This window comes from Rhodococcus sp. YL-1 (genome assembly GCF_001942025.1).
GTDB classification, from domain to species: Bacteria; Actinomycetota; Actinomycetes; order Mycobacteriales; family Mycobacteriaceae; genus Rhodococcus_F; species Rhodococcus_F qingshengii.
The window spans coordinates 2,549,134-2,664,476 of the sequence record NZ_CP017299.1 but is presented as its reverse complement, the minus strand read 5'-3'; the positions used below and the strand labels follow the sequence as shown (position 1 = coordinate 2,664,476).

Here is a 115,343-nt window from a genome sequence, read left to right as displayed (position 1 = left end):
CTTCCGCCATGACCTCGAGGATCGTGGTCCGTGCGTCCTTGGCCTGCGAGAGTGCACCGGCAAGGACCTGCGACGGGATGCCGTCGAGCTTCGTGTCCAGCTGCAGGGCCGTGACGAAGTCCTTGGTACCTGCGACCTTGAAGTCCATGTCGCCGAAGGCGTCTTCGGCGCCGAGGATGTCGGTCAGCGCGACGTAGCGGGTTTCGCCGTCGACCTGGTCGGAAACCAGACCCATGGCGATACCGGCAACCGGAGCGCGAAGCGGCACACCGGCGTTGAGCAGTGCGAGCGTGGACGCGCACACCGAGCCCATCGAGGTGGAACCGTTGGAGCTCAGAGCCTCGGAGACCTGGCGAATCGCGTAAGGGAACTCTTCGACGCTGGGCAGAACCGGCATGAGAGCGCGCTCGGCGAGTGCACCGTGACCGATTTCGCGACGCTTCGGCGAACCGACGCGGCCCGTCTCACCGGTGGAGTACGGCGGGAAGTTGTAATGATGCATGTAGCGCTTGGTGGTCTCGGGACCGAGCGAGTCGACCTGCTGAGCCATCTTCACCATGTCGAGAGTGGTCACACCCAGGATCTGGGTCTCGCCACGCTCGAACAGTGCGGAGCCGTGTGCGCGCGGGATGATCGCAACCTCGGCGGACAGCGAACGGATGTCCGTGACGCCGCGGCCGTCGATACGGAACTGATCGCGCAGGATGCGCTGGCGAACCAGCTTCTTGGTGAGCGAGCGGAACGCTGCTCCCAGTTCCTTCTCGCGGCCTTCGAAGTTGGGTGCAACCTGCTCGAGAACCTCGACCTTGACCTCGTCGGTCTTGTCGTCGCGTTCCTGCTTGCCGGCGATTGTCAGTGCGGCATTGAGCTTTTCGGACGCAGCAGCCTCGACGGCAGCAAAAACGTCGTCCTGGTACGCCGGGAAGACCGGGTAGTCACCCGTGGGCTTTGCAGCCTTGGATGCAAGTGCTGCCTGTGCAGCGCACAGGCGTGCGATGAACGGCTTGGCGGCCTCGAGGCCCTCGGCGACAATGGCCTCGGTCGGTGCCTGAGCGCCGTCGGCGATCTTCGCGATGACGTTGTCGGTGGCCTCGGCCTCGACCATCATGATCGCGACGTCGGCGTTGTCACCGCTACCGGAAACGACGCGGCCGGCGACGACCATGTCGAAGACGGCGTTCTCGAGCTGATCGACCGTCGGGAATGCAACCCACTGGCCGGTCTTGTTCTCGTCCGAGACGATGAGTGCAACGCGCACGCCACCGACGGGTCCGGAGAACGGCAGGCCCGCGATCTGCGTCGACGCGGAAGCAGCGTTGATGGCCACGACGTCGTACAGATCCTGCGGGTTGAGGCTCATGACCGTGACGACGACCTGGATCTCGTTACGGAGACCGTCGACGAAGGACGGGCGCAGCGGCCGGTCGATGAGGCGGCAAGTCAGGATCGCGTCGGTGGAGGGGCGTCCCTCACGACGGAAGAACGAACCGGGGATGCGGCCCGCTGCGTACATACGCTCTTCGACGTCCACCGTCAGGGGGAAGAAGTCGAAGTGCTCCTTGGGGTGCTTGCTGGCGCTCGTGGCGGACAGCAGCATGGTCTCGTCGTCCAGGTAAGCAACGACGGCGCCGGCGGCCTGCTGAGCAAGGCGTCCGGTCTCGAAACGGATGGTGCGGGTACCGAAGGACCCGTTGTCGATCACGGCGGTGGATTCGAACACGCCTTCGTCGACCTCTACTACGGAATTCTCTGTCATTCTTTTCTCTTCACTTCCCTCTCGTCTTCGCCGTACCCGCGCGGGCGTTTCCACCCTCCTGGTGGAAACTGCGCACCGAGGGACGTCCCCCTCTTGAATTGCAGACGCTCCTTGCGATGCGAGCGATTTCTGCTTCGGGACGTCACGACGTTCGGGCGGCCGTCGATCGAAGTCCGCCGGAGCTTTCGGGCACTTGCCCGGTCCGGAGAACCACTACCGACAACCGACACCACGTTCTCTGGTGCATACGGTGTGCTGGCTGCGCACTGCACAACTGCGCATAGACAACTGCGCCTGGACAACTGTGCATAGCGCCGACAGCGGAAACTGCCTTGCGGCAGCTAACGCCGAAAGCCAGCGAAGCCCAGTATATGCGTGGCTTCGCCGGCTGACGGAGTGTTCGGCAAACCGAAGCATGCCGTGTTGCTTTCGATCAGCGTCGTGAGAAAAATCTAGCGACGCAGGCCGAGACGCTCGATGAGCGTGCGGTAGCGAGCGACGTCGGTCTTTGCCACGTACTTCAGCAGACGACGACGGCGACCGACCATCAAGAGCAGTCCACGACGCGAGTGGTGGTCATGCTTGTGGGTCTTGAGGTGCTCGGTGAGATCGGTGATGCGCTTGGTGAGCATTGCCACCTGAGCTTCAGGCGATCCCGTGTCGGTCTCGTGCAAGCCGTACTCGCCGAGAACGGCCTTCTTTTCTTCCGTGGTCAATGCCACTTGATTCACTCCTGTGATGACGTTTGCGTGAAAGGAACTAGATCGGGCGCGGCCACCGCAAACCGCAGCACGCACCGAGAGAAGATCCTACCAGCAGCAATGAGGCGCTCTCGCCCACCTGGAGCGAATGTGGCGGCCGCCACTGACACAGGAGGAACTCAACCGACGCTGCGTTCTGCATCCTCACTCAGAATCCGGCGTGCGCGTTCGACATCTCGGTTCATTGCCGTGATGAGCGACTCGATCGAGTCGAACTTCTCCATACCGCGAATCCGCGAAACCAGGTCGACCGCGACGTGTTGTCCGTACAGGTCTGCTTCGGTGTCGAGAACGTATGCCTCGACGGTTCGGGTCCGGCCGGAGAAGGTCGGATTGGTACCCACAGACACCGCGGCTTGGTATCGGCGACCGGGAACGACGGTTCCGAGTTCCTCGCCGGCACCAAGCACCGTGAACCACGCCGCGTACACGCCGTCGGCCGGAATCGCCGAAAACATCGGCGGTGCAACGTTGGCCGTCGGGAACCCCAACTCGCGTCCACGCTTGTCACCGTGGACGACCACACCTTCGACACGATGTGGACGGCCCAGAGCTTCGGTAGCCGCTTCCATGTCGCCTGCGTCGACGCACGAGCGGATGTAGGTCGACGAGAACGTCACCGCATGCTCGGCGAGCAGCTGGACGCCGTCGACGGCAAAGCCGAAGCGAGCGCCCATTTCACGAAGAAGATCGACATTGCCGAGCGCCTTCTTGCCGAAGGTGAAGTTGTCCCCCACCACGACCTCGGCGACATGTAGACGTTCGACGAGAATCTCGTGGACGTAGCGCTCCGGCGTCAGCTTCATGAAATCAGCGGTGAACGGCATCACGCAGAACACGTCGATGCCCAGATCCTGAGCCAATTCCGCACGCCGTTGCAGCGTCGTCAACTGGGCTGGATGACTACCCGGCCGCACAACCTCCATGGGATGCGGGTCGAACGTCATCAACACGCTCGGAACACCACGTTTGCGGGCAGCGGTAACCGCTCTCGCTATCAATTGGGCATGCCCACGATGCACACCGTCGAACACACCGATAGTGAGCACACAACGACCCCAATCGGCCGGAACTTCGTCGAGACCACGCCATCTCAGCACGATTGGCAGCCTACGGGTCCACCGGCGGCGGGTCACGTTCGGACCCGCCCAGCGAATCACCGCTGTGCTGCCGCTCACGTACGGAAGTTCCGGATTTCGTAGCCTAAGCTAAGCGTTGTGGCAGCTCACAAGACCGGAACCTCGGAAGCATCATCGACGTCGGATGGCGACAGCACTTCGGCGCAGGACGCGGCAATCGACACGCTCGCACTCTCGTCGGTGGCCCAGGACTACCTCAAGGTCATCTGGACGATCCAGGAGTGGTCCCACGAGCGGGTTTCCACCAAGCTCCTGTCCGAGAAAATGAGCGTCTCGGCCTCGACGGTGTCCGAGGCGATCCGCAAACTCTCGGACCAGGGCCTGGTCGATCACGCCCGCTACGGATCCATCGCCCTGACCGACAGTGGCCGCGCGGCCGCCGTCTCCATGGTCCGGCGCCACCGGTTGATCGAGACCTATCTGGTTCAGGAACTCGGGTACGGCTGGGACGAAGTCCACGACGAGGCCGAAGTCCTCGAACACGCCGTTTCCGATCTGATGATCTCGCGGATGGATGCCAAACTGGGCTTCCCCGAACGTGACCCGCACGGTGATCCCATTCCCGCCACCGACGGTTCGGTGCCGACTCCCCCGGCCCGCCAGCTCAGCGACTTCGCCAACGGTGAGCGGGGCCGCGTTGCCCGGATCTCCGATTCCGATCCCGAAATGCTCCGGTACTTCGATTCCGTCGGCGTCAGTCTCGATGTCGAGATCACCGTCGAGGAGCGCCGCGATTTCGCCGGGACAGTGTCCGTTCGACTCGGCGACAGCCCCAACACCATCGACTTGGGAAGTCCAGTCGCTCAAGCAATTTGGCTCGTCTAGCCGAGGTAGTCAAAGCGGCAGTCGGTATCGGCGTTCCACGGGCCGGACGCCGTCGGTCCGGGTCCAGTCGGCGAGCCTCTCGTCGACGTACACCCACCCTCGACGCTCGTACAGTGCGATCGCCGGCAGAGCGTCGTCGACGACGTCGAGCACCAGTTCCAACCGACTCTCGGCTGCGAAATCCGTCACGGCATCGAGTAGCGCATCGCTGAGGCCGTTTCCACGTGAGCCAGGATGAACGAACAGTCGCGACACGGCTATCGATCCCGCGGTTGTGGGCGCACCTGCGACCTCGCTGTCGACGGCCACATGACCGACAACACGACCGTCGCTCTCACCGACCCACGCCTTTACCACCGTGGGCGAACTGAGCCAGCGGTGCGGGTTCTGCGGCCACGTGTTCGGATATCCGTCGCACTCGTGGACCTGTGCCAGCGCATCGACGCAACCGTCGAGGTCGCCGTCGACACGCTCGCGGACGATCACCCGCGAAGCGTCGCCGGTCGCACGACCATCACCGAACTGGCGCGTCGACCCTTCTCCTGCAGAAGCGCAATCGTGTGACCGGTGGGATCGATCGCCGCACAGATCCCCTTCATCCCGATCGGCTCGAGCCAGCGCCCCTGGCTGATCGCCTCGGCTTCCTCCGCCGTGATCTGCCGATGCGGAAAAGCCGTCTGCGCGGCCTGATCGATGTCGAGGCTCACACCCGGCTGATCCGCGAGATCTTCGAGCGTGCGCGCATGTTCGAGAGTGAACGGCCCGACGCGGGTGCGGCGCAATGCCGTCAAATGACCGCCGACGCCCAATTCACGACCGAGGTCGCGGGCAAGCGAGCGGATGTACGTACCGGACGAGCACTCCACGTCGACGTCCAGATCGACGAAGCCACCCGGGACATCTCGCCGAGCCAGAACCTCGAAAGTCGACACCGTTACCGGGCGCGGCGCCAGCTCGACGGTTTCTCCCGCACGCACCAGAGCATGTGCGCGCTGACCGTCCACCTTGATAGCGCTCACGCTTGCCGGGATCTGCTTGATGTCCCCGGTCAGCGTGGCCACGATCGCCGCGATCTCCGCGTCCGTCACCTGCGAAGCGTCTGCGGAGGTCAGGACCTCCCCCTCGGCATCGTCCGTGTCCGTCGCTGCCCCGAGGCGAATGGTCGCCGAGTACGCCTTGGTTGTCAGCGCCAGGAGTCCGAGCAACTTGGTCGCACGCTCGACGCCGAGAACGAGAACACCGGTCGCCATGGGATCCAGCGTCCCGGCGTGTCCCACCTTCCGGGTGTTCAACAACTTGCGGCACCGAGCGACCACGTCGTGGCTGGTGATACCCGCCTCTTTGTCGACAATCAGAATTCCGGCGCCGACAAGACCGGAGGAAGGCTTTTCACGAGCTGACACGTGTGCCGATTCTGCCAGTCGCGCTCACTGCACCGAAATTGCCGTCAGGATGAGTCCGTCCGACACCAACCACCTGCCGTCGAAAGAGGTGAGCGGCGGACCGGACGTCGCCTCACCGGGGACCAGCAGACGCGAGTTGAAAGTGCCGGACGTTTCCGACTCCGCCTCGAACGTGATGTGGGCGTCCTCGAAACCCAACCAGCGCCCGGTGAGTGGAAACCACGCCTTGTACGTGGCTTCCTTCGCGCAGAAGAGCACTCGATCCCAGTGCACCGGACCGCCGGTTTCCTGAGTGTCCAACCACGTTCGTTCCGCCTCGATGCTGACCGCGGGCAATACCCCGTCCGGCAGCGGGCCGTGCGGTTCGGCGTCGATACCGAGTGAGCGGACCTGCATGGAGTACGCCAGGACAGCGCCGCGGTAGCCGTCGCAATGGGCGAGGCTCCCGACCACTCCCTGCGGCCAGAGCGGCGCACCACGCTCACCGCGCATGACAGCGGCAGACGGAACACCGAGCTTGCCCATCGCCTGACGCGCAAGGTGCCGGGTGGTCACGAACTCACGACGACGCTTCTCGACCGCGCGGCCGATCAACGCTTCCTCACTGGGGTGCGGAACCAGACCGGGCGGATCGACGAAGGCCTCGGCCGTCGCAACTCCACCGGGAAGAATCTGTTCGATCACGTAGCGATACCTCTCAGCGTGCGGCGCGCATGCGCTCGACTTCGGCTTCCTGCTCCGGCGTGACCTTGAAGTGGCCACCCCACTTGTTGAGCGTTCCCGGCGGGTACTCCGGAACGGGAAGAATCTGACGCAACAACTTCTCCGGCAGTCCACGCCGACGCCACTCGCGCGGGTATCCGAGTGAGACTTCCTCGAAGCGGACGCCGTCGTAGTACGTGGTTCGAGGGATGTGCAGGTGCCCGTACACCGAGCACACCGCGTTGTACTTCACGTGCCAGTCGGCGGTAGCGGTGGTTCCGCACCACAGTGCGAACTCCGGATACATGAGCACGTCCGTCGGCTGCCGGACCATCGGGAAATGGTTCACGAGAACGGTTCTTGTGCCTTCGGGAAGCGCATCCAACCGCGCCTGGGTGTACTCGATCCTCGCCCGGCACCATGCGTCGCGCGTCGCATACGGCTGCGGTGAGAGTAGGAACTCGTCGGTGGCGACGACGTTCTTGTCACGCGCGATCTCGAGCCCGTGTTCCTTGTCTCGCGCACCTTCCGGCAGGAAGGAGTAGTCGTAGAGAAGAAACATCGGGACGACCGTGACCGGTCCCTCGTCTCCCTCCCACACCGGGAACGGGTCCTCGGGTGTGATGACGTCGAGTTCGCGGCACATGTTGACCAGGTACTCGTAGCGCGGCGCTCCGTGAATCTGAACCGGATCCTTGGCGGTCGTCCACAGTTCGTGATTGCCCGGAATCCAGATGACCTTTGCGAATCGGCTGCGAAGGAGCTTCAACGCCCACCGAATGTCGTCAGTTTTCTCGGAAACATCTCCGGCGAGAATGAGCCAGTCGTCAGGCGAATCCGGGAACAGTTCCTCCGTCATCGGCTTGTTGCCGTTGTGACCGACATGAATGTCGCTCACCGCCATCAGCTTTGCTGCCACGATCCCTCTGCTTCCTCAGTTGAACTTCCGCGCTTCGCCGTCGCCGGACCTGTCACTGCCCACTTGCCGGAAAACGCTCGCCACGACACCGCGACCATCCGAAGTACTACGAACACGGTAAGCCCTGCCCAAATTCCGGCGAGCCCCCAGTCGTAGGCGAGAGAGAGCCAGATCGCGGGCAGAAACCCGAGAACTGCGCACAGCATGGTCGCGTTGCGCAGAAACACCACGTCCCCGGCGCCGAGTAGAACACCGTCGAGTGCGAAGACGATTCCCGCCACCGGCATGATCGCGACGAAGAACCACCATGCGATCGACATCTGACCGAGCACCTCGGCGTCGGACGTGAAGAGTCCGGGGACCACGGAGTGGCCGGCGGCGAAGAAGATCGCGAGCACCACGGCAAATACCGTCGACCATGCGGTGATCCGCCAGGTCATCCTTTTCGCCGCGGCTGCGAATCCACCGCCGAGCGCCGCTCCGATCAGCGTCTGAGCTGCGATCGCCAAGGAATCGAGAAGGAGCGAAACCAGGTTCCACAGTTGGAGGACGACTTGGTGTGCACCGACTACAGCCGCACCGAACCTCGACGCCACTGCAGCCGCGGAAACGAAACACGCTTGGAATGCGAGGCTGCGCAGAATCAGGTCACGGCCCATCAGCATCTGCGCCCGCATGATCGCAAAATGTGGTCGAGCCGAAACGGGTTCACGAAAGAGCGCCCAGGCGAACAGCACACCCGAAACACTCTGGCCCACCAGATTCGCAACAGCTGATCCTTCGAGTTCCAGACGCGGAGCACCGAGCAAGCCGTGCACCAGAATCGGACACAACACCGCCGAAATACCCAGGCCGACAAGGACGAACCGCAGCGGTCGCACCGTGTTCTGAACCCCGCGCATCCAGCCGTTGCCGGCCAGGGCCACCAGGATGAGTGGAACACCCAACACCGCTATCCGGAGCCAACTTTCCGCAGCCGCGGCGATGTCGGGAGTCCCGGCCACCGCCGAAGTCAGCGGGCCGGCGATCACCTACACGATCACGACCAAGGCCAGGCCGATCGCGGCCGCCAGCCAGGTCGCCTGAACACCCTCACCCACCGCGTCGCGCTCGCGGCCCGCCCCGTGAAGCCGTGCGGCCCGCGCCGTGGTGCCGTACGACAAGAAGGTCAGCTGCGTACTCACCAACGACAGGATCAGACCACCGACTGCCAATCCGGCCAGCGGAAGCGCCCCGAGTCGGCCGACCACGGCGATGTCGAACAACAGATAGAGGGGTTCGGCCGCCAGTACCCCGAGCGCCGGAAACGCCAGGGAAAAGATTCGACGCCCAGTGACGTCGAAATCAGCTGCCGAAGATCCCGCCGAGGTGGCGTCAGATTCGCTCAATGCCGCGGATTCAGCCGAGTGCCGCGACGAGCGCGGCAACAATCTCGTCGCTGGAAGTGGTCGACGTATATCCGGCCGACAGCCGGTGCCCGCCGCCACCAAGACTTTCAGCTACCGCCGACACGTCGATCGCCGACTTTGCACGCAACGAGATCGACCAGCTTCCGGAAACCGACTCTTTGAGTACGGCGGCAACTTCGGCTTCCGAAGTGGTCCGCACGATATCGACGACGCTCTCGATCTCCTCGGAGCGAAGATCGCCGATGTCACTGCGTCGGATCACCGCGTACACCAGCCCACGGCCGTCCGCAGCTTCCGGAACCAGCACCGCGGACCCGAGTACGGCGCCCAGCATCGGCAACCACCCGAACGGATGGGTGTCGAGCAGCTTTCGCGCAATCGCGTCGCCGTCGATGCCGGTCGCCAGCAAACGCGCGGCGAGCACGTGCGGAAGCGGACCTCCCCACCGGAAGGAGCCGGTGTCGGTGACCAGTCCGGCATAGAGACAGTGCGCGATATCGCGATCGATCGCGACTCCCCACGCATCGAAGAATCGTGCGATGAGTGCCGTCGTCGAGGCCGCGGTTTCGTCGACGACGTTGATGCTTCCGAATTCGGAATTGGAGCGATGGTGATCAAGGACGATCGTGCGATTCGCGCCGGCGAGTCGACTCGACAACTCACCGAGACGGCCCTCGCTGCCGACATCCACCGTCACCAGTACATCGACACTTTCCCGAACATCAGTGGGCGCCACGAGCAAGTGGAGACCGGGGAAATCGCGCATCGACTCGGGCAGCGCCGACGGCCGACTGAACGCGACCTGCACCGAAATGCCCCGACGCTCGAGAACGAGACCGAGCGCAAGTCCGCTGCCGATCGTGTCCGCATCCGGCTGCACATGGCAGAGAATTGTCACCGTGTGTGCCGATTCGAGAACCTCGGCCACCTGAGCGAACTTCGCCTCGCAGGGGTCGACGTCCGAAAGTGCGGTGATCGTCATTCTCGGTGCGCGTCAGTCGGCTTCACGAACATCTGGCGACGCCTCGTCTTCGTCCGAAGCCACTCGCGGCTCCTTGTACGGATCTGCATCTCCGGCCGGCTGTGCATTCTCACGCGCCTTGGCGACCTCGTCGTCGGCGGCCTTGGCACGGGCCAGCAGTTCTTCCATATGACGCGCGGTGTCGGGAACGGTATCGGCGACAAACGTCAGAGTCGGTGTGAAGCGAACTCCGGTTCCGGCACCGACCTTCGAGCGCAGAACACCCTTGGCCTTCTCGAGACCTGCGGCGGCGGCTTCCACATCGGGTGCGGAATCGACCTTCTCGCCCATGACTGTGTAGTACACCGTCGCGTCGTGCAGATCGTTGGTGACCTTGGTGTCCGTGATGGTCACGAATGCGAGTCGCGGATCCTTGATCTCGTGATCGATCGCGGTCGCGACGATGGTTCCGATACGCTTTGCCAACTTGCGTGCCCGGGCTGGATCTACCATGACTGTCAGTCTCCTCTACCTGGCCACTCGAATCGAGGTGACTCGATCGATCAAAGTTCTGGTTAACAAGAATTATTACCGACAACAGTCTCGTCCATCGGCTACCCGGCAACCAAATCACCATCCACCCGCGCCTGCCGAACCCACAGCACAGACCGATCGCCCTTTTGTTGGTAACGTCCGGTCGATGACGCGATCAAGAATCACCGCATCGATAATTTCCGGAGGACTCGTTGCGACTGCACTACTTTGCTCGCCGGCAATCGCGTCGGCCGACCACAGCGAGTTCACACCGCTTCCATTGACATATTCGTTGGGAAGGAACAACACCCTTCCTTGTAGCGGACAACTCACGGGCTACGTCCAAACCCCGCACGACCGTCCAGGCATTGCAGTCGTTTCAGTCTCCTGGACTTCCTTTTTCGACAGCCCGTGTTCGATCACCGCCTACGTCAATTATTCGAACCGCGACACTCGCACCGGTGGAACGAGAGCAATCGACTTGACGCACATCTCTGACGGATCCGGTTCGCTGCGGGGTGAATCGAGCCGCCAGATATCCATTGAGGTCGGGGCGGGCAACGCGGGCCTCAATCTGACCAGCGAATCGCTCACATCAACCTTGATCGATCCGGGCGCGTCTACCGTGCGGTTCGTAGTTGCATGAAGTAGTGCGCCGCCTACGGGGAAGTCCTCGCCAAGGGCGCCCCGCGAATCACGCGCTTCCTCACCGGAGCCGAATCCCTTGCCGACGAACTCGATTCGTTACGGCGTCTGGAAGAGTGGCTAAGCGACACAGATCGGTGACGCTCAGTCTTCCGGGCCGAAAATTCGCCTTCGCACAGCCAGCAACTGAATCTCCGGACGCTCGGCGACCGCCCGCTCACAATGATCGAGAACGTCGTGCAGGTGATCGACGGACGAACTGACCACACCGACTCCCACGAGCGCACGACGCAGGCGTCCCTGCTCCCCCGCCTCCGCTGCACTCACGCCGAATCGACGGAGTTCCGTCAGGATCGGCGACAGCATCGAACGCTTTTCCTTGAGTGAGTGGACATCGCCGAAAAGGATGTCGAACTCCAGTGCCCCTACAAACATTTTCCCCCTAGACAGAGCCGAATGGACTCTCTCGGACTTGTATGTTCAAGTCCGAGAGAGTCCATGTCAGCTAGTACTCACGTGCGTCCGCCCCAACGCCCGTGTCGACATAATCAGTCGCGCGGCTTCTCGCGAAGCTCGTAGCACTCGAGAACGTCACCGATCTTGATATCGGAATAGGTGACGGTCAAACCACATTCGTAGCCTTCGCGAACCTCGGTAGCGTCTTCCTTCTCCCGCTTGAGCGAGGAGATGGTGACCGTCTCGGCGATGACCTTGCTGTCGCGGATGAGACGTGCCTTGGCGTTGCGACGGATGCTGCCCGACGTGACCAAGCAACCGGCAATGTTGCCGATCTTGGACGAACGGAACATGGCGCGGATCTCTGCCTTGCCCAGCTCGACCTCTTCGTACACCGGCTTGAGCAGACCCTTGAGTGCCTTCTCGACCTCGTCGATGGCCTGGTAGATCACCGAGTAGTAGCGAATGTCGACGCCCTCGCGGTTCGCCAGCTCCGTTGCCTTGCCTTCGGCGCGGACGTTGAAGCCGATGATGATCGCGTTGGACGCAGCAGCCAGGTTGACGTTGGTCTCCGTGATGCCACCGACACCGCGGTCGATGACGCGCAACTGCACCTCGTCGTCGATCGGAATTCCGAGGAGAGCCTCTTCGAGGGCCTCCACGGTTCCCGAGTTGTCACCCTTGAGGATCAAGTTCAGCTGTGAATGTTCCTTCAGAGCTGCATCGAGATCGTCGAGGCTGATGCGCTTACGACTCTTCGCTGCAAGCGCGTTGCGCTTACGTGCGTTGCGACGGTCCGCGATCTGACGAGCGATACGGTCCTCGTCGACCACGAGCAGGTTGTCGCCTGCACCGGGGACCGACGTGAAGCCGATGACCTGGACCGGACGTGAAGGCAGTGCCTCGTGAACGTCCTGACCGTGCTCGTCCACCATGCGGCGGACGCGGCCGTAAGCATCGCCGGCAACGATCGAGTCGCCGACCCGCAGCGTTCCGCGCTGAATGAGCACGGTAGCGACGGGGCCGCGGCCACGGTCGAGGTGCGCCTCGATGGCAACACCCTGAGCGTCCATGTCCGGGTTGGCGCGCAGATCCAGGGAAGCGTCGGCCGTCAACAGCACTGCTTCGAGCAGTGCGTCGATGTTGAGACCCTGCTTCGCCGAGATGTCGACGAACATGGTGTCTCCGCCGTATTCCTCGGCCACCAGTCCGTACTCGGTGAGCTGCTGCCGGATCTTGTCCGGGTTCGCGCCTTCCTTGTCGATCTTGTTCACCGCGACCACGATCGGCACGTCGGCCGCCTGGGCGTGGTTGATCGCTTCCACCGTCTGCGGCATGACGCCGTCGTCGGCTGCGACAACAAGGATCGCGAGGTCGGTGGCCTTGGCACCACGAGCACGCATGGCCGTGAAGGCCTCGTGACCGGGGGTGTCGATGAACGTCACGAGACGCTCGTTGCCCTCGAGCTCGGTCAGCACCTGGTAGGCACCGATGTGCTGCGTGATGCCGCCGGCTTCGCCCTCACGGACATTCGCCTTACGGATCACGTCGAGCAGACGGGTCTTACCGTGGTCGACGTGGCCCATGACGGTGACCACAGGCGGACGGGACTCGAGGTCCTCTTCTCCGCCGGCGTCCTCGCCGTAGGTGAGGTCGAAGCTGTCGAGCAGCTCGCGATCCTCGTCCTCCGGGCTGACGACCTGCACGACGTAGTTCATTTCGCCGCCGAGCAGCTCCAGCGTCTCGTCGTTGACCGACTGAGTTGCCGTGACCATCTCACCGAGGTTGAACAACGCCTGCACGAGTGCTGCGGGGTTCGCGTCGATCTTGTCCGCGAAGTCCGACAGAGATGCGCCGCGAGCGAGACGGATGGTCTCGCCGTTGCCGCGTGGCAGCCTGACGCCGCCGACTGCGGGAGCCTGCATGCTTTCGTACTCGGCGCGCTTCGCCCGCTTCGACTTACGTCCACGGCGAACTGCTCCGCCGGGACGACCGAATGCACCTGCCGCTGCGCCGCGCTGACCGGGACGGCCACCGCCGCCGGGACGACCGCGGAATCCACCGGCCGGAGCTGCTCCACCGGGAGCACCTGCACCGGCACCGGCGCCGGGAGCGCCGCCACCGCGGTATCCACCGCCGCCGCCACCCGGGCGACCACCGGGAGCGCCACCGGGACGACCCGGACGTCCGCCGCCACCGGGCGCGGGACGAGCGGAACGAGCAGGCATTGCACCCGGGTTCGGGCGAGGAGGCATGGAGCCGGGGCTGGGACGGGGTCCGCCCTGACCTGCAGGCGGACGGGGTCCACCCTGGCCGGGAGCCGGACGGGGACCGCCCTGACCCGGAGCCGGACGAGGTCCACCCTGACCGGGAGCCGGACGGGGACCGCCCTGACCCGGAGCCGGACGAGAACCGCCCTGACCTGCGCCCGGACGCGGTGCGCCGGGAGCCGGACGAGGTGCCGGACGCTCGGCGGGTGCCGAGGAGTACGGGTTGTTACCGACGCGAGGTGCCTTCGGTCCCGGACGCGGTCCGCCGGGCTTCGCGCCGGTGGACGGTGCGGCCGGAGCCGCGGGGGCTGCCGGTGCCGACGCTGCGGGAGCAGCCGGAGCCGGACGTGCCGGCTGTGCTGGTTTCGGAGCGTTGAACGTCGGTGTGGGGACCGGCGCTGACGGTGCTGCCGGAGCAGCGGCTGCGGGAGCCGCGGGGGCTGCCGGGGCCGGAGCTGCGGGAGCAGCCGGTGCGGGTGCGGCCGGCTTGGGGCCGGGACGCGGTGCGCCAGGCTTTGCAGCCGACGGCGACGGTGCGCCGGGCTTTGCCGCGGGGCGAGCCGCCGGAGCGGCTGCGCCGGTCTCGGACTTGGTTTCTGCTCCGCCTGCCGACGGGAATGACTCCCGCAGACGACGGGCGACGGGCGCCTCCACTGTGGATGACGCAGACTTCACGAACTCGCCTTGCTCCTTGAGCGTTGCGAGTAGTTCCTTGCTGGTGACACCGAGTTCTTTAGCCAACTCGTGCACGCGGGCCTTGCCTGCCACTGCTCTCCTCACTGATGAGGTCGAGCAGGAGGCATCCCACAGATGTGGGTCCCGCACGACCTCGGGTTATCGCCGATGGACGTTCATCGTTGGTGCTTCACGGTGTGCTCATGAGTGCTTGTGCCTGTTCTTCTCGAGAGGTACTGCTTTTGTGTGAACTGCGTCGACCAGCTGGTCGACAGCGGACGTGTCCAGATTTCCGGACACTCGCAGTGCTCTGCTGAATGCTCGGCGCCGCTCTGCCAGGCTCAGACAACTCGGATCCAGGTGCAGCCATGCACCTCGACCGGGGAGTCTTCGCGATACGTCGGGGACGAGCGGGGAACCCTCCGGCCCCTGCTCACCAACCACGACCCTCAACAGATCGACAGCCGACCCTTGTTCCCTGCATCCCACACACGTTCTGACCGGCGAACCGGGTTTCACGCGCGCAGAATCCGAGGACTCACGTCGAACCATCGTCCACTCTACCGCCGAACCGTCTCGATCACTGCATTCCACCGTTATCCGTTGGACGTGGCGGGCCGGTCGGACGCGTCGCCAACGGGTGCCGCATCGCTACGAATGTCGATACGCCATCCCGTCAACCGCGCAGCCAGACGGGCATTTTGACCCTCTTTTCCGATGGCCAACGAAAGCTGGAAATCGGGCACGATGACACGGGCCGCACGAGCCTCGGGATCGACGACAGTGACGGAGACCACTTTCGACGGGGAAAGTGCGTTGCCCACAAACGTCGCGGGATCTTCGTCGAAGTCGATGATGTCGATCTTCTCCCCCGCGAGTTCGCTCATGACGTTGCGGACGCGCTGACCCATCGGGCCGATGCATGCACCCTTTGCGTTGAGCCCCTGCACACGTGAGGCAACGGCGATCTTGGAACGATGTCCCGCTTCGCGCGCGACGTTGATGATCTCGACGCTGCCGTCCGCGATCTCTGGAACCTCGAGTGCGAACAACTTGCGAACCAGGTTCGGGTGGGTCCGCGAGAGGGTGATCTGTGGGCCGCGGGCTCCGCGAGCAACTCCGACGACGTAGCACTTGATGCGCTCACCGTGCTCGTAGTTCTCGCCGGGAACCTGTTCTGCAGGCGGCAACAATCCCTCGGCGCCATTGGATTCGCTGCCGATTCGGACGACGACCATTCCGCGGGAATTCGCACGCGTGTCACGCTGAATGACACCACCGACGATTTCACCCTCATGGGTCGAGAACTCACCGAAACTGCGCTCGTGCTCGGCGTCGCGCAGACGCTGCAGGATGACCTGGCGTGCGGTGGTCGCCGCGATGCGTCCGAATCCCTCGGGAGTGTCGTCCCACTCCTCACCGATCATGTTGCCGTCGGCATCGGTGTCGTGCGCCATCACTCGCACCGAACCTGTCTTGATGTTGACATCGATCCGAGCGTTCTGCTTGTGCCCCTCGGTGTGGCGGTACGCCGTCAGCAGCGCGGTCTGGATCGTGGCGATCACAGTTTCGATCGAGACACCTTTTTCGGCTTCGATCGCTCGCAACGCTGCAATGTCGATATTCACTTGTCGAACCCTTCTTCGTTTTCTACGTCTTCTAATTCTGCTTCGTCGTCTTCGACACTGTCCACGCCCGAGTCCTCGGTGAGGTCAACCGCATCCGAAGGAACTGCGCGCCCCTCCGGGATGCCGCCCGCGAGTTCCAACTCCGCCTCACTGGGCTTCGAGAACTCCACCTGAACTACAGCCTTCTGAACGTCGCCCAGTGCAATCTCGCGCACGGTCGGTCCGCCACGGCCACCGATGACAACTGCCACGGAATCGTCGTTCATCGTTCCGATACGGCCCACCACGGTCTCGCCGGCCAGATCGATTCGCGCTTTACGTCCGCGAGCCCGACGCCAGTGACGATCGAGCGTCAGTGGGCGGTCAATTCCCGGGGAGGTCACCTCGAGGGTGTACGGCGTTTCACCGATTTCCTCGAGGGTGTCGAAAAGTTCCGAAACGAGTCTGCTGATCTCCGCGGCGGCATCGAGCTCGATCCCGGCATCGCTGTCGACCATGATGCGCACCGCGCTGTGCTTGCCCGCACTGGTCACGACAACGTCTTCGACGTCGTAACCCTGGGCGTGCACGAGTTCGGAGATCAGCTCGATCACCCTCTCCCTGGATGGCACCGGCATCTCGCGAACTCCTCATTTCAGTTGTCGTCGATTGTCCGACTTGTGTCGACTGTCGACGTGGGCGGCTGCGAGCATGAAAAGACACCAGGTGCCACATGCTGCAAGCATCCAAGAGTACCGCTCATTGCGCGTCTCCGTGACCAGAGTGCCCGACGCACGTCACACTTGAACACGTGCCGCGGATTCGAACGATCGGCCGACCACCTGGCACGATGGACTGGTGCTGACGCCCATGACTACTACCCCACTCTCCCGGCGGAGTGCGCTCAAGATGACGGGAACCGCAGCAGCGTTGGGCGCTGCGGCCTTCTCGTTGTCCGCCTGCACCGACAACGGCACAGCGGAGGCGGCTGCAGAAGTCGACCAGCTGACGGCCCAAGCCGATCGAGCCCGCTCCGACGCGGCAGCCGCAACCGCCGCCATCGCTCTCGCGCCGGACAAGTCGGCATCACTGACCACGATCAGCGCCGAACGCACAGCGCATGCACTCGAACTCGACGCCGAGATTGCGCGAGCAGCGGGCAGCGGCGCCTCTGCGACCACAGCGCCCCCGTCGACCTCGGTCGCAAACGCTCCTACGGGCGTCGAAACCTTGAGTACCTCGCTGGCCGATTCGGCGCGCAGTGCCGCGGATCTCGCTCGGACGATGTCCGGCTATCGCGCGGGCCTGCTCGGTTCGATCAGCGCGTCGTGCTCGACTCAGGTTGCGGTGTTGCTTCCGTGATCACTTCGCACACCCGTCGATCCGAGAGTTCTGCCTTGCTGACCGCAATCGAATCAGAGAATGCCGCGATCTTCGCTTACGGAGTGGTTGCCGCGTTTTCGAATCCTGCCCGTGTCAACGAGGTTGCCACGCACACAGCAGCGCACCGCGCACGACGTGATGCGCTGGTTGCCCTGTCGACCGACGCGGGCGTGACCCCGCCGACAGCCGCGGCAGCGTACGAGATCCCGTTTCCGGTGACGGACGCCGTTACCGCGGCACAACTGGCAGCACAGATCGAATCCGACACCGCCGTGACCTACCGGGCATTCGTCGAACAGGTCGATACCGACCAACTCCGCACATTCGGAATCGACGGCCTGACCGATGCGGCAATCCGCGGCGCCGGATGGCGGTCCGCGCTGGGAACCGCTCCGGCCACCTCAGCGTTCCCGGGGGACCCGGCTTCGTAACTGCTGTGCGCCTTTATTAACCGCCGGCGGTTAATAAAGGCGCACAGCGGCTCAGGCCTTGCGATGCGAGGGCACGAACCACGCCGCGACCACGGCCACCAACACGAAGCAACCGCCGACGCGCAGTGCAGGTGTCAGCGCATCTCCGTAACCGAGTGGCGTGAGGGCACCGCCGGCGGCAAGGAAGACTGCAGTGAGAACCGCGATTCCCAGTGCAACACCGATCTCACGAAGCGTCGAGTTGGTCGAACTGGCCGTTCCGTGATCAGGCTCGTCCATGTCGACGAGTACCGCCGTCGAGCTCGGCGCGAAGGTCAGGCCCATGCCGATGCCCGCCATCAGTAGAGCCGGAACCAGCGACCCGTACGTCACGTCGGGACCGATCAACGCTGCCAACCAGAACAATGCTCCGGCCTGGAGCAACAGACCGGTCAGCAGAAGCGAACGGAGCCCGACCTTCGGCGCCAGAAAACCGGCGAGAGGCGCGAAGATCATCGGCGCTGCCGTCCACGGAAGCGTCCGCAGGCCTGCTTGGAACGGGCTGTAGCCCATCACGATCTGGAGGTACTGCGAGAGCAGGAACACCGCCCCGAAGATTCCGATCGAGAAGGTCAAGCCGATGACGTTCGCCATCGAGAAGCTGCGTGAGCGGAACAGACGTAGGGGCATGACCGGATGCGAGGTCTTCATCTCGCGAAAAACGAACAGTGCCAACGCGACTGCGGAACCGACCAACGACGCAACTACTCCAAGCGATCCCCAGCCGTCGTCGTTGCCGTGAACGATCCCCCACACCGCCAGGAACACACCGAGTCCGGCGAGTGCGACACCGGGAAGGTCGAGAGGTTGTGTGCGACCGGTCGATTCACGCAACGCATACAACGCGAGAGGAACAGCGACGATCGCAACCGGCACGTTGATCCAGAAGATCCCCTGCCACGAGAACCCGTCGACTACCGCTCCACCGACCACGGGACCCATCGCGATCCCCAGGCCGGAGACGCCACCCCACACGCCGATTGCCATGGCACGCTTGGCTTCCGGTACCGCTGCCACGAGGAGAGTGAGTGACAGCGGCATGATCGCGGCAGCGCCGGCGCCCTGAAAGGCTCGGGCCGCGATGAGCAGGCTTGGTGTCGTCGACAACGCCGAAGCAATCGACGCCGCCGTGAACAGCCCGATCCCGAACACGAACATCTTGCGGCGCCCCCACCGATCGCCGAGCGTCGTCGCCGAAAGCATCAGCGTCGCAAAGCAGAGCGTGTACGCATTCATGAACCACTGAAGTTGCCCGACGGACGCATTCAGCTCCTTCTCGATCACCGGCAGCGCGCTCGTCATCACGAGGTTGTCGAGGGTGGCCATGAACATGGGCAGAGAGGCAGCAACCATCGCTATCGCGATCGGAACCTTACGTCCTCCACTGCTTTCCGACCCGGATGCGGCGTCCGATCCGGACTTCGTCAAAACGGTCATCGTGATTCCTCGAGTGAAGGTGCCTTAAGGCATCGAATGATTACTTAAGTCGAAACTAAGCTATCCGGTGATAACGTGTCAACATGTCGATCGGTGCAGCTGAACCACGTACCCGCAGGATGAGCGCACCGGAACGTCGCGCGTTGGTCCTTGCCGCGGCAACGCGAGCATTCGCAAAGGGTGGATACTCGGGGACCAGTACGGACGCCGTCGCCAAGGAAGCCGGTGTCTCGCAGCCCTACGTCGTGCGCATGTTCGGAACCAAGGCAGATTTGTTCCACGCAGTGTTCACGCGCGCGCTCGACGAAATCGTCCGCACCTTCAACGACAAATTGGATACGGTCACGATCGATCCGAGCAATCCGCAGTTCTGGGCCGAACTCGGATCCGCCTACGGCGAGCTGGTTCTCGACCGAGATCTACTGCTTGTCATGCTGCACGGCTTCGCCACCAGCACCGATGATGTCGCCGCCGTCTCCCGGAACGCCATGTCCGGCATCTACACCTTGCTGCGCGAGCGCACCGGTTGCACACCCGAGCAAGCGCGTTTGTTCATCGCGAACGGGATGCTGATCAACAATCTGCTCGCAATGATGGCGCCCGAACACGCCGAAGAAGATCCAGCCCTCGGCGAGCTCTGGGGCAGCGTCTTCAGCGACTCGACTGCGATCACGCTCACCGGCGACGGATCCTCGAGCGAAACCGACACCGATTCCTGACCGGTCACTGGGAAAAACTACACACATGTGACTGAGGACACCCTACAGTCGATCCGACATGTCTCCGGGAAACCCAGACGAAAAGGACCGACGTTGGATCTCGCACAACGCCTCGACGCGCTCGAACAGATCGAGGAAATCAAGAAGCTCAAGCACGGCTACTGGCGAGCATGTGATGCCAAGGATCCAGTTCGGTTCCGCAACAGCTTCATCCGTTCCGGAGCGTCGATCGACTACGGCCGCCTCGGCGCCTTCGACGACGCGGGGCCGATGGCGGACATCTTCGAGAAGATCGCTCTTCGCAAGGTCGACGGCCGGTACGCGGTCCTCGACATGCATCACGGATTGCATCCCGACATCACACTGACCTCGGAGACGTCGGCGGTGGGGCGATGGGCTCTGCAGTTCCGCCAGATCGACACCGTCGGGCGCACCGAGAAGTTGATGACCGGCGAATACGACGACAAGTACGTGATCGAGGACGGTATGTGGAAAATGAGTCAATGCCATTTCACGGAGGCGTGGTCGATCACCACTCCCCTGCCCCCGGACGCTGACATCGCCGAGGGTTCGTTGGGTGGGCGGCGATGACGACGAACGGAAAAGTTGCGCTCGTAACCGGTGCCAGCCGGAGCGTCGGCAAGGGCATTGCCCTCGCCCTGGGAAGCGACGGGTGGACGGTGTACGTGACGGCACGAGGAACCGTGGGCGCCGACGGCCCACTCGATCGCACCGCGGTGGAGATCACCGAGCGCGGTGGTCACGGCATTGCCGTGCAGTGCGATCACAGCGACGATCAGCAGATCGTCAACCTGTTTGCCCGCATCGCCGAAGAGCGGTCAGGCCGCCTCGATCTTTTGGTCAACAACGTCTGGGCAAACCCGGCGGGTTATGCAGGCTTCGCCGATCCGTTCTGGAAGAGGCCGATCGACGATTGGGATTCGCTGATCGGAATCGGACTGCGCGCCCACTACGTTGCTTCGGTGGAAGCGGCGAAGTTGATGGTTCCCCGGGGCAGTGGAGTGATCGGCAACATCTCGTCGTTCGGCACCCGCGGGTACCTGCACTCTGTGCTGTACGGGATGTCGAAGGCAGGTTTGGACAAGATGGCCGCGGACATGGCTGTCGAATTGAAGGGGACCGGCGTCACCGCACTTTCCTTCTGGCTCGGGTTGATCCGCAACGAGCGGATGGAGGCGAGTGGGATCGAGAGCTTCGAAGGCTTCTCACTGGCCGAGGCCGAAACCCCGGAATTCGTCGGCCAAGTCATCACTGCATTGGCCAACGATCCAGAAGTGAACGCGCGCAGCGGTCACACACTGATCACCGCCGAGACGGCCGTCGAGTACGGAATCACCGACGCCAACGGGAAACAACCGGCGTCACACCGCAGTGCCTTCGGTGGCGGCCCGCTTTTCTGATTCATCAGTAGCAGTGGTCGCGTCGCGTGCCGGCACAGCACGCGGCGCTGCCACTCGCGCCTTCAGGGCAAGCCAGGCACACCCGATGACGACGACACCGCCGGCCACGATCGAGGGCGACAACGTCTCACCGAGTATCAGCGCCGACCAGGCAATGCTGAGCACCGGTTGAACCAACTGTGTTTGGCTCACAGTGGAAATGGGACCGATCGCCAGACCCCGGTACCAAGGAAAGAACCCGAGAAACATACTCACGCATCCCAGGTAGGCAAACGAAAGCCACGAATTCACATCGGCAGAGACCGGAGCCTGGGCCATGGACGCCACCGTCAACGCAATCGTGACCGGCAGTCCGAGAATCAATGCCCAGGCAATCGTCTGCCACGACCCGATCTCGCGGGCCAGCAACGCACCTTCCGAATATGCCAGCGCTGCACACACAACCGCGGCGAACAGAAGAAGATCAGCGAGATGAAACGAGCCGAGTCCGCCGTTTGCAATCGCCACGAACCCTACGACCGATACCGCGCCGGCGGCGCTTGCCCACCAGAATCCCTTACTGGGACGCTCTTTTCCTCGGACGACCGCAAATACCGCGGTCGCAGCGGGAAGTAGCCCGATCACGACTGCCGCGTGACTCGCCGGCGATGTCTGCAACGCAAACGTGGTGAACAGTGAAAACCCCAGTACCGCACCAACAGTCACGAGTGCGATGCGCAACCACTGCCGAAGCGTCGGAAGCGTCGCGCGAGTAACCGACAGCATCACAATCGCAAGGGCCCCGGCAACGACGGCGCGGCCCGCGCCGACGAACAGGGGGTCGAGATCCGCGACGGCGACCCGCGTGAGCGGAACGGTGAACGAGAACGCCAGCACACCGAGCAAGCCCCACCACAAACCGGATCGAGACGATGGCATCGGTAGCGGTGCCTGCGGCGCGACGATAGCGCTACTCTTCATACTCATGTTTTACGATAGCAGCAGCACGCCAACCAGCGAAACTGGTATTTCAGGTGCGCACCCGTGTGCAGGAGATAGAAATTGCTCCGAGCAGTCCGACGAGCGCGAAAGCGTAGAAGCCCCACGGCACGGCGTAACCCGCGCCCAGGAGGACTCCGCCCAGGATCGGGCCACAGATCGCACCGACCCGGCCGACACCTGCCGACCATCCGAGCGCGGTCGCGCGAATCTGAGGTGGGTGATTGGCGCTCGTGAAGGCGTAGACCAGTACCTGCGCACTGAACACGAAGCATCCGGCGAGGAAGACCATCACGTAGATTCCGAACGACACCTTCACACTCAGAAGCGCCAGGAACAGTGCAGCTCCGGCGAACCACACGATGGCTGCAGTCCGCGGGCCGATCTTGTTCGCGACGCCCCCGGCGATCAAGAGTCCGACGACGGCGCCGGCATTGAGGATCAGAAGGAACGTCAACGACGCCCCGAGGTTGTAACCGGCCTCACGCATGATCGTCGGAAGCCACGTGTTCAATCCGTAGACGAGCAGCAAGCCCATGAAACTGGTGATCCAGATGGCGATGCTGTTGCGCAGGAACTTCGAAGAGAACAGTGCGCGAACGGGATTGGCGGCTTCGGCGCGCTCAACTTCGGACGTGGGCGCAATCTCGAGTTCGACTCCGTAACGGGCAGCGATTTCCTCGGCTTCGGCACGCTTTCCGTGAGCGAGAAGGTACGACGGGGATTCCGGCAGATACCGCAACATGAGTGGAATCAGGGCGACGGCAGGAAGTGCGCCGACAACGAACATCGCTCGCCAACCGAAAGGTTCGATCACGACGAGCGCCAGCGCTGCGGTGGCAACGGCGCCGACGTGGTAGCCGGTCATCAGCATGGTCGACGCAGATCCACCGCCTTGTTTCTTCGAGAATTCGTTGACCAGAGCCAATGCCGTCGGTAGGGCGCCACCCAGCCCCACACCGGCAAAGAAGCGCAGCAGCCCGAAGATGAACGGATTGGGCGCAATTGCGCACAACAGAGTCAGAATCGAGAATGCGGCAACGGCGTACAGCAGCGCGCGGCGTCGACCGATGACGTCGGTGAGAGTGCCGATGACGAGGGCGCCGATGGTCATGCCGATGAGCCCGAAGGTCGAGATCATCGTGATCGTGCCGGTACTCAAACCCCACGCGTCGTAGTCGAGAAGCGAAGGAATGACCGCGCCGAGTACGACCAGGTCGAATCCGTCCAGAAGCACAGCGATCCAACACAACGGTGCTACCCACATTGCGGCACGCGCCCCAGGCGAACCGGTGATTGAACTCGACTGCGTATGCGGTGCGGTCATCGGATCCTCGACATTCACTGCTTGTGGGCGTTCGCGACCGGTTGGGATCCAGTAGTTCGGATCGAACCGTGTTCGCATTGCGAACGCCTGTTCATAATGAGCACATCGATTGTGTACGGAGTCACAACGCCATGTCAAACGTCGCGGTAATCTCGAGGAATGGCACTCTCCGAAAATGAGCGTGAACAGTTCCTGGCCGAACCCCACATCGGGGCGCTGTCCGTGGCGGACGGCACCGAGCGCGGTCCGTTGACCGTCCCGATCTGGTACCTGTACTCACCCGGTGGCAAACCATGGATCCTCACGGGCAAGGATTCGCGAAAGGCACGACTCATCGAGTCGGCCGGGCATTTCTCGTTGATGGCCGAAAGGCTCGATCCGACAATCCGTTACGTCAGCGTCAGCGGATCCGTCGACAAGATCGTTCCGGGCACCGACGAGATGCTGGTCGAAGTCTCGCGGCGTTACCTGGCTCCGGACAAGGTCGACGGGTATCTCGAATTCGCGCGATCGCAGTTGGGCGAACAGGTAGCGATCTACATGAATCCGCAGCACTGGCTGTCTGCGGATCTCGGGGCGATCTGACAATTCTCAGAAAAGCGAAGGCTCGGCGCGCCGGAGTGGCGCGCCGAGCCTGACCTGCATGTGGAGGGCTCTATGTCAGCTCTCGGTGAAGAAACGCACCCGATTGAGTCGATGACCGCTCGCCTCGAAACCGAATAATGCGATGGCCGGTTCCCCGCACACGATGACGCTCGCCGTCACGGTGCGACCGGCAACCAGCATCTTGCTCTTCGTCACGCCGGTGAGCAGAGCGTTGACATCAGCGTTGGACAACTGCGTCCCCGCCGGAAGCTCGACGGGTACCGGCGGCGTTCGGCCGACAGCGGCCGCATCGAGGAACCGCGACGCTGCCTTCTTGCCTTTGTCTCCGACGCCGAAGATGCCGCGCGAGAACCCGAGCGCCCCGCCGATCCCCTGGTTCGAGAGCAACTGCGGCGTCAACTTCGCGGCCGCCTTCACCCCCGCCACACCAGCAGTCGCGAGCTGGCTCAACATCGTCGCCAATTCCCAATGCGCATAGAGGGTTCCGATCCGCAAGGAATCGGGCTCCCCCACCAAGTCGTAGCGCAAGTGCATCGGAACGTCGAGAACGACTCCGGTCGACATCTCGGTAGCGAGGCTCAGATCGCGCCACACCGTCCGGCCGCACACGATGTCGCGCTCGACATGGAAGGTGATCGAATTGGGGGCGATGAACGTGTCGTAGAAACTCTCGATCGCCGCCTGACCGTTGTGCGGACGTGAACCTACAGGGTCGTTGACCTGTCCGTCGCCGGCAAACAGGGCCACCCAGGTCGAGCGGTCATGCGCGCCGACGGCTTTCGGGGATCCCTCCACGACGGCCATCAACTGCTCGCGCGTCACCGGCGCGGTCATGCGCGCATCTCGTATGCACCGTCGTACGCCTTGACCTGCTGCCACACCCGGTCGAAGCGTTCACTGTCGACAACAGGCTTCCGCACCGCGGCCAGGGCCCATTTCTGCTGCTCGGGTGTCGACGACGGCTTTCCGTGCAGCGCGATCGCGTATCCCGAGAAGTCACGAATCTGGAAGTCGAAGATCTGATCGACAACGTCGGCGTCGAGCCCGCTGATCTCGGCCTGTTCGAGAATCAGATGACCGTAGACGACGAGAGAGAACAGGTGCCCGACGTTGAGCATGAAATCGAGGTCCTTCTGCTGCTGCGCGTCCGGCGCTGCAGCAGTGAGCAATTCGGTGAGCGCGATCGCCTGCTCGTAAAAACGGGCGACGTTCGGAATCGAAGAGTGCTTCTCGTAGACGGGCTTCCACTCGTGGAACTGAATCTTCGCAGCGCCGCGGGTAGGCCCCTGGTTCCAGAAGAACTCGTCGTCGGCGGCGTCGTCGCGCGTGACGATCTCCGGGAACTGCGCCGAGTTGAACAGATAGTTCGGCAAGAACTTGAGAATCAGGCCGACGTTGACGTGGACGGTGCCCTCGAGCTTGGGCAGCGTGCCGATCATCTGCGCTGCCTCGCGGAAGTACGTGGACTTCTCGTATCCCTTGGCTGCGATCACATCGTGCAGCAACCCGACCACCTTCTCACCTTCGGAGGTGACCTTGGCCTTGGTCATGGGATTGAACAGCAGGTAGCGACGGTCCTCGAGGCTGGCGCTGCGGAAGTAGTCGACCGCCCGCGCACTGAACTGCTTCATCGCGATCAGACGTGAGTACGCGTCGACGAAGGCGGCGCGAACGTGGGCGAAATCCGTGACGGGATTGCCGTACAGAATTCGATTCTGCGCGTGAGTGATTGCCTCGAAGAACGCATGCTCGGTGATGCCGATGGAGCCGGTGCAGAGGTTGAACTTTCCGACGTTGACCGTGTTGAGCGCGGCCTCGAATGCGGCGACGCCGGTGTGCAGAATGTCTTCCTCGCGCACCGGGTAATCGTCGAGGCGGAAATTGCTGACATACATCTGCCCGCGCAGGACGTTGTCCACGAGCTGATAGTTCGGATGTGCACTGTCGGCGACAAAGAACACGTAGCCTTCGGGGCCCTCGACGTCGGTACGACGCCCGAACACAGACACCATTCCGGCTACGTTGCCGTTTCCGATGTAGTACTTCTCGCCGCTCGCGCGGAAGGCGACGTCGCCGTCGGTGGGAGTGAGGAGCATGTCGGTGGAGTACACGTCGGCGCCGTGGTCGCGCTCGGACAGCCCGAACGCCATGACACCACCGTCGGCAAGTTCCTGCGCTGCACGCTTCTTCGCAGCGTCGTTGTCACTCATCCAGATCGGTCCGAGTCCGAGGATCGTGACCTGCCAGGCGTACCAGTAAGCGAGTCCGTAAAAACCGAAGATCTCGCTCAGAGCTGCGTTGCGGGCACCGTCCCAACGACGGTTCTCGTCACCGTCGGCGAATGCCGCCGGAGTCTGGAACGTCGCGAACAACTTCTCCCTGCCGACGAATTCGAGAAAGTCGGAGACCCACACGGCGTCGAGGTCGTCCTGAAGAAGTTGCTTCTTGCCGCGGCTCTCGAACCATTCGATGGTGGCTCGCAGCAAACGGCGGGTCTCCGGATCGAACTGAGCGGGGTCGTAAGTATGGGGGTTGAAGAGCAATCCATCGGTGCCAGACACGTCATTACCTTTCGTCGATGACGCTAAACTACCAGCGGGTAACTTTCCGCGGTGCGATTCATGGAAGACCTGCGATTCTTCGCGAATGCCACAGGTCCATCGGATTCCACGTGCCGGCCCGAGCGCGCGTGATCGGGTAGCACGCCAACCCGAGCAACAACGCAGACATGTGGCCGATGGCGGTGAAATTGGTGGCGAAAATCAGAGGTACACCGTAGAAGAGCAGCAACCCCGCGAGATAGACGTATCGCCACGGATCGACGATTCGATATACCAGAATCCCCATGACGCCGGCCAGACCGTAACTCACACCCACGTCGAGAGTGTTGACCGCCGACTCCGCCACGTATCCGTGCCGAATACCTTCGTACAGAACACCTTCGCTGATGTACGTGGCTCCGACGTGGGCGATGACGACAACACACAGCCACCGCCATGTCCCGAGCCAACGCTCAGCCGTTGCATGAAAGATGGTGAAGAGAACCAGGTATCCCAACCAACCGCCACCTTCGAGCCAGAAGGCACTCGAGAACAGGACTCGTAGCGGGTCTTCGGCCAGGTGATGCAGATTGGTCGAGCGCTTGCCGAGAAAACGCTCCTCGACATTGTCAGGCAGATGCCGCAGGAACAGTGTGGTGAACAGCAGGGCCAGCAACCAGACGTAGGTACCGGGAGCACTGCGCACCCATCGCCATGCCGCCTTTGCTGCCCCCAGCATCCTCACCGCTTCGAGTCTGCGCTCACTCGTTCACTACTGCAACGGCAAACCCGTCCCATCCCTTCGAACCCACGGTTTGAATGGCGGTGCCGTCGAGTTTCGGCTCGGCCGCGATCATCTCCAACACCGCTCGACTCGCTTTGACGCGCTCGTCGTCGATATCCGGGTTGGACACATGTCCCCCACGCACCACGTTGTCCACGATGATGACGGTTCCGGGATGCGAAAGGGCCAACGCCCACCGCACGTACTCGGTGTTGCTCTCCTTGTCGGCGTCGATGAAGACCAAGTCGAAAGGTCCCAACTCTTCCTTCGCGATCGACGGGAGGCTGTCGAGCGCCGCCCCGACGCGGACGTCGACACGGTCAGCCAAGCCGGCGCGCTCGATATTCGCCCGAGCGACATCCGCATGGGTGGGATCGAATTCCAGCGTGATGACCTGGCCCGAGGGGCCGACCGCGCGAGCGAGCCAGATCGTGCTGTATCCGCCGAGCGTTCCGATCTCGAGAACATTGCGCGCCAGGCACATTCGCGCCAGAAGATTGAGGAGCTTGCCCTGGTTCGGCGCCACGTCGATGGGCGGGAGACCGGCCTCGGAGTTGGCGGCGAGTGCCGCGTCGAGAACCGGATCTTCACCTACCAACGTGGAGACAAGGTAACCGTCGACTTCTGCCCAATCCGGTTCGCGTTCCATAGCCACGATTGTGGCAGAAAAGAAGGGCCGCCGCAGACACCTCGGAAGGTGGCTGCGGCGGCCCAGACGACTATTCGAATCAGCCGCGAACTGCGCTGATGATCTCCTCGATCGCCGAGTCGGCGTCGATCTCACGGCTCTCGCCGGTGAAGCGGTCGCGAATTTCGACCTTGCCGTCGGCCCAACCGCGTCCGACGACAACGATCAGTGGAACGCCGATCAGCTCGGAGTCCTTGAACTTCACGCCCGGCGATGCCTTGCGGTCGTCGAGGATTACTTCGAGTCCGGCACGGTCGAGTTGCGCGGCGAGGCCTTCGGCGCCTTCGCGCGCGGTCTCGTCCTTGTTCGCGATGACGAGGTAGACGTCGGCCGGTGAAACCTCGGCAGGCCAGCGCAGGCCCTTTTCGTCGTGATGCTGCTCGGCAATGACGGCCACCAGACGCGAGACGCCGACGCCGTACGAACCCATGGTCGGGCGGACGGGCTTGCCGTTCTCGGCGAGGACGTCGACGGTGAAGACGTCGGTGTACTTGCGGCCGAGCTGGAAAACGTGCCCGATCTCGATACCGCGAGCCGAGACCAGCGTGCCGGCTCCATCGGGAGAGGCGTCGCCGTCACGAACCTCGGCGGCTTCGATGGTTCCGTCAGGGGTGAAGTCGCGACCGGCAACGAGGCCGACCACGTGCTTGCCGTCTTCGTCGGCGCCGGTAATCCAGCTGGTGCCGTCGACGACGCGCGGATCGACAAGATAGCGAACGCCGTTGGCCTGCAGAGCCTTCGGGCCGATGTAACCCTTGGCCAGGAACGGGTTGTTCTTGAAGTCGGTCTCGGTGATCATCACGAACTCGGCCGGCTCGAGCGAAGCTTCGAGGCGCTTTTCGTCGACCTCACGGTCGCCGGGGATGCCGATACCGAGCAGTTCCCACTCGCCGCCGGGCAGGCGGGTCTTGACCATGATGTTCTTGAGTGTGTCGGCGGCGGTCACGGTACGGCCGAGATCAGCGCCGTTCGCCCAGTCCACCAGGGTGTCGATGGTGGGTGTGTTCGCGGTGTCGTACACCTTGGCTTCGGGCAGCCCGTCGAACGGAATCGAGTCGGGAACGACAGTCTTGACGGCCTCGACGTTGGCGGCGTAGCCGGATTCGAGGCAGCGGACGTAGGTGTCTTCGCCGATCTCGCTCTCGGCAAGGAACTCCTCGGACGCGCTGCCGCCCATCGCACCGGAGGTGGCCGAGACGATGACGTACTTGACGCCCAGACGCGTGAAGATCTTCTCGTAGGCGCCGCGATGCGCCTGGTACGACTCCGTCAGGCCTTCGTCGGTCAGGTCGAAGGAGTAGGAATCCTTCATGAGGAACTCGCGGCCACGCAGAATGCCGGCACGCGGACGCTCTTCGTCGCGGTACTTGGTCTGCACCTGGTACAGGGTGACCGGGAAGTCCTTGTAGGAGTTGTACTCACCCTTGACCGTCAGAGCAAAGAGCTCCTCGTGGGTCGGGCCGAGCATGTAGTCGTTGCCCTTGCGGTCCTTGAGGCGGAACAGGTTGGGGCCGTACTCGGTCCAGCGGTTCGACGCTTCGTAGGGATCGCGCGGGAGCAGCGCAGGCAGCAGGATTTCCTGTCCGCCAATTGCATTCATTTCTTCACGGACGACACGCTCTACCTCGCGCAGCACCCGCAATCCCAGCGGCAACCACGAGTAGACGCCTGGAGCGATACGACGCACGTAGCCGGCACGAACCAGCAGTTTGTGGCTGGCAACTTCGGCGTCCGAGGGATCGTCACGCAGGGTACGCAGGAACAGGTGGGACAGACGGGTAATCACGAGGTGTAAGGATAGTCGCCGCAGTCGGCCGAGCGGGCCTCGGTACGGTTACAGCGTGCTTGTACTGCTGCCTCCCTCAGAAACCAAGTCCGACGGCGGCAAGGATGCGCCCCTCGATCTGGCCGAACTGTCGATGCCCCAGTTGACCGAAACGCGCGAATTGCTGGTTCAGACGCTGGTCGATCTGGCCGCTGACGTCGAGGCGTCATGCGAAGCGCTCGGGCTCGGCCCGACGCAAGCAGACGAAGTGGAGCGCAATGCCAAGCTGTGGGTGTCCGCGACGCGGCCCGCACTGCAGCGCTACACCGGCGTGCTCTTCGACGCCCTCGACGCAAAGTCGTTCACCCGCGCCCAGAAGGCCAAGGCTCTCGATCGGATCGCGATCGGCTCCGCTCTGTTCGGTGCAGTCCGTGCGGGAGATCTGATCCCCGCCTACCGCCTTTCCGGCGGGTCCAAGCTGCCCGGGATGGGCACGCTCCGCTCACTGTGGAAGCCGGAGTTGCCGAAGGCCTTGGCGGCCGAAGCCGACGGCCTTGTCATCGATCTACGGTCCGGCACCTACCAAGACCTCGGACCGGTTCCAGACGCACTGATCGCAACGGTCCTCACCGAGAAGCCGGACGGCACCCGCACTGTCGTCAGTCACTTCAACAAGCACCACAAGGGTCTGCTCGCCCGTGCGCTGGTGGTCTCGCGTGCCGAACCGACCGACATCAAGGGTGTCGCGCGGGTGGCGTCGAAGGCCGGCCTGCGGGTGGAAATCGCGTCGGAGCGTGAACTGATCATCCTGACGGATTGATGGCTTCGTCTGTCAAGTGCCGCAGAAGGTTTGGAACGTCTCGCTGAAAGACCGCGGAGCCGCCTCGGTGTAGTCAGCCCACTCGTCGCGTCGGTCGAATGGATGCGTGACAACCTCCAGCAGCTTCTCGAATGGAGCGAGGTCGCCGTCGGTCGCGGCGCGCAGGGCAGCGTCGAGCCGATGATTACGCGGAATGTACAGCGGGTTGACGCGATCCATCGCGCTCGCGGTCTCCGCGGCCCCTTGTCCGTTTTCGGTCAGGGCTCCCTGCCACCGCTGCAACCAGGGCGCGATGTGCTCCCGTGGCACGAGTTGGTCGAGAGGCGCCGAATTTCCGCGCAATTCGTCGGCGAGTGCGCGGAAACTGCCCGTCCAATCAGCACCGTGTTCCGCCAACAACGTCAGCAGATCGTCGACGAGCGCCCGATCGACAAACGGCTGGGCCAGACCGAGCTTTTCCGCCATGCCGGCCGTGTAGTGGCCCTCGTAACGCTCGTCGAAGGTGTCGAGAACCGCCGACGCCGCGGAAATCGCATTGTCGGGTGCGGAATCGATCAGCGGCAACAGTGTTTCTGCCAAGCGCGCAAGATTCCACTTCAGTACAGCGGGCTGATTGCCGAACGCATAGCGGCCCCCGTGGTCGATCGAGCTGAACACTGCCGCCGGATCGAATGCGTCGAGGAAGGCGCACGGACCGTAATCGATGGTCTCTCCCGAAATTGTCGTGTTGTCGGTGTTCATGACCCCGTGCACGAAACCGATGAGCATCCACCTCGCCACCAGTGACGCCTGCGCCTCGACGACCGCCTCGAGGAACCTCAGATAGCGATTGTGTGTACCCGTTGACGGAAGTTCGGTCAGCTCCGGGTAGTGCCGGGTGATCGCGTAGTCGGTGAGCGGCTGCAAGACCTCGCCCTGCCGGGCCGCGAACTCGAAGGTCCCAACGCGTAGGTGACTCGACGCGATCCGTGCAAGCACGGCACCGGGTTCTGCGCCGTTGCGGCGAACGTCCCGTCCCGTCGCCACGACAGACAGCGCGCGCGTAGTGGGGACACCGAGGGCATACATCGCCTCACTGACCAGATATTCGCGCAGCATCGGCCCGACAACCGCGTACCCGTCGCCGCCCCGAGAGAACGGTGTGCGCCCGGAGCCTTTCAGATGCAAGTCCACTCGCTGCCCGGCACTGCTGACGAGTTCGCCGAGTAACAACGCCCGACCGTCCCCGAGAATCGGTGCGTACCCACCGAACTGATGACCCGCATACGCCATCGCCACCGGTGTGGCCCCGACCGGCACCGTCGACCCGGACAGGACGCCGATCCCGTCCACACTTCGCAGCGCTGCTACGTCCAATCTCAACGACGCAGCCAGCTGCTCGTTCACCACGAGCAACTGCGGGTCAGGGGCGGCAGCACCTTGCCACGGCACCGTCAGAGCGCCGAGTTCGTCGGCGAACGTGCTCTCGAGGCCGGCCACGATGGTGACCGTGTCTGCTGTCGATTCCTGGAATGCGGCCATCACACGAGAGTAGTCACCGTGCGACAACCTATCGATCAGCCCTGATCGATGTACGACTCGAGCTGATCGCGTTCGCTCTTGAGCTCGTCGATGCGGCTCTTCACCACGTCACCGATACTGACGATGCCGAGGAGGTTGCCGTCCTCGATCACCGGCAGATGCCGGATTCGACGCTCGGTCATGATCGCGGCAATGCTGTCCACCGCGTCTGCCGGAACGCACGTGTACATCAGAGCGGTCATGACCTCGGAAACCTGGATCCCGAGAAGGTCCGGGCCACGCTCGTGCAGGCGTCGAACGACATCGCGTTCGGAGATGATGCCGACCACCGCGTCGTCGTCGACCACCACCATGGCTCCGATGTTGTGGCGGGCAAGATCGCACAGCAGCCCGTTGACCGTCGTGTGGGCGTCGATCGTGACGATGCTGTTGCCCTTGTTTCGCAATATGTCCGCGATCCGCATCACGGCACCCCGATCCGTCGAGACTCTCGGCACGTCCTGCAACGATCGTATCGGCTAGCGAAGCGGAAAAACAGGACTGATCAGGCGATTCCCTGAGCTGCCTTCTCCGCAGCCTGTGCCTGGGCTACCTGAGAAGGTGTGAACCTGATGCACAGCGCCGCGATACCGGCGAACACGGCGCAGACCGCGCAGCCCACAAGTGCGAAGGTGTACCCCTCTCCGAGTGCGATCAATTGCGCCGGATTCATGTCCGCTGCCTTGCCCGAAGTGCCGCCGAGCGAGAGCGTCTTGGACGTCGCCATTGCACCGATCACCGACAGCGCCAATGGTCCACCGAGCGTCTGGGCAACTTGGGAGATTGCGGTCAGCGGGCCGATCTCGGTCTCCGGGACACCGGCGATCGCGCACAGTGGCAAGGGCACCATCGCGAGGCCGATACCGAATCCGATCCCGATCACGGGCGCGAACAAGTTGGCCAGGTAGGTGGAGTCGGAATCGAGAGTAGAGCCGTAGAGGAGTCCGACGATCATGATCACGACGCCGGTGAGGACCAGCCAGCGGGGTTGAACCTTCACGGCGAGCTTGGAAGCAACCGACGCGGCGGCGCCCAATCCGAACGCGAACGGAATGAACGCGATACCGGCACGCAACGGCGAATACTGCATGATGTCCTGCACGAACAGTGCGACGAAGGCCGTCATGCTGAACATCGCGCCACCGACGAAGAAGATGGCGAGGAACGTCGCGACACGGTTGCGATCGGCGAACAACGAGAAGGGCAAGAGCGGGTTGTCTGCAGTTCGCTCGACAAAGAGGAAGGCGGCGAGGGCGACCAATCCGGCCGCCAATGCACCGATGACGGCGATGCTCCCCCATCCCATTTCCGGGCCTTCGGTGAGAGCAAAAACAACACCGGTACAACCGAGGGTCGCGAGGATCGCGCCGGGGACATCCAAAGCCAGACGCGTCTGATTCGTCTCGCGAAGGGCGCGGAACGCCATGCCGACGAGCGCGATGCCGATCGGGACGTTGATGAGGAAGATCAGACGCCACGACACCTCGGTCAATGCGCCGCCGATGATCAGACCGGCGATCGATCCGACGCCCGTCATGGCGGCAAAAATCGCGATGGCCTGATTACGAGCCGGACCCGCGGCGAAAGTCGTGGCAACAAGGGCGAAGGCAGTGGGCGACGCCACGGCTGCGCCGACACCTTGAAGCGCCCGCGCTGCGATCAACATGCCCTCGTTCAGGGCGAGTCCACAGAGCAACGACGCCACCGTGAACAGCGAGACTCCCGCGATGAACATCTTCTTGCGTCCGAACGCGTCGCCGAGCCGACCACCGAGGAGCATGAGCCCACCAAACGCAAGCGCGTACGAGGTCAACACCCAGTTGCGACCACTGTCGCTCAGCCCGAGGTCTGCCTGCAATGGCGCCAGCGCGAGGTTCGCGACGGTGCCGTCGAGCACCACCATCATCTGCAAACCACTCAGGACGATGATGGCGAGCCCGATGACTCGAGTCGCTACCGGGGCATTCGCCGAAGCGGTTTCAGATGTTGGGGAATCAGACACAAGACTTCACGTTACCCAGCGTCGACGGAAAAGCCCGCGACCGGCCCGATCACGATGATCGCCGGAGGCTTGATCTCCTCGTCCTTGACGCGCTGAGCAACGGTCGCCAGATCGGCCCGAAGTTCACGCTGAGTGCGCAGCGTGCCCTCTTGGATGACGGTGACCGGCGTGGTTGCCGGGCGTCCACCGTCGACGAGTGCCTTCGCGAACTGATCGATGCGCTCGACCGCCATGAGCAGCACGATCGTGCCGCGCAACTTGGCCAGCGCCGACCAGTCGACCAGCGAATCCGGATGATCCGGAGCCACGTGCCCACTGACGACGACGAACTCGTGGGTGACGCCGCGGTGGGTGACCGGGATGCCTGCGGCCGACGGGACCGAGATCGCGCTCGTGATTCCGGGCACTACGGTCACCGGAACGCCGGCAGCGGCACACGCTTCGAGTTCTTCGTATCCCCGTCCGAAGACGTACGGGTCCCCGCCCTTGAGGCGGACCACGAACTTGCCTGCCTTCGCGTTGTCGATCAGCGCGGCGTTGATGGCCTCCTGAGCCATGGCACGGCCGTACGGGATCTTCGCGGCGTCGATCACCTCTACGTCCGGACCCAGTTCGGCGAGCAACTCCGGCGGAGCCAATCGGTCGGCCACGACGACGTCGGCGCGGGCGAGCAAACGGCGTCCGCGCACGGTGATCAGATCGGGATCACCGGGGCCACCACCGACGAGAGCAACACCCGCAGCGGCAGGCTCGGCCGTATCGGCGAGCACGCCCGACTGAAGACCTTCGACGACGGCGGTGCGGACCGCTGCCGAACGACGGTGATCGCCGCCCGCCAGAATTCCGATGCTCATACCGTCGTACTCGGCGCTGGCGGGAGTGACGGCGGTGCCGTGCTTCGCGTTGTCGGCGCGCACGCAGAAGATGTGGCGACGCTCCGCTTCGGCGACGATCGCCGCATTGGTTTCCGGCTCGTCGGTCGAGGCGATGGCGTACCACGCACCTTCGAGGTCGCCGTCGGCGTACGGACGCTCTTCGACCGTGATCTGACCGGCAGTGGCCATACCTTCGACGGCTGGAGTGAACGCGCGACTGATGACGTGAACGCGGGCACCAGAGGCGACCAGCAGTCCGAGTCGGCGCTGAGCCACAGTGCCGCCACCGAACACGACCACGCGTCGATCGGTCAGGTTGAGGCCGACCAGGTAGTTGGTCTCGTCTGCGGTGGACTCGCTCACTCGCACTCCGTTTCGTTGTCAGAATTGGTCAAGCTGGAGGGAACTTTACGGGCCGCGGCCACGGTCACTCCATCCCTGGCAGTCTTGGCCAGCACAAGTCGGCCGCCCCCGGACGCGAGGATCGCAGCCGCTTCCGCGACGCTTGCCGTTCCGACGGCGTTCTCGACGCGAGGCGATGGTGACGGAACTTGAACTCGCGCAAGTACGTCCGGGGCGAAACTCACAATCGGGACGTTCAGTTCATGGGCCGCTGTCAGAAGAGCCGAAGACTCAGCTTTTGCCGCCACAGTGGCGAGTACCACGATCTTCCCTTGCGCCGCGGGCACAGCCTTCACCGCAGCGACGATGTCCTTCGCGGTGACACTCGTCGTGAATCCCACGCCTATACAGAGGTCATCGCCGTGCGGCATCGACGAACTTCGCGATCGATTCGGGCTGCCCCACCGGATGAGTGTGGAGATACGACGCGTGGACGCCACCGCGAACAAACCCTTCGCGGACACTGCCGCCGTCCCAGGGCCGCCACCCCCACGCACTTCCGCAACCGTCCGCGTCTGCCGAGACGAGAGACGTTCGGTGGAACTCGTGACCGGTGACGCGGGAGCCTGCGCCGAAGAGGCTGGAGTCGCTGATCGCGACTGCTTCGCGATACCCGAGGGTCAGGCGTTTCCCGAACGTCGCATCCACTCCGACCACACCGGCCATGCTGTGACCGTCCAAGCTGCGAGCGAGGTAGAGCAGACCGGCACACTCTGCATGGATCGGTGCACCGCCGTCCGCCAGATCGCGAACCTGCTGCAGCAGTACGGTATTGGCCGCAAGGTCTACCGCGTGTTCTTCCGGGAAGCCACCGGGAAGGACCAGAGCGGCAGTTCCCGCAGGAAGCTCGTCCCGCAACGGGTCGAACACCTGCACGTCCGCGCCGGCAGCAGTCAACAGCTCCCGGTGCTCGGCGTAGCCGAAGGTGAAGGCCGGGCCACCCGCCATGGCAACCACAGGCCGAGACTCTGCGTGTGCGCCGACCTCGGCAACCGGATCCCATGCAGCTGCACTCACGTTCGAGGCGGCGAGTGCGCGAACAGCACCCAGATCGACGTGCGAGGCAATCAAATCGGACATCGCGTCCACTGCGGCCACAGCGGCGGCGCCGTGCTCGGCCGCCGGAATCAGGCCGAGATGCCGGGAGGGAACTTCGAGTTCCGTCAACCGTGGCACAACCCCGAGCACTGCGACGCCGACCTTGTCGCACGCATGACGCAACACCTGCTCGTGACGAGCGCTCCCGACGCGATTGAGAATGACGCCGCCGATGCGCACACCTGCGTCGTAGGTCGCGAAGCCGTGGAGTACGGCGGCCAGACTCTGACTGTGCCCACGGGCGTCGATCACGAGGACTACCGGCGAACCGAGGATCGACGCGACCTGCGCCGTCGATCCCTCCGCCGACGGCTGCGAGTTTGCCTCGTCGATCTTCCCGTCGAACAGACCCATGACGCCTTCGACCACGGCGATGTCGCAACCAGCGGTTCCATGCCGGTAGAGCGGTCCGATGCGATCCGGGCCCACCAGAACAGTGTCGAGGTTGCGTCCGGGCCGCCCTGCCGCGAGTCCGTGATAACCCGGGTCGATGTAGTCCGGCCCCACCTTGAAGGGTGCAACGCTGCTACCGGACCGTCGCAGCGCGCCGATCAATCCCGTTGCCACCGTGGTCTTTCCGCTACCCGAGGCAGGAGCGGCGATCACCACGGCCGGAGTGGAAGGACTTACCATTCGATGCCCCGTTGGCCCTTTCGGCCGGCATCCATCGGGTGCTTGATCTTGGTCATCTCGGTCACGAGGTCGGCGGCGTCGATCAACGCCTGCGGGGCGTCGCGTCCCGTGATGACAACGTGCTGGTTGCCCGGACGATCGCGCAGTGTCTGCACGACCTCGTCGACGTCGACCCAGCCCCACTTGAGCGGATAGGTGAACTCGTCGAGGACATAGAATCGATGTTCCTCGCTCGCAAGCCTTCTCGCGATCTCCTGCCAACCCTCCGCAGCGGCAGCAGCATGATCTTCCTCGCTACCGGCCTTGCGTGTCCATGACCAACCTTCGCCCATCTTGTGCCACTGCACCGGCCCACCGACGCCGGTTTCGTCGTGCAGGTTTCCGAGCGCGCGGAACGCGGCTTCCTCTCCGACCTTCCACTTGGCACTCTTCACGAACTGGAACACGCCGATGTCGAACCCCTGATTCCAGGCACGCAGCGCCATGCCGAAAGCGGCGGTGGACTTACCCTTTCCCGGGCCGGTGTGCACGGCAAGTACCGGCGCGTTACGACGCTGACGCGTGGTCAGACCGTCGTCGGGAACTGTCTCGGGAACACCCTTGGGCATCGTGAACTCCTGAGCTGGGATCTAGGCTGCGGCGCGGACGACACCCGCGACCTGCTGCGCTGACAATTCGGCGAGGCGGACGTATCCGCCACGTAGTTCTCGCGCCAACTCGGCCGCCAGCCCCAGACGCACGAGGCCGGTCTCGCAGTCGACGACGATGGACGCGACGGACGCGTCGGCGAGAAGATGCGCGGCGACGCGGGCGCGGTGCAGCGCGTCCTTGCCGCCGGTTGCCCGGCCGTCGGTGAGTGTGACGACGAGGGCGCGACGCTGCGGGTCACGAAGTCGTTCACGCAGAACCACTTCGCGAGCACGCAGGAATCCCTCTGCGAGTGGGGATTTGCCGCCGGTACGCATCGACTGCAAGCGACGGACAGCGATGTCCACTGAAGATGTCGGCGGCAGTACGAGCTCCGCTTCACGACCACGGACGGTGATGACGGCGACCTTGTCGCGGCGCTGATAGGCGTCGCGGAGCAACGAGACAACCGCACCGGTGACCGCGGAGAGGCGGTCGCGTGCTGCCATCGACCCCGACGCGTCGACAACGAAGACGATCAGATTGCCTTCTCGCCCTTCACGTATCGCGCCGCGGAGGTCAGCCGGTGCCAGCCGCAACCGTCCAGCAGTGCGACCACGGGCAACTTGAGACTCGGCTGCGGCAAAGACCGTGCTCGTCAGATGCAATCCGTGCCCACGCTCCCGCGTGGACCGCACAACTCGTCCACGGGACGACATGGACCGCGAGCGTCGTCCCGGTGCACCTTCACCGACTCCCGGAACTTCGAGGAGCTTGGCCTTGAATTCGCCGGCCGGTGGAGCCGAGGGACGATCGGTGGCGCGCACTCCCCCACCAGGTCCGTCAGGGTCGTCCGGGCCGTCGTCGTCCGGGCCGTCGTCGTCCGGCCCTTCGTCTCCGGGACCGCCGTCATCGGAGCCGCCATCTTCCGGGCCACGGTCTTCGTGATTTTCGGGAGGTTCGGGCTCTCCGTCGCGCGCGTCGTCCTCTACCTGCGACTGAGCATCCTGATCGGCCTGCTCGAGCGCATCGTCCAACTGCTGCTGATCCAAGCCGGGCTCGTCGAACGGATCGCGGCGGCGGCGATGCGGCAGCGTCAGTTCCGCCGCTACTCGTACGTCCTCCGCAGTGACTTCACTGTCGCCACGCCAGGCAGCGTGGGCCGTCGCGGTGCGCGCCAGCACCAAGTCCGCGCGCATACCGTCGACGTCGAACGACGCACACAGCGAGGCGATACGACGCAGTTCGCGGTTGCTCAGCTCGACCGAGTCCAATTTCTCACGCGCCGTGAGGATTTCGGACGCCAACTCCTCATCGGCGGATACGTACCGAGCGACAAATGCCTCGGGGTCACGCTCGTAGTCGAGTCGGCGACGCACCACTTCCATGCGAATGTCGACGTCGCGGGACGCGGCGACGTCGACAGCCAGACCGAAACGGTCCAGAAGTTGCGGACGCAGTTCTCCCTCTTCGGGATTCATCGTGCCGACGAGTACGAACTTGGCCGGATGCGAATGGGAGATGCCGTCACGCTCGATGTGAACCCGACCCATCGCCGCGGCGTCGAGAAGCACGTCGACCAGGTGGTCGTGAAGCAGATTCACCTCGTCGACGTACAGAACACCCTGGTGAGCGGCGGCGAGCAGTCCAGGTTGGAATGCGCGCTCACCGTCACGCAGAACCTTCTCCAAGTCGATCGAACCGATCACCCGGTCTTCGGTGGCGCCCACGGGCAGTTCGACCAAGCGGGCCGGTCGTGTCGTTCCGGCGTCGTCGACCGCGGGCAGCAGCGCAGTCAGCGCGCGCACGACCGTCGACTTGGCAGTTCCCTTCTCACCGCGAACCAGGACCCCGCCGATCCCTGGATGCACCGCACACAGGATCAGCGCCAATCGCAATTGATCCTGGCCTACCACAGCACTGAACGGAAAGCCCGCCACTGGTCGATCTTCTTCACTTCGCACGTCGATATCCCTCCACCTCTCGGTTTCCTCGCCGAGAATTTGGCTGCACTCGAATGTCGCGGCAACCTGGCTGAGATCTCCCGGTTTATCGGTAGAGGAGAGATCTTTCACAGTGGCGGGACCGCGCCTGGATCGAACAGGACTTCCCCGCGAACATTCGGTATCGAAAAAACCCTAGTCGGCTCGCTTTCCCACGAGCCGACCAGGGTCAATTCTCCGACAAACTAGCTGACGGCCACGAAAGGCTCTCCCCCACCACGACGCATCGGGGTGTGCGGGATGCCGTCTTCGATGAACTCTTCGCCGTCAGCCTTGAATCCGTGCTTGGCGTACATCTCGACCAAGTAGGTCTGGGCGTTGATCCGGCACGGCGCTTCGCCGACCTCGGCCAGTGCGGCCTGCAGGAGGCGGGTCGTGTGGCCCTGGCCGCGAGCCTGACGCGACGTGCACAGGCGTCCGATTCGGAAGCTCTTGTTTCCGTCGTCGTGCTCTTCGAGCAGCCGGAGCGTGCACACCACCTGGCCGTCCTGCTCGAGCCAGAAGTGGCGTGTTTCCGTCAGCAGGTCCCGCCCGTCCAACTCGGGATACGGGCAAGCCTGCTCGACGACAAAGACCTCCACTCGAAGCTTCAACAACTCGTAGAACGTCTTGTTGTCGAGATCGAGTGCCCATGAACGCTTCAAAGCTGCTGTTGCCGTCATGGGTTGGACTATCACACAGTCGCGGCGGTATCCGCGACCGGAGCCGATTCGGAAGCACCGGCGGAATCGAGCTCGAGAACCTTCGAGGACCAATCCCAGACCTGGTTGAACAGGCCTTCGTTGTCGGTGAGCTTGACGCCGATGGACGGAACCATCTCGCGGAGCTTGCCCTTCCAACCCTGGAACTCGGTCGGGAAGCAGCGCTCGAGTACGTCCAGCATCGCCGGGACGGCCGTGGACGCACCGGGCGAAGCACCGAGCAGGCCGGCGATGGAACCGTCCTCAGCGGCGACCACAGCGGTACCGAATTCGAGGACACCACCCTTGCCCTTGGCACGGCGGATCACCTGGACGCGCTGGCCCGCGGTGATGAGTTCCCAGTCCTGGGCCTGCGCCTTGGGCGCGAACTCACGCAGATCCCAGATGCGACCGGCTTCGTTCTTGGCAAGCTCGCTGACCAGGTACTTGACCAGGCCGAGCTCGCTGACACCGACACCGAGCATCGAGAGGATGTTGTTCGGCTTGACCGAGCCGGGCAGGTCCGTGACGCGACCCTGCTTGAGGAACTTCGGCGACCAACCAGCGTAGGGACCGAACAGCAGACCCGGCTTGTTGCCGATGACACGGGTGTCCAGGTGAGGCACCGACATGGGCGGGGCGCCGACGGCAGCCTTGCCGTAGACCTTGGCGCTGTGCTGGTCGATGAGTTCGGGGTTGGTGCATCGCAGGAAGGCACCGCTGACGGGGAAGCCACCGAAGCCCTTGGCTTCCTTGATGCCCGACTTCTGCAGCAGGTGCAGGGCGCCGCCACCGGCACCGACGAACACGAAGCGCGAGCGAACGGTGCGCTTTTCACCGGTGCGACGGTTGGTGACCTTGACGGTCCAGGACTTGTCCGAGTTCTGGGTCAGGTTGGTGACCTCGTGGCCGAAGTACATCTTGCCGCCGGTCTTGCCGATGTAGCCGATGAGCTGCTTGGTGAGCGCTCCGAAATCGACGTCGGTGCCGTCCTGGCTCCAGTTCAGAGCGATGGGATCGGAGAAGTCGCGTCCCTTGGCCATGAGCGGCAAACGCTTGCTGAACTCGGCCGGATCGTCGATGTACTCCATACCGCGGAAGAGCGTGTGGCCGGCAAGTGCGTCGTAACGAGCACGGAGGTACTTGGCGTTGGCCTCACCGTGAACGAAGCTCACGTGCGCGATGGGGTTGATGAATTCCTTGGGCTGTGTCAGGACGCCCTGCTCTACCGCGTGTGCCCAGAACTGGCGTGACACCTGGAACTGCTCGTTGACGTTGACGGCCTTCTTGATGTCGACCGTGCCGTCCGAGTTCTCAGGTGTGTAATTGAGCTCACACAGGGCTGAGTGACCGGTTCCCGCGTTGTTCCAGGGGTCGCTGCTCTCGGCTGCGACGGCATCGAGCCGCTCGAAGGTCGAGATCGACCAATCGGGCTGCAGCTGGCGCAGCAATGCACCCAGCGTGGCGCTCATGATGCCTGCGCCCACGAGCACTACATCCGTCTTCGTCTCTACCGCGTTCTGATTCGACACTGGAGAATCGACTTCCTTGTCATTAGCCGTGCGCGCATCCGCCTGCTGTGTTACGCCGAATAGGTTACCCGTGCGTACACGCGCGGTTCACCACCCCCAATTGTGCTCTACAACGCGCACTCGAAACGACGATTAGATTGTGATTTGTGACTACTTGGGTTCCAGACGTCCTCGGTGACGGATATCAGCAGCTGACGATCCCGCTCGGAACGGATCCGGACGGCGAAGGCGAGGTGGACGCAACACTGGTCCGCTACCAACCGCAGAAGGAGGCGGTGAAGACACACCGTGCCGTTTTGTACGTGCACGGTTTCACCGATTACTTCTTCCAGAAGCACCTCGCCGAGCACTTTGCCGAGCAGGGTTACGCCTTCTTCGCACTCGACCTGCGTAAGTGCGGCCGCTCCCTCAAACCGGGGCACACAGCTCATTACGTCTCCGACCTTGCGCTCTACGACGCCGAACTGAACGAAGCGCTGCGCATCGTCCGCAGCGAGACCGAGGGCAGCGAGGTGCTGCTCATGGCGCACTCCACCGGCGGTCTGATCGTTCCGCTCTGGCTGAACCGTTTGCAGCGCAAGCCCGGTGGCAGCGACGGCGCCGGAATCTGCGGGCTGGTACTCAACAGCCCCTGGTTCGACCTTCAGGGTCCCTCAGTGGTGCGCAACGTCGGTACTACGGCGATCGATGCGCTCGGACGGGTATCGGCGAAGACGGTGATCCCGGGAACTGGGCTACCGACTTACGGTTCCAGTCTTCATGTTTCGGCCAACGGCGTCTGGGATTACAACCTCGACTGGAAGCCACTGGCAGGCTGCCCCGTTACCTTCGGCTGGATGCGGGCCGTCCGAGCGGGTCACGCAAAACTTCACCGCGGCCTAGACATCGGAGTGCCCGCGCTGATTCTGCGCTCGAAGAAGTCGCAGTTCGCGAAGGCGTACAACCCGAGCGTCGACCTCGCCGATTCCGTGCTCGACGTCAAGCAGATCGCACGTTGGGCCGGTTGCCTCGGCGATCGCACCACCATCGTCCCGATCGACGGCGCCCGTCACGACGTGTTCCTTTCGACCGAGAAGCCCTTGGCCACAGCCTTTTCCGAACTCGACCTGTGGTTGGAGTGGCTCGACGGCCACCTCACCCCGGCCGCAGAAAGTTCGGCAAGCACAGCAAGCAACACACAGGAGATCGCGCAGTGACGCACTACGACCTTGCAATCATCGGCAGCGGATCCGGAAACTCGCTGCCCGACGAGCGGTTCGACGGCAAGAAGATCGCAATCCTCGAAGAGGGCACCTTCGGCGGAACGTGCCTCAATGTCGGGTGTATCCCGACCAAGATGTTCGTCTACGCCGCCGAGGTGGCACGCACCGTCACCACTGCCGAGAAGTACGGCGTCGACGCCACTCTCGACGGCGTTCGTTGGTCCGACATCGTCAAGCGCGTCTTCGGCCGCATCGATCCCATTTCTGCAGGTGGTGAGCGGTACCGCAGCGAAGACAGTCCCAACACCACCGTCTACCGCGGCCACGCCACGTTCACCGGCGACAAGACGATCGACACCGGAACCGGCGAGACGATCACCGCTGACCAGGTGGTCATCGCAGCCGGTTCGCGTCCGATCATCCCGGACGAGATCGCGTCGAGTGGTGTGAAGTACTACACCAACGAAGACATCATGCGACTGCCCGAACTTCCCGAGCACCTCGTGATCGTCGGCTCCGGATTCATCGCAACCGAGTTCGCACACGTGTTCTCCGCGTTGGGTTCTCGCGTGTCGATCATCGGTCGCAGCCAGCGACTGCTGCGGCACCTCGACGACGAGATCTCCGAGCGCTTCACCGAGTTGGCCGAACAGAAGTGGGACGTCCATCTGGGCGCCCCCCTCACGTCGGTACGCGGCGACGGCGACAACATCGCCGTCGAACTGGCAAACGGCACAGTCGTTTCCGGTGACGTTCTCCTCGTCGCGGTCGGTCGTCAGCCGAACGGTGACCTACTCGGTCTCGACAAGGCCGGCGTCGAACTCGACGACAAGGGCTCGATCGTGGTCGACGAATACCAACGCACCACCGCCGAGGGCGTCTTCGCACTCGGTGACGTCTCCTCGCCGTACCAGCTCAAGCACGTCGCCAACCATGAAGCGCGCGTTGTTCAACACAACCTGCTCCAGGACGCGTGGAAGGACACGTCCGGGCTTCGCAGCACCGATCACCGCTTCGTGCCGGCAGCCGTGTTCACCGACCCGCAGATCGCCGACGTCGGAATGACGGAGAAGCAGGCTCGCGACGCCGGACTCGACATCACGGTCAAGGTGCAGGCTTACGGCGACGTCGCGTACGGCTGGGCGATGGAGGATCAGGAGGGCATCTGCAAGGTGATCGCCGAGCGCGGCACCGGACGCATCCTCGGTGCCCACGTCATGGGCACTCAGGCTCCGACCGTCATCCAGCCGCTCATTCAGGCGATGAGCTTCGGTTTGTCGGCTCAGGACATGGCGCGTGGCCAGTACTGGATCCACCCGGCCCTGGCCGAAGTGGTCGAGAACGCGTTGCTCGGCCTCGACATCTGAGCCCCGCCGCCCCAATGACGCCGAAAAGGCGGGCACTCCTCGCAATGGGAATGCCCGCCTTTTCGTAGGTCAGAGTTTCACCAGGGGCTGGTACGCAGCACGATCTCGGTTGCGAGTTCGGCCGGTGCCGACTTGACGACGTCGTCGACACCCGGAAGTTCCGTCACGCGGAAGTCGGAGTACACGAAACGACCGCTGGCGTCGGCGATGGCCCGACCTCCACTGCCCACGACTACGGTGGTCGGAACCTCGACCGGCGGAACGCCGGCAATATCGCTGGCCGACGGATGTCCACGGTCCACGGCGATCAAACTCGCGAAGCGGCCGAACTGACGTGCAGCCAACAGCCACGCGAGATCGGCGCCCTCCCGGTGACCGACCAGGTTCACCCAGGCGATGTTCAACTCGTCCAGAAGTACCACTGCCGAGGTCTCGTCGAGATTCTCGATCGATTCCACCGCGACGGTCCGCAGATCCGAATGGTGCAGTCGCTCACACACATCGTCGTACAAGTCGACGGGGTCGCCCTTGCCCGGGAGCAGGAGTACCGCATGCTTGCTGACCGGCCCGTCGATCCGAACGGTGCACGAACCACTGCCCACCGCTACTCGAGTCAATTCCATGTCTGGAAACGGTACGCGATCCACACAGTGGAGGACCCTGGAGTCGACAGAAGTATGACCACTCATACATTCTCACCACCGCCGGCGAGTCCGATTTGTTCGCTCTGTACCGCCTCCACTCGGAGCGAAAGTGGCTTTCGGCGCATCTGAGGCGACGGACGTACCGTTCGCTCGAAAGTGGGGGTGGGCCGAACTCCAGTGGGGCGCGGCTCTAGGTACCGGACGGCTTGGGGAGCCTCGTCATTCCGTAGACGTGATCAGCGCGCACCGTGAGGATCTGTCGACGCTCCGCAACCATCGCTTCGCGGTACTCCTCCCAATCAGGATGCTCCTGACCGCTGATGTCCCGGTACAGCTCGACCAGGGCGTCCGACACTTCATCGTGAGGATCGGCCGCGACGGGTGTCACCACGGCAAGTCCTTCGATCACGGCGTAGCTCCAGAAGTCGGGCGCGCTGACGTGAAGGGAAACCCGCGGATCGCGGATCGCATTTTTACTCTTGGCGCGATCGGCCGTGACGGACACGGAAGCCGTCTTCGACTCGTCATCCCAGCGGTAAATGATGTTGGACAACTGTGGGCGGCCGTCACGCTTTACGGTTGCCAGCACACCTTGTTTTCCCTCGGCCACGAGTGCGAACAACGCGTCGTCGGTGTCTGTGTCATTGCTCATGTCTGCACCAACGACGCCGTGCGGCCGGTTTGTTCCGGAGGCAGTCCAGTTCGAAGATCGCGGACCGCAATCGCGCGATGTCTCTTCCCCCGATGGACGACAGCGGACAAAGATGGTCGACATGGCAACTTCTCGCGACATCCTCCGGCTGACTGCGTTCAGTTCGGATCCGGCCGGCGGTAATCCGGCCGGCGTAGTGCTCGACGCGCGTGGACTCGACGACTCCGAATTACAATCTGTTGCAGCCGAATTCGGGTATGCCGAGACGGCGTTCCTCATCGAACCGGTACTCGGAGGCAACCCGCGCCACAGCCGGATCCGGTACTTCTCCCCTATCGCCGAAGTACCGTTCTGCGGTCATGCCACTATTGCGACGGCCATCGCTCTCACCGAGCGAGACGGTGACGGAACCTTCACATTCGAAACACCGATCGGACCGGTATCCATCGACACGGCGACCGACGAGGACGGAACGTCCACCGCGACCTTCACCAGCGTCGAACCATCGGTCTCGCCGATCGATCATGCTGTACTGACAGCACTGCTCGGGCTCATCGGCGTCGATTCGTCTGCGCTCGACGCGCGGTATCCCGCAATGCTCTCGTACGCCGGCAACACGCACCCGATTGTCGTACTTCGTGATCAGGCGGCCTTCGACGAGTTCACCTTCGATCCATCCGCAATGCGAACTCTGATGGACGCGCAGGGGTGGGCGGGCACGGTGACGATCCTGCATCCCCTCGACGACAACACCTTCGAAGCTCGAAATCTGTTTCCGGTGGGAAACATCGTCGAGGATCCCGCGACCGGGTCCGCAGCGGCGTCGACCGGCGGTTACCTGCGCAAACTCGAACCCGCGGCCACTCCGCGGCGGATCACCATCCACCAGGGCCGACACGTCGGGCGACCCAGCGTTCTCGCGGTCGAGATCCCGGTCGACGGCGGTATCGCGGTCACCGGCACCGCCGTGCCCGTCGTCGACGGGCAATAGTCAACCTCAGCGATGAGTTTCTCCCCGCCGGCGGGTCTATTCACCAGAGCGACGTCACAAGACCATCGCATCGAGCCGGGAGAACACCATGTCTGCAATCACGTCAACCGCACACAGCCTCCACGTCACCAAGCCACGTGCCGTACTCGGCGCCACGGTAATTGCTCTCGTCGTCAATCTGATCCTGTGGTTGATCGGCCTCGCATTGGGCGGATCCTTCGAGATGACAGATCAGGGAAAGCCGGCGAGCGTCGCGCCTGGTGGGGTCATCACATTGACGGTGGTGCCACTGCTGGTCGGTTTGTCGGTCGCAATGTTGATCTCACTGAAGTGGGAGCCGATCATCCGCATCGCCCAGATCGTGGGTGCAGTCGTGGCGCTCGGCACCATCGCTTTGACCATTGCCGCGGACTTCGACGCCGCCAGCACGGTCACGCTCGCGCTGATGCACGTGGTTGTCGCCGCGAGCGTGGTCGTCGCGCTCGAGGCCGTACGTCGGTCTCCGTCGAACTAGACCGCGGTGGGCGGCGCGGAATACGTCTCGACAATCTCGGCTGCCACGTCACGCAACTTGGTGTTCGTGGTCTGAGACTGCTTGCGCAGCATGTGAAATGCGGTGTCGGCGTCGATCCGATGGATGGCCATCAGCATGCCTTTGGCCTGTTCTATCGGCGCCCGAGTCTCGAGCGCGCGTTGCAAGGCGTCAGCTACCGCCTTGGCAGATTTGAAACGGGAGAAGTCTCCGATCGCGCGTGAGACTGTTGTCGTGAGAATCTCCATGACTTCCGCGTCGACGCTGTCGAAGGCCGCTGGGGCACGTCCGTACAAGTTGAACGAACCGAGTCGCTGATCCGGCGTGAAGAGCGGCGCCGCGAGAAAGGACTTGATCCCTTCGTCCTTCGCGGCCGCCGCGAACCGCGGCCAGCGATCTGCGCTGGTCTCGGCATCAACGACTACGGTTTCACCGGTTCGAGCCGCGTGCAGACATGGTCCGTCGCCGGCGTCGTATTGCTCGATGTCGACGCGCAGGGTCCGCGAATCGGTGTGAACGGCGGTGTAGGTCTGCCCGGCAAGATCGATGGTGACGCCGATGCTGTCGGCGCCGTCGATGGCGTCGTTCGCGATTTCGACGGCGCGCTGGAGCAGAACCACGAGTTCGTCCTCGTCGCCGATACTTCCCCCGAGCGCTGCCAGCAACTCTCTGACCGCACGTGCCGTCAGCCGAGTTTCCGCAGCCTCGACGGCGACGTCAGCACCCGTTGCCGTCGCATCGTCCGGCAGTACCGACGGCACCGAATCCTCGGTTCTCGGGTCGAAGCCTCTGGGGTCGAAAGCGGTATCCACGACGAAGCATTCTTCCAGTTTCACGGGCACCAAGGAGAGTGAGTTCGGTGACAGAACCCGGCAAACCGCCGAGTCGTCATCGCCATCGATCGAGTGCGACACCGAGATTCCGCCTCGCCCGAGTGTGCTGGCCACGAACCGCGTCCGGACTCAGTTCCAGGACAACAGCGATCTCCGGATACGTCATGCCCTCCACTTCTCGCAAGACCCAGGCAGCACGCTGACGCAGTGGCAGGCGATCGAGTTCGGATTCCAGGGCATCGAGAAATGCTGTGCCGCAGACTTCTTCGCTCGGATCACGCAAACGGGGATCAGCTTCTTCCCGGAGTTCGTCCATATCGGCGGCGCAGGAGCCGACTTTTCGATAGAAATCCGAGATCTTGCGAGAACAGATCGCGAACAACCAGGTCTTGGTGCTCGAGCGCCGCTGAAACCCCGGAAGTTGGCGCCACGCAGCGACGCAGGTTTCCTGGACGATGTCGTCGACGTCACTCTCGCTCGCGAGCAGTCGACGGGCAAATCGATACAAGTGCGGGCCGTATCGACGGACGATGACGTCGAAGGCCGCGTGATCGCCGAGCATTGCCGAGTCGACCAGCACCTCGTCACTGAAGTCGGTCAGCAAGCCGTCGAATTGATCTGTCACCGCGCACACTCCTACTAGGGAGCCGTCGCGGGAGTGAGGCCTGGCTATTCTACCGCGTCCACGTCGACACCCGCGGGAGCGCTCTCAGGCTTCGAGTGCGGAAGCAATGACGGGGAGCCCGATAGGCGCCCCACCGTTGATCAGTTTCTCGAGTAGATCCTGATCGAGGTGCTGCTCGACGAGATCAGCGAGAAGGTCGAGTTGTTGTTCTCGCACCGCGGCAACCGCGGTGTCGGGTGCAGCAACAAAACCGGGAACCGCGAGCTCACGCAGCAGACTGCGCCGAAAGTCGTCACTTTCCAGGAGACCGTGCCAGTGTGTCCCTCGAACAGGCCCTCGCACACTGCCTTCCGGCATACCGCTCGAGTCCGCCAGCAATGGGTGGTCCCCGTTGCGCACGACGCGTCCGTGATGAATCTCGTACCCGGACACCGAGATACCGTCTGCCGTACCGGTCATCTGCGCCAGCACCTTGTCCGGAGCGAACTCGACATCGAGGTCCAGCAGACCCAGTCCCGCGGTGGTCCCTGATCCTGATTCGACGTCGTCGACGATGGAATTACCCAGCATCTGGTAACCGCCGCAGATTCCCAGGACTGCTTGCCCGCGACCTGCTCGCGCGACGATCTCGTCGGCCAGGCCGGTACTTCGCAACCACTCGAGGTCACTTACGGTGGACTTACTACCGGGGATCACCACGAGGTCCGCGTCGCGAATTCGCGACGGATCGGTCACCCACGAAACTGCCACGCCCGGTTCACATGCCAGTGCCTCGACGTCCGTGGAGTTGGAGATGCGCGGGAGCCGAACCGCAGCAACGGTGAGCCAGGCCGAACCGACGGGTGGGCCCGGGCGCCCTACCGGGGCATTGCCGGTGACGCCAAGCGAATCCTCGGCGTCGAGCCAAAGATCGTCGGCAAACGGGATCACTCCGAGAGTGGGTCGACCGGTGAGGCTGCGCAGTTGTTCCAGTCCGGGTTCCAACAGTGCAACGTCACCGCGGAATTTGTTGATCACAAATCCCGCGATCAATGCCTGGTCGCTGGGCGAGAGCACAGCAACGGTCCCGAACAGATGGGCCAGGACGCCGCCGCGATCGATGTCACCGACGACGACGACCGGAATCCGCGCAGCCTCAGCCAATCCCATGTTGGCAAGATCCGTTGCGCGCAAGTTGATTTCGGCCGGTGAACCGGCGCCTTCACAGATCACGACGTCGAACTCGGATCGAAGCGATTCGAGATCTTCGGCCACGACGGCGCGAAGCCACTGCCGATGCTGCATGTAGTCGCGAGCACCCACTGTGGTCATCGCCTTGCCCCGAACAACCAATTGCGACGTGCGGTCACTTCCAGGCTTGAGCAGCACCGGATTGAATCGAACACTCGGCTCCAGACCGCATGCACGCGCCTGAAGTGCCTGCGCACGGCCGATCTCTCCGCCGTCCAGCGTGACCACGGAGTTGTTCGACATGTTCTGCGCCTTGAACGGCGCCACTCGGACGCCTCGACGCGCCAACATGCGACACAATCCGGCCACAAGAACGCTCTTGCCTGCGTCGGAAGTAGTGCCGGCTACCAGCAGAGCGCCGCGCATCTCCGAACTCAAGGCAGGGTGAGAATCTCTGCACCGGTCTCGGTGACCACCAAGGTGTGCTCGAACTGCGCCGTCCACTTACGGTCCTTGGTGACGACGGTCCAACCGTCCTCCCAGATCTCGTAGTCGATACCACCGAGGTTGATCATCGGTTCGATCGTGAAGACCATGCCCGGTTCGATGATCGTCTCGACCGCGGGCTCGTCGTAGTGCAGGATCACGAGGCCGTTGTGGAAGGTCTCGCCGATTCCGTGTCCGGTGAAGTCCCGGACGACGCCGTACCCGAACCGATGGGCGTAGGACTCGATGACACGTCCGATCACGTTGAGCGCGCGGCCGGGCTTGACGGCTTTGATGGCCCGCATCGTTGCCTCGTGTGTGCGCTCGACGAGCAAGCGGTTCTCTTCGGACACGTCACCGGCGAGGAATGTCGCATTGGTGTCGCCGTGTACCCCGTTGATGTACGCGGTGACGTCGATATTGACGATGTCGCCGTCCTGGATCACAGTCGAGTCGGGGATTCCGTGGCAGATCACCTCGTTGAGAGACGTGCAGCACGACTTGGGAAAGCTCTTGTAGCCCAACGTCGACGGGTATGCACCGTGGTCGAGCATGAACTCGTGTGCGATGCGGTCGAGTTCGTCGGTCGTGACACCGGGAGCGACAGCCTTGCCGGCTTCCTGCAGCGCGCCTGCAGCGATCTTGCTGGCGATGCGCATCGCCTCGATCGTTTCCGGCGTCTGAACCCAGGGCTCGTTGCCCTCTTTGGCGGTCGGCTTCCACGCGTACTCGGGCCGCTCGATCTTCGAGGGCACAGCGAGGACGGGAGAGACGGTTCCAGGGACCAATGGGGTACGCACAGACATGCAGAACAGCCTAGACCTCGCGTCGCGCGTCAGCCGGATGCACTCCAGTTCCGGAAAACCGGGTCGACGAGAATTCTGACGAGGGTCGACATCGTCTGTCCGAATTCCTCGAAGAGCACGTCGCGAGATTCGAAGGTGCCCAGATCGCGGTCGACGAATTCGGAGAAGTCCAAGCAATCACACGAAACAGACTTGCCCCAACTGATCGGAGCGCGTCCGATCGCGTCGAACAGTGTCTCCTCGCCGGTATTCGTGAACGGTTCGAGCGCTGAGACCACCGCAGGTGAAACGATCTCGGAGACGTCCTGCCAGCGTCCGTCGACCAGAAATTCCGGCCACGCCAGCAGCACTGACTTCGGAATCACTGCATGTAGACGCCGAAATCTTGGGTACCAGAACTCCCCACGAAGTACGAGACCGCGAACTCGGGTGGCGATACCTCGGCGGCGAGCCAACGCTTCGACGATAGCCAGTCTCTGACTGCAGGATCCGCGCTCTCGACTCAATGTCACCGAGACGGGTTGCCGGTCGTCGAGGCCGTACACCGGCCGAATATTTGCAGCGACGCTGCGATGCGCCGACACCAGGAACTCCTGCACCGACTGGATCGCACCTTCTGCAATGTCCTCGTAGAGGCGGGCCACGTCGTCGTGGCCCCAGTCGAGGATCGGAGTTGCGGCCACATCGCCACCCGACGCGTCGTGGCGGATGTCACCTTTGCGGATTCCACCGAGCAGTACGCACGTCATGTCTCAACCGTAGTGCGCGACCGGAATCGGTGGAGCCTGACAGAATCCCAACCGTGAAGAAATGGCTGTTGTTGATCACCGCGATCCTCACCGAGGTCTCTGCGACGCTGTCGTTGCGCGCCGCCCTCGATCACCCGGCTTGGTACATCGTGGTCGTCGGCGGATATCTCGCAGCATTCACCGCCTTGTCGTTCGTCCTGCGGGAGGGCATGGGACTCGGTGTTGCATACGGAATCTGGGGCGCAACCGGAGTTGTCCTGACCGCAGTATTCGCAACGGCCCTTTTCGGAGATCCTCTGACGGCCACCATGGGCGTCGGGATTGCACTGGTCATCGGCGGAGTGCTGTGCGTCGAACTCGGCTCTCAGGCTGCCGCCGACAGCGGGCCGGCGGACCCAGCATGACCTTCGTATTTCTGATCGCTGCAATTATTTCCGAGGTCACCGCGACGTTGTCACTACGGATGGCGTCGCAGGACGGCAGCGACAAACGATGGCTCGCGGTTGTCACCGTGGGGTATCTCGCCGCTTTCGCCTTCCTGACCCTCGCGCTCGACGCGGGCCTCACCATCGGCGTCGCATACGGAATCTGGACCGCATGTGGAGTGGCGTTGACGGCAATCGCATCCCGCATTCTCTTTCGCGAACCGCTGACCAGGCTCATGATGGTCGGGATCGGCCTCATCGCGGCAGGCGTGCTTCTCATCGAACTCGGTGCGAGTCACTGATCGCTGCACACATCAGTGTAAGGTTTACCTAACTTTGCTCTGGAGGTAGTCCACGGTGCTGATCCCTGCCCTTCGTGAAATCGCCGACGGTCCACAGCTGGACGACGATTCCCACTTACGGGAATCCGACCGCCACACTCCGATGGCGCGCGCCGTCCCGGCGCCGTTCCAACTCACGACGTACATCGTCGAGACCGACCACATCACCCGGTGGCCAGAGCACGCTCACGTCGAGCACGAACTGATCTGGTCCGACCGCGGTGTCGTCAACATGATCATCGACAATCAACTCTGGACCGTCACGCCCGGCGTCGGCCTGTGGATCCCCCGCGGGGTCCTCCACGAAGGTCAGGCAAATCCCCACGTCGCATTCCGCGCCACGCTCTTCACCCCCGAGCTGTGGACTCCCGCCTGGAACGAACCGTGCATCGTGACACTGAGTGAGGCAGCCCGGGCACTGCTGATACACCTCGCCCACACCGGAATGCCTGCAGAACAACGCCTTCGGGCACAGCAGGTTTGTGTCGATCTCCTCACCCCGGCATCGGCACCTCACTTCGACGTACCGATCCCCCGAGATCCGCGGCTACGGATGCTCGTCGACAAAGTGCTGTCGGATCCCGCCGACGATCGATCACTCGATCAGTGGGCTCACGTTCTCAATCTCAGCCGACGTACGGTCACCCGGATTTTTGCCGCGGAACTCGCCTTGAGCTTTGCGCAGTGGCGCACTCTGGTTCGTATGAGCACGGCCCTCGGCATGCTCGGGACCGGAATGAGTGTGAACGCCGTCAGCCGCCGTGTCGGTTACGGGACGTCGAGTTCCTTCATCGCCGCTTTTCGCAAGACGGTCGGCTACACCCCCGGCAATGCGCTCGCCGCTGTCAACTGACTCGAGCCTGACCTGTTGTCGACATCGGCTGGCCCCTTCGCTACACGCACGCGCCCTACATTCACTTAGGTAAGCCTGCTCTCACGTGCGTACTGCGCTGAGTCGTGCAAGCACTTCCCTGATCAATCCCGAGGAGTTTCGCGTGTTCAGATCTGCCCGTCAGAGAATTCGTCCCCAGCGGAGGCGACGAATCGTTGTTGCGCTCATGCTGGCGGCGGCACTGCCTCTGACCGCCTGCACACAGTCGTCATCGGACGCCCAGGAAAACAATTCATCGGCATCCGCCGTCGAGGACGGCGCCTATCCCGTGACGATCAAGCACGCTTTCGGCGGGACCACCATCGACAAGGAGCCGACACGGATCCTCACCCTCGATTCCGCAGCGGCAGACACGGTCATCGCCCTGGGTGTCACTCCGATCGCGATGCAGAAGGACTCTTGGGCCGGCGACGCCGACGGGTTCCTGCCGTGGACCCGCGCCGAACTCGAAAAGTCGGGCCAGACGCTGCCCACGCCTGCGCCGTACTACTCCGACAGCGGCGAGCTACTGTTCGAGCAGATTCTCAATGCCGCGCCTGATCTGATTCTTGCCCCGTACTCGGGCTTCTCCGAGCAGGATTACCAGCGCCTGAGCTCGATCGCCCCGACCCTCCCGTACGACACCAAGCCGTATCAGCCCAGCTCGTGGCAAAACCTCGCCACCGATGTCGGCAAGGCACTCGGGCGTCCCGCTCAAACCGCGGCGCTGATCAAGTCGGTTGAGGAATCGGTCCAGGAATCGAAGGCGAGTCATCCCGAATTCAACGGAGTCACTTTCGCCTTCGGTTCCTACATCCGTGAAGGAGAAACCGAAACCGCCATCTACGGTCCGGACGATCCGCGCGTCAAGTTTGTCGAAAACCTCGGGCTCACAGTCGCTCCCGACGTGGTGAACGGCGCCAAGAACTTTGCCGGCGACTCGTTCCTTTTCGGCATCAGTATGGAAAAGCTCGACACGATCGACACCGACGTGTATCTCGGTTGGGCAAGCGATCAGTCGGAAGTCGACAGCACATTGGCCAACACTCTGTTCTCGCGGTGGCCGGTCATCGCCAACGGCAAGGACCTGTGGATCACCGACAATCGCCTGACTGCAGCGACAATGTACGTCAGCCTTCTGAGTGTTCCGTGGGCGACCGACGAACTCGTGCCACAGTTGACCGAACTGGTCGCAAAATAGCAGCCCGCTCGGTCTGATCAAGCAACTGAAGGCCACTCACCGCGAAGTGTCGCGAAAACCACGGTGTCGGTCCACTCGTTCTTGATCCACGCGTTCTGCCGAAAATGTCCCTCTCGCCTCATACCGATCCGCTGCGCGAGTCGCGCCGAGGATTCGTTTCTCGAATCCATTCGCGCGACCACGCGGCGCAATCGGGGTGTCGCGAACGCGAGGTCGATCAGAGCGGTCACTGCTTCCGTCGCGAATCCTCGGCCGCCGAACTCGGGCGAAAATGCCCACCCGAGTTCGGCGGTGTGCTCGACTTCGGCTGTGCAATCAGATTCTTCGACTCGCCAAGCACTCACGCTTCCGACAACCCGGCCCCCGTACTCGACAACAAGTGCCACCGCGCCCGATGCCAGGTCGCGGCGAGACATTCTGGTCTGCACGGCCTCTCGAGCCTCCGCGAGACTCCAGGGTTCGTTGAGCAAATACCGGCATACGTCGCTGCGCCCGTAGAAGGTGAGAAGATCCCGGTGATCGCCTGGGCGGTAGGTACGGAGCACCAGCCGGTCCGTCCGGATCACACCCGGTGCAGGCCTCATCGCCACACCTACGTCCGCCATATCCATGCCGTCACGGTAGGTTCTTTCGGATTCGTAGGCGAATGAATATCGCAATGCTGTGCAGCGCTCAATGTTTGATTTGCCCTCCGACGGGCTACTTCACCACCGTAAAAGGTCGGGACAGGGAAATATGCCAGGCTATTTCGCGCTTGAAATCTAGGGGCGGTCATGTCCGAGGATTCACTGGTAAAGCAGGGTGTGGCAAAAGGAAGCGCGCTGGGCGGAGCCGTTCTCCTCATCACAGTCGGCGTGCTCGAAATCCTCCAAGGCATCTCGGCGATATCGGAGGACGACGTGACAGTCGTCGGCCCGGAATACACGTACCAATTCGACCTCACTTCGTGGGGATGGATCCACCTCGTACTCGGTGTGCTCGTCACCGCTGTCGGAATCATGCTCTTCACCGGCGCGACGTGGGCACGGGTAGGCGCGATAGTCATCTGTTCTCTGTCGATCCTCGCGAATTTCCTGTGGCTACCCCACTCGCCGTGGTGGTCGATCATCATCATCGCGCTCGACGTATTCGTCATCTGGGCCGTCGCGACCTGGAATCCCGAGGTCATCTGAGGTCACCCGCCGAATCATCTTCGCAGTTCAGCATTTCAACTGTGCGCCAGTAGTTTCCGTCCCGGGAGGACCATCATGGCAAACGGCACGAGCGACGGACCACTCCAGGAGGACGAACGTGCCGAACTAGCCCGGTTGCGCGAAGAGGTAGCAACACTTCGCGAGCAGACTCCCAGCGCCCGCGAAACGACCGTCGAGAAAGTCTCCCGACCACCTCGACATGGGCTGCGGTGGACCGCGGTGACAATCCTGCTGGTGCTGGTCGCACTGCTCGCAGTCTTGTCGGTAACCACCCGCTTCGTACGTAGTCAGATCCTCGACACGGACCGCTACGTCAGCACGGTAGCGCCACTGGGTGAGAATCCAGCCGTGCAAGCGGAGATCACGAATCAAGTCACGGACGAGATCTTCGATCGCGTCGACGTCGAAGGGCTCACCACCGAGGCACTCACAGCATTGACGGACGTGTCGAATCTCGAAGCCAACGCCCCTCGCGTGGACCAGGCGTTGGTGGGTTTGGCACCGGTGATCGCCGGCCAGGCGAAGAGTTTCGTCCACGACACAGTGGCCTCGCTCGTTCGGACGCAGCAGTTCGAAGACCTTTGGATTCAGGCGAACCGAGCGGCGCACAACTCCCTCGTCGCCGTCATGACCGGAAACTACGGACCCGACTCGGTCGAGGTCGACCAGAGCGGAACGGTCAGCATTTCACTGAGCACGATCATCGACCGGGTGAAAACGGCGCTGACCGACCGCGGCTTCGCTTTCGCAGACAAAATCCCGTCCGTGGACAAGGAGTTTGTTCTCTTCCAGTCCCCCGAGCTGGTGAAGGCGCAGCGAGCCGTCTCGGCACTCGACAAGGTCTCGGCGGTGCTGCCGTGGTTGGGAATCGCTTGCGCAGCAGCCGCTGTCGCCGTTGCGCCAACCGGTCGCAGGCTTCGTACGCTGTCCCTGGTCGGTCTGTCGATTGCGTTGGGAATGCTTGTTCTTGCCATCGGAATTCTGATCGGACGTGCAATCTACCTCGACAGTGTCCCTACCGATATCCTCTCGCCAGACGCCGCCACCGCTGTCATCGACACAGTTCTGGTTCCGCTTCGGACGAGCCTTCGCGCGGTTGCGGTCCTCGGTGTGGTGGTGGGGCTCGGCGCCTACCTGATCGGTGGTTCGTCGTCGGCGATCGCCGTTCGTCGAGGCTACGGGCAGGCGTTGGACTTCGTCCGGCATTCTGCAAGCGGCCGAACGCCGAATCAGGTGGAGCGGTGGGCCAATCAGCTTCGTGTCCCACTGCGCTGTGCCATCATCGGCATCGCCGCACTGTTGCTGCTCTTCTGGCGCTACCCCACCGGATTGGTCGTTGGTTGGATCGTCGTCATTGCGCTCGTTGCTCTCGTCGCACTGGAAGTATTGGTTCGTCCCGCACGCGCCGCCGCGCAGGACGCCGCGCCTGACGACGGCGGAACCGACGACGCCAGGCCCGGGGCAGAAGATACGAAAACTACGCCAGCGCCTTTGCCTTGATGGCCTGGAATTCCTCTTCGTTGATCGCGCCTGAGTCGAGAAGCTCTCTGGCGTCGGCGATCTGCTGAGTCGGCGATTTCCCGGCGACCTTTCGAATGTAATCACTCTGCGCGTGTATGTGCTCTTGAGCGGCTTCCATCGACCGCCTCGTCATTCCGTCATTCTTGACGACCACGTAGATCATCGCGGACAGGAATGGAATGACGAAGAGGAATATCATCCACAACGCCTTGGCCCAGCCCGAAGTCTCGTGATCACGGAACAAGTCGGTGATGATCGAGAACAACACGCTCAAGTACGCCACAAAGGCAAAGCAGACGAAGATGAACCAGAAGAATTCCCAGAAGCCTTCCATGTCAACGCTCCCTGTACTCGGTTTTACACATCAGGAGTTCGGGAGGCTGACGTTCCGCGCCTGAGCTCCTGCATTCGGCCAGAACTCCCTGGTCCAAGGTCATTTCAGTATGCGCCGACGATCCCCGTTCCGGCTACAGCTCGAGAGAGTTCAGACTCGCCGACCGCTCATCCATTATCGGAATCACGATTCTCCGATCCGAGATCTCTTGTCTGGCCGCTTTTTCGACCAGAAGAGGCACGAAGTCGCGGATCCGACATCCCGCAAAACGCTGGTGAATTGTTCGCACTCTGTTTTCGATCTCCGGTGGAGGAACGGCGGGATAGCGGGAAATGAGGCGAGTGATCACCCGCTCGACGTGGAGCAACTCTTCGTCGCCAGTCATCCATTAATGGTCGTCCGTCCAGCCGAGCACGTCAAGACTCGGAAAGGGTTCGAAAACAACACGATTCGGGTCTCGATTGCGAAGAGAATAGGTTCACCGAATATGGGGCATACACATAAGGGCGGACGGTTCCCCGCGCGCTCGCGTTGCGCTCATGATGCCAGGGAGTGGAAGTGGGAAAGAACGCTCGGATTCTTCACGACGACACCCCGTCGACCCTTACCGACGACGCGCCGCCCGTGGCAGAAAAGCCGATGAAGAACAAGGTGTACCGCCGCAAACTCAAGCCGTTGCACGGCGAACTCGTGGCTTTGCAGGAGTGGGTCAAATCGTCTGGAGCCAAGGTCTGCATCGTATTCGAAGGTCGAGATACCGCGGGGAAGGGCGGTGTCATCAAAGCCATCACCGAGCGAGTGAGTCCGCGAGTGTTCCGGGTCGTTGCGTTACCCGCCCCGACCGAGCGAGAGCATTCGCAGATGTATGTCCAGCGCTACGTCCCGCATCTTCCGGCTGGCGGTGAGATCGTCATCTTCGACCGAAGTTGGTACAACCGTGCCGGTGTAGAACGAGTAATGGGCTTTTGCACCGAAGAACAAGCACATCAATTTCTCCAGCTCATTCCGACCGTCGAACGCGCGATCGTCGAATCGGGAGTCATTCTGCTCAAGTACTGGCTCGAGGTCAGCGAAGAACAGCAGCTCTTACGTCTGCAGAGCCGGATCGACGACCCTCGAAAGATCTGGAAGCTGTCGAATCTCGATCTGAAGTCGTTCAGTCATTGGTACGACTACTCGCGTGCCCGCGACGAGATGTTTCGCTTCACCGACACCGGCTGGGCGCCATGGTATGTCGCAAACAACAATGACAAGAAACGCGGACGACTCAACATCATCAGCCACATTCTGAGTCAGATCCCCTACGAGCCCGTGCAATCCACGGACATCACCCTGCCGAAACGGCAGAAGGCTCACGGCTACCAGACGCCCAAAAAACCGCTGCACTGGATTCCGACCCGGTATTGACGATCGCCAAGGAAAGGATGTGCGGTCATGAGCCCCACGCCGTGGCATGCGCAGAGTGGCGAATCAGTCGTGTCCGTACTGCAGTCGGACCCGGAGCGCGGACTGCAGTCGGATGAGGCCGACCAACGGCGACGACGCTACGGGTCGAACGAAATCACCTCGACGCCACCGCCGTCGACGTGGTCGATCGCGCTGTTGCAGCTGAAAGATCCGATGAACTTGATGCTCGTCGCCGTGGCCGCGGTCAGCATCGCCATCGGTGAAGTGCCGACAGCAATCGTGGTGGCGGTGCTCGTCGTGCTCAACATCGTCCTCGGAACTCGACAGGAGTTGAAGGCACGGGCCAGCGTCGACGCCCTCGCCAAGATGCAGACGCCCCAAGCACGGGTCATTCGTGACGGGAACCTGATTCAACTCGACGCTACCGAACTGGTGCCGGGTGACATCGTCCAAGTCGAGGCAGGAGACATCATCGCTGCCGACGGACGGTTGCTCGCCACCACCACCCTGGAGACGCAGGAAGCCGCATTGACCGGGGAAAGCGCGCCGATACCGAAGGACCCGAATACGCTGAACAACGAGGATATTCCGCTCGGAGACCGCAGCAATCTGGTCTTCCAGAACACCTCGGTCACCCGCGGCACGGCGACCATGGTGGTCACCGAGACCGGGATGCAGACGCAGATAGGCCGGATCGCGTCGATGTTGTCGGCGGTCGCCCCTGGCAAGTCGCCACTTCAACGTGAATTGGACTCTCTCACCAAACTTCTCGGAATCATCGCGTGGACGGCAGTGATCGTCATCGTCGTCATCGGGCTCCTTCGTGGGCAGGACCTGACTACGCTTCTGCTCCTTGGTATCGCAATGGGAGTGTCCGCGATTCCGACCGGCCTGCCAACATTCGTCCAGGCGATGCTGGCCTACGGTGCCCGTCAACTGGCCGACGCCAAGGCCGTCGTGAAGAACCTGACCGACGTCGAAACACTCGGCGCGACCAGTGCAATCAACTCGGACAAGACCGGCACGCTGACCATGAACCAGATGACCGTCCGATCGCTGTACGTCCACGGCCGTTGGTACACGGTCGAGGGCGAAGGCTATGCCAAAGCGGGAAGGATAACGCAGGTTGCCGGCGAGGCGCCGCCCGACTTCACCCTTCTCGCATACGGACTGTGTCTCGACAGCGATGCAACGGTTTCCGATTCCGGGGAAGTTGTCGGCGACCCGACCGAGGCCGCGCTCGTGGTGCTCGCGGCAAAGATCGGTGCCGACGCCCCACTCACCAGACGGACCTACCCGCGGGTGGCGACGGTTCCGTTCGATTCCGCGTACAAGTTCATGGCCACGTACCACCATCTCGAAGTCGACGGCGTAAGTCAGTTCGTCGGATTGGTCAAGGGCGGACCCGATGTCGTCCTCGCTCGGTGTTCTTCGGCCTTTCTCCCCGGCCGTCGGCAGGTCCCGATCGAGGAAGTCCGAGACGAACTCACGGCAGCAAATCAGTCCATGTCCGAAAAGGGTCTTCGGGTGCTGGCATTCGCGGTCAGACGCCTCGACGGACGGGAAGACGCTGTCGTGGCCGACCCCATGTCCTTTGTCGAGGACCTGACGTTTGTCGGTATGGCAGGCATCATCGACCCGCTGCGTCCGGAGGCGGTCGATTCGGTGCGAACCGCACACCGGGCCGGCATCGAGGTCCGCATGATCACCGGCGACCATGCCATCACCGCCGCAGCGATCGGTGCCGAACTCGGACTCGGCCCGGGCTCGGTGGGCGGAGGCGAGTTGCAAGCGATGACCGATGAAGAACTGTCGACCGCGTTGCCGAACCTGCACGTGTTCGGCCGCGTCACTCCGCAGGACAAACTTCGCTTGGTCGATGTCATGCAGAGCGGTGGCGCCGTCGTCGCGATGACCGGAGACGCGGTCAACGACGCCGCCGCGTTGAAGAAGGCAGACATCGGCGTCGCCATGGGCTCGGGCAGTGAGGTGACCAAACAGGCGGGCAAGATGGTGCTCACCGACGACAACTTCGGCACCCTCATCACCGCGATCACTTTGGGCCGCAACATCTACGGAAAAATCGTCTCGTACATCCGCTACCAGATGTCGAAACTCTTCTCCTTGGTTCTCCTCTTCCTCGCTGCGAGCATCTTCAACATCAACGAGGGTGTGGCACTGACGCCACTGATGGTGCTGTTCCAGCACTTCTTCATCACACTGTTCCCCGTCGCCGTGATCATGCTCGACCCGCCGCCACCGGATCTGATGAACAAGCCTCCGCGCGATCCCAAGATGCCGATCGCACATCGAAGCGCAGTCGCTCAGTGGCTCGCGTACGGTGTCCTGCAATTTGCCGTGACACTCGCGGCGATGCTTCTCGCACCCGGTGAAATGAGTACTTCCGATGCGAATGTTCCCATGACCACAGCATTCGTAGTGCTCTCTCTCGGTTCGATTCTCGCGGGGCTTACCATGCGGCGTGATCCCGAGTCCGGCGTGGTTCCACCGGTTCTCGGTGCCATCAAGATCTTGACGATCCCCACGGTCGTGACCGTATTCGCCGTCGAGGCGGGCGTCCTCCAGGACCTCCTCATGACAACCTCACTGACCGGCGCCCAGTGGCTCGCCTGCCTGGGTTGGTCGCTGATCATCCCGGTTGTCGTCGAGTTGGACAAGGCAATTCGACGCCGCCGCCTCGCACAGGCACCTGCGCCCCTCCCTGCGACCACCGCGGTTGCCCCCGAGCGCGCCCGTTCGCTCCACTGAGGGAGGACAATCAAACGATGATGTGGGCGGAGAGTCTAGGTCGGCTACCGGGCGTCGCGACTGCCCGTGGGTATCGCCGCGAGTGGTTGCGAACAGACGTCACTGCCGGACTCGTCTTGACTGCCCTGCTCATCCCGGCAGGCATGGGCTACGCCGAGGCCGCCGGGTTGCCTGCGTACGCCGGGCTGTACGCCACCATCGTGCCTTTGCTCGCCTACGCGGTAGTCGGGCCCTCGAAAATCCTTGTACTCGGACCTGATTCGTCACTGGCGCCGCTGATTGCCGCCGCGGTCATACCGCTGGCAGTGGTCGGCGATTCGGAGAATGCGCTTGCACTAGCCGGTGTTCTCGCCATTCTTGTCGGACTCATCCTCGTGATCGGCGGATTCCTTCGTCTCGGCTTCGTGACCGAACTCCTCTCGAAACCGATCCGCCTCGGCTACCTCAATGCCATTGCACTCGTCGTCGTAGTTGGTCAGATTCCCAAGCTGCTCGGATTCTCCGTCGACGCGTCCGGTCTACTCGGTGAAATCGGCGGGATCTCAAAGGCCCTGGTGGGTGGCGACGTCGACCCCCTCGCTGCCGCCATCGGTGTCGGTTCGCTAGTCGTCATAGTCGCCTTCCGGCTCTGGGTACCTGTTGTTCCCGGCGTTCTGGTGGCCGTTGTCGCGGCCATAGTCTTGTCCGCTGCCGCCGGTCTCACCGATGACATCGGCATGGTCGGCGCACTACCGGAAGGACTCCCCCTCCCTTCCGTCGGTGGAGTCACCTGGCAGGACGTCGGCCATCTGATCGGGCCCGCCGCCGGTATCGCATTGATTGCCTTCGCCGACACCGGCGTTCTCTCGCGCACCTTCGCCGCCCGCCACGGCGAGGACGTGAACGGCAGTACCGAAATGAAGGCGATCGGTGTCGCGAACGTGGCCGGCGGGCTGTTCGGCGGGTTTCCGATCTCGGCGAGCGGGTCACGAACTCCGGTAGCCGAACAGAGTGGGGCGCACACACAATTGGCCGGCGTCGTCGGGGCGCTCGCGGTCCTGGTGTTCGTCCTCGTCGCTCCCGGACTCACGGCATATCTGCCCGATGCAACACTGGCCGCCGTCGTCATCGTCGCCGCGTGTGCACTGATCGACGTGGGCGGCATGGTCCGCATGTGGCGCATGAGCACCGTGGAATTCGGCCTCGCCGTCGCGGCGTTTCTGGGCGTCGCCCTGGTCGGTGTGCTACAAGGCATCCTTGTAGCGATCGGACTGTCCTTCGCAGCGGTCATCGCGCAGGTATGGCAGCCACATCGAACCGAACTCGTCGAGACGGGCGAACCCGCCGGATTCCACGACATCGAACGCCATCCAGATGGGCATCGCATCCCCGGCCTGGTGTTGGTGAGGTTTGACGCGCCACTGTTTTTCGCGAACGGCGAGATCTTCGACGAGTACGTTCGCTCCGTCGTCGCCAAGGCGCCAGATCCGGTCGACTGGGTGGTTATAGCCGCCGAACCGATCACCGGACTCGATACAACGGCAGTCGACGAACTCGTCGATCTGGATACATTCCTCGAAGGCAAAGGAATTCGGTTGGCATTCGCAGAGATGAAAGGTCCGATCAAGGATCGACTCATCCGATTCGGAGTCGGGGATCGATTCGATTCGACGCACTTCTACCCGACCGTCGAAGCCGCCGTGAACGCATTCCGCACCCGAACCGACGACTGACAAACGCCAGGCAGTCGGGAGCCGTGGCTGCATTGGGTACCGTTTGGTATGGGATTCACGACGGACAATGTTCCGGCACGCCGTATCGCTCAGGTCGCCGGCGTGGGCGGTATCGCCGTCGGCGTTGTCTCGCTGATCGCGTTGTACTCCACCAAGCCGATCAACCCGTTGATCGCCGTGGCCTCCTTCGTCCCGATACTGCTTGCGGTCACACTCGCAGCGTCCCTGATATGCCTGGTCTTTCGCCGCTGGATCCTGCTGGCGATCTCGGTGGTACTGATTGCGGTGGGCGCGTCGGTGATCAGTCCACTGTATGTGGCAAACAGTTCCGAAATCGACGGGCCGACTCTGCGCGTAATGCAAGCAAATCTTCTCTTCGGGCAGGCAGATCCCGCCAGTTTGACTGCGACGGTGCGCGAGAAGGCAGTCGACGTCCTGACGGTTCAGGAACTGACCACATCACTCGAAGGCTCTCTCAGAGATCAAGGACTCGAGCAACTGCTGCCGCATCACTACTTGGTACCGGACGAGGCCGGCGGGGGTGGCGCCGGTATTTACAGCCGTTATCCGCTGACGGAAACTCGGGAATTGAACGGATTCGGACCGACCAATCTTATTGCCGAAGTGGGCTTCTCGACTCCGTTCACCCTTCTGGCGGTTCACCCCGGACCGGCGTACGTGACCCCGCCCGACGTGTGGACTGCCGAGCTGAGCACTTTGCGAAACGCGCTCGACGCTGCTGCCGCCGAGGAAACCGTCATCGTCAGTGGCGACTTCAACACCACATTCACGCACAAGCAATTCCGTGACCTCCTCGATGTCGGCTACTCCGATGCCGCAGACCAATTGGGAGTAGGCATCGTGCGCACCTATCCGGCGGACAAGAAATTTCCCGCGATCGTCGGCATCGACCATGTACTTCTGCGGGGCGGACAGGCGAAGTCTCTCGAGCGGATCGAGATCGAAGGTTCCGATCACTTCGGCTTGATCGTCGACGTGGCGATCCCCAACTAGTCGGAGAGCACCCGACCCGCGCGAACGCGTTGCGGATCACCCGTGCTTCGGCATGCTTCGACCCGACACATCGATCGTCCGATGCAGGTGATGCGGCGTACGCAGGACGATCGACCGGTCCACCACGGATACGCCCGGAAACTGCTCGGCGAGATAACCTTCCAGACGCTGCACGTCGTCGATCGAACGCAGCCACACCGCCAATGCGATGTCGTAGCTGCCGATCGTAGAAGCAACAAGCCTCGCCTCACGCAGGTGCGAAAGACGCTGAGCAATTGCCTCCTTTCGCCCCTCGAGACGTAAGAAGTACCAGGCGTAGACCGGCCAGCCGGAGTAGGGCCGAGCAATCTCCGTGCGGACGACCAGTCGCCCCGTCGACAGCTCGTGAGAAAGGAGCGCCCCAGCGCGAGCCGGCGTGACTCCGAGGGCTGCAGCGAGTGCCGAGACGGTGACACGTGGTTCGCGAGAAAGAATGTCGAACAGCTGCGACTGTTCCTCTTCGCCGGCGCGTACACCACGAATCTTTCCCGCCGGGGCCGACTCGAGCGCGGCAATTTCTTCCGCATCGAGAGCACGTAGACGCCAGTTCCTCGCGTCGGAGTTCGCCGAGGACACGATCTGAGTTCGCATCGCGGTGATCATCGGCAGGGATTGTGTTCGCTCCAACACGTACCTGGACAATTGATCGAGGTCAGTGCAGGTGAGCGTGACGAGCAGATCCCGATTGCCGGTTGTGAGATCGACTGTGAGAACTTCGGGATCGTGCGCGATCTGTTCGGCAACGCTCATGGTCTGTGCCGGTGCGCATTCGATCTCGAGAAGTGCGGTCGCCGACACGATGGGTCCACCACGGTACGCAGCGATCCACGCTATTCCTTGCGAGTGCAGACGCTCCCAACGCCTGGTCAGGGTGACCGGGTCGGAACCGATCGCGCGTGAAAGCTCGGACCACGACGCTCGCGGCCTGATCTGCAGTGCGTTCAACAGCCGAAGATCGTCGTCCTTGAGCATCTGATCCTGCACCGAGGACCTCACTTTCAAAAGAATGCTGCACCGAAACAGGATCGAAACGCGTCGATCCTAACTTCATCACATCAATAGTCCACCAAATCCTGAGCCTCGAGAACGCTTACATCTTGCGTTCGTTCGCCCCCTCGAGAAAGACACCGACATGACCGAAGCATTCCCTGTCTCGCATGACGATTCTCCGGTCAGCGATCAAACCGCGACGCAAAAAGTCGTTTTCGCCATGCGGTCGCCACGCCTGTGGATCGTGGTGACTCTGCTCCTCGGGCTTGCGGCAGGCGCGCAACTGATCGGCCCCGCAGTGATTCCCGTCGGCGCTGCCGCCATCACGATCCTGCCCATGGTGTGGGGACTGATTGCCGGCGGTGTCGTCTCGAGCCAGAAGTGGAAACCACTCGGCCTCGACCTTCAGGCTGCAGCCTCGGCAATCATGGGCCTGGCTGTTCTCTTGCTTTGTGCAAGGTTGTCTTTCACCATCGGCCCGAACATCCAATTGTTGTTCGAGGCGGGCCCCGCACTGCTACTGCAGGAATTGGGGCACTTGTTCGGCACTATCGCTCTCGCACTCCCGCTGGCGGTACTCCTTCGGATGGGGCCGGCCACCGTCGGAGCAACCTTCTCCATCGACCGCGAGGGTTCCTTCGCGATGGTCAGCGAACGCTACGGCCCCGATTCCGACCAGTACCGTGGAGTCCTGTCGATGTACGTTTTCGGCACTCTGTTCGGTGCCGTGCTGATCAGCCTGATTGCGTCACTGGCTACATCCTTCAACATCTTCGACCCCCTCGCGTTGGCGATGGGTGCCGGCGTCGGATCCGGCTCGATGATGGCTGCCGCTGCCGCCAGCGTCGTTTCGGCGCACCCCGAGATGGCCGACCAGGTACTCGCCGTGGCGGCCACATCCAACATCATCACCGGCCTCCTCGGCGTGTATGTCGGCATGTATGTCGCACTCCCCCTTGCTGATCGAATCTACGGCGCACTGACCAAGCGCTCGAAGACGACCAGCGAACGGAAAGCCGACACTGCCCCACGAGCGGTTGCGCCGAGCGTCACCGTGCCGCTGACCACCATCGTTCCGATTCTGTTCGTCGGTGGGGTCATCGTCTCTTCGATCGCCGCGGGTGGCGTATCTCGATCGATCATCGTCGGTTACTTGATCCTCACCGGATTGTTGCTCCTGGGCGTCGGCGTGGCCCGCCTGACCCGCGGCAAGATCGCGGCGATGATCGCAATCATCACCATCGGCGCCTTGGCGACAACACCGTGGTCCCCCATCGGTGATTTCGTCTCGAGCACCGTCGGGACTGTCGACTTTCTCTCGATCTGCACCCTCACCTTGACTGTCGCAGGTCTCAGCCTCGGCAAGGACCTTCCCTTGCTCAAGACGATCGGCTGGAAGATCGTGCCCGTCGGAATCGTCGCGATCCTCGCCTCTTACCTACTTTCCGTGGTCGTCGCGGAGTTCGCGCTGGGCCTCTGGCACTAGAACTGCACCCGAAGACGCTGAGAACCGAAGACACCGCGATCCGAAGACACAGAGAACCAAAGATGTTGAAAGGAAGCAATACCCATGTCCATCGCTGACACCCGCACCCTCACAGACACGGTTTCGAGCACGATCGAGAAGTGGGCATCACGCCTCATCGACGTCAGCCACACGATCCATGCTCACCCAGAGCTGGCATTCGAAGAGCATCGGGCATCCGCCCTCTTGGCGGACGCCGCAGAGGAAGCCGGCTTCACGGTTACTCGCGCCGCCTACGGCCTCGAGACGGCATTCGAAGCGGTGCGGGGCTCCGGCCCCTTCCGCGTCGTCGTCTGCGCCGAGTACGACGCCCTTCCCGACATCGGTCATGCGTGTGGACACAATGTCATCGCCGCTGCCGGACTGGGAGCAGCGATCGCGCTCGGAGAGGTCGCGGAGGAACACGGCCTGACCGTCGTCCTTCTCGGTACGCCGGCCGAAGAACATGGCGGCGGGAAAGTCTTGCTGCTCGAACGTGGCGCATGGGAGGGCGCGGCGATGTCGATCATGGTCCACGGCGCTGCAGGTGAAGACGTCAGCTGCACCGTCACCGGAACGCAGGCAGTCGACCGGTTCGACGTGACCTACACCGGACGAGCCGCACACGCGGCCGCTGCGCCACACAAGGGCATCAACGCAGGCGACGCCGCCACGATCGCCTTGGTCGCCATCGGACTCCTCCGTCAACAACTTCCTCCCGACGTCAGGCTCAACGCCTATGTCGAGCACGGCGGCGAAGCAACAAACATCATTCCGGCCTCGACATTGGTGCGAGCGGAAGTTCGGGCCGCAGAACTCGACGTGCTGTTGGACGCCAAGCGTCGTATGCTCGCCTGCTTCGAGGGCGCAGCTGTGGCCAGCGACTGCTCCTGGTCGACCGAACGCGCCGAACCTCGGTACGAGGAGCTGGTACAACACCCAGTGCTGGCGACGATCTGGGACGAGGAGATCGCGAGCCTGGGCCGCACCGCGGCCGCCCGAACTCCCCTGACCGGTGGCTCGACAGACATGGGCAACGTGTCGAAGGTGGTTCCCTCGATCCACCCGATGATCGCGTTACGCGGCGTTACCGGAGTTCCTCACACGATCGAGTTTGCCGCTGATGCCCGCTCCGCAGCGGGCGACGAAGCTGTTCTGCACGGAGCAATTGCAATGGCGCGCACTGTGATCCGAGCCGCCACCGGAGACTCGCGCTCCAACCTCCTGACGATTGCGGCCCAGCGCGAGTCAGGAGCGACTACCGTCACGAGCGCCGAATGAGCACCACCGGCGTCTATGTTTCCGCGCTCGAATTCTTCTCCATCGGCATCGGGCCCTCCAGTTCACACACGGTCGGTCCGATGCGAGCCGCCCGCACTTTTGTCGGCGAGCTCTCCGCCGCCGGCTTGACCGCGTCGGTCGACCGAATTCGCTGCAATCTGCACGGCTCTCTCGCCGCCACCGGAATAGGGCACTGCACTCCCGACGCGGTGATCGCGGGACTTCGTGGGTTGGATCCTGAAACGTGCGAGCCGAACGACGTTCACGGGCGTTGGGCCGAGCTCTCGGACGGCGGATCGGTGAAGCTCGTCGGCGGCTCACTCGGGCACGTTGTGTTCACTCACGAGGACATGGTGTTCGAGCCGCTCGTTCGCCGTCACGGGCACCCCAACTCGATGACCCTGACCGCCTTCAGCGGTCGCGAAATCGTCTGTACGAGTATATATCTGTCGATCGGTGGCGGATTCGTACTGCGCGCCGGAACGGAGACGCAAGCAAGCGCGCATTCGATCAACTCACGCTATCGAACCGCGAAAGAGCTACTGGCGGAATGCGGCTCCGGAACTATCGCCGAGTTGGCACTGTCGGACGAAATCGCGACGCACGGCCAGGATCGGGCATTCACCGGCATCGACGCGATCTGGTCCGCGATGCGCGCATGCATCGAACGCGGCACCCAGACCGAAGGTGTATTGCCCGGGCGTCTCGGAGTTCGCCGAAGAGCACGGTCTGCGAACATTCAACTGGAACAACGTAACTGCGCACCCTCCTCACGCGAGTGGCTGACCGTCTACGCCATGGCGGTCAACGAAGAAAATGCAGCAGGTGGCCGCGTGGTAACGGCTCCGACGAACGGCGCGGCAGGCATCGTGCCGGCGGTGCTCTATCACCACATACGCGCGACGGGCGCCGGCGTTCACGACGTTCGAACCTTTCTCCTCACCGCAGCCGCAATCGGATCGATCATCAAGGCGAATGCCTCGATCTCGGGTGCGGAGGCGGGGTGCCAGGGTGAGGTCGGAGCTGCCTGCGCGATGGCGGCAGCCGGCTTGTGCGCTGTCATGGGCGGATCACCACGACAAATCGAGAATGCCGCTGAGATTGCCATGGAACACCATCTGGGGCTGACCTGCGATCCGGTTGGTGGCCTGGTCCAAATCCCCTGCATCGAACGAAATGCCGTAGCCGCCTCGACTGCAGTCACCGCAGCTCAGCTCGCATACCTCGGTGACGGGACGCATGTGGTGAGCCTCGATACCGTCATCGAAACCATGCGCCAAACCGGAAACGACATGTCCGTGCGTTACAAGGAAACCAGTGAAGGCGGGCTCGCCGTCAATGTCGTCGAGTGCTGAGGGGGATGTCGGCGGCAGCGGCGAGGGCGGGCGGACGCCGTCGCCGGAAATATCATCCTCTCGAACGATGAAGTCCGGTGTACCGATTTCTACACTCGGTGACATGACTTTGTGGACGGTGACCAGATGATCGCTCATCACGCTGGAGGAATCCCACTGCACAATTCTTCACGGCACAACACTGCGGGGCCGTCGCGCTCGACGCAGTCCTCCGGTCGCAAGATCGCCGCGTTGATCGCGTTGGTCGCCGGTTTCTCCGCTGCCTTCGTTCTCGCCCCGGGCATGCTGACGAGTAGGCCGGGTGATGGGTACGCAGACCAGGGAGAACTCGTCGAGACGGTCCGCGCCGCGTTCGTCGAATACTGGAGTTCCGGTGTCCAAGCCTTCTCGCCGAGGTTGGAGTCCGCTGTCGACTACTGGCTGCGGTACCACGTCGCCAAGGCCGTGATCGCGGTAATCCTGCTGACGGTTCTGCTCGCACTCGGCCGGATGCTCAAGGCGTCGTTCGTGAACGCCGGCCCTCTGACGGCTGGAAAGAAACTCGCATTCGTCTCGGCGGGAGGGCTGGTCACGCTCCTCGCGATGTTTTCCTCGGTACTCGTGATGGCAAATATCCAAGGTGTCGTTGCACCCTTCTCATCGCTGATCTCGATGTTGCCCGTGGCCCAGGCGGATGGGGCACTTGGCGACACTGTCGGGCAGGTCCGCCAACAGCTCGCTCAGTCGACGGGCACCGGAAACCAGCAAAGTCCCGCCCTCGAACTGATGATCAGCGACTTCGCGCGGTATCACTTGGCCATGGCGGTGATCGCGCTGATCGCGGCAGCAATATCACTGACCGTGACTGTGGTCGTGTGGGCACGCTTCGCGAGAACGGCGCGATCCGAGCGACGGACGAGATTCGTGTCGGGGTCGATCGGTCTTCTCACTGCACTGTTCACGCTGGGATTGATCGTTGTCGGCGTAGCAAATATGGGCACCGCGGCAGACCCGGCACCCGCGCTGGCGGCGTTCTTCGACGGCGGACTCTGACCCAAGTCAAGGGTTCAGGCCAGGGTTCCGTAGTCCCCCGGTACCGGTTGAGGAGGTACCTGGGGACTGCGTCTGCCGTACCCGGGGTCGATGTGTGAGTGCCCTCGGACAGGCAGAGTTCGACTCATGAAAACCGGAGCAAGACGCATCCTGCTTGTCGGCCTGTGCAGCGCCATGGTTGGAGCTGTAATCAGCTGCAGCACGGACAAATCCACAGACACATCCGACAAGATCATGGACTCGACCATCACCGACCAGCTCGATTCGATCGTCGACGCAGCGGTGAATTCGACCGGGATTCCCGGTGCGATGGTGGGCATTTGGGGGCCCGACGGCAACTACGTCAAGGTTGCAGGAGTCTCGGATACGGCAACCAAAGCGCCGATGGAAACCGACTTCTACCACCGGATCGGCAGCGTCACCAAAACATTTACCGTGACCGCCCTGCTGCAATTGGTCGACGAGGGAAAGATCGGTCTCGATGATCCGATCTCCAAGTACGTCGACGGCGTCATGGAAGGTGATGCGATCAGTTTGCGTCACCTGGCAGGAATGCGCAGCGGCCTCGTGGACTACACGACGTCCGAACAGTTTGTGATGGAATATCTTTCGGATCCCCGCCAAACTTTCACACCGGAGGAACTCGTCGGGTACGTCAAGGACCTCCCGCTTCAGCTTCGACCAGGGACCACCGTCGACTACTCGAACACCAACACTGTTCTGCTGGGCATGGTGATCGAAAAGGTCTCCGGCTCAACACTGTCGGAAGTCATCGACACCAAGATCACGACACCACTCGGAATGGAGCACACCAGCTTTCCCACCACCAACGCGTTCCCGACACCACACGCTCAGGGGTACACCAACCAAACGCTCGACGAATCCGTGACCGCGGCGACGGACTGGAATCCGTCGTGGGGCGGCGCCGCGGGTGCAATGATCTCGTCGTTGGACGACATGCGCATTTGGGTTCCGGCGCTGGCCAAAGGCGATCTCCTGACCGACGCCACTCAGAAGCAGCGCCTGCAAACCGTGAGCTTGAGCGAAGGGGACGACAGCTCCGGCTACGGACTCGGTTTGTTCAACAGCGGCGGCTGGATCGGTCACAACGGAAGCCTGCCCGGCTACAAGACAGTCTCGGTCTACTTGCCCGAGAAGGACACCACCCTGGTCGTCTTCATCAACACCGACATCGACGGCGAGACTGATCTGACCAGTGCTTTGATGGTGCCGATCACCAAGTTGATCAGCCCGGGCAACGTCTACGGCTGATCACCTCGGGTCCGATCCACAATTCGGACGAAAGTGACATATCGGGTTCGATCTGTCGATAGGCTCGACCGTCGGCAGATCGAAACCCGAAAGAGGCGCTCATGGGATCGTTGAACGACTGGCTTCTCGACAGCGACAGCCCGCTCGTGGGGATTGTGGGTGGCATCCTACTGACGATCGCAATGCTCTCCGGCGGTACAGGCATGTAACCCACCGCTCCCGATATGGCTCCGCACAGCGGTGGACGTTCAGTGCGTGATCCAACGAACATGTTCGTTACGAACATGTTCGTGTACGGTGAAATCATGCCCACTCAGCCAACAGGTCCGTCGAGCCGTCGCAATCGTCCGGCCAAACCCGCCCTGACACGCGAGGGCATCGTCAGTACCGCGGTGGAAATCTTGCGGTCGGAGGGCTTGCAGAAATTGACGATGCGTCGACTCGCCCTCGAACTCGACACCGGGCCGGCATCGATGTATGTGTACGTGCGCAACACAGTCGAACTGCATGCCGCGGTTCTCGACGAACTCCTCGGAGTCGTGGACCTCGCCGAAAATTCCTCCGGCACTTGGCAAGCGCGCCTCGAACGGGTGCTGACGTCCTACACGGCCGTACTGTTCGATCATCCCGGCCTTGCCCAGTCGGCTCTCGTTTCCCGGCCCAGCGGAGTTCACTACGTGCGCCTGCTCGAGCGCCTGCTGGCATTGCTCGACGAAGGCGAAGTCCCTCCAGGTCAGGCCGGGTGGGGCGTGGACTTGCTACTGCAGTACGCGACGTCCACTGCTGCCGAACACTCGGCGCCGAACAATTCCGCCGACGCGGATGCCCGATGGAGCGCGTTGACCGACGCAATCCAGAACGCAAACCCGCAAACGCACCCACTCGTCGCAAGACATGCAACAGCTCTACTTGCCGGTGAACCCTCGGCGCGCCTCTCTTGGGGATTCCGCACGCTCATCACCGGCATCGAGAACACCCCACTCACTTCTTAGGAACCCACCATGAACCACTACCCCATCGCAATCATCGGCGCCGGCCTCGGTGGCCTCACCCTCGCCCGAGTCCTCCATCTCCGCGGAATCGATTCGGCGGTATTCGATCTCGAATCCGGACCGACAGCCAGAACTCAAGGCGGGATGCTCGACATCCACGAAGACTCGGGTCAGATCGCGCTTCATGCCGCCGACCTCTATGAGGAGTTCCGCGGCCTCGTTCATCAAGGCGGGGAAGAGACACGCGTCCTCGATCGAAATGCCGTCGTGCACCTGAGCGAGCAGGACACCGGAGACCGCGACCGCCCGGAAATCGACCGCGGCCAGCTGCGTGACCTACTGCTCAGCTCAATTCCGAAGGAAACAATCCACTGGGGAGCCAAGGTCCGCAGTGCTCATCCGTTGCCGGATGGTCGACACGAAGTTCACCTCGCGGATGGCACCCACTTCACCACCGATCTCCTGGTCGGCGCAGACGGTGCGTGGTCGAAAATTCGCCCACTGGTTTCAAACGACACTCCTGCGTACACCGGAATATCTTTCGTGGAGTTCGACCTCGACGACGCCGACAACCAGCACGTGGATGCCGCTGAAACCGTCGGCGGCGGAATGATGTTCGCACTCAGTGCCGACAAGGGCTTCCTTGCCCACCGTGAGACCGACAACAGTCTGCACATCTACGCCGCCCTGCGAGTTCCCGAGAACTGGTCAGCGAGTGTCGACTTCTCCGACGATCACATTGCGAAGAAGGTTCTGCTGGAACACTTCTCGGGCTGGGACGAGTCACTGCGGTCACTGATCGTCGAAGCGGACAGCTCGCTGACCCCTCGCCCCATCCATGCTCTTCCCATCGGGCACAGTTGGAGCCGTACTCCCGGGGTCACTCTGCTCGGGGACGCGGCACACGTCATGTCGCCGTTTGCCGGAGAGGGTGCGAACCTGGCAATGCTCGACGGCGCGGAACTCGGCCAGGCGATCGCTTCGCACAGCAGCACGGAGGAAGGGCTAGCTGTCTACGAAGAGCGCCTATTCCCACGCAGCGCCGCGGCGGCACAACAGTCCGCTGATGGACTGGACATGTGCTTCGGCGAGAACGCACCCCAGGGGCTCGTGGACATGTTCACCTCACTCCCGTGACCTGACAAACTCGGATCAGGTCGTCACGTCCACGTGGGCAAGCGACGAGGACAAACCGCGATGGGCTTCAACTTGATCGAGTAGTTGGTGGGCTTTCTGCTCAACCACGGACACTGCATCGGCACCGGCGACCCAACGACGTGGGGGTAGCGGCGAATCGACAAGTGCCACAAGTGCCGCGGCAAGTTTCACCGGATCCCCGCCCTGGGCACCGTTCATACTCTTCCACGCTTCGACGGTCTCGCCAGTCCGAGCGTCGTAATCGTCTATCGACAATTCCGGCCAGACCGACGACGCACCCTCGACAAGCAGTTCGGTCCGGAAGAATCCCGGCTCCACGATCATCGTCCCGATTCCGTACGGTTCGACATCGAATTGCAATGATTCCATCCAACCCTCCAGCGCAAACTTCGACGCCGCGTAGGCTGCGCAAAACTCCTGACCAACCAGGCCCGCAAGCGAGCTGACAGTCACGACACGTCCACTCCGTTGCCTACGCATTACCGGCAACACCGCCCGTGTCACATTGATCGGCCCGAAAAAGTTGGTCTCCATCTGAGCGCGAAGTTGCGCCGGACTGACAACCTCGAAGAACCCGGCGTAGAAGTTTCCGGCGTTGTTCACCAGTACATCGATTCCACCAAATCGTGCAACTGCCGTGTCCACCGCAGCATATGCGGCTTGATCGTCGGTGATGTCCAAGGCAATCACCAACAGGTCGTCATGCGCACCGATCGCTGCAGAAACACGGTCCGCATCACGCCCCGTTGCCACCACCGCGTGCCCGGCGGCAAGAGCCGCCTGAGCAATATCGACTCCCATCCCCCGGCCTGCGCCGGTTACGAACCAGACCTTCTTGTCACCCATGTTCACTGTCCTCCCGTTTGATGGAGTCCAGTACAGAACAGATTCCACGGGCCTGGGAGTGCCTATCGTTCCCGGTAACAGCAGACCCCCTCGACGCCCCTCCTACTCGCGAAGAGTCGTCAAGAAGGCAATACGGTCGCCGCGGTAGAGCGAACGAACGCGCTCGATCGGCACACCGTCCGGGTCGACAGACGTCCGGTGCAATAGAAGCATCGGCATCGAGGTGGTGGACTCGACGAGCGTTGCCTCCCGCGGTGAAGCGAGCACCGTCTCGATCCGTTCGGTTGCGGAGGCAAAGACCACGCCGATGGAACGGATAGCCGCGTACAGCGACGTCGTCGCATCGAAAGCGTCGAGCATCTCACCGAACCTGCTGTCCGGCAAGAACGTTGATTCGAGTCCGATCTTCTCTCCGTCGGCGAAGAGAACACGCTCGAGATGAACGACGCTGTCACCTGGTTCGATACCCAATTCCGTGGCGAGACCGTCGTCGGCCGACATTCGTTCGAAGGTCACAACTTTACGACTGGGTACTCGCCCAGCGCTCAGAGCACCTTCGGTATAGGAACGAATCGATAGCGGCTGAACCAACTTCGGACTCGCGACGACAGTGCCCCGCCCCCGCCGCTCGATTCGCCCTTCGACAAGAAGATCACGAAGCGCTTGACGGACCGTCTCGCGAGCGACTGTGAACCGCGCCGCCAATTCCCGCTCGGACGGGACTGCGTCGCCCTCCTCGAGCCCACTGAGAATGGTCTCGATCTCGGTGCGCACCCGGTAGTACTTCAACTCCGGTTCGATCACGACGCTCGAGGTCCCCGGCCCGGTGGACGTCTGCTGATTCATGGCGCAAGCGTACAAGAATTCGGTCTATACCAATTGTTAACCTGGAGTTCGTCTCAATTCCCCCTATTGGTCTAGACCAAACGTCACTATCTCTACATGCGAATTTTGATTGTGGGCGGAGGAATCCTCGGAACGGCGCACGCCGACGAGGCAATCCGCCGGGGACACGACGTCATCCATCTCGAACGCGAGCCCGAAGCCCGCGGTGCAACGGTACGGAACTTCGGATTGGTCTGGGTATCCGGGCGTGCTCCGCACGAACTCGAAGCCGCGCTGCGTTCGCGCGAGCTGTGGGCGGACCTTGCCGCCCGTGTCCCCGGCGTCGGATACCGCCCAGCCGGCTCCATCACCCTCATGCGCACCGAGGAGGAGGTCGCGGTCGCGCAGGAAGCGTTCTCTCGGCCGGACGCCGACAACCGAGGGTTCGCGCTTCTGGATCCCGACGCCGTTCGCGTCGTCAACCCCGCGCTCCGGGGCAAGTTTCTCGGCGGACTGCACTGCACGCTGGACGCCGCTGTCGAGTCACGGCAAGCGCTCCCCGCCATCCGTTCTTACCTCGAATCCACCGGCCGTTACACTTTCCACGCCGGAACGGAAGCCCGCGAGATCACGACGACCACCTCCGGCGCACACATCCGCGACGACCACGGTCGCAGCTTCGACGCCGATCTCGTGATCGTCTGCCCCGGAGCAACACTCGGCGGATTGGCTCGCGATCTCGCCGGCGATCTCCCGTTGCGCCGTGTGCGCCTGCAGATGATGCAGAGCGCCCCACTCGGCGAAAAGCTCACCACCGCAATCGCTGACGGTGACAGCTTCCGCTACTACCCCGGTTTCGCCGGATCTGCCCTCGATCACCTCCGCACAGTGCAGCCGCAGGAACCGACTGCCGAGGAACACCGCATGCAACTCCTGTGCGTGCAGCGCTTGCACGGCGGGCTGACCATCGGCGATACCCACGAATACGAAGAACCCTTCGACTTCGATGTCGACGAGGCGCCCTATCGCCATCTGTCCGGAGTCGTGGAAACACTTCTGGGACGCGATCTTCCGCCAATCGTCAAGCGTTGGGCGGGCGTCTACAGCCAGTGCATCGACCCCTCACAACTTGTTCACCGCGCACAAGCCGCCGACAACGTCTGGGTGGTTGCCGGCCCCGGTGGCCGCGGTATGACGCTCGGCCCGGCACTGGCGGAACAAACCGCCGACCAGCTCGGTCTCTGAATCTCAACGACAAGAAAGACTTCTCATGTCTCCGATCACCCTTGCCGTTCTCGACATGGCCGGCACCACCGTCGCCGACGACGGACTGGTTCTTCGCGCCTTCGCAGCCGCCGCTGAAGCCGGCGGACTGCCCGCCGAAGGCCCGGAAGCCGACGCCGCTCGCCAGTACGTCCTCGACACGATGGGCCAGTCGAAGATCGTCGTGTTCCGGGCGATCTTCGGTGACGAAGACCGCGCCCAGGCCGCGAACGCCGCCTTCGAAACCACGTACGACTCCCTCATCGACCAGGGCCTGGCCGAGCCGATCCCCGGCGCCGAGAAAGCCATCACCACTTTGCGCGAGGCCGGCATCAAAGTTGCCTTGACCACCGGGTTCAGCCGATCGACCCAGGACAAACTCCTCGTCGCGCTCGGCTGGGAAACCCTCGCCGATCTCACCCTCTCCCCCGCCGAGGCCGGTCGCGGTCGACCGTACCCGGACCTGATTCTGACTGCCCTGCTCAAACTTTCGATCGACGACGTCCACCAGATCGCCGTACTCGGCGACACGTCCAACGACGTGCTCAGCGGCATTCGTTCCGGCGCATCCATCGTCGCCGGAACTCTGACCGGCGCACACGACGAGCAACAGCTTCGCGACGCCGGAGCCACCCACATCGTCCCGTCCGTGACGGAGTTCGCCGAACTCCTCACCCACTCCTGATCTCACCTCCGAAAAAGGAATCGTCATGCGTCTACGCCCGAGCATCGCTGCGGCCGCTCTCGCCGTGTCCGTCCTTTCGTTCACCACTGCCTGCGGTGGCACCGGCACTGCTGCCGGATCAGACACCGAGACCGTCACCGTATACAGCGCCGACGGCCTGTCCGGTTGGTACAAGGGAAGATTCGACGCCTTCACCGCGCAGACCGGTATCGCCGTCAACCTCGTGGAAGCCGGATCCGGCGAGGTCGTCTCCCGCGTCGAAAAGGAGCAGTCCAACCCACAGGCAGACGTGATCATCACGCTGCCCCCGTTCATCCAGAAGGCCGACGCCCAAGGTCTGCTCGAGCCCAGCGGAATCGACACCTCCGCCGTTCCTGCCGGAGACAAGGACGACGCCGGCAAGTACGTACCCGTCGTCGAGAATTACCTCTCGTTCATCGCCAATCCGACTGCATCACCCGCCCCACAATCTTGGGACGATCTGCTCACTGACCAGTTCAAGGGCAAGTTGCAGTACTCCACGCCCGGCCAGGCCGGCGACGGTACCGCGGTGCTCTTGCTGCTCCAGCACCTGATGGGTAAGGAAGGAGCACTCGACTACCTCGGAAAGCTCCAGGCCAACAACGTCGGACCCTCGTCTTCCACCGGAAAGCTCCAGCCCAAGGTCAGTAACGGAGAGCTGCTGGTCGCCAACGGTGACGTCCAGATGAACCTCGCCTCCATCACCGACGACGGATCGAAGTTCGACATCTTCTTCCCCGCTGGAGCCGACGGCACTCGCACCACCATTGCACTGCCCTACGTGATGGGCCTCGCCAAGAGCGCACCGAGCAGCGAACAAGCCAAGAAGTTGATGGAGTTCCTGCTCTCCGAAGAATCCCAGAAGACCGTCGCCACCGATGCACTCGGCGTATCAGTCCGCGAGGACGTCCGAAGCGCTGCCGGTGAATCCACCGACAAGAACACGCCTTCCGGAGTTCTGCAGGGCGTCAACGTGTGGACCCCGAACTGGAACGACGTCCTCAGCTCGCTCGACGCCGACATCGCCGCTTACCAGAAAGCCACCGGGAGCTGATCATGGCAAGAACCAGACTGGGGCGGACGCTCCCCGAGACCGTCGGTGTTCACGGAGCGATCGAACATTCTGCTCCGGCCATCACCTTCGATCGCGTCAACGTCGCCTACGGCCGCGGGAAGACCGCAACCCATGCACTCGTCGATTTCAATCTACGAGTGGCGCCGGGTGAAACTGTGGCACTGCTGGGGCCCAGTGGATCCGGCAAGTCGACCGCTCTGAAGGCCCTCGCGGGATTTGTCCGCCCCACGTCCGGTTCCGTCAAGCTCGGCACCCGAGACATCACCAATCTGCCTCCCGCACAACGCGGTATCGGCGTCGTCGTTCAGTCGTACGCTCTCTTCCCGCACATGCGAGTATCCGAAAACGTAGCCTTCGGACTCCGAGCCCATCGCGTGCCGCGGTCGGAGATCGGCCCTCGCGTGGCCGAAGCCCTCGACATGGTCGGGATGTCGGCGTACGGAAAGCGGCTTCCCCGTGAACTTTCCGGCGGTCAACAGCAGCGAATCGCCATTGCCCGAGCGTTGGCAATTCGCCCTGGAGTACTCCTCCTCGACGAACCGTTGGCCGCCCTGGATGCTCAACTTCGCGAGAGCATGCTCGGCGAACTGGCGAGACTGCGCGCAGCACTACCTGACACAGCCATGCTCTATGTGACGCACGATCAGAGTGAAGCCCTGGCGCTCGCAGACCGAATCGCAGTGATGCGCAACGCCAGACTCGCGGACATCGACACCGCTGAGGCCTTGTGGAAACGTCCGCCGTCCAGCTTCACCGCGGCGTTCCTCGGGGGTGCCAACCTGCTGCCCTGCACCGTCACACGCGTCATCGGCACCTCCGCGCTGGTCTCGATCGGTGGCACGCCGTTCACTGCTCACGCCCCGCAGCCCGAGATCGGGCACATCGAATGGGAGTCCGACATGGACGCCTACCTGTGTGTTCGTCCACACGCGGTAGCCGTAACCGGCCTCGGCGCACGAGGATCATTCCCGGCGCGCATCGTCTCGAGCGTCTGGCGCGGTTCCACGACGCGTCTGACGCTGGCTGTACGTGGCCTCGACGATGTCCGCGTCGACGCGGATGTTCCAGGGCACGACGAACGACCGGTCGACACCGAAGTGGGCGTCGTCCTGCCCACGGACGGCAGTGTCCTGGTTCCGGCGGATCGCCACCCATGACGACAACCCTGGAACGCCCCGAAACCGCTGCGCCCCAGCACAAAGACCCGATCGCGTGGCGCCGGATCGGCTGGACGCTGCCACCACTGCTTCTTGTCCTCGTGTTTGCTGTCTATCCCACCGCACGTGTCCTCACGGAATCTCTGAGCACCGCAGATGGCACCGGGTTGTCCACGTGGTCTTCGGTGCTCGGTTCGGAACTGTTCAGAACCGCGCTCTGGCGGACCATCCAAATCGCCGTGGCGTCGACCCTGGGTTGCCTGATCCTGGGAACCTTCCTCGCCTTGGTGCTTGCCTTCGTTCCGTTCGCCGGATCCAAGGTGGTGGGGCGATTGATCGACACGGTGCTCGCCCTGCCGTCTTTCCTGATCACGCTGGCGTTCACGTTCCTGTACGGGACAGCCGGCGCCGTCAACGCCTTGATCGTCCGCATCACCGGCGATGCGAGCGGCCCACTGAATTTCCTCAACACTCCGTTCGGTGTGATCGCGGCCGAAATCACTTTCTTCACACCCTTTGTCGTGCGTCCGCTATTGGCAGCGTTCACCCAGATTCCGCGTGAACAACTCGACGTGGCAGCCAGTCTCGGCGCGTCACCCGTCCGAGTTCTGCGACAGGTGGTGATGCCGGAAGCGTGGCCGGCCCTCCTGGCCGGTGGATCGCTCGTGCTTCTGATGACGCTGAATGAATTCGGCATCGTGCTCTTCACCGGGGCTAAAGACGTCGTAACTCTGCCGGTCCTCATCTACACCCGCGGCATTGTCACCTTCGACTTGCCCGGCGCGGCAGTGATCGCGACGGTCCAGGTCGCACTCTCACTCGGCCTGTACTGCCTCTACCGATTCACCTTCAACAGATTGATGGGAGGCAGCCGTGCTGCTGTGGACACGAAGCTCTAGGGCCCTCGTACTCGGATTCTTCACCCTGGTCGTCGCGGTGGTTTTCGTCGCGCCCATCGCCACCGTCGTCGCGGCTGCCTTGGCCGGATCGTGGACCGGTCCACTCCCGTCGAATCTCGGCGGCAAGAACTTCTCCACGGCGCTGTCCGACGAGAACTTCGCCAGCCTGATCGTCAGTTTGCAGACTGCATTCATCGCGGGGGCATTGGCATTGATCGTCGGAACGTGGGCCGCGCTGGCCTCGCGTGAGGCACCGATGTGGCTGCGGCGCATCACCGATGCCGTATTCCATTTACCGATTGCGGTTCCGTCGGTCGCGATCGGCTTGGGTCTGCTCATCACTTTCAACGAGCGCCCGCTACTGCTCGGCGGCACCAAGTGGATCGTGATTCTCGCTCACACGGTTTTGGTGCTTGCCTTTGCCTTCAGTTCCGTATCGGCCGCGCTCGAACGGCTCGATCCCGCCTACCGTCAAGCTGCCGAATCACTCGGCGCCGGCCCGGTGCGGGTGCTGACACGGGTAACGCTACCGCTGCTGCTCCCAGCGTTGGGTGCGGCCGCCGGGCTTTCCATCGCACTGTCGATGGGTGAGCTGGGCGCAACGGTCATGGTCTACCCGGCGACATGGAAGACCTTGCCGGTCAGCATCTTCGGACTCACCGACCGTGGCCAGGTATTTCTTGCCGCAGCAAATACGACACTGCTGCTCGCAGTCACCCTGGTCGCCCTCATGGTGGTCGGCAGAATTCGTCGGCGCTGACCTTGCTGTGCGCCTTTATTAACCGCCGGGGGTTAATAAAGGCGCACAGCAGGGGTTTATCCCTTCCTCAAGATGTACCGCTGAACCTTGCCACTCGGGGTCTTGGGCAGGTTCGGAACAAAGTGCACCGTGCGTGGGTATGCGTGCGCTGCAAACTTCTTCTTCACCAGGGTTTGCAGTTCCTTCTCGAGTTCGTCGTCACCGTCGACACCTTCGCGAAGAACGACGAACGCCTCGAGAACCTCACCACGCAACTCGTCGGGCATGCCCACCACGGCGGCCTCGATGACGTGCTCGTGCATGACCAGCACGCTCTCGACGTCGAAGGGACCGATGCGGTAGCCCGCCATGATGATGACGTCGTCGTCGCGCGAGGAGAAGAAGAAGAATCCGTCCTCGTCCGTCATTCCCGCATCACCGGTGATGTACCAGCGGCCGTCTTCGCTGAATCGCTGCTTCGTCTTCTCCGGCGCATCGACGTACCCGGTGAACCACATCAACGGGCTGTTGTGAGTATCGATCGCCACGCGTCCCTGAGTGCGGGCCGGTGCAATGTCATCCGAATTGTCTTCCAGCACAGCGGCAGACCAACCCGGCAACGGACGACCCATGGATCCGGGACGGACATCGTCGCGAAGTCCGTCAGCCCAGGCGTTGACGATGAACATGCCGTGCTCGGTCTGGCCGTAGTGATCACGGACCTCGACGCCCAACGAGTTCTTCGACCACGCAACAACATCCGGAGTCAAGGGCTCACCGGCCGAGGAAGCGCGGCGCAGCGAGATGCCTTCCGGAACGGGAGCCTTGTCGGCACGCAGACTGCGGTAGACGGTCGGAGCGGCGGCAAAATTGGTGACACCGAACTTCTCGATGATCTGCCACGTCAGCGGCGCGGAGAACCCGGCGTGCAGCAGAAGGCTTCGCGTGCCGGCGGCAAGCGGGCCGAGCAACGCGTAGTACAGCCCGTACGCCCAGCCCGGGTCTGCGGCGTTCCAGAACACGTCGTCCTCTCGGACGTCGAGGCCGAACTCCTGGTAGGCGTGGAACGAGGCGAGCGCGCGCACCGGAACCGGCACGCCCTTGGGTGTTCCCGTGGTGCCACTGGTGAACAACTGCACCATCGGTGCGTTGCCGCCGACTGCCTGAGCAGCGCCCTTCGCGTCTTCGGCATCCTGAGCTGCGACAAGTGCGTCGAAGTCCAACTCGTCACCGGCCGCGCCGCCCGCGACGATGACCTGCCACGCTGCGTCGGCGGGGATGTCCTCTCCCGGCGCGAGCTTCTCGAGCTGATTGGCGTCGGAAATGACCACCTTCGCGCCGCTGGCCGTCAAGCGGAAAGCGATGGCCGGCGAAGCGAACGCCGTGAACAAGGGCACGTGGACCGCTCCGCGGCGCCAGATTCCGAGGAGCGCGACCACCAGGTCCGCAGACTTACCCATCAAGGTCGCGACGTTGTCACCCGGCTCGACTCCGAGGTCGGCCAGAGCTGCCGCGAAACGCGCCGACTGCTCACGTAGATGACCGTAAGTGAGGTCCACCGAGCTAAGGTCTGCCTCGACGACGGTGAATGCAACGCCATCCGCGGGATGCCGATCGCAGAGCAATTCTGCGGCGCTGGCATGCGGGGTGTCGTACTGGTCCAGCAGCTCGCGCACCCGTGCGGTGGGATCGGTGCTCATCAACTTGCTCCTTATCGATCGTCGTATGGTTGGCCCGACCGGTTACGTTGGCGGCTCGTCATACGTACTGTTCACCCCCTATGATCTAGCTCACAAGAGAACTTCACTACCCCCAGAAAGGGGTACCTGCGTGAACCGACATGCTTCGTCACTTCTGCGCCCCCGCGACGGGGACGCAATGCGAGGTGAACTCCGCACAATCGCAGCTCAGGGCGTTGTTCCCGTGCTGTTCGGAGGCGAGGTCCAGGACGGAACCCTGCACCTGAGCGAATTCGTCGGCACCCGCACCAACAACCTCAAGGGCTTGGCCATCCCGCCGCGCTCGGGCATGGGCGGACGCGTCGTAGCCCAGGGTTCACCGATCACCGTCAACGATTACGGCAATTCGCAGTCCATCACTCATCACTTCGACCGTCCTGTTCTCAGCGAGGGCCTGCATTCGATCATCGCCGTTCCGGTCATGGTTTCGGGAAAATCGCGCGCTGTGCTCTACGCCGCGATCCGCGATTCCGCTCCGTTGGGTGACCGCACAGCAGACGTCATGGTCGGCGCATCCCGGCGTCTCGGGATGGAGTTCGCCATCCGCGACGAAGTCGATCGTCGCCTGCAACTACTGCAGGCCGCCGCCGCGACTACCGCCGACGGTATGTCTTCGGAAGAGATCCGCGGAGTCCACGCCGAACTACGCAGTGTCGCCCAGACCGTCACCGACACCGACTTGCAGACCAAACTCCGCGGACTCTCCCAGCGTTTGGCCAACCTGCTGCGCCCTACCGCCGACGCCGAATCCGACGTCACGCTCACCCCGCGTGAAGTGGACGTTCTCTCTCAGGTCGCACTCGGCTGCACCAACATCGAAGCCGGCCAACGGCTTTCCCTTCGCCCGGAAACAGTCAAGAGCTATCTGCGAAGCGCGATGGGAAAGCTGGACGCGAGCTCACGCCACGAAGCCGTGGTGACCGCCCGGAGGTTGGGACTGCTCCCCTGACGGGTCAGTAGCCTTCAGGCAGGGCGGTGAGCATGTCGCGGGTGACTGCGACGGCGTTGTCCGAACTTCCGCCCCGCACAACCAGAGTCGCGAATGCCAGGTTCCCGCGATAGCCGACGAACCACGCGTGCGATCCCCCTTCGACCTCGGCTTCACCGGTCTTGCCGTACACCTCACCCTGATCTTCGACGCGTTCTGCAGTACCGCTGGTGACCACGAGTCGCATCATTCCGCGCAGGCCGTCGACCATGGCGGGCGAGATCGCCGGGCGCTCACCGTCGATGGTGGTTTCGCGCCCTGAAATCAGTTGCGGCACCGGAGTCGAACCGTTCGCGACCGTCGCCGCTGCCATCGCCATTCCGAACGGACTGACCACGACCTTTCCCTGACCGAACCCGTCTTCGGTCCGCTGCACCAGGTCCGACGCCGGCGGCACCGAACCGGAATCGATCGGCAATCCCACCACGTTGTAGTCCTGGCCGATGCCGAACTGCGCTGCGGCAGTGGTCAACGTGTCTGGTTGCATCTCGCTGGCCAGCTTGGCGAAGGACGTGTTGCACGAACGCGCGAAGGCCGTTGCCATCGGCACCGTGCCGAGTGAGAACTCGTTGTAGTTGGGGACGCTGCGCTCACCGATCTCGATCCGGCCAGGACATGGCACCATCGTGTCGGGGGTCGCCTGACCGGTCGAAATTGCGGCGCCTGCCGTGATGATCTTGAACGTCGAACCGGGCGGGTACTGACCCATCGTCGCGACCGGTCCGTCGCGGTCTGCTGCCTTGTTCTGTGCGACAGCCAGGATCGCCCCACTCGACGGTTCGATGACCACCATCATCGCCTGATCCTTGTTCACGTTCACGGCACGCTGAGCAGCGATCTGAATGTTGCGATCCAAACTGATACTGAACGACGGAACAGGTTGCGGCGCAGTCTCGGTCAGCACATCGGTGTCGACGCCGTTCTGGTTGACCGTGACGACACTCCAGCCGGCTTTGCCGTCGACCTCGTCGATGATCGTCTTCTTGATCTGCCCGAGAAGGTCAGGCGCGAACTCCGGGTCCGTCGAGACGAGATCCGATTCGTCCGAGACAGATACTCCCGAGATGGCTCCCAGTTGCGCCGATACCTGGTCGTAGTCGTCACTGCGCAGGCGGGTCACCAGATAGTCGCCCTTGACGGCCGTCGAGGATTCGGCGATCGATTGACCCGTCAGCGAAGAATCGAACCGACCGAGAACACTTGCGAGACTGTTCGCGGAACCGATGATGTCGTTGCTCTTCGAGCGATCGAACTTCACTCGGTAGACAATTCCCGGCACCAGGACATCCGTGCCCGAATGCTCGTTGACCCGCGCTCGCGGCGCCGCGGTTGCCCGCAACGACATCGTCTGCTTGTCACCGAGGCGCGGATGAACGTCCGTCGAACTCCACCGGACGGACCAGTCACCGTCCTTGCGTCCCATCTGCAGCTCGCCGTCGTACGTCCACACGCGGTCTTTCGGAAGGTGCCACTCGTAGGTGTAGCCGACCGTCGCAGTGTCACCGTTCATCTTCACCGACGTGGTCTCGGCAGTCATCGACTCGGCCTGGAGCGCATCCCAGGTGTCACTCAATACAGGACCCGCGGAATCAGGCCGGTCCGTCAGTTTTGCTGCCTCGTCGATATCCCTGTCACCGAACGCACTCAGGAACTGCTGCGCGACGGGCTCGGGGCCGGCGGGTTTCGGAGTACACGAACTGATCCCCACCGCCAAGAGAATCACGGTGCAGGAGGCCAACAGTTGGGCCGAGCGACTACGAGAGAAATGCCGAGTGTTCATCGAGCCCCATAGTAGGGCGACAAATCCTCCACCCAGCGTAGGCGCGACCATTGCACGCAGCTTGTACGGTCAGTCGAGCAGCACCGTCGAGAAGGTCGCGACCTGTCGGAACCCCACCCGCGAATAGGTCGACCGCGCAATCGTATTGAAGCTGTTGACGTACAGGCTCGCAATGCGACCGGTCGCCATGATCGACTCCGCTACAGCCGCTGTACCGGTCACGCCGAAGCCCTGCCCACGAAATTCCGGGTTGACCCACACACCCTGGATCTGGCCACAGCGAGCAGACATCGAACCGACCTCCGCCTTGAAAACGACCTGGCCGTCCTCGATGTGCGCCCACGCTCGACCAGCGGCGATCAGGCTAGCGACACGGTGCCGGTATCCGCGCCCACCGTCGTTGGCACGCGGGTCGACGCCGACCTCTTCGATGAACATCGCGATCGCGGCAGGCAGATAGATCTCGAGTTCGTCCGAGCGAACCTGCCGGACCAGTGGATCCGACGGGCACGCCAACGGCTCGGAAACCGCGAGCAACGGCTGTTCGGGGCGAACCTCCCGCGCAGTTCCCCAATCGAGCTCGAGCATCTCCCACAGCGGCAACGCCAATTCGGCGCGGCCGACGACCGACGAGCACATGCGTGGAATCCGACAGGCACGGTCGGCGAATGCCCGAATGTCATCCGGATCGCCTCGAAGCGGAACCAGGTTCGCCCCGGCAAAGCACAGTGAGGACAACGGCCCGCCTCGACTCCACAGCTCGCCGTGAATCATTCGTGGGTCGACGCCGCATTCTTCGACGCGCGCGGCAATCATGCAGGCCGCCACCGGATCGGCGTCGAGTACCCGTCGGACGTCTTCGAGATCTCGACTTCCGACCTGCTTGGCTCCGAGGAGTTTGAGCATCCGTCAACCCCCTCGACTCGACTGCGCGTCCACGAATATCACTACCCGATCATGATGCACTCAGATTGCCACGAACCTGACACCGACGGGGAAGATTCATCCGGCAATCACTCAACTCACGGTGACGACCGGCGCACCCTCCGAGGCGTCACCCTCCATGCTTTCGGCAATTTTCATCGCCTCTTCGATCAACGTCTCGACGATCTGCGCCTCGGGCACCGTCTTGATGACCTTGCCCTTGACGAAGATCTGGCCCTTGCCGTTGCCGGACGCCACACCGAGGTCGGCCTCACGCGCTTCACCCGGTCCGTTCACGACGCAACCCATGACTGCCACGCGCAGCGGGATCTCCATGCCTTCGAGGCCGGCGGAGACCTCGTCGGCAAGTGTGTAGACATCGACCTGTGCACGGCCACACGAGGGGCAAGAGACGATCTCGAGCTTGCGGGGACGCAGGTTCAGAGACTGCAGAATCTGGTTACCGACCTTGATTTCCTCGGCCGGCGGGGCCGAGAGCGAAACCCGGATCGTGTCGCCGATACCCTCCGCGAGCAGCGCACCGAAGGCGACCGCGGACTTGATCGTGCCCTGAAACGCCGGCCCTGCCTCCGTGACGCCGAGGTGCAACGGGTAATCGCATTTGGCGGCGAGTTGGCGGTAAGCCTCGACCATGATCACCGGATCGTTGTGCTTGACGGAGATCTTGATGTCACCGAAGCCGTGCTCTTCGAACAACCCGGCCTCCCACAGCGCGGACTCGACCAACGCTTCGGGCGTCGCCTTGCCGTACTTCTCCATCAACCGAGGATCGAGCGATCCCGCGTTGACACCGATACGGATCGGAATGCCTGCGTCACCGGCAGCCTTGGCCACCTCTTTGACACGGCCGTCGAATTCCTTGATGTTGCCCGGATTGACGCGCACCGCAGCGCATCCCGCATCGATTGCCGCGAAGATGTAGCGCGGCTGGAAGTGGATGTCGGCGATAACCGGGATCTGGCTCTTCTTCGCAATGATCGACAACGCGTCCGCGTCTTCCTGACGCGGGCAGGCGACACGAACGATGTCGCAACCGGACGCGGTCAGTTCCGCGATCTGCTGCAGCGTTGCATTGACGTCGTGCGTCTTCGTGGTGCACATGGACTGCACCGAGATGGGGAAATCGCTGCCCACACCTACCGTGCCGACCTGCAGCTGCCGTGTCTTGCGTCGAGGAGCAAGAATCGCTGCGGGTGCCGAGGGCATTCCCAGTCCGATAGGGATGGTCACGTCTGTGCCTTCTTTCATAGCTTCACTGCAAGTTTAGCCGGGCGATCGCCGCACTACCGCGCGGCAACCGTCACCCTTCTCACACGGTCAGAAGATCTTGATCGGATTGACGATGTCAGCCGTGAGTGTCAGCAACATGAACGCGCCACCGATCACGATGAATACGTAAGTAATCGGAAGGAGTCTGGTGTAGTCGACCGGGCCGCCGGGAATCAAGCCTCGGCGGGCGCGGAACCAATCACGGATCTTCTCGTAGAAGACCACCGCGATGTGACCGCCGTCGAGCGGCAACAGCGGCAGGATGTTGAAAACACCGAGGAAGAAGTTGATCGATGCGAGCAGTCCGACGAACGTCGCCCACTGTGCACGGTCCGCCGCTTCACCGCCGATAACGCTGGCACCAACCACGCTGATCGGTGTGTCCTGGGCGCGTTCGCCGCCCGTGATCGACTCCCACAGAGCCCCCACCTTCGACGGAATGTCAGCCAACGCCTTTACCGAGTCGACCATGATCTGGCCGGTGAAGTCGAAGGCCGCCGGAACAGCAGTGAGCGCGTTGTACTCGATCAGATTGCTGACACCCTCAATTCCGACAGCGCCTACCTTTGCCAGTTCCGGCGTTGTGCTGCCGTCTTTGGCTACGTAACGCTCAACCGGCGATACGTCGACCGGAACTTGAACAGTCTCGTCGCCGCGCTCGACTGTGAGCGTGACTGTCCCGGACTTGTCGCGGATCGCCGCGGAAACCTTGGCGAAAGTGTCCGTCGGTTGACCGTCCACCGCGACGATCCGATCGCCGGCAGCAATTCCGGCTGCCTCCGCCGGGCCGGTACCGGTGCAATCCGCGAGTTTCCACCCCTGATCCTGTCCGAGCTGCGTCGGAGCAACACACGTCACGCCCTTGACAACAGGCGGTGCCGGCTCCGTACTGGTTCGACCCCAACCGAGGAGCAATGCGTAGATCAGGAGGAACCCGAGAATGAAGTTCATCGCGATACCGCCGGACATGACGACGACGCGCTTCCACGCCGCCTTCTTGTACATCGCGTGCGGCTCTTCTTCAGGCGTCATCTCGTCGAGGGCCGTCATGCCCGCGATGTCGCAGAATCCGCCCAGCGGCAGCGCCTTGAGGCCGTACTCGGTCTCACCTCGACGGAACGAGAAGATCTTCGGTCCGAAGCCGATGTAGTAGCGGCGAACCTTCATTCCCAAAGCCTTGGCCGTCCACATGTGACCGGCTTCGTGCAGGGCGATGGACACGCCGATGCCGAGGGCAAACAGCACGACGCCCAGTGCAAAAACCATGAAAGCTCTAGCCCTCCTGCTTCACGAGCTGACGCGCTCGTGTGCGTGCCCAGCCGTCTGCGGCCAGAACGTCGTCCACGGTAACCGGTTCTGCGGACCATTGACCTGCATCGTCGAGAACAGCAGCCACCGTGCGGACGATCGCCGGGAAGGAAATGACACCGTCGAGGAATGCCTGAGCCGCCACTTCGTTGGCCGCGTTGTAGATCGCGGTGAAGCAACCTCCGGATTTGCCTGCGCTTCGCGCCAGATCGACGGCGGGGAACACCGACGAATCGAGCGGCTCGAATTCCCAGGTGGAGGCGGTGGTGAAGTCGCATGCCGACGCCGCACCTTCGATGCGGTCCGGCCAGCCGAGAGCGAGCGCAATCGGGAGCTTCATGTCCGGTGGACTCGCCTGTGCCAGCGTCGATCCGTCGAAGAAGGTCACCATGGAATGCACGATCGACTGCGGATGCACGGTGACGTCGATGCGGTCGTAGTCGATCCCGAACAGCAGGTTCGTCTCGATCAACTCGAGGCCCTTGTTGACCAGAGTTGCCGAGTTGAGGGTGTTCATGGGGCCCATCGACCAGGTGGGGTGCGCACCTGCCTGAGCCGGATTCACACTTTCGAGATCCTCGGCGCTCCAGCCACGGAACGGCCCACCCGAAGCGGTGAGAACCAACCGGGCCACCTCGTCGCCTGTTCCACCACGTAGGCACTGGGCAAGCGCCGAATGCTCCGAGTCGACCGGCACGATCTGACCGGGGGCGGCGGCTTTCGTCACCAGCGCTCCGCCGGCGACAAGCGATTCCTTGTTCGCCAGCGCCAGGCGCGCTCCCGAGTTCAAAGCCGCCAGTGTCGGTTCGAGTCCCAACGAACCGACGAGCGCATTGAGGACAACATCGGCACCGCTGTCCCGAACCAGTTCTGTCACGGCGCTCGGTCCCGAACGGGCGGTTACCGATTCCAGCGCCGATGCCGCTGCAGGATCGGCGACGGCGACGTCCGTGACGCCGGTTGCACGAATCTGTTCGGCCAACAACTCGACGTTGTTGCCGCCCGCTGCAAGACCGACTACTTCGAAACGGTCGGGGTTGGCAGCGATGACCTCCAGCGCTTGGGTACCGATCGAACCGGTACTGCCGAGGAGGAGGACGCGGGTACGTGTGGTTTCCTGCACTCGCCCATTGTTGCTGATAACACCTGAGAACAACCTTATCGACGCCCAACTACGTACGACAGGCAGTCGTATGTCACCATATTGGGCAGTAGTGCAACCGAATGAGCAGGAGGATCGACCGTGGCCGATACCCAGTTGGACGTCAAGTCCAGCGCCCCCGTCGTGGTCTCGCACGTCGATGAGGCCGAGGTTCCCTCTGCCGCATGGGGGTGGAGTGGTGAAGGACTCAAGTTTTTCCGTTTCCTCGGATGGTTCTTCGCAATATTCCTGCTTCTGATGATGATCGGAAACCATCACGGCAAGGTCGAGGATCTGTGGCTCATCGGCACCGCCGGATTGATGATCTTCATTCTGGTCCGCGACATCGTCATCCGTCGCCGCCCGCGCTAGAAACCTGACAAAGAGAAGGCCTCCACGAACGAAAGTTCGTGGAGGCCTTCTCTTTACGTGTTTCAGGCCTGGAACGTTTCAGTTCTCGGCTGCCAGCTGGCCACAGGCTGCGGCGATTTCCTGACCGCGCGTATCGCGCACCGTGCACGAGACGCCCTGGGCGATGACCCGACGCACGAACTCGCGCTCGACGTCCTTGGGGCTCGCGTCCCACTCGCTGCCCGGAGTCGGGTTGAGCGGAATCAGGTTGACGTGCACCAACCCGCCGAGTGCTTTCTTCAGCTTCTTGCCCAGCATGTCCGCTCGCCACGGCTGATCGTTGACGTTCTTGATCATCGCGTACTCGATTGACACACGGCGACCGGTCTTGTCTGCGTAGTACCGGGCAGCCTGAAGTACCTCCGACACTGACCAGCGATTGTTGACCGGGACAAGAGTGTCGCGCAGTTCGTCGTCCGGTGTGTGCAGCGATACCGCCAGCGTGACGCTCAGGCCTTCGTCAGCGAGCTTGCGGATCGCGGGAGCGAGGCCGACGGTCGAGACCGTGACGGACCGCTGAGACAGGCCGAGGCCGTCGGGTGCAGGCGAGGTGATCCGTCGTACCGCTGCCACCACACGCTTGTAGTTCGCCAAAGGCTCGCCCATACCCATGAACACGACGTTCGAGAGGCGTCCGGGGCCGCCGGCGACTTCACCGTCGCGCATGGCGGCCGCTGCCTCGCGAACCTGATCGACGATCTCGGCGGTCGAGAGGTTGCGGTCGAGGCCGCCCTGACCCGTCGCACAGAACGGGCAGGCCATTCCGCAGCCTGCCTGACTCGAGATGCAAAGTGTTGCCCGGTCGGGATAGCGCATCAAGACGCTTTCGAGCAGCGTTCCGTCATGTGCCTTCCACAGGGTCTTGCGAGTGTCGCCCGAATCGCACGCGAGGTGCTTGATCGGGGTCAACAAGGTCGGGAACAGCGACTCCCCAACCTTCTCGCGCACCGATGCGGGGAGATCGGTCATCTTCTCCGGATCGGCTTCCAGCCGCGCGTAGTACTGACGCGCCAGCTGATCGGCCCGGAAAGCCGGAAGGCCGAGCTCTTTCACCGCTTCTTTGCGCTCGGCGGAATCGAGATCGGCGAGGTGCCGTGGAGGCATTCCGCGCTTGGGTGCAGTGAAAACGAGGGGAAGAGAGGCAGCCATAGTTACACCATTGTCCCATTGTTTTGGGGTGCTACCCCACTGCCACCCGATTGTGGCCGGATTACCCGTGCAACTTCGCGCAGGTTGAGTGATGATCATGTCATGTCAACCACACCAGAGGATCCGTCGAATTCCCCCGTGTACCGCCCAGCCGACGGTTTCGGCCCCGATCCGGAACTTCCGAAGGTGGACGAGAACAAGGCAGTGGAAAAACACGATCCGGAACCGACACCGACGCCTGAACCGGTGCCGACCGGAACGTCGGTCACCGACCGAACCAGAGCCGCCACGACCTGGGTTGGCCTGGTCATAGGTGCAATCGTGTTGATCTTACTGCTGGTGTTCATCCTGCAGAACCTAGAGAGCGTCTCCGTCAAGATCCTCGCCTGGCAGATCGACTTTCCGCTCGGAATCACGATCCTGCTTTCCGCCATCGCGGGCGCATTGATCATGGCGTTGGCAGGCGGCGTTCGCATCATTCAGATCCGGCGCGCAGCGAAGCGGCAGATGTGACTGAAATCTAGTTACGCAATTGGGTCGATCGATGGGCCAGCAGGCATCATTGATGTCGTGGAAATCACCGGAAAGGCCCTGATGTGACTACTCACATGGAGAGACCTGTGACCTCGCGAATTGCCCCGCAGCAGGCAAGATCCTGGCTCCTCGTCCCCGCGTCCAAACCGGACACCTTCGACGCCGCACTCGCGAGTGCGGCCGACGCCGTCATTCTCGACCTCGAGGATGCCGTCACCGCACCCGACAAACCAGCTGCCCGCCGCGATGTCGCCGCATTCCTGAGCGAACACAATCACGCCTGGGTTCGGATCAACGACGCCACGACACCGTTCTGGGAAGAGGATCTGGCCGCACTCGCGGGCCTCCCCGGACTCGAGGGTGTCATGCTCGCAAAGACCGAAAGCGGTCAGCAGGCCGACGCCACGGCCGAGCGACTTCCCGAAGGCACCAAGATTCTTGCTCTCGTCGAATCCGCGGTGGGACTCGAGGCTGCGCCCGAGATCGCACGCACTGACGGCATCTTCCGTCTCGCATTCGGCAGCGGCGACTTCCGGCGCGACACTGGGATGGACGACTCCCCCACGTCGATGTCGTACCCGCGTTCGCGGCTCACCATCGCCAGCCGCGCGGCACGCATCGCTCCGCCGATCGACGGTCCCACGCTCGGCCCCGATCTGGATCTGCTCGCCCGAGACTGTGCGATCACCTTGTCACTCGGCATGGCCGGCAAACTCTGCATGACCACCGCGCAGACTGCCCCCGTCAACGCGGGACTGAGTCCCTCCGTGGCCGACGCGATCTGGGCTCAGAATGTCATCGACGATCTCGGCGAAGACGGCTCACGCGTGCGCGACGGCAGCGACCTGCCCAAGCTTGCCAAGGCCAAGAAGATTCACAAGCTGGCCACCCTGTTCCACATCCCCACCGATCACTGATTTTTTTACTACTGAATCGGTGCAGAAAACGTCAGGCGCTCAAGTCGGAGCGCCTGACGTTCGTCTTTTGGGCCCGCCCTCACGCAAGTTCGAGCGATCGTGGTTTGGATCGAACATGGATCCGGTATCGCACCGAGAAGGCAAGCCCTGTTACTTGCGAGAACGCACGCTCGGCAGTCTTCTCGGTGAATTCGATTCCGAGCACCCGCCGCATATCGTCTCGATTCTCGAACTCCCACCGGGTGTCGACGCGCGTGAGCGAGAATCCTTGAGCCTCGAAGAACGCTTCGACCGCCGCGGGATCGTATTTGGGCAGATCCGCCCTCATCCACTCCCCGTACTGGCCGGCGCTCACATCGAGATCCACGATCAGCAGGGCTCCCCCGGGCCTCAGGATGCGCATTGCTTCACGAATTCCCGGGCCGCAGCCTTTTCCGAAGAAGTACGCCGTACGGGCATGGACGAGATCGACTGAAGCATCCACCAGACCCGTGGACTCTGCTGAACCCTGGACTACGTCGATCGACGCCGAATCGCGGGTTCGTTCCCGCGCGGCCTTCACCAGCGGTGCGTGCGGCTCCACTCCGACAACACGACGGGCAGTACGAGCGAACTCCGGTAGATGGAACCCCGCCCCACAGCCGACATCGACGACATCGCGTCCAGTCCAGTCGACCCGGGCTCGCATCGCCGCCCAGAGGGAACCGTCGACGTCCTGCGCGCGGTTCTCGATTTCGTACACGTCCGGCCAATGCCAGATGTTCGGGCTGGGGATCGGCTTGGAACGGCCGGAGAAGAAATCACGCACGCGAAATCAGACGAGTGCGTACAGAATCAGCCAGGTGACAAATGCCGACGGCAGGAGTGAATCCAGGCGATCCATGATTCCGCCGTGGCCGGGAAGCAAGGTTCCCATGTCCTTGATGCCGAGTTCGCGCTTGATCTGCGATTCGATCAGGTCGCCGACCGTCGCGACTACCACCAGGACGACACCGAGCAGGACGCCGATCATCGAATTCGCGTCGAGTATCAACGTCACCGAAAGCAAACTGCCGATGACGCAGAAAATGAGGGAGCCGACGAATCCCTCCCAGGACTTCTTCGGGCTCACAGCGGGCACCATCGGATGCTTCCCGAACAGCACTCCAGCCGCGTAGCCGCCGATGTCGGAGCACACGACACCGATCATCAGGACGAAGACGCGACCGGGGCCGTCGTCTTCGAGCACCATCAACGCACCGAATGACGCCAACAGCGGGATCCACGCCAGAACGAACACCGTGATGGAGGTGTCTCTCAGGAAGTTCTTCGGGGTCGCCTTGAGGCCGTGGTCGAACAACCGCCACACCATGCATACCAGGACGGTCGCGGTGAATCCGCTGAGCACCCCGACCGGTCCCCACGGCCAGCCGAGCCAGATCGTGGCTTGCCCGCCGACGAGAAGCGGAATTCGCGGCACCTCGATGTCGGCTTCACGAAGCCGCGTGGTGACCTCCCACGTCGCGATGAACATCGCGATCGCAACGACGGCGATCCATCCGGGGGGCAGGAAGATCAAAGTGCCGATGACCAAGGCGCCGAGGCCAGCTCCGACGCCGATGGCGGCAGGTAGGTTCCTGCCCGCCTTCGACTTCGGCGGTTGCGCGCCCTCAGCGCCGCCCGTAGGCCCGTCCGTGACGGGACCACCGGCGGTTCCCTCTTGTGCGTGCACCCAAACTCCCTGATCTACTCCCGACGACAAACACTGCAAATGAGGAGGCTATACCTCCATCAACTCTGCTTCCTTGTGCTTGACGAGTTCCTCGACCGTGTGCACGTACTTCGCCGTGGTCTTGTCGAGTTCTTTCTCTGCGCGACCGACCTCGTCCTCGCCGGCTTCACCGTCCTTCTGGATCCGGCTGAGTTCGTCCATCGCCTTGCGGCGGATGTTGCGCAGCGTGACCTTCGAATCCTCGCCCTTGGACTTGGCCTGCTTCACCAGTTCACGTCGACGCTCTTCCGTGAGCTGCGGAACCGAAATGCGGATGATGCTGCCGTCGTTGGACGGGTTCACACCGAGATCCGAGTTGCGGATCGCCGTCTCGATCGCGTTGAGCTGCGAAGCCTCGTACGGCTTGACGATGACCATGCGGGCCTCGGGGACGTTGATGCTCGCGAGCTGCGTGATCGGCGTGATCGAACCGTAGTAGTCGATCACGATGCGCGAGAACATACCGGGGTTCGCGCGTCCGGTGCGAACCGAGCCGAGATCGTCCTTGGCTACCGTGACAGCCTTTTCCATCTTCTCTTCTGCCTCGAAGAGCGCTTCATCGATCACGGCTGTTCCTCCATGTTGTTCTGCATCATTTTTTGGGTGTCACTCACGACTTGATCAGGGTGCCGATCTTCTCACCGGACACCGCGCGAGCGATGTTTCCTTCGGTGAGGAGGTTGAACACCATCATCGGCATCGAGTTGTCCATGCACAGGCTGAATGCCGTCGCGTCCGCGACCTTGAGCTCACGTTCGATGACCTCACGGTGCGTGATCTGTTCGTACATCGTCGCGTCCGGGTCGAGACGCGGGTCGGCCGAGTAGACGCCGTCGACAGCCTTGGCCATCAGCACTACCTCGGCACCGATCTCCAGCGCGCGCTGCGCAGCAGTGGTGTCAGTCGAGAAGTAGGGCATACCCATCCCGGCACCGAAGATGACTACGCGCCCCTTCTCGAGGTGCCTACGTGCGCGAAGGGGGAGGTACGGCTCGGCGACCTGGCCCATGGTGATGGCCGTCTGCACGCGAGAATCGACGCCCGCCTTCTCCAGGAAATCCTGCAGAGCGAGGCAGTTCATGACGGTGCCTAGCATGCCCATGTAGTCGGAGCGCGCGCGATCGAGGCCACGCTGCTGCAGTTCCGCCCCGCGGAAGAAGTTTCCGCCGCCGATGACCACTGCAACCTGTACGCCCGATCGAACGACCTCTGCGATCTGCTCAGCCACCTTGGTGACCACGTCGGGATCGAGACCGACTTTGCCGCCTCCGAACATTTCGCCGCCGAGTTTGAGCAGGACCCGCTTGAATCCTGGACGTTCGTTGGCTGGTTCGGACATTGTTCTCCTCAGTTCGATACAAGACCTTGTAGGTCCTTCATTCTTCTTCTGCCGCCGAATCGGACACCGCGGCATAGGAATGCCCCCGGGACTCGTCCCGAGGCACTCTCATCCTGCCTCATCGGAGGCCCCAGGTACACGTAGACCCCGCCGGTAGAGCAAATGCTCTTCAGGCGGGGTCCATGTGTGCGGGCTCCGAATTAAGCGGAGGCGCCGACCTCGAAACGCACGAAGCGCTTGATGGTCACGCCTGCCTCGTCGAGGATCGCCTTGACGGTCTTCTTGGAGTCCGTGACCGAAGACTGCTCGGTCAGAACGACGTCCTTGAAGTAACCGTTGACGCGGCCTTCGATGATCTTCGGCAGTGCCTGCTCGGGCTTGCCTTCTGCGCGGGCGGTCTCTTCGGCGATGTGACGCTCGGAAGCGACGATCTCCTCGGGAACCTCGTCACGCGTGACGTATTTCGCCTTGAGTGCTGCGACCTGCATTGCAGCGCCGCGAGCGGCCTCAGCAGCAGCATCGCCTTCACCGGTGTACTCGACGAGAACGCCGACAGCGGGCGGCAAGTCGGAGCTGCGCTTGTGCAGGTAAACGGCAACGGGGCCGTCGAAGGAAGCGACGCGGCTCAGTTCGAGCTTCTCACCGATCTTCGCGGACTGCTCCGCAATGACGGTGTCGATGGTCTTGCCGTCGAGCTCGAGCGCCTTGAGAGCGTCGAGGTCAGCAGGCTTACCAGCAGCAGCGACGGTCACGATCTCGTCGGCCAGCTTGATGAACTCGTCGTTCTTGGCGACGAAGTCGGTCTCGCAGTTGATCTCGATCATGACGCCGTCCTTGGCGACGACGAGACCCTCAGCGGTGGTGCGCTCTGCGCGCTTTCCGACATCCTTCGCGCCCTTGATGCGCAGCTGCTCGACGGCCTTGTCGAAATCGCCGTCTGCATCTGCGAGTGCGTTCTTACATGCCATCATTCCGGAGCCGGTGAGCTCACGGAGCCGCTTGACGTCAGCGGCGGTGTAGTTCGCCATGATTAGCGAGCCTCCTCATGTGTCTGTTTCGGACCTAGGACTAACGGTGAAGCACGGCCTGACGGTGGTGCTCGGGCCTAACGGTGAAACGGCCCTGACCAAAAGAACTCTTGGTCAGGGCCGGTTTCAACGAATCAGGCCTCGGTGGCCGGTGCCTCTGCGGCGGGGGCTGCCTCAGCCTCTGCAGCCGGAGCTGCCTCAGCCTCTGCGGCCGGAGCTGCCTGCGAGAGCAGTTCCTGCTCCCACTCGGCGAGGGGCTCGCCTGCGCCGGCTTCGGGCTTCGCGTCCTTGTCGGCGCTCAGTCCTGCACGTGCCTGCACACCTTCGGCAACCGCGGAAGCGACAACCTTGGTCAGCAGTGCTGCGGAACGGATGGCGTCGTCGTTGCCCGGGATCGGGTAGTCGACGAGGTCGGGGTCGCAGTTGGTGTCCAGGATCGCGATGACCGGGATGTTCAGCTTGCGAGCCTCGGCAACTGCCAGGTGCTCCTTGTTGGTGTCGACGATCCACACCGCGGAAGGAACCTTGGCCATGTCGCGGATACCACCGAGGGTGCGATCCAGCTTGGTCATCTCACGCGTGAGCATGAGGATTTCCTTCTTGGTGCGACCTTCGAATCCACCGGTCTGCTCCATTGCCTCGAGCTCCTTGAGGCGAAGCAGACGCTTGTGAACGGTGGTGAAGTTGGTGAGCATGCCGCCGAGCCAACGCTGGTTGACGTAGGGCATTCCGACGCGAGTCGCTTCGGAAGCGATGGACTCCTGCGCCTGCTTCTTGGTACCGACGAAGAGAACGGTGCCGCCGTGGGCAACGGTCTCCTTGACGAACTCGTACGCCTTGTCGATGTACGTCAGCGTCTGCTGGAGGTCGATGATGTAGATGCCGTTGCGGTCGGTCAAGATGAATCGCTTCATCTTCGGGTTCCAGCGACGGGTCTGATGTCCGAAGTGGGTTCCACTATCGAGCATCTGCTTCATGGTTACGACAGCCATGGCTGTGTACCTCAAACTTTCAATCCGGTTGATGCAGGCGATCGGGTGATCCCTGCCCTGGCACCCGCACGGCCGTCGGACCTGTTTCGTGAGAACCAGGACCAGCCGAGGCCGGAAAACGTGCGCGGGCGCGCGAAGTCGGACTGTGCGAGCACAGACCGCTCGACAAGTGTACGTCCTCATCCCCCGATGCCATAACCACCCCGGAAGCAACAGACCGAACCGGCGGTTGTGGATCGGCGGCTACCTTGTGGATTACCCGTCTGATCTGCATTGAAGCGTGCGCTACTCCACGCAAGATCAAGGAATGACGATGTTGCGCGGAGCTCGACGAGGCGTGGCCTTCGCCGTGATCTCCTGCTGTGTCGCCGTAGGCACGGCGTCAGCAGACACGCGATTCGACTGGCCGCTCGCTCCTCGGCCGCACGTGGAACGCGCTTTCGACAAACCGGCCGAGAACTGGCTGCCGGGTCATCGCGGGGTCGATCTCGGCGGCAGCGCCGGCCAATCCGTCCTCGCGGCCGGCGACGGCATCGTGGTGTTCGCGGGAGTGGTCGCCGGAAAGCCGACGGTGTCGATCGATCATTCCGGCGGCCTACGCACGACCTACGAACCCGTCACCGCAGTCGTTCGCACAGGTGAACGCGTCGCAGCCAGGTCAGTGATCGGAACCCTCGAAACCGGGCACGAAGGGTGCGCTGTCGAAGCATGTTTGCACTGGGGCTTGCGCAGAGGACGCGAGTATCTCGATCCACTCGGACTGGTTCGGTCGCAACCGCTCAGGCTCAAGCCATTGAAAGGAGGCTGATCGGTCGCAGAAATCGGTCGCAGAATCAGTGCCACTCGGAAACGGCGTGCCGACCCACAGCGTCCGCGAAGTCGTCGGCCACCATCGCTGCCAGTTCCATGAACGCTCGTCTGGTGGCCGGTCGCATCAATTCGAGGTCCATCACCGACCCCTCCGCGAGATGCTCGTCGAAAGGAATGACCTCGACGGCGCGGCATCGACGCATGAAATAGTCCACCAACGCGTCCATGTCGATGACGCTCGACCCTGGTCGGGCGGCGCTGATGACGACGACGGTCCGCTCGACCAGATGGCCGTATCCGTGCAACTGAAGCCAATCGAGCGTTGCCGCCGCACTGCGCGCTCCGTCGATTGCCGGCGAACTGACGAGAACCAACGAATTGGCAAGATCCAGAACGCCGTTCATCGCCGAGTGCATGATCCCGGTACCGCAATCAGTGAGGATGATGTTGTAGTAGACCTGCAAGATGTCGATGACCTGGCGATAGTCGGCCTCGCTGAATGCCTCCGAAATCGCCGGATCCTGCTCACTCGCCAGCACCTCGAGACGACTCGACGACTGGGATGTGTGCACTCGAACGTCCGAATAGCTCTTTATGTCCGGTCTAGCAGCAATCAGATCGCGCACTGTCGAATTGGTCTGCAGCGGAACACGTTGTGCCAAAGTCCCGAAATCGGGATTGGCGTCAACCGCCACGACGCAGTCACCACGCAGCGAAGCAAACGTCGCACCGAGTCCGACCGTGACCGTCGTCTTGCCCACTCCCCCTTTGAGCGAGAGCAGAGCGACTCGGTAGTCGTTGCGGATCGGCTGCTCGATTCGGGCGGCCAGTGCACGGTTGCGCTGTTCGTTGGTCGAATCCCCCAGATTGACCACACCTCCGGTCGCACGATGCAATCCCCTACGCCAGCCGCCACGCGGCGTCCGTTTCGGGCGTTTCAGTAAAGCTTCGGCAACCAGATCCTGGTTTGTCACCTGCTGTTGACTCGACGGTGGCGGTGGCATGGACCAGACCTCTTGCAGTCGCGCCACAGGCTCCGGCGTCGGCGCCGGCTCGGGAGCCGGTTGCGGCGATTCGGACAGCCAGGCTGGTTGGCCGCTGTTCGGCAGGTGCTTCACATCTTGGCGGTTCACGAATCCCCCGGATATCGCATGTAATCGAGTGTCTCGATACGACGATCGAACTTTGTCGATTGTTCACTCTTCTGAGCTGCGACGCTACCAAATACCAGCCGAGAACTCGCGTCGCTCCACAAATCAGGCGCGCGGATGGGCCTGATCGTGGACGGATCGAAGCCGTTCGACCGACACGTGCGTGTACAGCTGAGTGGTCGCCAAACTCGCATGACCGAGGAGTTCTTGGACCACACGAAGGTCCGCACCACCCTCCAGCAAATGTGTCGCAGCCGAGTGCCGAAGCCCGTGCGGACCCATGTCGGGAGCCCCTGGAATTGCAGCCATGGTTTCGTGGACCACCGAACGCGCCTGACGCTGATCGAGCCGGCCGCCTCGAACTCCGAGGAGCAACGCTCGCCCGGACCGATCCGAACACAGCGCGGGTCGTCCGTGCTCCAGCCAGCCGTTCAGTGCCGATTCTGCGGGCAGGCCGTATGGCACCGACCGCTCCTTGTTCCCCTTGCCGAGAACACGAAGCAAACGTCGATCGGCATCGACCGACTCGACGTCCAGTCCACACAACTCGCCGACGCGAATTCCGGTGGAGTACAACAATTCCACGATGAGTCGGTCTCGCAGGGCGAGCGGCTCTTGTTGCTGCGCACCGCTTTCCGCCGCATCCATTGCGTCGAGGGCCTGGCTCTGACGCAGCACCGTCGGCAGCGTCCGGCGAGCGGGTGGAGCCGCCAGACGTGTGCCCGGGTCGACGGAAATGCGTCCGGTCTGCGCGAGCCACGCAGTGAACCCACGCGCCGAAGAAGCCCGTCGAGCTACCGTCGTACGGGCTGTTCCTACGGCATTCTGGGCGGCCAACCACGAACGCATGACACTTAGGTCGAGGCGGTCGAGATCTGCATTCTCCGAACCCGCGGAGAAATGGGTCAGCAATGCCCGCGCGTCACCGACATAGGCGCGGATCGTGTGTTCCGACCGGCCTCGGCTCAGTCGGAGGTGCTCGGCATACGCATCGAGGTGAACGCTCAAGCTCGCCGGCAATGCGTCAGTCATGAACACACGCTCGCTCGCCGCGATTGAAACTGCAAGCTCCCTCGCCGATAGGGTTGATCGGTGAATCGAGCAATTCCTCTGAAGATGTTGTGCGTACTGGCACTGATTTCCGCAATCGCTCCACTGTCCATCGACATGTACCTGCCCGGCCTACCGTTGATGGCGGATGCACTCGACACTACTGCGGCCAGCGTTCAGCTCACGCTGACCACCTTCATGGCAGGCCTCGGAATCGGCCAGCTGATCATCGGTCCGATCTCCGACGGACTTGGCAGGCGACGAATACTGCTGGCCGCGACAATCATCACGGCACTGAGCGGCGCGGCATGCGCGGTGGCGCCGAACATCGAGTTTCTCATCGGTGCACGACTCGTCCAGGGCTTGAGTGGAGGCGCTGCCATCGTTCTTGCCCGCGCTTGTATTGCCGACCGAGCGCGCGGCGACGACGCAGCGAAGCTCTTCAGCATCATGATGATCATCGGCGGTATCGCTCCCGTCGTCGCGCCACTGATCGGCGGCGCACTTCTCGGCCCCGTCGGATGGCGCGGAATCTTCTGGGTCCTGGCGGTCGCGGGCGCTGTAATGGTGGCTGGTGTCGTTTTGCTCGTTCCCGAGACACTTCCGCCCGAGCGACGCCACGGCGGCGGATTGAAGGCCCTGGTCTCGAATCTGCGATACGTGGTCCGCAATCGGCACTACCTCGGATATGCGCTCGCATTCGTCTTCGGATTCGGCGCCTTGTTCGCGTACATCTCCGCGTCACCGTTCGTCGTTCAGAACGTTCTCGGACTGAGTCCGTCACAATTCTCGATCGTGTTCGCAGTGAACGCCACCGGAATGGTCACGGCAGCGATGATCACCACTCGCCTGCTCGGTCGCGTCGGAGCACGCACGCTGCTGCGTTTCGGCGTGTGCCTACTCCTCATGGGCGGCGCCGTATTGTTCTGCACCAGCGTGGTTTTCAGTTCCACGAATACCTGGTTGATCTTGGTCCCACTGTTGGTGGCAATTTCGAGCATCGGGTTCATCATGGGCAATGCGACCGCTCTCGCCCAAGGAGAGGTCACCAACGCGGCCGGGACCGGTTCAGCGCTGATGGGAGCGGGCCAGTTCGGCTTGGCGGCGCTGGTTTCGCCGTTGGTGGGAATTGCGGGAGAAGACACGGCAGTTCCGATGGCAATCGCAATTCCCACCTTCGGAGTTCTCGCGGCCGTTGCGCTCGTGTTGCTGACTCGCGGCACGGCCGCCGCGAGTTAGTTTTCGGCCGCAGCGAGTTCGGACTTCCAGACCCGGAAGCCCTCTTCGGTGCGACCACGACGCCAATAGCCGGAAATAGAAGCGGCCGACGCCGGGACATTTCGTTCCTTGCGAATGTACGGCCGGAGGTTGTGCATAACGGCTTGCGCTTCACCGTGAATGAACACGTGCGGTTCGCCCGGCAACCACTCGAGAGCCTTGACCGCAGCGACAACCGGAGCGTTGTCGCCCGCCAATTCCTCGCCGACCGCGTCGGACGATGCCCCGCGATGCAGCCAGGTCACGGCAATACCTTCTGGGGCATCGAGCGCGATTTCGTCTTCCGGTCCACCGACTTCGACGACGGCGTAGCCGACCGCATCCGGCGCCAATCTCGCTATCGACGCGGAAATAGCGGGTATTGCGGTCTCGTCTCCGACGAAGAGATACCAATCAGCGGTTGGTGACGGCGAAAACGCGCCACCGGGTCCCCGCAGAGTAATCTCAGCGCCCGGCTGAACTGACGCGGCCCACGGACCTGCGACACCCATGTCGCCGTGGACGACAAAATCGATTGCAATCTCTTTGGCATCAAGATCGTACGAACGAATCGTGTAGGTGCGCAGTGTCGGCTGATCAGGAGTGCCGAATTCGATCTTTACATAGGAATCGCTGTATTCGCTGGGAGTGAACGACTCGAAGCCTGGTCCCCCGAGAAACACTCGTACCATATGGGGGGTCAATTGTTCGGTCCGCAGAACCGTCAATGCAGTTGTCGGCTTGGCCACAGAAAGATCCTTCCGAAAGTTAGTGTTACCTAACTAATGTACACGACAATTGCAGCACGAGGGCGAAATACCTCGCCGGCGACTCCACACAGCGCTCTGTCGACCTTTGTGCAGAGCGAAAGAAACCGACCAATCTGCTGGGTAAATTCGGTGCTGTTTAGACGAATTATTTGATCTGCTTCACACGGACGACCTGTCGGACAAAGCTGTCCGAGAACTCGGCAAAGCAACAGTAAAATACACCTCTGGCTCCCGGCGAGTTCGCCGAGAGCCAGAGGTGTATTTAATTCAATCTAGTGTGCAGCGTCGAAAGCGTCGATGATTTCCGCTTTGATACGCCCACGCGGAGCAACTTCGTAACCGTTCTTACCTGCCCAGTCACGGATGGCCTGGAGCGTCTCCTTGGAGCGTCCGGAACCTGATGTGGCCTGCGGAGATGCAGCCTGAGTCTTCTTGCCGCGCTTCCCGCTCACCTTCGCAGCAGCCTCGACGAACGGCTTCACCGCAGCGTCGAACTTCTCTGCATTGGTGGCGCGCAGATCGATCACGTAATCCGTTCCCTGGTAAGAGAACTCAATTCGATCACCGAATCCATCGTCAATCGGCTTACCATCAAGGTCGTCGATGAGTTGCCGAATCAGCTTCTCAGCCATTGCACTCCTCTTTCAATGATCGATTCAATTCTCCTTCACAATACACAGATAGAGCGTTGATGAACAAAAGAAGTTCGAAAGCCTTCACCGTTTCCGAACAGACTCAATGGTCCGAATTAGCAGCGGGTTAGCGGCATTGCCTCGACCGAACACGACCCTGAAAATTCTGCACATTCATCCCTCGGATGCCGGGTGTCAATCAATGCCCGCCGTCATCGTGATCCAGACTAATCGGACTTCCATGCACATTGACCTGAGGCTTTCCTGAGACCCGTCGAACTTGCAGGTCGGGTCGGCGAAACGCATCGAGAATTACATTGCACACAGTCGAGCAAATTCGTGAAAAATAGCCCTGACGTGCCATTTCCGATGCGCTGCGGGTATTGACGATTCACGGTCTTCGCAAACGATTAGTGAGCATCGCCACGCATGGTCTGACGGGCGCAGAAGTAGTTCACGTACTACCGCGTCCGAAACCAACCACTGGAATCAGAACTTGCAAATCCCTCCAGTTCGAGCAGAGGAAGAGTGGCACGAACCTGAGCTATGAGCAATCCCGATTCCTCGGACAACTCACGCGTACTGCGAGACCCCGTTCCCGGCAATGCTTCGTATACCAATCGAGAATTGCCTCGCAATGCGTCGATGTCACGCGTCGCGGCCGCATCCTCCGCGGAATCCCCGACACCAAATGGGCCTGAAGCTTCGACTACATCCACGGCATTGGAAACGAGTTGCGCTTCACCTTCGCGGATCATCCGGTGACATCCGGTCGACGATGCCGAGGTAACCGGTCCGGGCACCGCCATCACGGGACGGCCTAACTTCCGAGCCCAATTGGCGGTATTGCGTGCACCACTGCGCCAACCCGCCTCGACCACCACTACTCCGTCCGACAACGCAGCTACCAGTCGATTCCTAGCCAGAAACCGGAACTTTGCAGGTGTTGTGCCCGGCGGATATTCACTTATCACTGCACCCGAACTCGCTATCTGTTTGAGTAGTCGCGCATGCCCTGACGGATACGCTCGATCCACGCCACAGGCCAAGACAGCCAGTGTGTTTCCACCTACGCCCAATGCAGCGCGGTGCGCGGCCCCGTCGATACCGAAGGCCGCCCCGGAAATCACGGTCCATCCGTCGACAGCCAGGTCACCGGCAATCTCTGCCGTCACGTGTTCGCCGTACGCAGTAGATGCCCGCGTGCCCACAATTCCAACCGATCTCTCGGTCAGATCAACCAAATCCCCGGACCCCAACACCCACAACACAAATGGTGCCGTCTCACCCCCGGAAGGATCGAGTCCGTCAAAGGAAAGCATTCGCCACGCCGGCCAATCGGCGCAGTTCGGTGTTATGAGTCTGCCACCCATCGCCTCCATCAGGTCGAGGTCTCGTTGGGCTGTGTCGATGTGAGCGCGGGCTCGCGTCTTCTCCTCGATCGCGGGTGGCAGATCGCCGTTACGAACCGCCCTCGCAGTTTCTTCGACCCCGAGCTCGTCGATCAACATGGACATATACGCGCTAGGACCCTGCACGACGCGGGACAGATATGCCCAAGCGAGTAGTCGTGGATCGTGTGCAGTCATTGGAATCCCCTGTCTCGAAAGTCGAGTGCGGTGACAACTTGGTCTGGTCCGGGCATCGGCTCACCTGCCAGATCAGCGACACTCCAGGCAACCCGCAACGCTCGGTCCGCCCCACGAGCAGTGATGACACCTTTACGCAGCGCCCGTTCCACCGGTGCCAGCGCTGCACGCGAGAGTCTGAACTTCTGTCTCAACGCCGGCCCTGGTACCTCCGCGTTGGTCCGCCACCCGTACTCACTCCACCGCTGGGCTGCAGTGTCTCGAGCCGCCGCCACGCGCGCACGAACATCGCTGGTGCTTTCCCCCACTTCGTCGATCAGCGCTCCGGTTGCTACCGCCTGCATCCGGACCCTGATGTCGACTCGGTCCAACAACGGGCCAGACAATTTCCCCAGGTAACGGCGACGCGCCGCGGGTGCGCAGACGCAGTCCGCGTCTCGCGGCGGCGCGCATGGGCAGGGATTGGCGGCCAGGATCAGCTGGAACCGCGCCGGGTACCGCGCAACTCCGTCCCGCCGAGCGATTCGCACTTCCCCGTCTTCGAGTGGCGTGCGTAGCGCTTCGAGCACCTTCACCCCGATCTCGGCACATTCGTCGAGAAACAGCACGCCGCGATGGGCGCGGCTGACCGCACCAGGACGAGCCATCCCACTACCACCACCCACCAGCGAACTGACCGACGAACTGTGATGCGGCGCAATGAAAGGCGGCATATCTATCAACGGCCGATCCTCCGGCAACACCCCCGCCACCGAATGAATCGCCGTCACCTCCAACGACTCCCCCTCCGTCAACGGCGGAAGAATCCCCGGAAGCCTCTGCGCCAACATCGTTTTCCCGATCCCCGGCGGACCCGTCAACATCAAATGATGCGCACCCGCCGCAGCAACCTCGATCGCCCACCGAGCATCCGTCTGCCCGACAACCTCACTCAAATCACGCACCGTCACCACATCCGCACGCTCGAAAACATCAGGAACAGCCAGCGCCAACTCACCACGCAACCACCCGATCACCGCAGACAGATCGTCAGCGCCCAGCACTTCGATCCCCTTCACCAGGCCCGCCTCAGCCAACGCCCGAGCTGGAACCACCACAGTCCCCCACCCCGCCCGCTTCGCCGCAAGCACCGCAGGCAACACACCACGCACCGTCCGCAAACGACCGTCGAGCGCCAACTCCCCCAAAAACACAGTCTCCCGCAACAACTTCCGCGGCAACTTCTTCGCCGCATCGAGAACCGACAACGACAAAGCCAAATCGTAAACACTGCCCACCTTCGGCAACGTCGCCGGCGACAACGCCAAAATCACCTTGCTGTCCGGCCACTCCTCACCAGAATTGGTCACCGCGGCCCGAATCCGATCACGCGACTCGTGCAACGCAGTATCAGGCAGCCCTACCAAATGCACCGCAGGCAACCCGCGCCCGATATCCGCCTCGATCTCCACGATCTGCCCGTCCACACCACTGACCGCAACAGAATGCGCCCGCCCCAACGCCATCAGAACGCATCCACAAAATGCTCGACCGAAGGCACACCGTCCCGGCCGATCAACACCGCCACCACATCGAAGCGCACCCTCGACCACGACCGACCCGAATCAGTGAGCCAGTGCATCGCCAACACCCGAATCCGACGCTGCTTCGCGAACGTCACCGACTCCGCCGGACTCCCGTACCCGACACCAGAGCGAGTCTTCACCTCCACGAACACAATCCGATCACCGGACGTCGCAACAACATCCAACTCGCCGTACCGACAACGCCAATTACGTTCGACAATCTCCAAACCCGCATCGATCAGGAACTCGACAGCCACATCCTCGCCCCGAGCCCCCAACGCCATATTCCTCGCCATCGCAGCCCCCACCACTCACACGACCGCGCGCCCGCCCCATACGAAGCGCGTCCCAACCACCACCCTCAACCCACCACCACAAAACCAAGCCATCCGAAAACAACCTGTTCACAACTCGGAACCTGTGGAATTCGGCAGCGCGACACACCAACGGCGACCCGAAACCTGACAATTTTCTGAAATCAGCCACATCTTGGACGAAAGTCCAGTAGAACTAGTTACAGTTTTGCTCAAACCGTCACGCACCCCGCTGAATGGAGTTCTACATGGCCCGCCGCTCACTTCGCCACGCAGTAGCAACCACTACATCCCTCGTTCTCATCGCCGCCGGCGTCACTGTTGGACTTGGAGCCTCGGTGGCGCAAGCAGCACCGGCATGCGCGCTCAACCAGTCGGTCACCGACAGTTGGGCCGGTTCCCTCGGGACGCCGTACACCGTCAGCAAGGAGGTTGTCGGCGACGGCAAGGTCGCCCCGGGACAGACGGTCACCTACCTGACAAAGGTTTCCGGTTCGGGAGCACTCGTCAATCAGATCCGCGATTTCCACCCGGCAGGATTCCAGCTGGTCAAGGCTCGCCTGAACGTCAAATGGCTTATCGGCGACCAGAAGTGGGACGACGTCACCAAGACCGTCGTCGTCGGCAACAACTCCGTGGTGGCAAAGGGCGGCGGATGGACCACTGCTGGTGGCGGCATCATCGCTCTGGAAACCACCTACAAGGTTCCCGATAACGCAGTTGTCGGCTCTCAGCTCGACAGCGGCGCCGGCACCAACATTGTGCTGGCGGCGGGCGACTGGGACATCAATCCGATGGGCGTGTGTGTCACCATCCGGCAGCCGAACCCCGTCGAGGCCGGCGCCGGAAGCCTCGAAGACATGGGCTTCGGCTCGCTCAACTCCGGATCGGGCCAAGTATTCGGCTCCCTCACCGACCCGCAGGGGTCGATGACCAATGTCATCAGCGGTGTCCTGGGCAATGTGCTCGGCAACATGAGCTGACTCAGTTCAGATTAGTAAATGGGCCGAGCCACCAGCATATGCTGGCAGCTCGGCCCATTTCAATGTTCTGGAAGTATCTTCGCCGTTGAAACCATCAATCACTTCCGGCGTTCCGACACCGAAGGTAGAAGCTTAGACATCGAACTGCGGTCTGGATCGCTCGAAGAGACAAGGCCATGACTTCACAGATTGGTACTAATCTCCAAAATCGAACTACCTACTGGTTTATCCCCGAGGAAGGCACACCCATTTTTATTCTATGCGTACCGTCCAGGCGGTCAACGTCGTAGAGCCACTGCTCCGCCCGCCAGCTCGATTTACAATTCGTTTCGAGGTAGACGGACAACCTATTGGCGAGCATGTCTGACTTTGAAGCGACAGTCGACCTGCACGAATTTTCCTATGCCGACAACTTAAGAACTCCGCGAAACTTTCACTTGTATAGTTTGTCTGACAGATTGCAGTTGCAATACAACTCACCCACAAACTGCGCAGCTCCCACAGCAGAAAGTTGGTTCTCAAGTGACGCAGCCACCCAACTCTCCATCTGACCAACCGAACCAAGAGCCCCGACCACCGGAATACTGGCTCGCTCAGCACCAAGCACCGTCGCCAGAATCGGATCAACCTTACGAACCCCATCCCGAGCACGAGACAGATTGGCGATTCGCTGGTGTACCGCCAGTTGGATTCGTACAGGCCGACTCTCCCCTCCCTTCCAACTACATGCCAAATATCGTGGCAGCTCTACTTGCATGTTTCGGGATAATCGTCGGAAGCCTCGGTCCATGGGTGACATTTCTCAACTTCTCAAAGTCTGGTGTCGACGGAGACGGCGTCCTAACACTCGTTCTCGGCGCGGTAGCAGCAATCGCACTGTTCACTATTCTATCTAGAGGAGGAAAGGCCAAATTTGGAGACCGGTGGGTCGCGCCAGCGGTAGGCGCAATCGCGGTCGTGATCGGAATAATCGACGCCATGAACGTTTCAGATGCAGAAGCGACGGTTTTTCGCACCACCGTTTCTCCATCGATCGGGTGGGGGCTTTGGGTTGTCCTCCTTTCTGGCGCAGCATTGTGTGTTACGTCTTCTACGGTTACGCAGATCGTCGGAAAGCGCTCACGATGAGGACATTTCTGATTTTTGTCTAATCGCCATCAAAATGCTGCCGTAACCGATTGACCGATCGTCGAGACGCAGCCCTGAACGAAGAATCCGATGCCAATGCCGACTCTCAGCCTCCGCAAAGCCAGCCTGGGTGTACTGAAGACTGCCACCCTCAGCATTTAGCCTGTCGACGCGAGCACGATCTATCAACTATCGTCTCCGAGTGTGCGACGTGGGTTTCCAACTCAGCGACTCACTGCATCAGCTTTCCCACCGTACTTGGCGGGCGTCGTACCGAAGGTTTCCCGAAATGCGGCGATGAACCCACTACTGGTCCGGTAACCCACTTGCGGGGCAACGTCATTGACACCCTCACCCCGCGCGAGCATCTCGAGCGACGCATACATTCGGGCGCGAGTCCTCCACTGTCCGAAGGTAATCCCGGTATCGGCGACAAAGGCTCGCATCAAGGTCTTGGAACTGACCCCGAGTTCGCCCGCCCACTCCCCCAGCGTCCGTGCGTCTGCCGGATCGGCAAGGATGCGGGCAGAAACCGAACTCGCCGCAGCATTGCGAGGAACCGCGAGGACGTCGTGCCGTTCGGGCGCGGCAGCAAGAATGTCGTAGAGCAACTCCTGACTCATCAACCGCCGAGCATCGTCGATGGTCCGATCTGCGAGATGGCGCAGCAATTGAGCGGACAAAGCATCGACTTCGAGAACCAGTGGCTGAGTCCACCTGGGCCCGCCAGGGCGTAGATCCGGACGCGCATAGGCCGCGATCATGCATCCCGCCGACAGAAGCGTCATGTCGTGGAGAACGGTGCCCGGCAACCAGACCAAGTGCTCGCTGTGCAGGTGCCACACGTTGCCCCCGGCAGCAATCTGCATCGTCCCTTCACTCATCCAGGCGATCTGATGCTCCGGGTGGCGGTGAGCCCCGTACGCGGTCACGCCCTCGACGACGTTGGTGTAGACCTGAAAATCTTTGAATGTCCGTCCGCGACTATCGGGCAGCGCTAGCAAGGACTTTGGGCGAGTCGAGTACTCGATAGTGGACATTTTGCGTCTTTCTGAGCGTATCCGAGTCCATCCGGAAGGATGGACCGACGATTCCGCAAAGGTTAGCCTCACTTTATTGCCGGCGCTACCAGTTCATTACTTCATGCGGAACTCAGATCATTCGCCCACCACCCCGAAGGAGCATGCACGTGCCCTCACGTAGCACCCGAATCCTCGCCGCCTTGTTCACGACGGCCGCGATCATCGGGTTCTCGACCGCCTGTGGAACCTCGCAAGGCGTCGACACCGCATCAGCGCTCCAGACCAACGACGCATTCCCCGTGACGATTGAGCACGCACTGGGTTCGACGACAATCGACGCCGCACCACAGCGCGTCGTCACACTCGGATACACCGATCACGAACCACTGCTTGCCCTGGGAGTTGAACCCGTCGGAATGGCCGAATGGTGGGGCTCCGGCCTGGATGAAAGCTGGCCGTGGACGGAGGACTACTGGAAGGGAAAGACTCCGACCTACATCAACAGCGGCGGAGACTTCAACTTCGAGCAAATCGCCTACCTCGCACCAGATCTGATCCTCGCGCTGTACGCCGACATCGACACGGAAACCTACAAGAAGCTGACCTCGATTGCGCCGACTGTCGCGCAGAGCAAGGACTACGACGCGTACACAACGCCGTGGACCGACATGACGCTCACCGCCGGGCGCGCCCTCGGCAAAGGACCACAAGCTCAGCAACTGATCACGGATACCGAAAACGCGTTTGCCGCCGCTCGCGCTGCACACCCGGAGTTCGCCGGGCAAACCGCAACGATCGTCAACCTCGACACTCCCGAGGGATACGTGTTCTCGTCGCACGACCCACGCGGCATTTTCCTCTCGTCACTCGGGTTCACCCTCCCTGCGACGGTCGACGCATTCGTCGGCGACCAGTTCGGCGACTGGCTGCCGAACGAGCGATACGACATCCTCGAACCCGTTGATCGTTTGATCGTGATGGCCGATCCGGAGGGAGAGAAGGCCCTCGCCGACAACACGCTCTACCAGCGACTACCCGCCGTGAAGAGCGGAAATGCGATAGTCGTGCGGTACACCGCAGATCCACCCGTCGGCGCGGCGATGTCCGGCAATACCGTCCTGAGCATTCCGTATGCCATCGACCAACTGACAGCCACGTTGTCGAAGTAAACTACAGGGCAGGTATCGAAAATATGTTCGAAGAGTGTTAACCTCGGGGTCAGGAAGCACTCACGGACATCGAGGATCACCATGGACGAGGTACCGGACACCGCGTTAGATCTGGCTCGACTGGTCGACGAGCTGACGGTTCTCGACCAGCGACGCGTCGACATCGGCGAGAGTTTGGTTCATCTCGAGTACCTCTACTCCCAGATGGGCGCACGGCAACAAGCAGATGCTGCCCGAAAAGCCTTCCAGGAGAAGTACGTCGGACGAATCTACGAACTCGCAGACGGCCTGCGAACCTGAAAAGGGGTTGCACACAACCACTGACCGAGCGCATGGTCATTCCTGCACGACACACCGGACCGATCGGTTCGGCTGTGAACTATGTGGGAGAAATCTGATGGAGAAGATCACCAAGAGGCTGTGGAACTGGGCATCGATACTCGACGAGAACACTCGCGAGCAAGCGCTGCGTACGTCCCAGATGCCTTTTGTCCGTCCACATCTGGCGCTTATGCCGGATGCGCACCTCGGTGCGGGAGCGACGGTGGGTTCGGTCATTCCGACGGAAGGCGCAATCATGCCCGCCGCCGTCGGAGTCGATATCGGCTGCGGAATGATCGCGGTCAAAACCCAGTTCAACGCACGCGACCTTCAAGGCCGCGACCTGAGCGTACTTCGCCACAGCATCGAACGCTCCGTCCCGCTCTCGGCAGGTGTCTACAACAAGACGCTGAGCGACACGGCGCAAATCCGCATCGCAGAACTCGAGGCGATGGCGGGCGATCGCCTGGCCTTCTACGACAAGTTCAAGAACAACTGGAGGTTTCAGCTCGGAACGCTGGGTTCTGGCAACCATTTCATCGAGGTGACACTCGATGAAAGCGACGGCGTCTGGCTGTTCCTGCACTCGGGAAGCCGCGGTATCGGAAACAAGCTCGCGCAGCATCACATCAAGATCGCCAAGGACTTGTGCGAGCGGTGGTACATCAACCTTCCCGATCCGGATCTTGCCTACCTGGTCGAGAAGACGCCCGAATTCGACTCGTACATCACCGATCTCAACTGGGCTCAGCACTTCGCTCTGCTCAACCGCGAAGAGATGATGGACCGCGTCGTGAAGGACTTCGCGCACTTCATGGGAGACGGCAAGCCCGCGATCATCGACGAAGTCGAGCGGATCAACTGCCACCACAACTTCACCCAGAAGGAGTTCCACATGGGCAGGGGTGTGTGGCTGAGCCGTAAGGGTGCGATCAAGGCCGACGAGGGCACGCCCGGGCTCATCCCCGGTTCGATGGGGACGGCGAGTTACGTCGTCGTCGGGAAGGGAAACGTACCGTCGTTCAAGTCCAGCCCCCACGGCGCGGGTCGGGTGTACGGACGTAACCAGGCACGCAAGATCTTCACCATCGAAGATCTCGACAAGGCAATGGTCGGCATCGAATACAAGCGTTCCGCGGCGTTCCTCGACGAGATCCCGGGTGCGTACAAGGACATCGACGTCGTGATGGACGACGCGAAGGACTTGGTCGAGATTCGACACACGCTGCGTCAGATTGTGAACGTCAAGGGCAACTGACCCCGCACAACTCCGCGAAATACGAAGTGCCCCGCCGATATCGGCGGGGCACTTCGTTGTCGAGATCAGTTTGGCAAGCGCAGATCAGTCAGGAAGGCGCAGATCCGGCTTGTCCAGCTCTTCGATGTTGACGTCCTTGAAGGTCACGACGCGTACGTATTTCACGAATCGCGCCGGGCGGTACATGTCCCACACCCAGGCGTCGGACATCCGCAGCTCGAAGTAGATCTCCCCGTCTGAATTGTGGGGCAGCAACTCGACCGTGTTGGCCAGGTAGAAACGTCGTTCGGTCTCCACGACGTAGGAGAACTGTCCGACGATGTCCCGGTATTCACGGTAGAGCGACAGCTCCATCTCGGTTTCGTACTTCTCGAGATCCTCGGCACTCATCGGTTTAGCCAGTCCTCCCAGTTCGTCTGAACGTCCATCATCCCGTACGGCCCGCGCGTTGTTCCAACCGGACTCCCGCAGCCACCACGTTGGCATAGGTCATGCGGTGCTCGGGGCACGGCCCCAGCTCGTCGAGTGCGTCCATGTGCAGTGGCGTGCTGTATCCCTTGTGAATCGCGAAGCCGTATCCCGGATGAGTGTCGTCCATCTCGGTCATCACACGATCTCGGGTCACCTTCGCGAGAACGCTCGCC

Annotated in this window: 113 protein-coding genes and 1 pseudogene (2 of these 114 only partly in view); 45 read left to right on the top strand and 69 right to left on the bottom strand. The window is 62.4% G+C overall.

Annotated elements, in window-relative coordinates:
- From BH682_RS12510 to BH682_RS12500, 3 genes are all read right to left on the bottom strand, one after another.
- Positions 1 to 1,756 carry the 5' portion of a polyribonucleotide nucleotidyltransferase gene (locus BH682_RS12510; protein WP_003942275.1) on the bottom strand. The gene continues 515 nt to the left of window position 1, outside the view, so the window shows 1,756 of its 2,271 coding nt (coding positions 1–1,756); its start codon is at positions 1,754 to 1,756; its stop codon lies beyond the left edge, outside the window.
- Positions 1,757 to 2,208: 452 nt separating this feature from the next.
- Positions 2,209 to 2,478: a 30S ribosomal protein S15 gene (rpsO, locus tag BH682_RS12505; protein WP_007735061.1), complete on the bottom strand. Its 270-nt coding sequence runs from the start codon at positions 2,476 to 2,478 to the stop codon at positions 2,209 to 2,211.
- Between the two features lie 158 nt (positions 2,479 to 2,636).
- A complete protein-coding gene (locus BH682_RS12500; protein ID WP_003942148.1) occupies positions 2,637 to 3,617 on the bottom strand; it encodes a bifunctional riboflavin kinase/FAD synthetase in 981 nt (326 codons plus the stop codon).
- A gap of 117 nt (positions 3,618 to 3,734) precedes the next feature.
- Here BH682_RS12500 and BH682_RS12495 point away from each other — a divergent pair, with 117 nt between their 5' ends.
- A complete protein-coding gene (locus BH682_RS12495; protein ID WP_003942116.1) occupies positions 3,735 to 4,481 on the top strand; it encodes a metal-dependent transcriptional regulator in 747 nt (248 codons plus the stop codon).
- A gap of 9 nt (positions 4,482 to 4,490) precedes the next feature.
- On the opposite strand, the gene BH682_RS12490 is transcribed toward BH682_RS12495, so the two are convergent.
- The 12 genes and pseudogenes from BH682_RS12490 to rimP form a co-directional block, all read right to left on the bottom strand.
- Entirely contained in the window at positions 4,491 to 4,967 is a 477-nt protein-coding gene (locus BH682_RS12490; RefSeq protein ID WP_030535608.1) for a GNAT family N-acetyltransferase, read from the bottom strand.
- Positions 4,964 to 5,884 carry a tRNA pseudouridine(55) synthase TruB gene (truB, locus tag BH682_RS12485; RefSeq protein ID WP_020907442.1) on the bottom strand — a complete coding sequence of 307 codons (921 nt, stop codon included), beginning with the start codon at positions 5,882 to 5,884 and terminating at the stop codon, positions 4,964 to 4,966. The genes BH682_RS12490 and truB overlap by 4 nt, the downstream gene beginning before the upstream one ends.
- Before the next feature lie 24 nt (positions 5,885 to 5,908).
- Positions 5,909 to 6,568: a 4'-phosphopantetheinyl transferase family protein gene (locus BH682_RS12480; protein ID WP_003942126.1), complete on the bottom strand. Its 660-nt coding sequence runs from the start codon at positions 6,566 to 6,568 to the stop codon at positions 5,909 to 5,911.
- A 13-nt stretch (positions 6,569 to 6,581) separates the two neighbouring features.
- Positions 6,582 to 7,505, bottom strand: coding sequence for a metallophosphoesterase family protein (locus BH682_RS12475; RefSeq protein ID WP_007735051.1), 924 nt, complete (start codon positions 7,503 to 7,505; stop codon positions 6,582 to 6,584).
- Positions 7,490 to 8,893, bottom strand: a pseudogene (locus BH682_RS12470) (MATE family efflux transporter). The gene BH682_RS12475 and the pseudogene BH682_RS12470 overlap by 16 nt, the downstream one beginning before the upstream one ends.
- Before the next feature lie 10 nt (positions 8,894 to 8,903).
- A complete protein-coding gene (locus BH682_RS12465; RefSeq protein WP_030535612.1) occupies positions 8,904 to 9,896 on the bottom strand; it encodes a DHH family phosphoesterase in 993 nt (330 codons plus the stop codon).
- 12 nt (positions 9,897 to 9,908) lie between these two features.
- Positions 9,909 to 10,388 carry a 30S ribosome-binding factor RbfA gene (gene rbfA, locus BH682_RS12460; protein WP_003942248.1) on the bottom strand — a complete coding sequence of 160 codons (480 nt, stop codon included), beginning with the start codon at positions 10,386 to 10,388 and terminating at the stop codon, positions 9,909 to 9,911.
- Between the two features lie 810 nt (positions 10,389 to 11,198).
- Positions 11,199 to 11,489, bottom strand: a complete 291-nt coding sequence (locus BH682_RS12450) for a DUF503 domain-containing protein (protein ID WP_003942205.1) — start codon at positions 11,487 to 11,489, stop codon at positions 11,199 to 11,201.
- 113 nt (positions 11,490 to 11,602) lie between these two features.
- On the bottom strand, positions 11,603 to 14,548 hold the full coding sequence (gene infB / locus BH682_RS12445) for a translation initiation factor IF-2 (RefSeq protein WP_030535614.1): 2,946 nt from the start codon (positions 14,546 to 14,548) through the stop codon (positions 11,603 to 11,605).
- A 108-nt stretch (positions 14,549 to 14,656) separates the two neighbouring features.
- Positions 14,657 to 15,007: a YlxR family protein gene (locus tag BH682_RS12440; RefSeq protein WP_019748063.1), complete on the bottom strand. Its 351-nt coding sequence runs from the start codon at positions 15,005 to 15,007 to the stop codon at positions 14,657 to 14,659.
- A gap of 44 nt (positions 15,008 to 15,051) precedes the next feature.
- Positions 15,052 to 16,083 carry a transcription termination factor NusA gene (gene nusA, locus BH682_RS12435; RefSeq protein ID WP_003942738.1) on the bottom strand — a complete coding sequence of 344 codons (1,032 nt, stop codon included), beginning with the start codon at positions 16,081 to 16,083 and terminating at the stop codon, positions 15,052 to 15,054.
- Positions 16,080 to 16,700, bottom strand: a complete 621-nt coding sequence (gene rimP, locus BH682_RS12430) for a ribosome maturation factor RimP (RefSeq protein ID WP_075833006.1) — start codon at positions 16,698 to 16,700, stop codon at positions 16,080 to 16,082. The genes nusA and rimP overlap by 4 nt, the downstream gene beginning before the upstream one ends.
- A 271-nt stretch (positions 16,701 to 16,971) precedes the next feature.
- On the opposite strand from rimP, the gene BH682_RS12425 reads away from it, so the two are divergent.
- Positions 16,972 to 17,424, top strand: a complete 453-nt coding sequence (locus BH682_RS12425) for a hypothetical protein (RefSeq protein WP_007735037.1) — start codon at positions 16,972 to 16,974, stop codon at positions 17,422 to 17,424.
- A complete protein-coding gene (locus BH682_RS12420; RefSeq protein WP_080726667.1) occupies positions 17,421 to 17,876 on the top strand; it encodes a ferritin-like domain-containing protein in 456 nt (151 codons plus the stop codon). Before BH682_RS12425 ends, BH682_RS12420 begins: the two co-directional genes overlap by 4 nt.
- Positions 17,877 to 17,927: 51 nt before the next feature.
- On the opposite strand, the gene BH682_RS12415 is transcribed toward BH682_RS12420, so the two are convergent.
- Complete coding sequence (locus BH682_RS12415; RefSeq protein ID WP_075833004.1) at positions 17,928 to 19,352, bottom strand: MFS transporter; 1,425 nt, start codon at positions 19,350 to 19,352, stop codon at positions 17,928 to 17,930.
- A gap of 83 nt (positions 19,353 to 19,435) precedes the next feature.
- On the opposite strand from BH682_RS12415, the gene BH682_RS12410 reads away from it, so the two are divergent.
- The 3 genes from BH682_RS12410 to BH682_RS12400 all read left to right on the top strand — a co-directional run bounded on the left by BH682_RS12410 (position 19,436) and on the right by BH682_RS12400 (position 21,492).
- Complete coding sequence (locus tag BH682_RS12410; protein ID WP_007735033.1) at positions 19,436 to 20,071, top strand: TetR/AcrR family transcriptional regulator; 636 nt, start codon at positions 19,436 to 19,438, stop codon at positions 20,069 to 20,071.
- A gap of 93 nt (positions 20,072 to 20,164) precedes the next feature.
- Entirely contained in the window at positions 20,165 to 20,662 is a 498-nt protein-coding gene (locus BH682_RS12405; protein ID WP_075833002.1) for a nuclear transport factor 2 family protein, read from the top strand.
- Entirely contained in the window at positions 20,659 to 21,492 is an 834-nt protein-coding gene (locus BH682_RS12400) for an SDR family NAD(P)-dependent oxidoreductase (RefSeq protein ID WP_075833001.1), read from the top strand. Before BH682_RS12405 ends, BH682_RS12400 begins: the two co-directional genes overlap by 4 nt.
- Here BH682_RS12400 and BH682_RS12395 read toward each other — a convergent pair.
- Positions 21,454 to 22,410 (bottom strand): DMT family transporter, encoded by a 957-nt coding sequence (locus BH682_RS12395; protein ID WP_007735024.1) that lies wholly within the window; start codon positions 22,408 to 22,410, stop codon positions 21,454 to 21,456. The two genes, BH682_RS12400 and BH682_RS12395, sit on opposite strands and share 39 nt — an antisense overlap.
- 91 nt (positions 22,411 to 22,501) lie before the next feature.
- Complete coding sequence (locus BH682_RS12390) at positions 22,502 to 23,797, bottom strand: MFS transporter (protein WP_039973469.1); 1,296 nt, start codon at positions 23,795 to 23,797, stop codon at positions 22,502 to 22,504.
- 159 nt (positions 23,798 to 23,956) lie between these two features.
- Between BH682_RS12390 and BH682_RS12385 the strand changes: the two genes are divergently transcribed.
- Positions 23,957 to 24,382, top strand: coding sequence for a pyridoxamine 5'-phosphate oxidase family protein (locus BH682_RS12385; RefSeq protein WP_003942732.1), 426 nt, complete (start codon positions 23,957 to 23,959; stop codon positions 24,380 to 24,382).
- 75 nt (positions 24,383 to 24,457) lie between these two features.
- Here the strand turns inward: BH682_RS12385 and BH682_RS12380 are convergent, their stop codons facing one another.
- From BH682_RS12380 to BH682_RS12360, 5 genes are all read right to left on the bottom strand, one after another.
- Complete coding sequence (locus BH682_RS12380; protein WP_030535621.1) at positions 24,458 to 25,237, bottom strand: nuclear transport factor 2 family protein; 780 nt, start codon at positions 25,235 to 25,237, stop codon at positions 24,458 to 24,460.
- Positions 25,234 to 26,964 carry an acyl-CoA dehydrogenase family protein gene (locus BH682_RS12375; protein ID WP_063316560.1) on the bottom strand — a complete coding sequence of 577 codons (1,731 nt, stop codon included), beginning with the start codon at positions 26,962 to 26,964 and terminating at the stop codon, positions 25,234 to 25,236. Before BH682_RS12375 ends, BH682_RS12380 begins: the two co-directional genes overlap by 4 nt.
- A gap of 58 nt (positions 26,965 to 27,022) precedes the next feature.
- On the bottom strand, positions 27,023 to 27,682 hold the full coding sequence (locus tag BH682_RS12370) for a rhomboid-like protein (protein ID WP_003942804.1): 660 nt from the start codon (positions 27,680 to 27,682) through the stop codon (positions 27,023 to 27,025).
- Positions 27,683 to 27,704: 22 nt separating this feature from the next.
- Positions 27,705 to 28,376, bottom strand: coding sequence for an O-methyltransferase (locus BH682_RS12365; protein WP_075832999.1), 672 nt, complete (start codon positions 28,374 to 28,376; stop codon positions 27,705 to 27,707).
- A gap of 79 nt (positions 28,377 to 28,455) precedes the next feature.
- Entirely contained in the window at positions 28,456 to 30,201 is a 1,746-nt protein-coding gene (locus BH682_RS12360; protein ID WP_054188575.1) for a proline--tRNA ligase, read from the bottom strand.
- A 55-nt stretch (positions 30,202 to 30,256) separates the two neighbouring features.
- Here BH682_RS12360 and yaaA point away from each other — a divergent pair, with 55 nt between their 5' ends.
- The gene (gene yaaA / locus BH682_RS12355) at positions 30,257 to 31,000 is read left to right on the top strand and encodes a peroxide stress protein YaaA (RefSeq protein WP_007735009.1); all 744 of its coding nucleotides are present in this window, start codon (positions 30,257 to 30,259) and stop codon (positions 30,998 to 31,000) included.
- Positions 31,001 to 31,012: 12 nt separating this feature from the next.
- Here the strand turns inward: yaaA and BH682_RS12350 are convergent, their stop codons facing one another.
- The 10 genes from BH682_RS12350 to mqo form a co-directional block, all read right to left on the bottom strand.
- Positions 31,013 to 32,521, bottom strand: coding sequence for a protein adenylyltransferase SelO (locus BH682_RS12350; RefSeq protein WP_075832997.1), 1,509 nt, complete (start codon positions 32,519 to 32,521; stop codon positions 31,013 to 31,015).
- 35 nt (positions 32,522 to 32,556) lie between these two features.
- Positions 32,557 to 32,985, bottom strand: a complete 429-nt coding sequence (locus BH682_RS12345; protein ID WP_007735005.1) for a CBS domain-containing protein — start codon at positions 32,983 to 32,985, stop codon at positions 32,557 to 32,559.
- Between the two features lie 80 nt (positions 32,986 to 33,065).
- Positions 33,066 to 34,562, bottom strand: coding sequence for an MFS transporter (locus tag BH682_RS12340; protein ID WP_075832996.1), 1,497 nt, complete (start codon positions 34,560 to 34,562; stop codon positions 33,066 to 33,068).
- 11 nt (positions 34,563 to 34,573) lie between these two features.
- Positions 34,574 to 35,800, bottom strand: a complete 1,227-nt coding sequence (gene cobA / locus BH682_RS12335) for a uroporphyrinogen-III C-methyltransferase (protein ID WP_007735001.1) — start codon at positions 35,798 to 35,800, stop codon at positions 34,574 to 34,576.
- The gene (locus BH682_RS12330) at positions 35,797 to 36,180 is read right to left on the bottom strand and encodes a cobalamin biosynthesis protein (RefSeq protein WP_003942729.1); all 384 of its coding nucleotides are present in this window, start codon (positions 36,178 to 36,180) and stop codon (positions 35,797 to 35,799) included. Before BH682_RS12330 ends, cobA begins: the two co-directional genes overlap by 4 nt.
- A gap of 13 nt (positions 36,181 to 36,193) precedes the next feature.
- Positions 36,194 to 37,570 (bottom strand): cobyrinate a,c-diamide synthase, encoded by a 1,377-nt coding sequence (locus BH682_RS12325; protein ID WP_075832994.1) that lies wholly within the window; start codon positions 37,568 to 37,570, stop codon positions 36,194 to 36,196.
- Positions 37,564 to 38,178, bottom strand: coding sequence for a cob(I)yrinic acid a,c-diamide adenosyltransferase (gene cobO, locus BH682_RS12320; protein ID WP_003942784.1), 615 nt, complete (start codon positions 38,176 to 38,178; stop codon positions 37,564 to 37,566). Before cobO ends, BH682_RS12325 begins: the two co-directional genes overlap by 7 nt.
- Positions 38,179 to 38,199: 21 nt before the next feature.
- Complete coding sequence (locus BH682_RS12315; protein WP_050656494.1) at positions 38,200 to 40,161, bottom strand: magnesium chelatase subunit D family protein; 1,962 nt, start codon at positions 40,159 to 40,161, stop codon at positions 38,200 to 38,202.
- A 224-nt stretch (positions 40,162 to 40,385) separates the two neighbouring features.
- Positions 40,386 to 40,862 carry a GNAT family N-acetyltransferase gene (locus BH682_RS12310; protein ID WP_003942808.1) on the bottom strand — a complete coding sequence of 159 codons (477 nt, stop codon included), beginning with the start codon at positions 40,860 to 40,862 and terminating at the stop codon, positions 40,386 to 40,388.
- Positions 40,863 to 40,873: 11 nt separating this feature from the next.
- Positions 40,874 to 42,412, bottom strand: a complete 1,539-nt coding sequence (mqo, locus tag BH682_RS12305; RefSeq protein ID WP_003942820.1) for a malate dehydrogenase (quinone) — start codon at positions 42,410 to 42,412, stop codon at positions 40,874 to 40,876.
- Positions 42,413 to 42,558: 146 nt separating this feature from the next.
- Here mqo and BH682_RS12300 point away from each other — a divergent pair, with 146 nt between their 5' ends.
- Positions 42,559 to 43,608, top strand: coding sequence for an alpha/beta hydrolase (locus BH682_RS12300; protein WP_003942674.1), 1,050 nt, complete (start codon positions 42,559 to 42,561; stop codon positions 43,606 to 43,608).
- On the top strand, positions 43,605 to 44,981 hold the full coding sequence (gene mtr, locus BH682_RS12295; protein WP_064112710.1) for a mycothione reductase: 1,377 nt from the start codon (positions 43,605 to 43,607) through the stop codon (positions 44,979 to 44,981). Before BH682_RS12300 ends, mtr begins: the two co-directional genes overlap by 4 nt.
- A gap of 77 nt (positions 44,982 to 45,058) precedes the next feature.
- Here the strand turns inward: mtr and BH682_RS12290 are convergent, their stop codons facing one another.
- Together BH682_RS12290 and BH682_RS12285 are read right to left on the bottom strand one after the other, a co-directional pair.
- A complete protein-coding gene (locus BH682_RS12290; protein WP_003942671.1) occupies positions 45,059 to 45,604 on the bottom strand; it encodes an alpha/beta fold hydrolase in 546 nt (181 codons plus the stop codon).
- Positions 45,605 to 45,815: 211 nt separating this feature from the next.
- Positions 45,816 to 46,277 (bottom strand): PPOX class F420-dependent oxidoreductase, encoded by a 462-nt coding sequence (locus tag BH682_RS12285; RefSeq protein WP_042925813.1) that lies wholly within the window; start codon positions 46,275 to 46,277, stop codon positions 45,816 to 45,818.
- 121 nt (positions 46,278 to 46,398) lie between these two features.
- Here BH682_RS12285 and BH682_RS12280 point away from each other — a divergent pair, with 121 nt between their 5' ends.
- Together BH682_RS12280 and BH682_RS12275 are read left to right on the top strand one after the other, a co-directional pair.
- Entirely contained in the window at positions 46,399 to 47,268 is an 870-nt protein-coding gene (locus BH682_RS12280) for a PhzF family phenazine biosynthesis protein (RefSeq protein ID WP_223304444.1), read from the top strand.
- Positions 47,269 to 47,356: 88 nt separating this feature from the next.
- A complete protein-coding gene (locus BH682_RS12275; protein WP_075832992.1) occupies positions 47,357 to 47,782 on the top strand; it encodes a DUF6069 family protein in 426 nt (141 codons plus the stop codon).
- Here BH682_RS12275 and BH682_RS12270 read toward each other — a convergent pair.
- The 5 genes from BH682_RS12270 to BH682_RS12250 all read right to left on the bottom strand — a co-directional run bounded on the left by BH682_RS12270 (position 47,779) and on the right by BH682_RS12250 (position 52,469).
- Positions 47,779 to 48,612: a GAF and ANTAR domain-containing protein gene (locus BH682_RS12270; RefSeq protein ID WP_075835258.1), complete on the bottom strand. Its 834-nt coding sequence runs from the start codon at positions 48,610 to 48,612 to the stop codon at positions 47,779 to 47,781. The genes BH682_RS12275 and BH682_RS12270 overlap by 4 nt on opposite strands.
- 76 nt (positions 48,613 to 48,688) lie before the next feature.
- Positions 48,689 to 49,258 carry an RNA polymerase sigma factor gene (locus BH682_RS12265; RefSeq protein WP_075832990.1) on the bottom strand — a complete coding sequence of 190 codons (570 nt, stop codon included), beginning with the start codon at positions 49,256 to 49,258 and terminating at the stop codon, positions 48,689 to 48,691.
- Positions 49,259 to 49,342: 84 nt separating this feature from the next.
- On the bottom strand, positions 49,343 to 50,854 hold the full coding sequence (locus BH682_RS12260) for a cobyric acid synthase (protein ID WP_003942774.1): 1,512 nt from the start codon (positions 50,852 to 50,854) through the stop codon (positions 49,343 to 49,345).
- Between the two features lie 8 nt (positions 50,855 to 50,862).
- Positions 50,863 to 51,720, bottom strand: a complete 858-nt coding sequence (gene map, locus BH682_RS12255) for a type I methionyl aminopeptidase (protein WP_007734970.1) — start codon at positions 51,718 to 51,720, stop codon at positions 50,863 to 50,865.
- Positions 51,721 to 51,749: 29 nt separating this feature from the next.
- A complete protein-coding gene (locus tag BH682_RS12250) occupies positions 51,750 to 52,469 on the bottom strand; it encodes a transglutaminase domain-containing protein (RefSeq protein ID WP_075832989.1) in 720 nt (239 codons plus the stop codon).
- A 53-nt stretch (positions 52,470 to 52,522) separates the two neighbouring features.
- Between BH682_RS12250 and BH682_RS12245 the strand changes: the two genes are divergently transcribed.
- From BH682_RS12245 to BH682_RS12230, 4 genes are all read left to right on the top strand, one after another.
- On the top strand, positions 52,523 to 52,873 hold the full coding sequence (locus BH682_RS12245) for a DMT family transporter (protein WP_003942817.1): 351 nt from the start codon (positions 52,523 to 52,525) through the stop codon (positions 52,871 to 52,873).
- Positions 52,870 to 53,196 (top strand): DMT family transporter, encoded by a 327-nt coding sequence (locus BH682_RS12240; protein ID WP_003942819.1) that lies wholly within the window; start codon positions 52,870 to 52,872, stop codon positions 53,194 to 53,196. Before BH682_RS12245 ends, BH682_RS12240 begins: the two co-directional genes overlap by 4 nt.
- 55 nt (positions 53,197 to 53,251) lie before the next feature.
- Entirely contained in the window at positions 53,252 to 54,088 is an 837-nt protein-coding gene (locus tag BH682_RS12235; protein WP_030535637.1) for a helix-turn-helix transcriptional regulator, read from the top strand.
- 142 nt (positions 54,089 to 54,230) lie between these two features.
- Positions 54,231 to 55,307, top strand: coding sequence for an iron-siderophore ABC transporter substrate-binding protein (locus BH682_RS12230; protein ID WP_223304443.1), 1,077 nt, complete (start codon positions 54,231 to 54,233; stop codon positions 55,305 to 55,307).
- Positions 55,308 to 55,324: 17 nt separating this feature from the next.
- Here BH682_RS12230 and BH682_RS12225 read toward each other — a convergent pair whose 3' ends face one another.
- Entirely contained in the window at positions 55,325 to 55,918 is a 594-nt protein-coding gene (locus BH682_RS12225) for a GNAT family N-acetyltransferase (RefSeq protein ID WP_050656477.1), read from the bottom strand.
- Between the two features lie 162 nt (positions 55,919 to 56,080).
- Between BH682_RS12225 and BH682_RS12220 the strand changes: the two genes are divergently transcribed.
- Positions 56,081 to 56,479, top strand: a complete 399-nt coding sequence (locus tag BH682_RS12220; RefSeq protein WP_007734954.1) for a DUF7144 family membrane protein — start codon at positions 56,081 to 56,083, stop codon at positions 56,477 to 56,479.
- A 75-nt stretch (positions 56,480 to 56,554) separates the two neighbouring features.
- Positions 56,555 to 58,000 (top strand): hypothetical protein, encoded by a 1,446-nt coding sequence (locus tag BH682_RS12215; RefSeq protein WP_054825512.1) that lies wholly within the window; start codon positions 56,555 to 56,557, stop codon positions 57,998 to 58,000.
- Here the strand turns inward: BH682_RS12215 and BH682_RS12210 are convergent.
- Both BH682_RS12210 and BH682_RS36690 read right to left on the bottom strand, forming a co-directional pair.
- Entirely contained in the window at positions 57,978 to 58,355 is a 378-nt protein-coding gene (locus tag BH682_RS12210) for an SHOCT domain-containing protein (protein ID WP_007734948.1), read from the bottom strand. The genes BH682_RS12215 and BH682_RS12210 overlap by 23 nt on opposite strands.
- A gap of 133 nt (positions 58,356 to 58,488) precedes the next feature.
- The gene (locus tag BH682_RS36690) at positions 58,489 to 58,740 is read right to left on the bottom strand and encodes a three-helix bundle dimerization domain-containing protein (RefSeq protein ID WP_007734945.1); all 252 of its coding nucleotides are present in this window, start codon (positions 58,738 to 58,740) and stop codon (positions 58,489 to 58,491) included.
- A gap of 191 nt (positions 58,741 to 58,931) precedes the next feature.
- On the opposite strand from BH682_RS36690, the gene ppk2 reads away from it, so the two are divergent.
- Genes ppk2 through BH682_RS12185 form a run of 4 tightly spaced genes read left to right on the top strand, consistent with a single transcriptional unit; the run spans position 58,932 to position 65,257 of the window.
- Positions 58,932 to 59,762: a polyphosphate kinase 2 gene (ppk2, locus tag BH682_RS12200; RefSeq protein ID WP_087503803.1), complete on the top strand. Its 831-nt coding sequence runs from the start codon at positions 58,932 to 58,934 to the stop codon at positions 59,760 to 59,762.
- A gap of 27 nt (positions 59,763 to 59,789) precedes the next feature.
- Positions 59,790 to 62,531 (top strand): cation-translocating P-type ATPase, encoded by a 2,742-nt coding sequence (locus BH682_RS12195; protein ID WP_054187745.1) that lies wholly within the window; start codon positions 59,790 to 59,792, stop codon positions 62,529 to 62,531.
- Between the two features lie 17 nt (positions 62,532 to 62,548).
- Positions 62,549 to 64,243, top strand: a complete 1,695-nt coding sequence (locus BH682_RS12190) for a SulP family inorganic anion transporter (protein WP_050656482.1) — start codon at positions 62,549 to 62,551, stop codon at positions 64,241 to 64,243.
- Between the two features lie 48 nt (positions 64,244 to 64,291).
- Positions 64,292 to 65,257, top strand: coding sequence for an endonuclease/exonuclease/phosphatase family protein (locus tag BH682_RS12185; RefSeq protein WP_075832987.1), 966 nt, complete (start codon positions 64,292 to 64,294; stop codon positions 65,255 to 65,257).
- 36 nt (positions 65,258 to 65,293) lie between these two features.
- On the opposite strand, the gene BH682_RS12180 is transcribed toward BH682_RS12185, so the two are convergent.
- Complete coding sequence (locus BH682_RS12180) at positions 65,294 to 66,292, bottom strand: Lrp/AsnC family transcriptional regulator (RefSeq protein WP_223304442.1); 999 nt, start codon at positions 66,290 to 66,292, stop codon at positions 65,294 to 65,296.
- A gap of 136 nt (positions 66,293 to 66,428) precedes the next feature.
- Between BH682_RS12180 and BH682_RS12175 the strand changes: the two genes are divergently transcribed.
- The 7 genes from BH682_RS12175 to BH682_RS12145 all read left to right on the top strand — a co-directional run bounded on the left by BH682_RS12175 (position 66,429) and on the right by BH682_RS12145 (position 74,859).
- Positions 66,429 to 67,772, top strand: coding sequence for a DUF3100 domain-containing protein (locus tag BH682_RS12175; protein WP_003942681.1), 1,344 nt, complete (start codon positions 66,429 to 66,431; stop codon positions 67,770 to 67,772).
- A gap of 84 nt (positions 67,773 to 67,856) precedes the next feature.
- The gene (locus BH682_RS12170; protein WP_075832986.1) at positions 67,857 to 69,071 is read left to right on the top strand and encodes an amidohydrolase; all 1,215 of its coding nucleotides are present in this window, start codon (positions 67,857 to 67,859) and stop codon (positions 69,069 to 69,071) included.
- Positions 69,068 to 70,426, top strand: a complete 1,359-nt coding sequence (locus tag BH682_RS12165; RefSeq protein WP_075832984.1) for an L-serine ammonia-lyase — start codon at positions 69,068 to 69,070, stop codon at positions 70,424 to 70,426. The genes BH682_RS12170 and BH682_RS12165 overlap by 4 nt, the downstream gene beginning before the upstream one ends.
- 126 nt (positions 70,427 to 70,552) lie before the next feature.
- Entirely contained in the window at positions 70,553 to 71,458 is a 906-nt protein-coding gene (locus BH682_RS12160; protein ID WP_223304441.1) for a hypothetical protein, read from the top strand.
- Between the two features lie 126 nt (positions 71,459 to 71,584).
- Positions 71,585 to 72,730 carry a serine hydrolase domain-containing protein gene (locus tag BH682_RS12155; protein ID WP_075832980.1) on the top strand — a complete coding sequence of 382 codons (1,146 nt, stop codon included), beginning with the start codon at positions 71,585 to 71,587 and terminating at the stop codon, positions 72,728 to 72,730.
- A gap of 305 nt (positions 72,731 to 73,035) precedes the next feature.
- The gene (locus BH682_RS12150) at positions 73,036 to 73,722 is read left to right on the top strand and encodes a TetR/AcrR family transcriptional regulator C-terminal domain-containing protein (protein WP_075835252.1); all 687 of its coding nucleotides are present in this window, start codon (positions 73,036 to 73,038) and stop codon (positions 73,720 to 73,722) included.
- Between the two features lie 9 nt (positions 73,723 to 73,731).
- Positions 73,732 to 74,859, top strand: a complete 1,128-nt coding sequence (locus BH682_RS12145) for an FAD-dependent oxidoreductase (protein ID WP_075832978.1) — start codon at positions 73,732 to 73,734, stop codon at positions 74,857 to 74,859.
- Positions 74,860 to 74,874: 15 nt separating this feature from the next.
- Here BH682_RS12145 and BH682_RS12140 read toward each other — a convergent pair whose 3' ends face one another.
- Positions 74,875 to 75,726 carry an SDR family oxidoreductase gene (locus tag BH682_RS12140; protein WP_050656490.1) on the bottom strand — a complete coding sequence of 284 codons (852 nt, stop codon included), beginning with the start codon at positions 75,724 to 75,726 and terminating at the stop codon, positions 74,875 to 74,877.
- A 102-nt stretch (positions 75,727 to 75,828) separates the two neighbouring features.
- On the bottom strand, positions 75,829 to 76,572 hold the full coding sequence (locus BH682_RS12135; RefSeq protein WP_007734901.1) for a GntR family transcriptional regulator: 744 nt from the start codon (positions 76,570 to 76,572) through the stop codon (positions 75,829 to 75,831).
- A gap of 96 nt (positions 76,573 to 76,668) precedes the next feature.
- On the opposite strand from BH682_RS12135, the gene BH682_RS12130 reads away from it, so the two are divergent.
- From BH682_RS12130 to BH682_RS12105, 6 genes are read left to right on the top strand one after another with little or no spacing between them, the layout of a single operon-like run.
- Positions 76,669 to 77,796: a TIGR03364 family FAD-dependent oxidoreductase gene (locus BH682_RS12130; RefSeq protein ID WP_007734899.1), complete on the top strand. Its 1,128-nt coding sequence runs from the start codon at positions 76,669 to 76,671 to the stop codon at positions 77,794 to 77,796.
- Between the two features lie 25 nt (positions 77,797 to 77,821).
- Positions 77,822 to 78,499 carry a phosphonatase-like hydrolase gene (locus tag BH682_RS12125; RefSeq protein ID WP_020907384.1) on the top strand — a complete coding sequence of 226 codons (678 nt, stop codon included), beginning with the start codon at positions 77,822 to 77,824 and terminating at the stop codon, positions 78,497 to 78,499.
- A gap of 25 nt (positions 78,500 to 78,524) precedes the next feature.
- Positions 78,525 to 79,574, top strand: a complete 1,050-nt coding sequence (locus tag BH682_RS12120; RefSeq protein WP_063316572.1) for a 2-aminoethylphosphonate ABC transporter substrate-binding protein — start codon at positions 78,525 to 78,527, stop codon at positions 79,572 to 79,574.
- 2 nt (positions 79,575 to 79,576) lie between these two features.
- Positions 79,577 to 80,752: an ABC transporter ATP-binding protein gene (locus BH682_RS12115; protein ID WP_063316573.1), complete on the top strand. Its 1,176-nt coding sequence runs from the start codon at positions 79,577 to 79,579 to the stop codon at positions 80,750 to 80,752.
- The gene (locus BH682_RS12110) at positions 80,749 to 81,651 is read left to right on the top strand and encodes a 2-aminoethylphosphonate ABC transporter permease subunit (RefSeq protein ID WP_042450795.1); all 903 of its coding nucleotides are present in this window, start codon (positions 80,749 to 80,751) and stop codon (positions 81,649 to 81,651) included. The genes BH682_RS12115 and BH682_RS12110 overlap by 4 nt, the downstream gene beginning before the upstream one ends.
- Positions 81,626 to 82,411 carry an ABC transporter permease gene (locus tag BH682_RS12105; RefSeq protein ID WP_003942733.1) on the top strand — a complete coding sequence of 262 codons (786 nt, stop codon included), beginning with the start codon at positions 81,626 to 81,628 and terminating at the stop codon, positions 82,409 to 82,411. Before BH682_RS12110 ends, BH682_RS12105 begins: the two co-directional genes overlap by 26 nt.
- A 56-nt stretch (positions 82,412 to 82,467) precedes the next feature.
- On the opposite strand, the gene BH682_RS12100 is transcribed toward BH682_RS12105, so the two are convergent.
- Positions 82,468 to 84,090 carry an AMP-binding protein gene (locus BH682_RS12100; protein WP_042450797.1) on the bottom strand — a complete coding sequence of 541 codons (1,623 nt, stop codon included), beginning with the start codon at positions 84,088 to 84,090 and terminating at the stop codon, positions 82,468 to 82,470.
- Between the two features lie 178 nt (positions 84,091 to 84,268).
- On the opposite strand from BH682_RS12100, the gene BH682_RS12095 reads away from it, so the two are divergent.
- On the top strand, positions 84,269 to 85,078 hold the full coding sequence (locus BH682_RS12095; protein WP_042450799.1) for a LuxR C-terminal-related transcriptional regulator: 810 nt from the start codon (positions 84,269 to 84,271) through the stop codon (positions 85,076 to 85,078).
- Positions 85,079 to 85,082: 4 nt separating this feature from the next.
- Here the strand turns inward: BH682_RS12095 and BH682_RS12090 are convergent, their stop codons facing one another.
- The 5 genes from BH682_RS12090 to dxr form a co-directional block, all read right to left on the bottom strand.
- Positions 85,083 to 86,897 carry a penicillin-binding transpeptidase domain-containing protein gene (locus tag BH682_RS12090; RefSeq protein WP_047271308.1) on the bottom strand — a complete coding sequence of 605 codons (1,815 nt, stop codon included), beginning with the start codon at positions 86,895 to 86,897 and terminating at the stop codon, positions 85,083 to 85,085.
- 69 nt (positions 86,898 to 86,966) lie between these two features.
- Positions 86,967 to 87,803: a GNAT family N-acetyltransferase gene (locus BH682_RS12085; protein WP_003942692.1), complete on the bottom strand. Its 837-nt coding sequence runs from the start codon at positions 87,801 to 87,803 to the stop codon at positions 86,967 to 86,969.
- 111 nt (positions 87,804 to 87,914) lie between these two features.
- Positions 87,915 to 89,072, bottom strand: a complete 1,158-nt coding sequence (gene ispG, locus BH682_RS12080) for a flavodoxin-dependent (E)-4-hydroxy-3-methylbut-2-enyl-diphosphate synthase (RefSeq protein WP_007734888.1) — start codon at positions 89,070 to 89,072, stop codon at positions 87,915 to 87,917.
- A gap of 87 nt (positions 89,073 to 89,159) precedes the next feature.
- Positions 89,160 to 90,377, bottom strand: a complete 1,218-nt coding sequence (locus BH682_RS12075) for a M50 family metallopeptidase (RefSeq protein WP_007734886.1) — start codon at positions 90,375 to 90,377, stop codon at positions 89,160 to 89,162.
- A gap of 7 nt (positions 90,378 to 90,384) precedes the next feature.
- A complete protein-coding gene (gene dxr / locus BH682_RS12070; RefSeq protein ID WP_003942815.1) occupies positions 90,385 to 91,542 on the bottom strand; it encodes a 1-deoxy-D-xylulose-5-phosphate reductoisomerase in 1,158 nt (385 codons plus the stop codon).
- A 120-nt stretch (positions 91,543 to 91,662) separates the two neighbouring features.
- Here dxr and BH682_RS12065 point away from each other — a divergent pair, with 120 nt between their 5' ends.
- Entirely contained in the window at positions 91,663 to 91,932 is a 270-nt protein-coding gene (locus tag BH682_RS12065; protein WP_003942762.1) for a DUF2631 domain-containing protein, read from the top strand.
- Between the two features lie 78 nt (positions 91,933 to 92,010).
- Here BH682_RS12065 and rlmN read toward each other — a convergent pair whose 3' ends face one another.
- Positions 92,011 to 93,120, bottom strand: coding sequence for a 23S rRNA (adenine(2503)-C(2))-methyltransferase RlmN (gene rlmN / locus BH682_RS12060; RefSeq protein ID WP_003942816.1), 1,110 nt, complete (start codon positions 93,118 to 93,120; stop codon positions 92,011 to 92,013).
- A gap of 102 nt (positions 93,121 to 93,222) precedes the next feature.
- Here rlmN and BH682_RS12055 point away from each other — a divergent pair, with 102 nt between their 5' ends.
- Positions 93,223 to 93,633, top strand: coding sequence for a LapA family protein (locus BH682_RS12055; RefSeq protein WP_075832976.1), 411 nt, complete (start codon positions 93,223 to 93,225; stop codon positions 93,631 to 93,633).
- 95 nt (positions 93,634 to 93,728) lie between these two features.
- Positions 93,729 to 94,571 carry an HpcH/HpaI aldolase/citrate lyase family protein gene (locus BH682_RS12050; RefSeq protein WP_075832974.1) on the top strand — a complete coding sequence of 281 codons (843 nt, stop codon included), beginning with the start codon at positions 93,729 to 93,731 and terminating at the stop codon, positions 94,569 to 94,571.
- 79 nt (positions 94,572 to 94,650) lie between these two features.
- Here the strand turns inward: BH682_RS12050 and BH682_RS12045 are convergent, their stop codons facing one another.
- The 6 genes from BH682_RS12045 to rpsB all read right to left on the bottom strand — a co-directional run bounded on the left by BH682_RS12045 (position 94,651) and on the right by rpsB (position 99,680).
- A complete protein-coding gene (locus tag BH682_RS12045; protein ID WP_075832972.1) occupies positions 94,651 to 95,379 on the bottom strand; it encodes a class I SAM-dependent methyltransferase in 729 nt (242 codons plus the stop codon).
- A gap of 6 nt (positions 95,380 to 95,385) precedes the next feature.
- Positions 95,386 to 96,282, bottom strand: a complete 897-nt coding sequence (locus BH682_RS12040) for a phosphatidate cytidylyltransferase (RefSeq protein WP_003942673.1) — start codon at positions 96,280 to 96,282, stop codon at positions 95,386 to 95,388.
- 48 nt (positions 96,283 to 96,330) lie between these two features.
- Positions 96,331 to 96,888, bottom strand: a complete 558-nt coding sequence (frr, locus tag BH682_RS12035; RefSeq protein ID WP_042924420.1) for a ribosome recycling factor — start codon at positions 96,886 to 96,888, stop codon at positions 96,331 to 96,333.
- 43 nt (positions 96,889 to 96,931) lie between these two features.
- The gene (pyrH, locus tag BH682_RS12030) at positions 96,932 to 97,660 is read right to left on the bottom strand and encodes a UMP kinase (RefSeq protein ID WP_003942722.1); all 729 of its coding nucleotides are present in this window, start codon (positions 97,658 to 97,660) and stop codon (positions 96,932 to 96,934) included.
- A 200-nt stretch (positions 97,661 to 97,860) separates the two neighbouring features.
- Positions 97,861 to 98,688: a translation elongation factor Ts gene (gene tsf / locus BH682_RS12025; protein WP_007734877.1), complete on the bottom strand. Its 828-nt coding sequence runs from the start codon at positions 98,686 to 98,688 to the stop codon at positions 97,861 to 97,863.
- Between the two features lie 134 nt (positions 98,689 to 98,822).
- Positions 98,823 to 99,680 carry a 30S ribosomal protein S2 gene (gene rpsB, locus BH682_RS12020; protein ID WP_003942709.1) on the bottom strand — a complete coding sequence of 286 codons (858 nt, stop codon included), beginning with the start codon at positions 99,678 to 99,680 and terminating at the stop codon, positions 98,823 to 98,825.
- 313 nt (positions 99,681 to 99,993) lie between these two features.
- On the opposite strand from rpsB, the gene BH682_RS12015 reads away from it, so the two are divergent.
- A complete protein-coding gene (locus tag BH682_RS12015) occupies positions 99,994 to 100,488 on the top strand; it encodes a M23 family metallopeptidase (RefSeq protein WP_007734876.1) in 495 nt (164 codons plus the stop codon).
- Positions 100,489 to 100,513: 25 nt separating this feature from the next.
- Here BH682_RS12015 and BH682_RS12010 read toward each other — a convergent pair whose 3' ends face one another.
- Together BH682_RS12010 and BH682_RS12005 are read right to left on the bottom strand one after the other, a co-directional pair.
- Positions 100,514 to 101,623: a MinD/ParA family ATP-binding protein gene (locus tag BH682_RS12010; RefSeq protein WP_075832970.1), complete on the bottom strand. Its 1,110-nt coding sequence runs from the start codon at positions 101,621 to 101,623 to the stop codon at positions 100,514 to 100,516.
- A gap of 123 nt (positions 101,624 to 101,746) precedes the next feature.
- Positions 101,747 to 102,673, bottom strand: a complete 927-nt coding sequence (locus tag BH682_RS12005; protein ID WP_003942767.1) for a tyrosine recombinase XerC — start codon at positions 102,671 to 102,673, stop codon at positions 101,747 to 101,749.
- Positions 102,674 to 102,757: 84 nt separating this feature from the next.
- On the opposite strand from BH682_RS12005, the gene BH682_RS12000 reads away from it, so the two are divergent.
- Positions 102,758 to 103,930, top strand: coding sequence for a multidrug effflux MFS transporter (locus BH682_RS12000; RefSeq protein ID WP_075832969.1), 1,173 nt, complete (start codon positions 102,758 to 102,760; stop codon positions 103,928 to 103,930).
- Here BH682_RS12000 and BH682_RS11995 read toward each other — a convergent pair.
- From BH682_RS11995 to BH682_RS11975, 5 genes are all read right to left on the bottom strand, one after another.
- Positions 103,927 to 104,697 carry a siderophore-interacting protein gene (locus BH682_RS11995; protein ID WP_075832967.1) on the bottom strand — a complete coding sequence of 257 codons (771 nt, stop codon included), beginning with the start codon at positions 104,695 to 104,697 and terminating at the stop codon, positions 103,927 to 103,929. The two genes, BH682_RS12000 and BH682_RS11995, sit on opposite strands and share 4 nt — an antisense overlap.
- Positions 104,698 to 104,990: 293 nt before the next feature.
- Positions 104,991 to 105,350 (bottom strand): histone-like nucleoid-structuring protein Lsr2, encoded by a 360-nt coding sequence (locus BH682_RS11990; protein ID WP_075832965.1) that lies wholly within the window; start codon positions 105,348 to 105,350, stop codon positions 104,991 to 104,993.
- A 461-nt stretch (positions 105,351 to 105,811) separates the two neighbouring features.
- On the bottom strand, positions 105,812 to 106,939 hold the full coding sequence (dprA, locus tag BH682_RS11985) for a DNA-processing protein DprA (RefSeq protein WP_075832963.1): 1,128 nt from the start codon (positions 106,937 to 106,939) through the stop codon (positions 105,812 to 105,814).
- Positions 106,936 to 108,444 carry a YifB family Mg chelatase-like AAA ATPase gene (locus BH682_RS11980; protein ID WP_075832962.1) on the bottom strand — a complete coding sequence of 503 codons (1,509 nt, stop codon included), beginning with the start codon at positions 108,442 to 108,444 and terminating at the stop codon, positions 106,936 to 106,938. The genes dprA and BH682_RS11980 overlap by 4 nt, the downstream gene beginning before the upstream one ends.
- Positions 108,444 to 108,800 (bottom strand): YraN family protein, encoded by a 357-nt coding sequence (locus BH682_RS11975; RefSeq protein ID WP_054825518.1) that lies wholly within the window; start codon positions 108,798 to 108,800, stop codon positions 108,444 to 108,446. Before BH682_RS11975 ends, BH682_RS11980 begins: the two co-directional genes overlap by 1 nt.
- Positions 108,801 to 109,066: 266 nt before the next feature.
- Between BH682_RS11975 and BH682_RS11970 the strand changes: the two genes are divergently transcribed.
- On the top strand, positions 109,067 to 109,801 hold the full coding sequence (locus tag BH682_RS11970; RefSeq protein ID WP_030535439.1) for a hypothetical protein: 735 nt from the start codon (positions 109,067 to 109,069) through the stop codon (positions 109,799 to 109,801).
- 1,352 nt (positions 109,802 to 111,153) lie between these two features.
- Here BH682_RS11970 and BH682_RS11960 read toward each other — a convergent pair.
- A complete protein-coding gene (locus BH682_RS11960; RefSeq protein ID WP_075832958.1) occupies positions 111,154 to 111,969 on the bottom strand; it encodes a helix-turn-helix transcriptional regulator in 816 nt (271 codons plus the stop codon).
- A 143-nt stretch (positions 111,970 to 112,112) separates the two neighbouring features.
- Here BH682_RS11960 and BH682_RS11955 point away from each other — a divergent pair, with 143 nt between their 5' ends.
- The 3 genes from BH682_RS11955 (at position 112,113) to BH682_RS11945 (ending at position 114,699) form a co-directional block, all read left to right on the top strand.
- Positions 112,113 to 113,120: an iron-siderophore ABC transporter substrate-binding protein gene (locus tag BH682_RS11955; RefSeq protein ID WP_223304440.1), complete on the top strand. Its 1,008-nt coding sequence runs from the start codon at positions 112,113 to 112,115 to the stop codon at positions 113,118 to 113,120.
- Between the two features lie 81 nt (positions 113,121 to 113,201).
- The gene (locus BH682_RS11950) at positions 113,202 to 113,420 is read left to right on the top strand and encodes a hypothetical protein (protein WP_003942716.1); all 219 of its coding nucleotides are present in this window, start codon (positions 113,202 to 113,204) and stop codon (positions 113,418 to 113,420) included.
- A gap of 97 nt (positions 113,421 to 113,517) precedes the next feature.
- A complete protein-coding gene (locus tag BH682_RS11945) occupies positions 113,518 to 114,699 on the top strand; it encodes an RtcB family protein (protein ID WP_075832957.1) in 1,182 nt (393 codons plus the stop codon).
- Positions 114,700 to 114,783: 84 nt separating this feature from the next.
- Here the strand turns inward: BH682_RS11945 and BH682_RS11940 are convergent, their stop codons facing one another.
- Together BH682_RS11940 and BH682_RS11935 are read right to left on the bottom strand one after the other, a co-directional pair.
- A complete protein-coding gene (locus BH682_RS11940; RefSeq protein ID WP_003942715.1) occupies positions 114,784 to 115,089 on the bottom strand; it encodes a DUF2469 domain-containing protein in 306 nt (101 codons plus the stop codon).
- A gap of 37 nt (positions 115,090 to 115,126) precedes the next feature.
- On the bottom strand, positions 115,127 to 115,343 hold the 3' portion of the coding sequence (locus tag BH682_RS11935; RefSeq protein WP_024487346.1) for a ribonuclease HII. Its footprint extends 464 nt past the window's final position; only the last 217 of its 681 coding nucleotides appear in the window; its start codon lies off the right edge, out of view — the gene reads right to left on this strand; its stop codon occupies positions 115,127 to 115,129.

Bases quoted from the DNA above. Each gene is read 5' to 3' on its own strand.
- BH682_RS12465 (WP_030535612.1), bottom strand. From the start codon at position 9,896: ATGACGATCACCGCACTTTCGGACGTCGACCCCTGCGAGGCGAAGTTC.
- rbfA (WP_003942248.1), bottom strand. From the start codon at position 10,388: ATGGTAGATCCAGCCCGGGCACGCAAGTTGGCAAAGCGTATCGGAACC.
- BH682_RS12450 (WP_003942205.1), bottom strand. From the start codon at position 11,489: ATGTTTGTAGGGGCACTGGAGTTCGACATCCTTTTCGGCGATGTCCAC.
- BH682_RS12440 (WP_019748063.1), bottom strand. From the start codon at position 15,007: ATGGTTCGACGTGAGTCCTCGGATTCTGCGCGCGTGAAACCCGGTTCG.
- rimP (WP_075833006.1), bottom strand. From the start codon at position 16,700: ATGCCGGTGCCATCCAGGGAGAGGGTGATCGAGCTGATCTCCGAACTC.
- BH682_RS12425 (WP_007735037.1), top strand. From the start codon at position 16,972: ATGACGGGAACCGCAGCAGCGTTGGGCGCTGCGGCCTTCTCGTTGTCC.
- BH682_RS12415 (WP_075833004.1), bottom strand. From the start codon at position 19,352: ATGACCGTTTTGACGAAGTCCGGATCGGACGCCGCATCCGGGTCGGAA.
- BH682_RS12410 (WP_007735033.1), top strand. From the start codon at position 19,436: ATGTCGATCGGTGCAGCTGAACCACGTACCCGCAGGATGAGCGCACCG.
- BH682_RS12400 (WP_075833001.1), top strand. From the start codon at position 20,659: ATGACGACGAACGGAAAAGTTGCGCTCGTAACCGGTGCCAGCCGGAGC.
- BH682_RS12395 (WP_007735024.1), bottom strand. From the start codon at position 22,410: ATGCCATCGTCTCGATCCGGTTTGTGGTGGGGCTTGCTCGGTGTGCTG.
- BH682_RS12390 (WP_039973469.1), bottom strand. From the start codon at position 23,797: ATGACCGCACCGCATACGCAGTCGAGTTCAATCACCGGTTCGCCTGGG.
- BH682_RS12385 (WP_003942732.1), top strand. From the start codon at position 23,957: ATGGCACTCTCCGAAAATGAGCGTGAACAGTTCCTGGCCGAACCCCAC.
- BH682_RS12380 (WP_030535621.1), bottom strand. From the start codon at position 25,237: ATGACCGCGCCGGTGACGCGCGAGCAGTTGATGGCCGTCGTGGAGGGA.
- BH682_RS12370 (WP_003942804.1), bottom strand. From the start codon at position 27,682: ATGCTGGGGGCAGCAAAGGCGGCATGGCGATGGGTGCGCAGTGCTCCC.
- BH682_RS12365 (WP_075832999.1), bottom strand. From the start codon at position 28,376: ATGGAACGCGAACCGGATTGGGCAGAAGTCGACGGTTACCTTGTCTCC.
- BH682_RS12350 (WP_075832997.1), bottom strand. From the start codon at position 32,521: ATGGCCGCATTCCAGGAATCGACAGCAGACACGGTCACCATCGTGGCC.
- BH682_RS12345 (WP_007735005.1), bottom strand. From the start codon at position 32,985: ATGCGGATCGCGGACATATTGCGAAACAAGGGCAACAGCATCGTCACG.
- BH682_RS12325 (WP_075832994.1), bottom strand. From the start codon at position 37,570: ATGGTAAGTCCTTCCACTCCGGCCGTGGTGATCGCCGCTCCTGCCTCG.
- cobO (WP_003942784.1), bottom strand. From the start codon at position 38,178: ATGCCCAAGGGTGTTCCCGAGACAGTTCCCGACGACGGTCTGACCACG.
- BH682_RS12310 (WP_003942808.1), bottom strand. From the start codon at position 40,862: ATGACGGCAACAGCAGCTTTGAAGCGTTCATGGGCACTCGATCTCGAC.
- BH682_RS12290 (WP_003942671.1), bottom strand. From the start codon at position 45,604: ATGGAATTGACTCGAGTAGCGGTGGGCAGTGGTTCGTGCACCGTTCGG.
- BH682_RS12285 (WP_042925813.1), bottom strand. From the start codon at position 46,277: ATGAGCAATGACACAGACACCGACGACGCGTTGTTCGCACTCGTGGCC.
- BH682_RS12280 (WP_223304444.1), top strand. From the start codon at position 46,399: ATGGCAACTTCTCGCGACATCCTCCGGCTGACTGCGTTCAGTTCGGAT.
- BH682_RS12275 (WP_075832992.1), top strand. From the start codon at position 47,357: ATGTCTGCAATCACGTCAACCGCACACAGCCTCCACGTCACCAAGCCA.
- BH682_RS12260 (WP_003942774.1), bottom strand. From the start codon at position 50,854: ATGCGCGGCGCTCTGCTGGTAGCCGGCACTACTTCCGACGCAGGCAAG.
- map (WP_007734970.1), bottom strand. From the start codon at position 51,720: ATGTCTGTGCGTACCCCATTGGTCCCTGGAACCGTCTCTCCCGTCCTC.
- BH682_RS12250 (WP_075832989.1), bottom strand. From the start codon at position 52,469: ATGACGTGCGTACTGCTCGGTGGAATCCGCAAAGGTGACATCCGCCAC.
- BH682_RS12240 (WP_003942819.1), top strand. From the start codon at position 52,870: ATGACCTTCGTATTTCTGATCGCTGCAATTATTTCCGAGGTCACCGCG.
- BH682_RS12225 (WP_050656477.1), bottom strand. From the start codon at position 55,918: ATGGATATGGCGGACGTAGGTGTGGCGATGAGGCCTGCACCGGGTGTG.
- BH682_RS12220 (WP_007734954.1), top strand. From the start codon at position 56,081: ATGTCCGAGGATTCACTGGTAAAGCAGGGTGTGGCAAAAGGAAGCGCG.
- BH682_RS12215 (WP_054825512.1), top strand. From the start codon at position 56,555: ATGGCAAACGGCACGAGCGACGGACCACTCCAGGAGGACGAACGTGCC.
- BH682_RS12210 (WP_007734948.1), bottom strand. From the start codon at position 58,355: ATGGAAGGCTTCTGGGAATTCTTCTGGTTCATCTTCGTCTGCTTTGCC.
- BH682_RS36690 (WP_007734945.1), bottom strand. From the start codon at position 58,740: ATGACTGGCGACGAAGAGTTGCTCCACGTCGAGCGGGTGATCACTCGC.
- BH682_RS12195 (WP_054187745.1), top strand. From the start codon at position 59,790: ATGAGCCCCACGCCGTGGCATGCGCAGAGTGGCGAATCAGTCGTGTCC.
- BH682_RS12190 (WP_050656482.1), top strand. From the start codon at position 62,549: ATGATGTGGGCGGAGAGTCTAGGTCGGCTACCGGGCGTCGCGACTGCC.
- BH682_RS12185 (WP_075832987.1), top strand. From the start codon at position 64,292: ATGGGATTCACGACGGACAATGTTCCGGCACGCCGTATCGCTCAGGTC.
- BH682_RS12175 (WP_003942681.1), top strand. From the start codon at position 66,429: ATGACCGAAGCATTCCCTGTCTCGCATGACGATTCTCCGGTCAGCGAT.
- BH682_RS12170 (WP_075832986.1), top strand. From the start codon at position 67,857: ATGTCCATCGCTGACACCCGCACCCTCACAGACACGGTTTCGAGCACG.
- BH682_RS12165 (WP_075832984.1), top strand. From the start codon at position 69,068: ATGAGCACCACCGGCGTCTATGTTTCCGCGCTCGAATTCTTCTCCATC.
- BH682_RS12160 (WP_223304441.1), top strand. From the start codon at position 70,553: ATGATCGCTCATCACGCTGGAGGAATCCCACTGCACAATTCTTCACGG.
- BH682_RS12155 (WP_075832980.1), top strand. From the start codon at position 71,585: ATGAAAACCGGAGCAAGACGCATCCTGCTTGTCGGCCTGTGCAGCGCC.
- BH682_RS12150 (WP_075835252.1), top strand. From the start codon at position 73,036: ATGCCCACTCAGCCAACAGGTCCGTCGAGCCGTCGCAATCGTCCGGCC.
- BH682_RS12145 (WP_075832978.1), top strand. From the start codon at position 73,732: ATGAACCACTACCCCATCGCAATCATCGGCGCCGGCCTCGGTGGCCTC.
- BH682_RS12140 (WP_050656490.1), bottom strand. From the start codon at position 75,726: ATGGGTGACAAGAAGGTCTGGTTCGTAACCGGCGCAGGCCGGGGGATG.
- BH682_RS12135 (WP_007734901.1), bottom strand. From the start codon at position 76,572: ATGAATCAGCAGACGTCCACCGGGCCGGGGACCTCGAGCGTCGTGATC.
- BH682_RS12130 (WP_007734899.1), top strand. From the start codon at position 76,669: ATGCGAATTTTGATTGTGGGCGGAGGAATCCTCGGAACGGCGCACGCC.
- BH682_RS12125 (WP_020907384.1), top strand. From the start codon at position 77,822: ATGTCTCCGATCACCCTTGCCGTTCTCGACATGGCCGGCACCACCGTC.
- BH682_RS12120 (WP_063316572.1), top strand. From the start codon at position 78,525: ATGCGTCTACGCCCGAGCATCGCTGCGGCCGCTCTCGCCGTGTCCGTC.
- BH682_RS12115 (WP_063316573.1), top strand. From the start codon at position 79,577: ATGGCAAGAACCAGACTGGGGCGGACGCTCCCCGAGACCGTCGGTGTT.
- BH682_RS12110 (WP_042450795.1), top strand. From the start codon at position 80,749: ATGACGACAACCCTGGAACGCCCCGAAACCGCTGCGCCCCAGCACAAA.
- BH682_RS12100 (WP_042450797.1), bottom strand. From the start codon at position 84,090: ATGAGCACCGATCCCACCGCACGGGTGCGCGAGCTGCTGGACCAGTAC.
- BH682_RS12095 (WP_042450799.1), top strand. From the start codon at position 84,269: ATGCGAGGTGAACTCCGCACAATCGCAGCTCAGGGCGTTGTTCCCGTG.
- BH682_RS12090 (WP_047271308.1), bottom strand. From the start codon at position 86,897: ATGAACACTCGGCATTTCTCTCGTAGTCGCTCGGCCCAACTGTTGGCC.
- BH682_RS12085 (WP_003942692.1), bottom strand. From the start codon at position 87,803: ATGCTCAAACTCCTCGGAGCCAAGCAGGTCGGAAGTCGAGATCTCGAA.
- BH682_RS12075 (WP_007734886.1), bottom strand. From the start codon at position 90,377: ATGGTTTTTGCACTGGGCGTCGTGCTGTTTGCCCTCGGCATCGGCGTG.
- rlmN (WP_003942816.1), bottom strand. From the start codon at position 93,120: ATGGCTGCCTCTCTTCCCCTCGTTTTCACTGCACCCAAGCGCGGAATG.
- BH682_RS12055 (WP_075832976.1), top strand. From the start codon at position 93,223: ATGTCAACCACACCAGAGGATCCGTCGAATTCCCCCGTGTACCGCCCA.
- BH682_RS12050 (WP_075832974.1), top strand. From the start codon at position 93,729: ATGGAGAGACCTGTGACCTCGCGAATTGCCCCGCAGCAGGCAAGATCC.
- pyrH (WP_003942722.1), bottom strand. From the start codon at position 97,660: ATGTCCGAACCAGCCAACGAACGTCCAGGATTCAAGCGGGTCCTGCTC.
- tsf (WP_007734877.1), bottom strand. From the start codon at position 98,688: ATGGCGAACTACACCGCCGCTGACGTCAAGCGGCTCCGTGAGCTCACC.
- rpsB (WP_003942709.1), bottom strand. From the start codon at position 99,680: ATGGCTGTCGTAACCATGAAGCAGATGCTCGATAGTGGAACCCACTTC.
- BH682_RS12015 (WP_007734876.1), top strand. From the start codon at position 99,994: ATGTTGCGCGGAGCTCGACGAGGCGTGGCCTTCGCCGTGATCTCCTGC.
- BH682_RS12005 (WP_003942767.1), bottom strand. From the start codon at position 102,673: ATGACTGACGCATTGCCGGCGAGCTTGAGCGTTCACCTCGATGCGTAT.
- BH682_RS12000 (WP_075832969.1), top strand. From the start codon at position 102,758: ATGTTGTGCGTACTGGCACTGATTTCCGCAATCGCTCCACTGTCCATC.
- BH682_RS11990 (WP_075832965.1), bottom strand. From the start codon at position 105,350: ATGGCTGAGAAGCTGATTCGGCAACTCATCGACGACCTTGATGGTAAG.
- dprA (WP_075832963.1), bottom strand. From the start codon at position 106,939: ATGACTGCACACGATCCACGACTACTCGCTTGGGCATATCTGTCCCGC.
- BH682_RS11980 (WP_075832962.1), bottom strand. From the start codon at position 108,444: ATGGCGTTGGGGCGGGCGCATTCTGTTGCGGTCAGTGGTGTGGACGGG.
- BH682_RS11975 (WP_054825518.1), bottom strand. From the start codon at position 108,800: ATGGCGAGGAATATGGCGTTGGGGGCTCGGGGCGAGGATGTGGCTGTC.
- BH682_RS11970 (WP_030535439.1), top strand. From the start codon at position 109,067: ATGGCCCGCCGCTCACTTCGCCACGCAGTAGCAACCACTACATCCCTC.
- BH682_RS11960 (WP_075832958.1), bottom strand. From the start codon at position 111,969: ATGTCCACTATCGAGTACTCGACTCGCCCAAAGTCCTTGCTAGCGCTG.
- BH682_RS11955 (WP_223304440.1), top strand. From the start codon at position 112,113: ATGCACGTGCCCTCACGTAGCACCCGAATCCTCGCCGCCTTGTTCACG.
- BH682_RS11950 (WP_003942716.1), top strand. From the start codon at position 113,202: ATGGACGAGGTACCGGACACCGCGTTAGATCTGGCTCGACTGGTCGAC.
- BH682_RS11945 (WP_075832957.1), top strand. From the start codon at position 113,518: ATGGAGAAGATCACCAAGAGGCTGTGGAACTGGGCATCGATACTCGAC.
- BH682_RS11940 (WP_003942715.1), bottom strand. From the start codon at position 115,089: ATGAGTGCCGAGGATCTCGAGAAGTACGAAACCGAGATGGAGCTGTCG.